The sequence below is a fragment of the Holdemania sp. Marseille-P2844 genome, from assembly GCF_900120005.1.
Classification (GTDB): domain Bacteria; phylum Bacillota_I; class Bacilli_A; order Erysipelotrichales; family Erysipelotrichaceae; genus Holdemania.
Genome location: NZ_LT635448.1, coordinates 228,270 through 343,612, shown reverse-complemented (window position 1 = coordinate 343,612; position 115,343 = coordinate 228,270). Strand labels below are relative to the sequence as shown.

At 50.3% G+C, this 115,343-nt stretch carries 112 protein-coding genes and 1 pseudogene (2 of these 113 cut by a window edge); 29 read left to right on the top strand and 84 right to left on the bottom strand.

Annotated features, from left to right (window positions below):
* A protein-coding gene (locus tag BQ7364_RS02510) for a M24 family metallopeptidase (RefSeq protein WP_072683241.1) crosses the window boundary here: on the bottom strand, nt 1-577 show its start. 815 nt of this gene lie to the left of the window's left edge; only the first 577 of its 1,392 coding nucleotides appear in the window; it begins with the start codon at nt 575-577; its stop codon lies beyond the left edge, outside the window.
* A gap of 100 nt (nt 578-677) precedes the next feature.
* Between BQ7364_RS02510 and BQ7364_RS02505 the strand changes: the two genes are divergently transcribed.
* A complete protein-coding gene (locus tag BQ7364_RS02505) occupies nt 678-1,547 on the top strand; it encodes a MurR/RpiR family transcriptional regulator (protein WP_072683240.1) in 870 nt (289 codons plus the stop codon).
* A 71-nt stretch (nt 1,548-1,618) separates the two neighbouring features.
* Here the strand turns inward: BQ7364_RS02505 and BQ7364_RS02500 are convergent, their stop codons facing one another.
* The 4 genes from BQ7364_RS02500 to BQ7364_RS02485 all read right to left on the bottom strand — a co-directional run bounded on the left by BQ7364_RS02500 (nt 1,619) and on the right by BQ7364_RS02485 (nt 6,246).
* The gene (locus BQ7364_RS02500; RefSeq protein ID WP_072683295.1) at nt 1,619-3,067 is read right to left on the bottom strand and encodes a M81 family metallopeptidase; all 1,449 of its coding nucleotides are present in this window, start codon (nt 3,065-3,067) and stop codon (nt 1,619-1,621) included.
* 129 nt (nt 3,068-3,196) lie between these two features.
* Nucleotides 3,197-4,585, bottom strand: a complete 1,389-nt coding sequence (locus tag BQ7364_RS02495) for a PTS transporter subunit EIIC (protein WP_072683239.1) — start codon at nt 4,583-4,585, stop codon at nt 3,197-3,199.
* Nucleotides 4,586-4,948: 363 nt separating this feature from the next.
* The gene (locus BQ7364_RS02490; protein ID WP_072683238.1) at nt 4,949-5,776 is read right to left on the bottom strand and encodes a PRD domain-containing protein; all 828 of its coding nucleotides are present in this window, start codon (nt 5,774-5,776) and stop codon (nt 4,949-4,951) included.
* Between the two features lie 26 nt (nt 5,777-5,802).
* Nucleotides 5,803-6,246 (bottom strand): PTS sugar transporter subunit IIA, encoded by a 444-nt coding sequence (locus BQ7364_RS02485; RefSeq protein WP_072683237.1) that lies wholly within the window; start codon nt 6,244-6,246, stop codon nt 5,803-5,805.
* Nucleotides 6,247-7,106: 860 nt separating this feature from the next.
* Between BQ7364_RS02485 and BQ7364_RS02480 the strand changes: the two genes are divergently transcribed.
* Both BQ7364_RS02480 and BQ7364_RS02475 read left to right on the top strand, forming a co-directional pair.
* Nucleotides 7,107-7,823: a LytR/AlgR family response regulator transcription factor gene (locus BQ7364_RS02480; RefSeq protein WP_072683236.1), complete on the top strand. Its 717-nt coding sequence runs from the start codon at nt 7,107-7,109 to the stop codon at nt 7,821-7,823.
* A 4-nt stretch (nt 7,824-7,827) separates the two neighbouring features.
* Nucleotides 7,828-9,168, top strand: coding sequence for an ATP-binding protein (locus tag BQ7364_RS02475; RefSeq protein WP_072683235.1), 1,341 nt, complete (start codon nt 7,828-7,830; stop codon nt 9,166-9,168).
* A 126-nt stretch (nt 9,169-9,294) separates the two neighbouring features.
* On the opposite strand, the gene glyA is transcribed toward BQ7364_RS02475, so the two are convergent.
* The 10 genes from glyA to BQ7364_RS02425 all read right to left on the bottom strand — a co-directional run bounded on the left by glyA (nt 9,295) and on the right by BQ7364_RS02425 (nt 19,451).
* Nucleotides 9,295-10,524 carry a serine hydroxymethyltransferase gene (gene glyA / locus BQ7364_RS02470; protein WP_072683234.1) on the bottom strand — a complete coding sequence of 410 codons (1,230 nt, stop codon included), beginning with the start codon at nt 10,522-10,524 and terminating at the stop codon, nt 9,295-9,297.
* Nucleotides 10,525-10,664: 140 nt separating this feature from the next.
* The gene (locus tag BQ7364_RS02465) at nt 10,665-10,862 is read right to left on the bottom strand and encodes a hypothetical protein (RefSeq protein ID WP_072683233.1); all 198 of its coding nucleotides are present in this window, start codon (nt 10,860-10,862) and stop codon (nt 10,665-10,667) included.
* Nucleotides 10,863-10,959: 97 nt separating this feature from the next.
* On the bottom strand, nt 10,960-11,277 hold the full coding sequence (locus tag BQ7364_RS02460; protein ID WP_072683294.1) for an Imm41 family immunity protein: 318 nt from the start codon (nt 11,275-11,277) through the stop codon (nt 10,960-10,962).
* A gap of 145 nt (nt 11,278-11,422) precedes the next feature.
* Nucleotides 11,423-12,784 (bottom strand): MATE family efflux transporter, encoded by a 1,362-nt coding sequence (locus BQ7364_RS02455; RefSeq protein ID WP_072683232.1) that lies wholly within the window; start codon nt 12,782-12,784, stop codon nt 11,423-11,425.
* A 98-nt stretch (nt 12,785-12,882) separates the two neighbouring features.
* The gene (locus BQ7364_RS02450) at nt 12,883-13,953 is read right to left on the bottom strand and encodes an SIS domain-containing protein (protein WP_072683231.1); all 1,071 of its coding nucleotides are present in this window, start codon (nt 13,951-13,953) and stop codon (nt 12,883-12,885) included.
* Nucleotides 13,954-13,998: 45 nt separating this feature from the next.
* On the bottom strand, nt 13,999-14,820 hold the full coding sequence (locus BQ7364_RS02445) for a PTS system mannose/fructose/sorbose family transporter subunit IID (RefSeq protein WP_006058014.1): 822 nt from the start codon (nt 14,818-14,820) through the stop codon (nt 13,999-14,001).
* Nucleotides 14,813-15,595 carry a PTS mannose/fructose/sorbose/N-acetylgalactosamine transporter subunit IIC gene (locus BQ7364_RS02440; RefSeq protein WP_072683230.1) on the bottom strand — a complete coding sequence of 261 codons (783 nt, stop codon included), beginning with the start codon at nt 15,593-15,595 and terminating at the stop codon, nt 14,813-14,815. Before BQ7364_RS02440 ends, BQ7364_RS02445 begins: the two co-directional genes overlap by 8 nt.
* Before the next feature lie 16 nt (nt 15,596-15,611).
* The gene (locus BQ7364_RS02435) at nt 15,612-16,085 is read right to left on the bottom strand and encodes a PTS sugar transporter subunit IIB (RefSeq protein ID WP_072683229.1); all 474 of its coding nucleotides are present in this window, start codon (nt 16,083-16,085) and stop codon (nt 15,612-15,614) included.
* The gene (locus BQ7364_RS02430) at nt 16,079-16,498 is read right to left on the bottom strand and encodes a PTS sugar transporter subunit IIA (RefSeq protein WP_006058017.1); all 420 of its coding nucleotides are present in this window, start codon (nt 16,496-16,498) and stop codon (nt 16,079-16,081) included. The genes BQ7364_RS02435 and BQ7364_RS02430 overlap by 7 nt, the downstream gene beginning before the upstream one ends.
* A gap of 127 nt (nt 16,499-16,625) precedes the next feature.
* A complete protein-coding gene (locus BQ7364_RS02425; RefSeq protein ID WP_072683228.1) occupies nt 16,626-19,451 on the bottom strand; it encodes a sigma 54-interacting transcriptional regulator in 2,826 nt (941 codons plus the stop codon).
* 151 nt (nt 19,452-19,602) lie between these two features.
* Here BQ7364_RS02425 and BQ7364_RS02420 point away from each other — a divergent pair, with 151 nt between their 5' ends.
* Nucleotides 19,603-20,796, top strand: a complete 1,194-nt coding sequence (locus tag BQ7364_RS02420; protein ID WP_072683227.1) for an RNA polymerase factor sigma-54 — start codon at nt 19,603-19,605, stop codon at nt 20,794-20,796.
* A gap of 28 nt (nt 20,797-20,824) precedes the next feature.
* Here BQ7364_RS02420 and BQ7364_RS02415 read toward each other — a convergent pair whose 3' ends face one another.
* From BQ7364_RS02415 to BQ7364_RS02400, 4 genes are all read right to left on the bottom strand, one after another.
* A complete protein-coding gene (locus BQ7364_RS02415; RefSeq protein WP_072683226.1) occupies nt 20,825-21,529 on the bottom strand; it encodes a sugar isomerase domain-containing protein in 705 nt (234 codons plus the stop codon).
* 82 nt (nt 21,530-21,611) lie between these two features.
* Nucleotides 21,612-22,334, bottom strand: coding sequence for an N-acetylmannosamine-6-phosphate 2-epimerase (locus BQ7364_RS02410; RefSeq protein WP_083538388.1), 723 nt, complete (start codon nt 22,332-22,334; stop codon nt 21,612-21,614).
* A 6-nt stretch (nt 22,335-22,340) separates the two neighbouring features.
* Complete coding sequence (locus BQ7364_RS02405; protein ID WP_072683225.1) at nt 22,341-23,165, bottom strand: PTS system mannose/fructose/sorbose family transporter subunit IID; 825 nt, start codon at nt 23,163-23,165, stop codon at nt 22,341-22,343.
* The gene (locus tag BQ7364_RS02400; protein WP_072683224.1) at nt 23,158-23,937 is read right to left on the bottom strand and encodes a PTS mannose/fructose/sorbose/N-acetylgalactosamine transporter subunit IIC; all 780 of its coding nucleotides are present in this window, start codon (nt 23,935-23,937) and stop codon (nt 23,158-23,160) included. Before BQ7364_RS02400 ends, BQ7364_RS02405 begins: the two co-directional genes overlap by 8 nt.
* Before the next feature lie 234 nt (nt 23,938-24,171).
* On the opposite strand from BQ7364_RS02400, the gene BQ7364_RS02395 reads away from it, so the two are divergent.
* Entirely contained in the window at nt 24,172-25,005 is an 834-nt protein-coding gene (locus tag BQ7364_RS02395) for a MurR/RpiR family transcriptional regulator (protein WP_072683223.1), read from the top strand.
* A gap of 199 nt (nt 25,006-25,204) precedes the next feature.
* Here the strand turns inward: BQ7364_RS02395 and BQ7364_RS02390 are convergent, their stop codons facing one another.
* The 3 genes from BQ7364_RS02390 to BQ7364_RS02380 all read right to left on the bottom strand — a co-directional run bounded on the left by BQ7364_RS02390 (nt 25,205) and on the right by BQ7364_RS02380 (nt 28,239).
* Nucleotides 25,205-26,560, bottom strand: coding sequence for an MATE family efflux transporter (locus BQ7364_RS02390; RefSeq protein ID WP_072683222.1), 1,356 nt, complete (start codon nt 26,558-26,560; stop codon nt 25,205-25,207).
* 437 nt (nt 26,561-26,997) lie between these two features.
* Entirely contained in the window at nt 26,998-27,282 is a 285-nt protein-coding gene (locus BQ7364_RS02385) for a hypothetical protein (RefSeq protein WP_072683221.1), read from the bottom strand.
* 18 nt (nt 27,283-27,300) lie between these two features.
* Complete coding sequence (locus BQ7364_RS02380) at nt 27,301-28,239, bottom strand: AEC family transporter (RefSeq protein ID WP_072683220.1); 939 nt, start codon at nt 28,237-28,239, stop codon at nt 27,301-27,303.
* Nucleotides 28,240-28,456: 217 nt separating this feature from the next.
* Between BQ7364_RS02380 and BQ7364_RS02375 the strand changes: the two genes are divergently transcribed.
* Nucleotides 28,457-29,266, top strand: coding sequence for a helix-turn-helix domain-containing protein (locus BQ7364_RS02375; RefSeq protein WP_072683219.1), 810 nt, complete (start codon nt 28,457-28,459; stop codon nt 29,264-29,266).
* Between the two features lie 164 nt (nt 29,267-29,430).
* Here the strand turns inward: BQ7364_RS02375 and BQ7364_RS02370 are convergent, their stop codons facing one another.
* From BQ7364_RS02370 to BQ7364_RS02355, 4 genes are all read right to left on the bottom strand, one after another.
* Nucleotides 29,431-31,485, bottom strand: a complete 2,055-nt coding sequence (locus tag BQ7364_RS02370) for a bifunctional diguanylate cyclase/phosphohydrolase (RefSeq protein ID WP_234973137.1) — start codon at nt 31,483-31,485, stop codon at nt 29,431-29,433.
* A complete protein-coding gene (locus BQ7364_RS02365) occupies nt 31,485-31,850 on the bottom strand; it encodes an Hpt domain-containing protein (protein WP_200798746.1) in 366 nt (121 codons plus the stop codon). Before BQ7364_RS02365 ends, BQ7364_RS02370 begins: the two co-directional genes overlap by 1 nt.
* A 330-nt stretch (nt 31,851-32,180) precedes the next feature.
* Nucleotides 32,181-32,864 (bottom strand): rhodanese-like domain-containing protein, encoded by a 684-nt coding sequence (locus tag BQ7364_RS02360; protein ID WP_072683218.1) that lies wholly within the window; start codon nt 32,862-32,864, stop codon nt 32,181-32,183.
* Between the two features lie 23 nt (nt 32,865-32,887).
* A complete protein-coding gene (locus BQ7364_RS02355) occupies nt 32,888-33,637 on the bottom strand; it encodes an LptM family lipoprotein (protein ID WP_072683217.1) in 750 nt (249 codons plus the stop codon).
* 235 nt (nt 33,638-33,872) lie between these two features.
* Here BQ7364_RS02355 and BQ7364_RS02350 point away from each other — a divergent pair, with 235 nt between their 5' ends.
* Together BQ7364_RS02350 and BQ7364_RS02345 are read left to right on the top strand one after the other, a co-directional pair.
* On the top strand, nt 33,873-35,078 hold the full coding sequence (locus BQ7364_RS02350; protein ID WP_072683216.1) for an FAD:protein FMN transferase: 1,206 nt from the start codon (nt 33,873-33,875) through the stop codon (nt 35,076-35,078).
* Nucleotide 35,079: 1 nt separating this feature from the next.
* Entirely contained in the window at nt 35,080-35,763 is a 684-nt protein-coding gene (locus BQ7364_RS02345) for a flagellar basal body L-ring protein FlgH (RefSeq protein ID WP_072683215.1), read from the top strand.
* 122 nt (nt 35,764-35,885) lie between these two features.
* Here BQ7364_RS02345 and BQ7364_RS02340 read toward each other — a convergent pair whose 3' ends face one another.
* The 11 genes from BQ7364_RS02340 to BQ7364_RS02290 form a co-directional block, all read right to left on the bottom strand.
* Complete coding sequence (locus tag BQ7364_RS02340; protein WP_072683214.1) at nt 35,886-36,809, bottom strand: transketolase family protein; 924 nt, start codon at nt 36,807-36,809, stop codon at nt 35,886-35,888.
* Nucleotides 36,806-37,621, bottom strand: coding sequence for a transketolase (locus BQ7364_RS02335; protein WP_072683213.1), 816 nt, complete (start codon nt 37,619-37,621; stop codon nt 36,806-36,808). The genes BQ7364_RS02340 and BQ7364_RS02335 overlap by 4 nt, the downstream gene beginning before the upstream one ends.
* A complete protein-coding gene (locus BQ7364_RS02330; RefSeq protein ID WP_072683212.1) occupies nt 37,609-38,427 on the bottom strand; it encodes an HAD family hydrolase in 819 nt (272 codons plus the stop codon). The genes BQ7364_RS02335 and BQ7364_RS02330 overlap by 13 nt, the downstream gene beginning before the upstream one ends.
* Nucleotides 38,420-39,280, bottom strand: coding sequence for an L-ribulose-5-phosphate 3-epimerase (locus tag BQ7364_RS02325; protein WP_229100689.1), 861 nt, complete (start codon nt 39,278-39,280; stop codon nt 38,420-38,422). Before BQ7364_RS02325 ends, BQ7364_RS02330 begins: the two co-directional genes overlap by 8 nt.
* Nucleotides 39,267-39,962, bottom strand: coding sequence for an L-ribulose-5-phosphate 4-epimerase (araD, locus tag BQ7364_RS02320; RefSeq protein ID WP_072683210.1), 696 nt, complete (start codon nt 39,960-39,962; stop codon nt 39,267-39,269). The genes BQ7364_RS02325 and araD overlap by 14 nt, the downstream gene beginning before the upstream one ends.
* A gap of 10 nt (nt 39,963-39,972) precedes the next feature.
* Nucleotides 39,973-41,004, bottom strand: a complete 1,032-nt coding sequence (locus BQ7364_RS02315) for a hypothetical protein (protein WP_072683209.1) — start codon at nt 41,002-41,004, stop codon at nt 39,973-39,975.
* Nucleotides 41,005-41,075: 71 nt separating this feature from the next.
* Nucleotides 41,076-41,366: a PTS sugar transporter subunit IIB gene (locus BQ7364_RS02310; protein WP_006058193.1), complete on the bottom strand. Its 291-nt coding sequence runs from the start codon at nt 41,364-41,366 to the stop codon at nt 41,076-41,078.
* Nucleotides 41,363-42,856, bottom strand: a complete 1,494-nt coding sequence (locus BQ7364_RS02305) for a PTS ascorbate transporter subunit IIC (protein WP_006058194.1) — start codon at nt 42,854-42,856, stop codon at nt 41,363-41,365. Before BQ7364_RS02305 ends, BQ7364_RS02310 begins: the two co-directional genes overlap by 4 nt.
* Before the next feature lie 20 nt (nt 42,857-42,876).
* Nucleotides 42,877-43,338: a PTS sugar transporter subunit IIA gene (locus tag BQ7364_RS02300; RefSeq protein ID WP_200798745.1), complete on the bottom strand. Its 462-nt coding sequence runs from the start codon at nt 43,336-43,338 to the stop codon at nt 42,877-42,879.
* Nucleotides 43,339-43,533: 195 nt separating this feature from the next.
* The gene (locus tag BQ7364_RS02295) at nt 43,534-44,166 is read right to left on the bottom strand and encodes a class II aldolase/adducin family protein (RefSeq protein ID WP_072683208.1); all 633 of its coding nucleotides are present in this window, start codon (nt 44,164-44,166) and stop codon (nt 43,534-43,536) included.
* 11 nt (nt 44,167-44,177) lie between these two features.
* Nucleotides 44,178-44,807: a ribulose-phosphate 3-epimerase gene (locus BQ7364_RS02290; protein ID WP_072683207.1), complete on the bottom strand. Its 630-nt coding sequence runs from the start codon at nt 44,805-44,807 to the stop codon at nt 44,178-44,180.
* A gap of 165 nt (nt 44,808-44,972) precedes the next feature.
* Here BQ7364_RS02290 and ulaG point away from each other — a divergent pair, with 165 nt between their 5' ends.
* Genes ulaG through BQ7364_RS02275 form a run of 3 tightly spaced genes read left to right on the top strand, consistent with a single transcriptional unit; the run spans nt 44,973 to nt 47,613 of the window.
* Complete coding sequence (gene ulaG / locus BQ7364_RS02285) at nt 44,973-46,079, top strand: L-ascorbate 6-phosphate lactonase (protein WP_072683206.1); 1,107 nt, start codon at nt 44,973-44,975, stop codon at nt 46,077-46,079.
* Between the two features lie 41 nt (nt 46,080-46,120).
* The gene (locus BQ7364_RS02280; RefSeq protein ID WP_072683205.1) at nt 46,121-46,966 is read left to right on the top strand and encodes an L-ribulose-5-phosphate 3-epimerase; all 846 of its coding nucleotides are present in this window, start codon (nt 46,121-46,123) and stop codon (nt 46,964-46,966) included.
* Complete coding sequence (locus tag BQ7364_RS02275) at nt 46,963-47,613, top strand: orotidine 5'-phosphate decarboxylase / HUMPS family protein (protein WP_006058200.1); 651 nt, start codon at nt 46,963-46,965, stop codon at nt 47,611-47,613. The genes BQ7364_RS02280 and BQ7364_RS02275 overlap by 4 nt, the downstream gene beginning before the upstream one ends.
* Before the next feature lie 167 nt (nt 47,614-47,780).
* On the opposite strand, the gene BQ7364_RS02265 is transcribed toward BQ7364_RS02275, so the two are convergent.
* Together BQ7364_RS02265 and BQ7364_RS02260 are read right to left on the bottom strand one after the other, a co-directional pair.
* A complete protein-coding gene (locus tag BQ7364_RS02265) occupies nt 47,781-48,566 on the bottom strand; it encodes a DeoR/GlpR family DNA-binding transcription regulator (protein ID WP_006058201.1) in 786 nt (261 codons plus the stop codon).
* The gene (locus BQ7364_RS02260) at nt 48,563-49,291 is read right to left on the bottom strand and encodes a hypothetical protein (protein ID WP_139248535.1); all 729 of its coding nucleotides are present in this window, start codon (nt 49,289-49,291) and stop codon (nt 48,563-48,565) included. Before BQ7364_RS02260 ends, BQ7364_RS02265 begins: the two co-directional genes overlap by 4 nt.
* Nucleotides 49,292-49,494: 203 nt before the next feature.
* On the opposite strand from BQ7364_RS02260, the gene BQ7364_RS02255 reads away from it, so the two are divergent.
* Nucleotides 49,495-50,310, top strand: coding sequence for a BtpA/SgcQ family protein (locus BQ7364_RS02255; RefSeq protein ID WP_006058203.1), 816 nt, complete (start codon nt 49,495-49,497; stop codon nt 50,308-50,310).
* Between the two features lie 108 nt (nt 50,311-50,418).
* Here the strand turns inward: BQ7364_RS02255 and BQ7364_RS02250 are convergent, their stop codons facing one another.
* The 4 genes from BQ7364_RS02250 to BQ7364_RS02235 form a co-directional block, all read right to left on the bottom strand.
* Nucleotides 50,419-51,261, bottom strand: a complete 843-nt coding sequence (locus BQ7364_RS02250; RefSeq protein WP_072683202.1) for a class II fructose-bisphosphate aldolase — start codon at nt 51,259-51,261, stop codon at nt 50,419-50,421.
* Nucleotides 51,262-51,453: 192 nt separating this feature from the next.
* The gene (locus BQ7364_RS02245; protein ID WP_072683201.1) at nt 51,454-52,548 is read right to left on the bottom strand and encodes an alpha/beta hydrolase; all 1,095 of its coding nucleotides are present in this window, start codon (nt 52,546-52,548) and stop codon (nt 51,454-51,456) included.
* A gap of 18 nt (nt 52,549-52,566) precedes the next feature.
* The gene (locus tag BQ7364_RS02240; protein WP_072683200.1) at nt 52,567-54,432 is read right to left on the bottom strand and encodes a PTS glucose transporter subunit IIA; all 1,866 of its coding nucleotides are present in this window, start codon (nt 54,430-54,432) and stop codon (nt 52,567-52,569) included.
* A gap of 57 nt (nt 54,433-54,489) precedes the next feature.
* Nucleotides 54,490-55,410: a 1-phosphofructokinase family hexose kinase gene (locus tag BQ7364_RS02235; protein ID WP_072683199.1), complete on the bottom strand. Its 921-nt coding sequence runs from the start codon at nt 55,408-55,410 to the stop codon at nt 54,490-54,492.
* 192 nt (nt 55,411-55,602) lie between these two features.
* On the opposite strand from BQ7364_RS02235, the gene BQ7364_RS02230 reads away from it, so the two are divergent.
* A complete protein-coding gene (locus BQ7364_RS02230; protein WP_072683289.1) occupies nt 55,603-56,358 on the top strand; it encodes a DeoR/GlpR family DNA-binding transcription regulator in 756 nt (251 codons plus the stop codon).
* 82 nt (nt 56,359-56,440) lie between these two features.
* Here the strand turns inward: BQ7364_RS02230 and BQ7364_RS02225 are convergent, their stop codons facing one another.
* From BQ7364_RS02225 to BQ7364_RS02145, 17 genes are all read right to left on the bottom strand, one after another.
* Nucleotides 56,441-57,136 (bottom strand): MBL fold metallo-hydrolase, encoded by a 696-nt coding sequence (locus tag BQ7364_RS02225; RefSeq protein WP_072683198.1) that lies wholly within the window; start codon nt 57,134-57,136, stop codon nt 56,441-56,443.
* A gap of 554 nt (nt 57,137-57,690) precedes the next feature.
* Nucleotides 57,691-58,515, bottom strand: a complete 825-nt coding sequence (locus tag BQ7364_RS02220; protein ID WP_229100688.1) for an SDR family NAD(P)-dependent oxidoreductase — start codon at nt 58,513-58,515, stop codon at nt 57,691-57,693.
* A gap of 142 nt (nt 58,516-58,657) precedes the next feature.
* Entirely contained in the window at nt 58,658-59,350 is a 693-nt protein-coding gene (locus BQ7364_RS02215; protein ID WP_072683197.1) for an ABC transporter ATP-binding protein, read from the bottom strand.
* Between the two features lie 13 nt (nt 59,351-59,363).
* Nucleotides 59,364-60,905 (bottom strand): ABC transporter permease, encoded by a 1,542-nt coding sequence (locus BQ7364_RS02210; protein WP_072683196.1) that lies wholly within the window; start codon nt 60,903-60,905, stop codon nt 59,364-59,366.
* A 166-nt stretch (nt 60,906-61,071) separates the two neighbouring features.
* Nucleotides 61,072-62,295, bottom strand: coding sequence for a sensor histidine kinase (locus tag BQ7364_RS02205; protein WP_072683195.1), 1,224 nt, complete (start codon nt 62,293-62,295; stop codon nt 61,072-61,074).
* Entirely contained in the window at nt 62,282-62,968 is a 687-nt protein-coding gene (locus BQ7364_RS02200; protein ID WP_072683194.1) for a response regulator transcription factor, read from the bottom strand. The genes BQ7364_RS02205 and BQ7364_RS02200 overlap by 14 nt, the downstream gene beginning before the upstream one ends.
* Nucleotides 62,969-63,057: 89 nt before the next feature.
* On the bottom strand, nt 63,058-63,978 hold the full coding sequence (locus BQ7364_RS02195; RefSeq protein ID WP_072683193.1) for a magnesium transporter CorA family protein: 921 nt from the start codon (nt 63,976-63,978) through the stop codon (nt 63,058-63,060).
* A 239-nt stretch (nt 63,979-64,217) separates the two neighbouring features.
* On the bottom strand, nt 64,218-65,213 hold the full coding sequence (locus BQ7364_RS02190) for an NADH:flavin oxidoreductase (protein WP_072683192.1): 996 nt from the start codon (nt 65,211-65,213) through the stop codon (nt 64,218-64,220).
* A 237-nt stretch (nt 65,214-65,450) separates the two neighbouring features.
* A complete protein-coding gene (locus tag BQ7364_RS02185) occupies nt 65,451-66,032 on the bottom strand; it encodes a hypothetical protein (protein WP_072683191.1) in 582 nt (193 codons plus the stop codon).
* 494 nt (nt 66,033-66,526) lie between these two features.
* Nucleotides 66,527-66,907 carry a hypothetical protein gene (locus BQ7364_RS02180; protein WP_072683190.1) on the bottom strand — a complete coding sequence of 127 codons (381 nt, stop codon included), beginning with the start codon at nt 66,905-66,907 and terminating at the stop codon, nt 66,527-66,529.
* 77 nt (nt 66,908-66,984) lie between these two features.
* The gene (gene prmC, locus BQ7364_RS02175) at nt 66,985-67,839 is read right to left on the bottom strand and encodes a peptide chain release factor N(5)-glutamine methyltransferase (RefSeq protein ID WP_072683189.1); all 855 of its coding nucleotides are present in this window, start codon (nt 67,837-67,839) and stop codon (nt 66,985-66,987) included.
* A complete protein-coding gene (prfA, locus tag BQ7364_RS02170) occupies nt 67,832-68,911 on the bottom strand; it encodes a peptide chain release factor 1 (RefSeq protein WP_072683188.1) in 1,080 nt (359 codons plus the stop codon). Before prfA ends, prmC begins: the two co-directional genes overlap by 8 nt.
* Nucleotides 68,912-68,923: 12 nt before the next feature.
* On the bottom strand, nt 68,924-70,300 hold the full coding sequence (locus BQ7364_RS02165) for an MATE family efflux transporter (RefSeq protein WP_072683187.1): 1,377 nt from the start codon (nt 70,298-70,300) through the stop codon (nt 68,924-68,926).
* On the bottom strand, nt 70,293-70,898 hold the full coding sequence (locus BQ7364_RS02160; protein WP_039864017.1) for a thymidine kinase: 606 nt from the start codon (nt 70,896-70,898) through the stop codon (nt 70,293-70,295). Before BQ7364_RS02160 ends, BQ7364_RS02165 begins: the two co-directional genes overlap by 8 nt.
* A gap of 97 nt (nt 70,899-70,995) precedes the next feature.
* Nucleotides 70,996-71,508 (bottom strand): DMP19 family protein, encoded by a 513-nt coding sequence (locus BQ7364_RS02155; protein WP_072683186.1) that lies wholly within the window; start codon nt 71,506-71,508, stop codon nt 70,996-70,998.
* 106 nt (nt 71,509-71,614) lie between these two features.
* A complete protein-coding gene (gene rpmE, locus BQ7364_RS02150; protein WP_072683185.1) occupies nt 71,615-71,821 on the bottom strand; it encodes a 50S ribosomal protein L31 in 207 nt (68 codons plus the stop codon).
* A 400-nt stretch (nt 71,822-72,221) separates the two neighbouring features.
* Nucleotides 72,222-73,673 (bottom strand): glycoside hydrolase family 1 protein, encoded by a 1,452-nt coding sequence (locus BQ7364_RS02145; RefSeq protein ID WP_072683184.1) that lies wholly within the window; start codon nt 73,671-73,673, stop codon nt 72,222-72,224.
* A gap of 172 nt (nt 73,674-73,845) precedes the next feature.
* On the opposite strand from BQ7364_RS02145, the gene BQ7364_RS02140 reads away from it, so the two are divergent.
* The 5 genes from BQ7364_RS02140 (at nt 73,846) to BQ7364_RS02120 (ending at nt 78,161) form a co-directional block, all read left to right on the top strand.
* Nucleotides 73,846-74,220 carry a RidA family protein gene (locus BQ7364_RS02140; protein ID WP_072683183.1) on the top strand — a complete coding sequence of 125 codons (375 nt, stop codon included), beginning with the start codon at nt 73,846-73,848 and terminating at the stop codon, nt 74,218-74,220.
* 13 nt (nt 74,221-74,233) lie between these two features.
* On the top strand, nt 74,234-75,610 hold the full coding sequence (locus BQ7364_RS02135) for a PTS transporter subunit EIIC (RefSeq protein WP_072683182.1): 1,377 nt from the start codon (nt 74,234-74,236) through the stop codon (nt 75,608-75,610).
* Between the two features lie 148 nt (nt 75,611-75,758).
* The gene (locus BQ7364_RS02130) at nt 75,759-76,970 is read left to right on the top strand and encodes a pyridoxal phosphate-dependent aminotransferase (protein ID WP_072683181.1); all 1,212 of its coding nucleotides are present in this window, start codon (nt 75,759-75,761) and stop codon (nt 76,968-76,970) included.
* Nucleotides 76,963-77,457, top strand: a complete 495-nt coding sequence (locus tag BQ7364_RS02125) for a PTS sugar transporter subunit IIA (protein WP_072683180.1) — start codon at nt 76,963-76,965, stop codon at nt 77,455-77,457. Before BQ7364_RS02130 ends, BQ7364_RS02125 begins: the two co-directional genes overlap by 8 nt.
* Before the next feature lie 35 nt (nt 77,458-77,492).
* On the top strand, nt 77,493-78,161 hold the full coding sequence (locus BQ7364_RS02120) for a helix-turn-helix transcriptional regulator (RefSeq protein ID WP_072683179.1): 669 nt from the start codon (nt 77,493-77,495) through the stop codon (nt 78,159-78,161).
* Between the two features lie 67 nt (nt 78,162-78,228).
* On the opposite strand, the gene BQ7364_RS02115 is transcribed toward BQ7364_RS02120, so the two are convergent.
* The 14 genes from BQ7364_RS02115 to BQ7364_RS02050 form a co-directional block, all read right to left on the bottom strand.
* Entirely contained in the window at nt 78,229-78,561 is a 333-nt protein-coding gene (locus BQ7364_RS02115; protein ID WP_072683178.1) for a thioredoxin family protein, read from the bottom strand.
* 13 nt (nt 78,562-78,574) lie between these two features.
* Nucleotides 78,575-79,588 (bottom strand): permease, encoded by a 1,014-nt coding sequence (locus BQ7364_RS02110; RefSeq protein WP_072683177.1) that lies wholly within the window; start codon nt 79,586-79,588, stop codon nt 78,575-78,577.
* 76 nt (nt 79,589-79,664) lie between these two features.
* Nucleotides 79,665-79,955 carry an ArsR/SmtB family transcription factor gene (locus tag BQ7364_RS02105; RefSeq protein WP_072683176.1) on the bottom strand — a complete coding sequence of 97 codons (291 nt, stop codon included), beginning with the start codon at nt 79,953-79,955 and terminating at the stop codon, nt 79,665-79,667.
* 48 nt (nt 79,956-80,003) lie between these two features.
* Nucleotides 80,004-80,183 carry a hypothetical protein gene (locus BQ7364_RS02100; RefSeq protein ID WP_072683175.1) on the bottom strand — a complete coding sequence of 60 codons (180 nt, stop codon included), beginning with the start codon at nt 80,181-80,183 and terminating at the stop codon, nt 80,004-80,006.
* 121 nt (nt 80,184-80,304) lie between these two features.
* Entirely contained in the window at nt 80,305-80,838 is a 534-nt protein-coding gene (locus BQ7364_RS02095) for an HdeD family acid-resistance protein (protein WP_072683174.1), read from the bottom strand.
* 207 nt (nt 80,839-81,045) lie between these two features.
* Nucleotides 81,046-82,107, bottom strand: coding sequence for a helix-turn-helix domain-containing protein (locus BQ7364_RS02090; RefSeq protein ID WP_072683173.1), 1,062 nt, complete (start codon nt 82,105-82,107; stop codon nt 81,046-81,048).
* A 229-nt stretch (nt 82,108-82,336) separates the two neighbouring features.
* Nucleotides 82,337-83,026, bottom strand: coding sequence for a YczE/YyaS/YitT family protein (locus tag BQ7364_RS02085; RefSeq protein WP_083538372.1), 690 nt, complete (start codon nt 83,024-83,026; stop codon nt 82,337-82,339).
* Nucleotides 83,023-83,874 (bottom strand): HAD family hydrolase, encoded by an 852-nt coding sequence (locus BQ7364_RS02080; protein WP_083538370.1) that lies wholly within the window; start codon nt 83,872-83,874, stop codon nt 83,023-83,025. Before BQ7364_RS02080 ends, BQ7364_RS02085 begins: the two co-directional genes overlap by 4 nt.
* A 54-nt stretch (nt 83,875-83,928) precedes the next feature.
* On the bottom strand, nt 83,929-85,200 hold the full coding sequence (locus BQ7364_RS02075) for a hypothetical protein (RefSeq protein ID WP_072683171.1): 1,272 nt from the start codon (nt 85,198-85,200) through the stop codon (nt 83,929-83,931).
* A 121-nt stretch (nt 85,201-85,321) separates the two neighbouring features.
* Nucleotides 85,322-87,184, bottom strand: a complete 1,863-nt coding sequence (locus BQ7364_RS02070) for a glucose PTS transporter subunit IIA (RefSeq protein WP_072683170.1) — start codon at nt 87,182-87,184, stop codon at nt 85,322-85,324.
* Entirely contained in the window at nt 87,181-88,656 is a 1,476-nt protein-coding gene (locus BQ7364_RS02065; RefSeq protein ID WP_072683169.1) for a glycoside hydrolase family 1 protein, read from the bottom strand. The genes BQ7364_RS02070 and BQ7364_RS02065 overlap by 4 nt, the downstream gene beginning before the upstream one ends.
* A 44-nt stretch (nt 88,657-88,700) precedes the next feature.
* Complete coding sequence (locus BQ7364_RS02060; RefSeq protein ID WP_072683168.1) at nt 88,701-89,492, bottom strand: MurR/RpiR family transcriptional regulator; 792 nt, start codon at nt 89,490-89,492, stop codon at nt 88,701-88,703.
* A 461-nt stretch (nt 89,493-89,953) separates the two neighbouring features.
* Nucleotides 89,954-91,399, bottom strand: coding sequence for a M81 family metallopeptidase (locus BQ7364_RS02055; RefSeq protein ID WP_072683167.1), 1,446 nt, complete (start codon nt 91,397-91,399; stop codon nt 89,954-89,956).
* Between the two features lie 111 nt (nt 91,400-91,510).
* Nucleotides 91,511-92,893 carry a M24 family metallopeptidase gene (locus BQ7364_RS02050; RefSeq protein WP_083538368.1) on the bottom strand — a complete coding sequence of 461 codons (1,383 nt, stop codon included), beginning with the start codon at nt 92,891-92,893 and terminating at the stop codon, nt 91,511-91,513.
* Between the two features lie 440 nt (nt 92,894-93,333).
* Here BQ7364_RS02050 and BQ7364_RS02045 point away from each other — a divergent pair.
* The 4 genes and pseudogenes from BQ7364_RS02045 to BQ7364_RS02030 all read left to right on the top strand — a co-directional run.
* Nucleotides 93,334-95,241, top strand: a pseudogene (locus tag BQ7364_RS02045) (diguanylate cyclase domain-containing protein); the annotation flags it as partial.
* A 241-nt stretch (nt 95,242-95,482) separates the two neighbouring features.
* Nucleotides 95,483-96,394, top strand: a complete 912-nt coding sequence (locus tag BQ7364_RS02040; RefSeq protein ID WP_072683166.1) for an AEC family transporter — start codon at nt 95,483-95,485, stop codon at nt 96,392-96,394.
* Nucleotides 96,388-96,768, top strand: coding sequence for a cupin domain-containing protein (locus BQ7364_RS02035; protein ID WP_229100687.1), 381 nt, complete (start codon nt 96,388-96,390; stop codon nt 96,766-96,768). The genes BQ7364_RS02040 and BQ7364_RS02035 overlap by 7 nt, the downstream gene beginning before the upstream one ends.
* Before the next feature lie 43 nt (nt 96,769-96,811).
* Nucleotides 96,812-97,336, top strand: a complete 525-nt coding sequence (locus BQ7364_RS02030; RefSeq protein WP_072683165.1) for a signal peptidase II — start codon at nt 96,812-96,814, stop codon at nt 97,334-97,336.
* 256 nt (nt 97,337-97,592) lie between these two features.
* On the opposite strand, the gene BQ7364_RS02025 is transcribed toward BQ7364_RS02030, so the two are convergent.
* From BQ7364_RS02025 to BQ7364_RS02005, 5 genes are read right to left on the bottom strand one after another with little or no spacing between them, the layout of a single operon-like run.
* Nucleotides 97,593-99,071, bottom strand: coding sequence for a sulfatase-like hydrolase/transferase (locus tag BQ7364_RS02025; protein WP_072683164.1), 1,479 nt, complete (start codon nt 99,069-99,071; stop codon nt 97,593-97,595).
* A 3-nt stretch (nt 99,072-99,074) separates the two neighbouring features.
* Entirely contained in the window at nt 99,075-99,974 is a 900-nt protein-coding gene (locus BQ7364_RS02020; RefSeq protein ID WP_072683163.1) for an alpha/beta hydrolase, read from the bottom strand.
* Between the two features lie 16 nt (nt 99,975-99,990).
* A complete protein-coding gene (locus BQ7364_RS02015; protein WP_072683162.1) occupies nt 99,991-100,818 on the bottom strand; it encodes a PTS system mannose/fructose/sorbose family transporter subunit IID in 828 nt (275 codons plus the stop codon).
* Nucleotides 100,815-101,573, bottom strand: a complete 759-nt coding sequence (locus BQ7364_RS02010; protein WP_072683161.1) for a PTS sugar transporter subunit IIC — start codon at nt 101,571-101,573, stop codon at nt 100,815-100,817. The genes BQ7364_RS02015 and BQ7364_RS02010 overlap by 4 nt, the downstream gene beginning before the upstream one ends.
* A 15-nt stretch (nt 101,574-101,588) precedes the next feature.
* Nucleotides 101,589-102,101, bottom strand: coding sequence for a PTS sugar transporter subunit IIB (locus BQ7364_RS02005; protein WP_072683160.1), 513 nt, complete (start codon nt 102,099-102,101; stop codon nt 101,589-101,591).
* 209 nt (nt 102,102-102,310) lie between these two features.
* On the opposite strand from BQ7364_RS02005, the gene BQ7364_RS02000 reads away from it, so the two are divergent.
* Entirely contained in the window at nt 102,311-103,819 is a 1,509-nt protein-coding gene (locus tag BQ7364_RS02000; RefSeq protein WP_072683159.1) for a helix-turn-helix domain-containing protein, read from the top strand.
* Nucleotides 103,820-103,909: 90 nt separating this feature from the next.
* On the opposite strand, the gene BQ7364_RS01995 is transcribed toward BQ7364_RS02000, so the two are convergent.
* From BQ7364_RS01995 to BQ7364_RS01985, 3 genes are all read right to left on the bottom strand, one after another.
* Nucleotides 103,910-105,124 (bottom strand): hypothetical protein, encoded by a 1,215-nt coding sequence (locus BQ7364_RS01995; RefSeq protein ID WP_072683158.1) that lies wholly within the window; start codon nt 105,122-105,124, stop codon nt 103,910-103,912.
* A 178-nt stretch (nt 105,125-105,302) separates the two neighbouring features.
* Nucleotides 105,303-106,565, bottom strand: coding sequence for a UDP-N-acetylglucosamine 1-carboxyvinyltransferase (locus BQ7364_RS01990; protein ID WP_072683157.1), 1,263 nt, complete (start codon nt 106,563-106,565; stop codon nt 105,303-105,305).
* Nucleotides 106,566-106,650: 85 nt separating this feature from the next.
* Entirely contained in the window at nt 106,651-107,097 is a 447-nt protein-coding gene (locus BQ7364_RS01985; RefSeq protein ID WP_072683156.1) for a DUF3284 domain-containing protein, read from the bottom strand.
* Nucleotides 107,098-107,480: 383 nt separating this feature from the next.
* Here BQ7364_RS01985 and BQ7364_RS01975 point away from each other — a divergent pair, with 383 nt between their 5' ends.
* Nucleotides 107,481-108,878, top strand: coding sequence for a sensor histidine kinase (locus BQ7364_RS01975; protein ID WP_072683154.1), 1,398 nt, complete (start codon nt 107,481-107,483; stop codon nt 108,876-108,878).
* A 98-nt stretch (nt 108,879-108,976) separates the two neighbouring features.
* On the opposite strand, the gene BQ7364_RS01970 is transcribed toward BQ7364_RS01975, so the two are convergent.
* Together BQ7364_RS01970 and fba are read right to left on the bottom strand one after the other, a co-directional pair.
* Nucleotides 108,977-109,831 carry a YitT family protein gene (locus BQ7364_RS01970; protein WP_072683153.1) on the bottom strand — a complete coding sequence of 285 codons (855 nt, stop codon included), beginning with the start codon at nt 109,829-109,831 and terminating at the stop codon, nt 108,977-108,979.
* A 115-nt stretch (nt 109,832-109,946) separates the two neighbouring features.
* On the bottom strand, nt 109,947-110,813 hold the full coding sequence (gene fba, locus BQ7364_RS01965; RefSeq protein WP_072683152.1) for a class II fructose-1,6-bisphosphate aldolase: 867 nt from the start codon (nt 110,811-110,813) through the stop codon (nt 109,947-109,949).
* 437 nt (nt 110,814-111,250) lie between these two features.
* Here fba and BQ7364_RS01960 point away from each other — a divergent pair, with 437 nt between their 5' ends.
* The 5 genes from BQ7364_RS01960 to BQ7364_RS01940 form a co-directional block, all read left to right on the top strand.
* Nucleotides 111,251-111,535, top strand: a complete 285-nt coding sequence (locus BQ7364_RS01960; RefSeq protein ID WP_072683151.1) for a hypothetical protein — start codon at nt 111,251-111,253, stop codon at nt 111,533-111,535.
* 336 nt (nt 111,536-111,871) lie between these two features.
* On the top strand, nt 111,872-113,491 hold the full coding sequence (locus tag BQ7364_RS01955) for a DUF885 family protein (RefSeq protein ID WP_072683150.1): 1,620 nt from the start codon (nt 111,872-111,874) through the stop codon (nt 113,489-113,491).
* Between the two features lie 29 nt (nt 113,492-113,520).
* Nucleotides 113,521-114,339 carry an HAD hydrolase family protein gene (locus BQ7364_RS01950; RefSeq protein WP_072683149.1) on the top strand — a complete coding sequence of 273 codons (819 nt, stop codon included), beginning with the start codon at nt 113,521-113,523 and terminating at the stop codon, nt 114,337-114,339.
* A gap of 600 nt (nt 114,340-114,939) precedes the next feature.
* Nucleotides 114,940-115,149, top strand: coding sequence for a cold-shock protein (locus tag BQ7364_RS01945; protein ID WP_072683148.1), 210 nt, complete (start codon nt 114,940-114,942; stop codon nt 115,147-115,149).
* Nucleotides 115,150-115,342: 193 nt separating this feature from the next.
* Nucleotide 115,343: a 1-nt sliver of a DUF1846 domain-containing protein gene (locus BQ7364_RS01940; RefSeq protein ID WP_072683147.1), read on the top strand. Its footprint extends 1,484 nt past the window's final position; only 1 of the gene's 1,485 nt is visible here; only part of the start codon is in view: it crosses the right edge, with 1 base visible at nt 115,343; its stop codon lies off the right edge, out of view.

The following is a 115,343-nucleotide window of genomic DNA, read 5'->3' as shown; positions in this document are numbered from 1 at the left end:
TCGTACGCACGCCGTTTTCCCCGATAAACAGACCGGTTTCATTACTTAACTGTGCTTCGCCGACGATCGCCTTGACCGCCTCGACGACATAAGAAGGGATATCATAGCTCTGCCGGTTATCCTCCAGCGGACTGGTAAACAGTTTCCAGCCGACTAAGCCGGTGCGCTGCCCTTCGGCGATTCCCGCTTCCTGAAGCAGCGTTTTCAGCGACTTGTCCTGACGATGCGGCTGATTTGGCAGCGAGAACAGCGAGACATGCACGGCCGCGGCTTCGATCCGGGCCTTGGCGACTTTGTTCAGGTTTTCGTTGCCCAAGACCAGCGTTGCCTTTCCGTTGGCATTCAGCACCAGCAGCGCTTCCTCAAAGCGGGTGAAATACCCGACTAAATACTCGAAATTTCCGCCGTGCTCGACATCGCCGTACACGATCAGCTGATCCAACCCACGCGCTTTCATCGCGTCCAGCACTTTCTGTTTGCGCTCGGCGATCGTCTCGTCGCTCAATCCGACCGGCGTGCCCGCGCAGTCCTTTTGCGGTGCGCTCACCTGTTTTAAAACGGCTTTGATTTGTTCCATCGTTTCATTCTCCTTTATCAATGGTTCGCTTCTTTTTCTGCTTCTCTTTCGGCTTTGCCTGCAATCGTGGTATAGTTAAAGCAGAAAAGGAAGATGCGTTGTGAATCTGTTAAAAAAACTTGAAAATCTTGAAAATGTCACGCCCAACGAGCGGATCCTGATCGACGCGATCCTGAAAGACCCGGAAAGCTTTATCGCGGCCAAGCCGAAGGAAATTGCTTCCCTGACCTATGTCTCCGTACCGACGATCTACCGCCTGATCAACAAGCTGGGCTTAAGCGGCGTCAACGACCTGAAGCTGCAGCTGCAGGATGCCCTGCGCTCGGAAACCGAGATTCCGGTGGAAAGCATTGACTTCCCGATTTCCCCAACCGATACGGTCAACGAAATCTTGCTTCATTTAAAGGACGTTTACACCCAGACGATTGAAGACACGCTGAGTCTGTCCGATCAGCAGGTGCTGGTGGACGTGTCGGCGCTGATGAAACAAGCGGCGTTCATCGACGTGTACGCCTCCGCCGGCAATCTCTTTTTCGCCCGGAACTTCCAGTTCCAGATGCAGGAGATCAATGTGAACGTGAACGTTCCCGAAGCGGAATACATGCAGAAATTGTCGGCCGGCAACGCCGACGCCAGCCATCTGTCGATCGTCATTTCGTTCGGCGGCCGGGGCGGCTCGATGAACACCGTCTGTCAGATCTTAAGCGACAATCATTCGCCGATCGTACTGATCACCTCGACCCAGAAAAATCCGCTGACGCGCTTTGCGCTGCATAAGATTTACATGTCGTCGTATGAAAATCATTATCAGAAGATCTCGTCGTTTTCGACGCGGATGACGCTGCTTTATATTCTGGATACGTTGTATTCGATTTACTTCCGGCTCCAATATGACGAGCTGTTAAATCGAAAGCTGACGACGTATGAGAAGATTCACCGGCGGTTAAACCGCCGGGAACCTGAAGATTAGAGAGGACCGGCGTGGAATGCACGCCGGTTTTCTTATGGAAGCTGTGATCTGGTTTGATCGTCAGTTCAAAATTAAATCTGATCGACCGGGAACATCGGACGCATGATCCGCTTGAATGGAATCGAAGCGGTGTCCTGCGGCGTCGCTCCGTCGGTCAGCGACATCACATAGCCGGCGGCGTTCTCTTTCAGATATGGGAAGATATAGCCCTGCTTGACGACTGTCACATCGTAATCCATCCAGTTCACGCCGGCGCTTTCAAACTGAATCGCATGGGCGTAGGATTGACGGTGATTGGCGACGATGACGTCAATCGCCGTGCCTTCCACATGGACGACGACGCACTTGCCAAATGTCTTGGCGATGCCTTCGGTTCCGATCCCGATCGGCCGGACGACCTGTCCCTTGGACAAAACGGTCACTTCCAGCTTGACCTTCTCCGACATCGCGTCGTGCCCCACGCCCAGCTCGATCTCAGTTTTCGTTCCGAGATCCAGCCCATCGAGCAGATCGCATGTCTTCGGATCGCAGATCGAAGCGAACAGAATCCGCTTATCGGACTTGGCCGCCAGTGCCTGCCGCAGGATGAATGTATTCCAGCCCGTCGCGCCGGAGGTCGTGTTATCGCCCGAATCGGTGATGACAAACGGTTTGCCTTCAAAGCCCAGCGCCATCGCCAGCGCGTCTTCCGGTTTTGCGGTCGTGCCGGTGTAATGGAACTCATGCCGCTTGTTCCAGACATAGTCCGCCAGCTTGTCGGCGACTTCTTCGGCATACGCCTGATCTGCCTCTGTGGCCGGGACCACGACGATGCCGCAGCCGGCGACATCGGTGTCATGACGGATGTAGCCGACATGCCAGGAACAGCTCAAAATCCGCGGATCCTGTTCCAGTTCATCAAGATACTGATTGATCGAACGCACCGGCTCATCCGCCGATACGCTCTGTTCCCCACCCAGAATCATCGGCAGCTTGCGGTACACAGAATGAATGTTCTGCCGGTCCTTGACCAGATCGCAGACCATCTGCGCCATCTTCCGCCATGTATCGCGGGAATCGGTGTGCGGAGACTGGCGGTAGCTGCGGATCGCGGTCGTCGCTTCAACATAGTCCTGACACAGGTTGCCATGCGGATCGCAGGCCACCGTGATCGGGATGTACGGCCCGACGAGGTCACGAATCGCCTTGAGGATGTGATGGTCGCCCGAGCCTAAGCCGTCGACCTCGCTCGCGCCGTGAAGCATCAGATAAATCCCGTCGATTTCATGCAGATGCTCGCGCACCGCATTGAGGAAGCACGCTTCGATGTAGTCGAACGTGTGACGCTTGATCACGCCCGAGGCGCCCGATACCGCGTACACCGACGGAATGATTTCAATCCCGGCCTGCTCAAAAATATCGCCGACCTGCATTTTTTCGATCAGCTCGTCGCCGAAAGCGATGTCGAAGGTTGTGATCTCGTCCTTGACGGGAATGTTGGCGTTGGCCTCATTGATAAATTGTCCGATTAATACTTTCATCATTTTACCCTGCGAAGCCTGCCGCTTCGCCCTTTCTTCTAAAATCTGGCGAACTCCTGTATTGGGGGTCCGTTTAAACAAACGCTGCCGGAATGAAGCATCCCGACAGCGTGAAGTGAAGCCTGATTTTTATTTCGCTGCCTTTTTCATATCCCGGCTGAGAATGACTTTCGTCGCCGTGAAGGAAACGATCGTCGCAATCGCCGCGACCAGGATCGCGATCCAGACATAATGCAGACCGCCGTTCTGATCAACGAAGAACAACAACGTCAGATATCCCGGACAGCCGCCCTGAACGAACGTTCTCAAGCCGAACAGACCTGCGACTAAGCCCGCGGAAACCGCGCCGATGGCTGTGCCGATCAACGCTTTCGGCCGCGACAGCAGCGCGCCGTAGAAGGCCGGCTCAGTAACACCGCACAGCGCCGTGACGCCGAAGGAAGCGATCATGCCCTTCTGCGCCTTGTTGTCTTTGATCGTCGTCGCGACTGCCAGGGCCGTGCCGCCGATGCAGATGTTGGAAACGAAGCCCATAATGCCGGTGACGGAGTTGTAGCCGAGGTTGGCGATCAGTTCGATGCCGATCGGAGACAGACCCTTATCCAAACCAAACATAACCATGTACGGATAGATCGCCGACAGGATCGGCTGAGCGATAAAGCCGAGCGTATTGGTCAGCCAGATGCAGAAGGCCGCAATGTAGCCGGACAGCTGGTTGCCGATCGGGCCTAAAACGATTAACGTAACCGGAACGACGACAATCATCGTGATCAGCGGCGTTAAGAAGAACGTCAGCGCTTCCGGAATGATCTTCTTCAGAACCTTCTGGACATAGTACATGAAGAAGACGCCCAGCACGATCGGAATGACGGTCGAGCTGTAAGAAACCTGCGGAATGCCGATGCCGAAGAAGTCGGTGACGGTTCCGGTCGCAAAGCGCGGAGCGATCAGCGTCGCGCCTAAGAAGGCGCCCATGATCGGCTGCATCTTTAATTGGGAAGCTAACGTATAGCCGACGTAAACCGGCAGGAAGGCAAAGCCGGCGTCAAAGATCATCAGCATCAGCTGTGCTGTGCCGCTGTCAACGCCCATGCCGAAGTAGTTGACCAACAGGTTCTTGATCGCCAGGATCATACCGCCGGTGATCATCGCCGGAACGACCGGCATGAAGATCGGAGCGACGAAGTTGCCGAACTTGTTCAGGTAGTACATCGCGTTCTTCGGTCCGGTTTCTTCCTCTTCCTCCGCGGCGACGGCGCCGCCTTCTCTCCATCCGGAGATTTCCAGGAATTCTTCGTAAGCGTCATGAACGCCCGGGCCGATGATGATCTGGATCTGCTTGTCTTTGTTGACGATGCCGGCGGATCCCGGAAGATCTTTCAAGCCTTCCTCATTGACGACGCTCTTGCGGGCGTAGCTGATCCGCAGACGTGTTGCGCAGTGCGTGACGTGCGTGATGTTCTCCACGCCGCCTAAAGCTTCCAGTGCTTTTCTGGATAACTCTTCATATTTCCCCATACTTGGTGATTTCTCCTTTCAAATCTTTTTTGGATTTGCTGGCTGAAACGGAGCTTGGAAGTTCTGACGGTCAGCCTGCCTCAGCACCTTCGCGAAAGACGCCTGGCAAAGCGTGAAACATTGTGGAAACAGGCCGTCTGATGCGCGGCTTCCTGGCCGCCCGGAATCGACTTTCGTCCTTTTTCCCTTCTGTTTCTTTCTGACCGGCACGTCCTCATTTCCAATGGAAAGTCCCGTCTTAAGCCGGTAATCTTCCCAGGCCAGCTGAGCCTGTTTGAAATGAACGTGCGCTGATAAAACTTCCAGTCCTTTTTCAAAACCTTTATTACACAGCCCGCTCGGATGAGGGCTGGCAATAACCTGTTATTCGGTCAGGCGGATCAGATGGATCATGATATACAGCTTTTCATCCGTACTGACCTCATAGCTGTACTGTTCCTTGATCCGCTGCGCGATCCGCTCGATACATGCGGTTTCGCGCGGATGCGTTTGTTCGAACACCTGATAGGTGCTCAGATTGTAGTCGGACTTGGTGCTGAGATATTCGTTATTGACAACGCGCTGGGCAAAGAAGCGGCAATGCGTGATAAAGCGGTCGCACTGGCCGTTTTCCGTATCGACGTGAAAATCCTCGCGCACGATGTTGAGGATATCCTCAATCACCGCTGTGATTTCATACATCTGCTGCATATTGGAATCCAGCTCGGCGTTGATGATATGCAGGGCGATGAAGCTTGCCTCTCCATCGTCGATGTCGATTTTCAATTTCTGCCGCAGCAGCTCCGTGACTTTCAAGCCCAGCCGGTATTCCTCTTTATACAGCGATTTGACGTTGAGCAGCAGCGTTGGATCAAAGACAATTCCCATCTTGACCCGTTCGATCATGTTGGCGATGTGGTCGGTCAGCGTGACGTAGATGGAATCGTTGATGCGTTTAGTTGACTGCGTCTTGATATAATCAATAATTTCTTCTGAAACCAGAATCGTTTTATACGGGACTTCCTGAACGAGCGTCTTGAATTTCTGGCCGACGTCGTCCTGAAGCTCAAATTTCTTTTCAATCCGGCCTTCCACGACTTTACTTCCGCGGGTCATGCCGAAGGCAATTCCCCGGCCGACCAGGATGATTTCGTCCCCCGCTTCATTCTCCGAGAGGATGACATTGTTATTGTAAATCTGTTTGATGATCACAGAGCCACCTCGCTTTCCGCGTTACGTTATGCTTCGATTTCAAATAAAGCTTCGCCCGGTTTTACATTTTCCTCACCTTTCAGCAGCTTTACTTTGCGGTTGATTGCCAGAATCGGAACGATCGTGTCGCAGCCTTTCTTCCGGATGTAATCCCAATCGACAAGCGTCAGAAGATCGCCCGGACGCACATGATCGCCGACCTGCACCTTTGTTTTAAATGGCGTTCCCCCCAACATGACGGTGTCGATGCCGATATGCAGCAGAATTTCAACATCCTTCTCCGTTTTAATGCCGATTGCGTGCTGGGTTTCATAAACCATCGTGATCTCGCCGGCGACCGGACTGTAAATTTCACTGGCTTCCGGTTCGACCGCAATTCCATCCCCCAGCATCCGCTGAGAAAACATTTCATCCGCAACATGGTCCAGATTGACCGTTTTGCCCGCTAACGGGCTATAACAGATTTCCATCGCTAAACCTCCTTGGAAAAAAGAAAAAACCAATTTGCAGAGAAGACATAAAAGTCCTCTTGCAAATTGGTTTTGCTTGTTTTATTGAACAATAACAATCCAATTACACCGTCATTGTAAGCGATACCACGAGAAGTTGTCAATAAGAATTTTCCATTTTTTTACTTCGAAGAGACCGTGGTCTTTGCACCGCTGCCGGTTTGAATGTAAGCTTAAACTGCACTTAATTATCACTTTATAAATCGTTAAACAGCCGCAGCCGGCGAGCTGGATTGATACCGGACTTTTCCGATCTGTCCCCAGCCTGTATTAAGGATATTCCTGACGTCAAGAGGGAAAACAGGCAAAGTCCATCCCTCCTCCTTTTTGATCCGGCTCAAAACTTTATGATATTAGCTTGAGATTTTTTATCATAAAGCAACATTTTTCCAGACTTTTTTTGAAGAAAAAAGCAGAAGAAAGAACGGATGGACAGGATGATTTTCAGCCCTGGCCGTTCGCTTTGGATTCATTGGTGTTTTAGACGCGGGAACGAAAACGGATCGACTCCTCTGAAAAGAAAAAGCAACACATTTCAGAGTTTTGAGGCTGTACAATTTTCAATCCTTCGCTAATGATATAATAAAACAGGATTTCAGCCTCAGCCGTTCAAAGTTCAGATTTGCCTTATAATTCAGGCTTTTTGTTGCTTCACAGATTAGGCATTCCTGTTTTTTTAACAATTTATTATCAAATTAATCATAAAATAAAAATTGTTAAAAAAAATCTGTTATAATAAAGAAAACAAAGGAAATCGAACAATCCATTCCCTTATCCCGATCATGCATCGGCTTGCATGCGGATCGAAAGGAGCAATCGTTATGAAAATTGCGGTTATCGACGACTCAGCAGAAGATCGGAAGCTGCTGGCTGAAAAAATTCAAAATTTCTGCCTACGCGAATCGCTGATCTATGAGATCCGTTCATTTTCTTCAGGAAATGAATTTCTGTTGGCTTCACGTACGGACTGGGATATCATTTTCCTGGATATTTTCATGAACGAAATCGACGGCATGACCGTGGCCCGGACGCTGCGGGGAAACAACGTCAGTTCTTTAATCGTGTTCACCACCTCCAGCCGCGACTATGCGATTGAGAGCTATGATGTGCGGGCTTTTCATTATCTGGTCAAGCCCATCGAGCAGGACAAACTTGACGAAGTTCTGCGCTTGAGCGAAAAGTCGATTCGTTCCCGCAATCATTACATCGAAGTCAAGGAAGGCCGGATCATGTCGCGCATTTTAATCCGCGATATCATGTATACCGACTATTACAATCATTACATTCAAATCCATACGCCCGGCCGGATGATCAAAACCTATATGTCCTTCGCGGAATTTTCACCGCTGCTTTTGAAATACAAACAGTTTCTCAGTCCCTACCGCAACTGCATGATCAACATGGATTATGTGCAGCAGATGGACGATCATGACTTTTTGATGAAGGATCAGGTGCAGATCCCGATCAACCGTGCGCGCAAGAGTGAAATCCGGCAGGCGTATGCCGATTATTCGTTTAAACGCCTGAGCGAGGGGTAAGCCTATGTCGCTTCCGGATTACTTTTTAAGCTTGGGCACCCGGCTGGCGCCCTATTTGTTTTTGATCTTAATTCCGTTTCGGAATCATCTGCGCTGTTCCTTCCGTCAAAGTGTGCTGTATGCATTCCTGCTTTATCTGGGAACGACGCTGAGCGTTTATCTTTTAGGCGAAACGTATGGAATCGATTCGATCTGGATGTTTCCGTTTACCTGTTTCTTCCTTGGGGTCTGTCTCTTTCTGGCCTATCACATCCTGCGCACGTCGATGCGCAAGCTCCTGTTTCTGATCTTGTTGATTGAGAATTATTCCGATATTGTCTTAATGTTCTCGGAAATTCTGGAGATCCATTGCGGGCCGCTTTTTACCGGTTTATCGGCAGTGGGGCTGGTTTCGCTCTGCCGGATTCTCGTCTTTGCCCTCAGTGCTCCGTTAATGGCGCATTTTCTCTGCCATCAGGTCCTGCCGGTCTGGGAACATGAGGACACGCCGGAAATCTGGAGTATGTTATGGCTGATTCCCGCTTCGTTCTATCTTATTTACCGGCTGGGGTTTACCTCGTCGATCACCGTGCTGCACAGCGAGATCACATCCCCGCTGTTGTTGGCGATCGTCTGGACTGCGGGGACGTTTCTCTCCTATTACGCCACCCTCAGCATGATCAATTTCAACGAAGAAAAACGGCAGCTCCAGCAGCAGCTGCAGGTCCAGGAGTATCAGGTGCTGATCCGCAACAAGCAGGCGGAACGGCTGGCCGCCAGCATCGCCACTACACGGCAGACGCGGCATGATCTGCATCATTACCTGCTGACGCTGAAGACGTATATGGATCATGGGGAAACGGAAAAACTGCGGGATTCACTGAATCAGTTCATCAACAATTTTGAATCTTCGGTGAAAACGCCGGTCTGCGAGAATTTGTTATTCAGCGCCATCGTGCGGTATTACATGGAGATGGCAGAGGAGAGTGGAATTGAATTTACTTCGTCGATCGTATTGCCGCCGGCATTGGCGATCAAGGATACGGATTTAACCGTGATTCTGGGCAACATGCTGGAAAATGCGATTGAGGCTTGTTTACGGCAAAAAGCGGGGGAAACACAGTTCATCGAGATCAAAAGCCGGATGCAGGGAAATAACGGACTGGTTCTGCAATGCCGCAACAGCTATAATGGTCAGATCCAGAAGCAGGATGAGACGTTCCTGTCGTCCAAGCGGGAAGGGGAAGGCATCGGTCTTTCTTCCATCCGCACATTATGCACAAAATATCACGGTGTTTTAAAAATCACGCCGAACGATGATACGTTTACCGTCAACCTGTTGTTGAATTTACCTGCCGCCGCCTGATTTTCTCTCCGGCAGAGGCGAATTCGGCAATTTCAAAAATTCTGTAAAAAAGTCCCGCGCTGTCTGGAAATCGGATGATTCCATTACAGCTCAGGACTTTTTGTTTCCCTTCGGCTACCGCGTCATTCAGGATTCCCGGATCAGCGGATAGCGCGAGGTCATTTCAATGACTTCCTGACGCAGCTTCGCTTTCAAAGCTTCGTCTTCCGGGTGCTTGAGCACCATCGTAATCCAGCGGGCAACCTGACGGAATTCCTCTTCCTGAAAGCCGCGCGTCGTCATCGCCGCACTGCCCAATCGGATACCGCTGGTCACAAACGGTTTTTCCTGATCGAAGGGAATCGTGTTTTTATTGCAGGTGATGTTGATTTCATCCAGCAGGGCTTCGGCTTGCTTGCCCGTGATGCCATAGGAAGATCTCACATCAGCCAGGATCAGATGGTTATCCGTACCACCGGTCACAATCCGCAAGCCTTCCTGCTGGAGCGTCTTGCAGAAAGCCTGACAGTTGGCCATGATCTGGCGGGCATAATCGGTGAATTCTGACTTCAGCGCCTCGCCGAAGCACACCGCTTTTCCAGCGATCACATGCATCAGCGGGCCGCCCTGAATGCCCGGGAAGACGTTGCGGTCGAGATCTCTGGCAAATTCCTGTTTGCACAGAATGATGCCGCCGCGCGGGCCGCGCAGGGTTTTATGGGTTGTGGACGTGACGAAATGGGCATAAGGCACCGGGCTCATGTGCAGCCCTGCCGCGACTAAACCGGCAATATGCGCCATATCGACCATCAGGTACGCGCCAGCTTCATCGGCAATTTCCCGGAATTTCTTAAAGTCAATCTCCCGCGGATAGGCGCTGGCGCCGGCCACAATCAGCTTCGGCTTCACCTCCAGAGCGATCCGGCGCAGTTCCTCATAATTAATTTGTTCGGTTTCTTTATCCACGCCGTAGCTGTGGAACTCGTACAGCCGACCGGAGAAATTCAGCTGATGCCCATGCGTCAGATGGCCGCCGGAGCTTAAATCCATGCCCAGCACTTTATCGCCCGGCTGTAAGATTGTCATATACACCGCCATGTTGGCCTGGGAGCCGGAATGCGGCTGGACGTTGGCATGTTCGGCATGAAATAATTCGCACAGCCGGTCGCGGGCCAGATTTTCAATGATATCGACGTCCACACAGCCGCCGTAATAGCGCCGTCCCGGATAACCTTCGGCGTATTTGTTGGTCAGGATGGAACCGACGGCTTCCAAAACATCCCGGGAGACATAGTTTTCAGAAGCGATTAATTCAATGTTATGGGTCTGGCGCTGAGTTTCCAGCTCAATCGCCTTGCGGACTGCGGCATCATGCATATCAAGATCCTCTCTTTCTCGTTCTTAATGTCTTGATTATACCATGCTTTGCGCTTTAGCGAAGCTAAACGCTTCGACAATGTATTCCGGTTTTAATTCCTGAATTTTTAATTGATCAATAACGGCGGAAAGGCTTGAATTCAACAGAGATTCTGAGTCGATGACACCTTTAAACAACGCTGATTTTCTTCATCGTCGGGCAGGCCGCTGATCAACAGACCAAATTCAGGCGCGCCGCGAAGACCGCCCATCGAAAGAAATAAATCGTTAACTCGCTTGATTTGCATTAAAAGTATGCCGCCGATGGTTAGAAATCCGCCTGTCAGAATATTCTTCATATTCTCCTCATCCCCTCAATGACTTGCCTGTTCATGCAAACACATCTATAATCTGAAAATCGAATCAATCAGCTCGGATCGACGCTCTTTGTTTTTCTCAATCACATTGAAAGTAATGAAACACAGTTTTTTCAAGTAGTTCCAGCTTTTCACTGTTATCGGAAGGCAGATTGGAAATTGAACTCAGATCCTGAGGATCAAAATGATAGAGAAGATGTTTTAACACTTGCCCATAAACAAAGACGATTTTAGAGGAAACTGCCTGATCACGTGGACGAAGCCGGGATAAAGAGGAAATACAGCCGCATAGTTCCAGAAATGCCGCTTCATGAAAATTATTTTCTTCATGGAAATAATAAAGGAAGCTTCCGTCTTCCGCTTTCCAGTTCGCATTCAATATCTCCAGCGCATCCATGATATTCTCTTCTTTCATAAGTTTTATTTTTCTTCATCTTATCACGCAAAACGGCTATGGACAACGATATTTTTCTCAGTCTGGATCATGTGTTTCCAATTTTCTTCCAGCAGAAAAGGAGTCCATGATCTTTAAAATTTGTAGATCATTCCGTCAGATTGACAAGCCACTTCTCTTTCCGGACCAAATGATAAGCCAACGTTAACTTTGCCAACTCGGTCATTTGTCCGATCAAATACATCTGCATGATATTCAATCCGGTAAAATACGTCAGCATCCCGATCAATGGAAGATTCACCAGCCACATAAACCCAGAATCCACAAACAGAGTGGAGCGCGTATCCCCGCCGGCCCGTAAGATGAAATAACATTGCGTATTTGCGGTATAGGTCCAGAACATCACTGCCATGACCCGCAGCATTTGAGCTGCAATCTGTTTGGCCTGCGCACTGACCTGATACCAGGACGGTACGACAAACGAAGTTCCAAACATCACAAAGGAAAAAAGAACCGCGAGAAAGACTGAAAAAGCCAGAAGCTGATAGGCCCGATCCCGCGCTTCTTCCATCCGATCCGCGCCTAAAGGCTTGGAAACCAGAATCGTGGTTGCCGTAGCCAATCCGCCAAACAAGACAAAGAACAGGTCACTGATCGTATTCGCAATCGAATATTCCGCCATGACCTCAGGTCCGCGTTGGGAATAGAATTTAAACAACGTTGCCATGCCCAGCGACCACATCAGTTCGTTCAAGGCCAGCGGCAGCGCTTTTTTAAAGATCGTCCACGCTAAAGAACGTGGTATCGCAAACAAATCGCGCAAGCTGGTTTTAAACGCAAACGGCTTGTGCTTCAGGAAATAAAGATAAAGCGCGGCTTCCATCAATCGGGCAATCACTGTTGCCAGCGCCGCTCCCCGCACGCCCAGAGCAGGAAATCCAAAGTGGCCAAAGATCAGCCCATAGTTCAGCAGCGTGTTGATTAAAACCGCGCCGGCGCTGATCACTAACGGCAGGCGAGGTTCTCCGGCAGCCCGCATCGCGCTCGCTGCGGTTAACGAAAGCGCCGTTGGGGGCAAGGTCCACGCCGCCATCGCCATATACCGGCTTCCAGCCGCAACAACCTCCGGGACATTCGTAAAAAATCCCAGGATTAACGCGGGAGCCACGGCTTCCGCCAGCCAGAACGGAATCAGAATAAAACCAGCCGCAAGCAATGAAAACCGGAAGGTCTGCTTCATCCGTTCAGAGTCCTCCGCACCCCAGAACTGCGCGATAAAAATTGCCGCGGCAGCTAATAATCCATTCACCGCGAAAATCGCAATCATCGTAAAACGGTTCACCGCCGCGACCCCGCTGTGGGCCTCGTTGCCCAACTGCCCTACCATCAGATTATCCACCAGATTGACCGAGCTGGTGATCAGCTGCTGAAACATCAGCGGAATTCCCACCGCCAGCGCCGTCCTGTAAAACTGCCGGTCCCCAATCCACCGGCTCTTGCTTCTCTGCATTGACTTTTCCTCCTGTCCTCCGCCGCTTTGACGTCAAAACAAAGACAGCCAGGACGCGACGCCCCGGCTGCCGATGCCTTCAACCTTGCAAGAAAGCCTTACGCTTCGTTATGCGTGTTGAAATATTTTGTTTCTGAATGATACGACATATCCGCCAGATCAATGCCGTAATCTACCGCCAGCCGGTAAGCCAGAACCTGAACGACCGGGGAAAGCTCCAGAAAGATGAATTCCCCACCCGCCAGCTGAATCGGAAGATCGCTTCCGTCGATTGGATTTTCACCGATCAGATAGCCATAACCCAGCTCATTCTTCGCAAACGTCGCCAGCTGATGCGCGCGCACGTCTTCCCGGCCACCGTCATGCAGGACAATGACGCAGTTGGATGGCGTATAGCCCATCGTCGGACCATGCATGCCATCGTCAAATTCATAGCCGACGCCAATCCGACGCTTCGAGATTTCCAGAATCTTTAACGCTCCTTCTAATGCTACACCCCACAGCGAATCCACGCCGTAAAGGGTGAAGGTTTCCGCCGCCATCAGCTTTTCCTGATTCCGATCAAACCAGGCCATTGCTTCCCTGACAATCGCCGTATGGTGTCCGATACCGGCCTGCGCCTGATCAAGATAGACCGCTGCCTGATCGTCTGTCAGCACGCCGCGGGCTTTCCCGATGGCCATGCCCATCAACATCTGAGTTAAAACGCTGGAACAGTAGCCGATCGTGCGCATCAGATATTCCTCAACCCCATTGCGCTGATTGATAAAGACGTCGACCATCTTGGTGATCGGACTGTCCTCGCCATCGGTCACCGCCGCTGTCAAATAGCCCAGCTTTGTGATCTTCTCCGCTGCCATGCAGGTCAGCGTCGAGGTGCCGGAGTGGGAAGTAAAGACATAGAAGGCGTTCGGATTATAAGCAAAGCAGTTGTAAAGCAGCTCATTCGGCAGCACGCAGATCGTCTGCAGGCCCGAAGTTTTCTCGATAAACCGGCGGGCTGTGACGGCGCTGGTGTTGGACGTGCCGGAGCCGATCAGTAAGATCTGATTGATTTCCGGATGTGCTTTGACGGCTTGCGTCAGCGCTGCGAATGTTTCCTCACGATGGTTTAAAATATCGGTGCAGACCGCCGGGATCCGATTGATGACTTCAAGCATGGTAACCATAGAATAATTCCTCCTTGTTTATTTGTATTTTCGTACTTCCTTCACTTAGACCAGGCCGATAAACCGCCCCAGAATACTGAACGCGATGATGCCGAGAATGATCGTGATCGGCTTGACGTCTTTCTTGAGGAAATAGAAGCAGACGAAGACCAACGCCAGCGGTAAAGCTGAAGGCATGATCGAATCGATTAACGACTGAACGGACATTTCTACCTCATTCATCGTAAAGACATACGCAATGTTCAGACTAACCATCGAGCTGGTCATCGCTCCCACGGTCATCAGGCCGACAATCGTCGCGCACTTCGTCAAAAACTGCATTAAACCGGATTCTGAAACCTGACTTAAGAACTTGGAGCCCAGACCGAAGCCGAGGAACGGGCCATAGTAACGGCAGATATGCGCCGGAATATTGAAGATCACTAACATCAAGATTGGGCCGAGAACATTGCCCTGCAGGGCCAGTGACAAGCCGATGCCGGTTGCGACAATCCGCCAGGATCCCCAGAAGATGGAATCGCCGATGCCGGCGAACGGTCCCATTAACGAAGCCTTGACCGCGTTGATCGACTTCTTGTCCATCGTCGGATCTTCCGACGCCTGCTTTTCCATCGCCGCGGATAACCCGGTGATAAAGCCCGCGACCGTCGGCGTCGTATTGAACAGTTCCCAATGCCGCTTATACCCTTCGATCCGTTCTTCCTGTGTATGATAGTAACGATTGATGACCGGAATCATGACACGGACATACGCTAACGCCTGCATTTTTTCCATTTCCATAATGGAGCACAGCGACAACGTCCGGAATCCGATCTGTTTGCACATCTTGACGTCTTCGTCTGATAAATTCAGTCTTTCTTTAATCATTGAATAATTCCTCCTCCTCTGAAGCTTCCGGGGCTGCTTTATTCATTTTGAAATTGCCCTCAAAGTACAGGATAACGCACAGGATGACGCCGAAGAAGGCGACGGCCAGAATCGGCAGGTTGAGATAAGCGACTAATAAGAAGCCCAGGAAATAGTAAACGCACATTTTCTTGGACCACATCATCTTTAACAACATCGCGAAGCCAACCGCGACCATCATGCCTGCCGCAACGCCCAGGCCGCCGGTGACGAATTCCGGAATGATCGAAATCATTTTCTCGACCACCGTGGATCCCGCCATAATCGCAAATGTAACCAGAAGTGCTTTCGGAATATACAATGTCAGGGCAACGACGTAGAACATCCGTTCCAGACCTTTGTAATCTCCTTTGTTCATCATTTTTTCAATCGTCGGATGCCAGAATGTACGCAATGTCAGCCAGATAGAGCTGGTCATGGACACTAACAGAGCGACTGGAACCGCCAGCGCCAGCGCGACTTCGACATCGGCGTGCATCATGATCGCGAACGCCGTACCGACAGCGGTACCGACTAATGAATCGGGCGGCGTGGACGCGCCGATCTGAACGGCGCCCATGAAGACCAGTTCCAGGGAAGCACCGATCATAACGCCGGTCTTCAAATCCCCCAGAAAGAAGCCAATGACCGAACCGACAACCATCGGCCGGGAGCACATCGGAAATGACAGATATTCTTCAAGGAAACCTAAAACCAGATAGATCACCCCGACGATGACGCTTTGAACAATCAACATAAGTTTTTCCCTCCTCTTATTTCAGTAACTTCTCATAATCGACTTTAGGCTCATTGGGAATCATCCGGAATTCCAGATAATCCACTTTTTCATGCAGTTCCCTGAGATTCACCAGATCCTCCTCCGTTAAGAAGATACCGGAGCTGAATGAACGGCTGTTTTCACGCTTGCGGATTCCGCCGATATTCACACGGTGGATTTCCTCTGTCTGCCGGATTAACCGCACAGCGTCGGCCAGCGTCCTGACGATAACAAAGATCCGGATTTTCTGAGCGTGCGGATGATTCAGCAGCTTCGCTCCGTCGTCAATCGATTTGATCGCCAGCTTCACCCCATCAGGCTTCGCCATTTTGAAGGCCAGTTTGGCCATGTCGTTTTCCGCCGCTTCGTCATTGGCGATCAGAATCGCTTCCGGATGGACCTCGTTGACCCAGGTCAGCGCCACCTGTCCATGAAGCATTCGTTCGTCGATCCGCATCAGAATTACCATAATTCATCCTCCTTCATCTCTCTGATGGATCTGAAATTGAATCCGAGCATGTTTTCCTTCGTCGATTCCACGGCGTGCTTTACCGTTTCCTCAATCCCCGCCTGCGGACTGGCCAGCAGAATTTCCAGGACCATCGACAGGCACATCCCCGTTTGGACGTACACATTGGGACAGAGGCAGAGCTGCATCATCTGATGATGAACGCTGCCGTTGTTGATATCGGTCAGAATGATAAATTCATCGTTAGGCTGTTCTTCCACCCTTTTCCGCACCCGTTCCAGAATCATATCCGGTTCGTCATAATGATCCAGGTCATACACTTCAAGATCAGCCTGACACCCCAGAATCATATTGACCGCGCTTTGCATGCCTTCTGCCAAATGACCATGGGAAGTCAGTATCACCTTCCGCATCCGCTTCACCTCGTTTCTTCACCCTCTTATCAGCAAAAAACGCGCCAAGTTCTGCTTTTGCGCGTTTTTTTATGCAACTTTCTTAAAATTCATTATTTTTTCTTCGTTTTTCCTTGTTTTTCTCCGGTTATTCGGTAAATCCGACGCTTTCCATCAGTTCCGATTTGGATTCTTCGACACATTCAACCTGTTTTTCGACAGATTTCCCCTGCACGATATAATTGTAAAGATAACCGATCTCCGCCGTGGGAATGACGACGTTATACGCCCGGCACACGCGGCCGAACACCTCCCGGATCATCGCGATGAAATCGGCGTGCTCGGCTTCAAATTTCTCCAGGTTGAGATAGTAGACGAAGCGCTTGTCGATGATCAGCCGCTCGATCAGACAGCTGATATGCAGATAAAGACCGATCAGGATGTTGTTGGACAACGTGAATTCCAGCCGTTTTTGTATCTGTTCGAGGATTTCCTCGACATACACGATAATTTTCTCCGGATTGAGAATCGTCAGATAGTCGATCAGATTATCGAGGGAGAAGTTGCGCACCATGTTCTGCGTAAATACCGTCAGCTCCTCGTCGTTCATCAACATTCCCAGCTTTTCTTTAAGCGCCCAGCTGTCGCTTTGATTGATGATATCTTCGATCGAGATAAACGGAATACCCTGCGGTTTCAGATTCAGCGTGCCAAGAATCAGAATAACATTGTACTTATCAAAAATCCCTGACGCCTGACGGTGCTGAAGCGTATCGGCAGCGATCGGAATGACCGTCAGATCCATTTTTTTCGGGAAGCTGTTTTCCACCAGCGCGGCAATCTTGCCCGCGATCCCAATGCCGGAGGAACAAACTGTCAGAATCGCTTTGGGACGGACGCGGTTCTTAATGATCACGTAATTCGGCAGTGAGCGCTGCTTGGCCTGTTCAAGAATATTTTCCAGCGAATCCCCTTCCATGATCATCGCGCCGACGTCCAGGGCCAGCTTGGTCGTGACATTGTTGATGATGCCGATATCCAGATCGGCAGTCTGATCGATATATTTCTGAATGCCTTCCAGGGAGCCCATATCAACCATGACGATGATCTCGTGACAATTCCGGATTTCGCTCAAATACTGTTTAAGCTTGTTGGTGATCGTTTCAAAATGACTTTCAACCGGCATGTCGATCGCCGTGAAGATATTCTGGTGCAGCAGCTGATTCGCCAGCTCCGCGATCCCGCTGGCAATCGAATACCCATGCGCCATGATGACGACCGGAATCGGCGCCGGCTGGTATCCCCGGTTAAAGTAGAGAAAAAACAACGTTGTCGTGATTTCCTCAAATGCGCCCAACGGCAGATTCAGACCGGTTTGCAGCAACGGCAGGATTTCGTTGGCAATCGAAACCAGCTTGGGATTGACCGTTTTTAACGTTTCCTGGAAATCGCTGATGCTGCGGCCGCGGCGGCGCAGCTCCACGGCGCTGATCGGCTCATTCTGAAGCAGATCGGTGAAGTAGCGGGCCAGGATCTTAATTTCATTGTTGGACAGCTCGGACATTCCGTATTTCTTGTTCAGCAGCCGGTTGATATTCGCCAACAGGCTCTGGACGATCTCCTCCTGCGGCGAGCTGAAATTCTCATTGTTGAAAAACAGGAAATCGACGTATTGTTCCAGCTGCAGCGTCGTCGTGGCCAGAAACGTGTCGAGCGACAGCTCATGCTTCTGGAAACGCTCATAATTCTGCATCGCGGCCTGATAAAACAACAGGTACCGGCTTTCCCCGCTGCCCCGCGGCAGCAGCTCGCCGAGTGGAAGCAGCCGGCTCACACTGCCTTGATCCATTAACGGATTCCGTAATGGATTGCGAACCAGTCCGGAAGGCAGATCACTGATGTGCAGGTCGAGCGTCGGACTGGCGTTTTTGATCGCCTTCATGTACGCACCGGCCATGCCGACCTGAATATCGTTTTTCAGCTCGCCGATGTTGTGGCGGAATTCATGCTGCTCCAACAGGCGATAGGCTGATTCGCTGATCCGCACCGGCATTTTAAACTTGGTCTGTTCGGTTTCAAGAATATGGCGGATCAGTTCGCGCTTTTCCGTCAGCGGCCGTTCTTTCAGTGAAGGAATCTGGATCACGATCGGAATTCGGCGGAACAGCGTTTTCAACAACGCCTGATCCGGGTTTTCCGTCGTCGCAAACACGAAGCGCACCGTGCTGGCAAGCCATTTCTGATTATCGCCGACCCGGTGATAGACGCCCTTATCCATAAACAAAAACAACTTTTCCTGGCATTCCGGCGTCAGGCTGTGGATTTCATCCAAAAATAACATGCCTTTGTCCGCCAGTGCCAGAAGTCCCTCGCTGTCCTTTTCCGCCCCGGTGTACGCACCTTTAACATAGCCGAACAAGCTGGTCAGAAAGAAATCCGGATTGTCCGAATATTCCGCGCAGTTGACCGTGATCAGCCTTCCTTCGCTGCCGATCAGCCCGCGCTGTACGCAATAGTCATACAGCTTCGCGGCCAGTAGGCTCTTACCGCTGCCGGTCGGCCCATGAAGCAAAACTGCCAGTCCGCTGCCAGGATAATTCATCGCCGCCTTGCATTGCTCGATTGCGTAGTGCAGGCTGCCGTTGCCGCCGATCAGATCGGAGAATACCGAGCGTTTCTCCTGCAGCTGATCCGCCTGATTCCATAAATCTTCGGCGTTGTCATAGACGCTGGCAAAACCGTCGTTCTCCAATGCACTGCGCGCTAAAAAACAGGTGGGGTGCGCCCCGATTTTAATCAGCTTCCCCTCATAAAACAATTCGTTAAGGTATTGGGACGCAAGATTGCGGGAGATGTCCAGCTTCTCCGCTAAGCTTCGGGCACAGAACAGTTCAAGATCGAGTCCGCGGACAGACCGGCCCGTCATCTGCGCTTCGATCCTTTCATAGAGCTGACGCTTTGTTTTATTTTCCATGACTCTGCTCCTCTTCCAGTCCATTGTAAATTCAATCAATAATTTTTACAATTCCTTTATTTTCAAGGGTTTGTCAATTTTTCGCATTGTTAATGAAAGCGGTTGCCAGAATTTGCAGATTAGACTACACTGAAAGCAGGAGAAGCATCGTATGAAAAACAAGCAAAGTCTGCGCCTGCATCAGGCCCAGCGGCAACGTCAGGCCTTCTCGCCTGCCCGCGGTCGTTTTATCGAAATCCTAACAAAAAACCGACAGGAGCTGGCCGCCGAGCTGCGCTCGCTGATCGCCGTCAATCCGTTTCTGCACACCGTCGCGGATGAAGTGCTGTTTGCTCAGGCCCAGCCGGAGTCTGATCTGCGCGCGGACCTGCTGACTCAGCTGCATACCGGCCGCTGGCGCTGCCGCATCGACGCCGCGGAGTACATCATCGAAGCGCTGGATGATCATGGTTTCTACGATCCCGCCCAGCCGGCGCCCGGTTTTCCGATGGAGGACATCGCGGCGGCACTGGAAGTAATTCAACAGCTGGAACCGTTCGGTGTCGGCTGCCGCGACAGTCTTGATTTTATCCGCTGCCAGTTAAAATCCCGGAATGAAACGACAGCTTTACGCGTGTTGAACGAAGGAGCAGCAGAGCTGAGCACACACCGCACAAACGCGCTCTGCCGAAAATTGAATATCACGGAAACGGAACTGAACCGCCAGCTTGAAATCATCCGCACCTGCCAACTTTATCCCTGCCAGCTGGGTCAGACTGAAAATTCCTGCGTGCAGGCCGACGTCCTGCTTACTCTTGCCGACGATGAATTCACGATCACCCCGCTGACGCCGCAGGTCAGCCTCGACATTCCCGCCGGACCGCTCAGTCCCCCGCTTAAGCAATACTTAAAAGAAGCCCGGCTGACATTGGATCAGATCGACCAGCGCAATCTCACGATGCAGCTGGTCTTTCAAAGTCTTGTCCGCCGCCAGCGAAATCATTTAATGAGCGAGGCGCCGCTGGCGGTCTGCCGGCTGAAAGAGGTAGCGGAAGAAACCGGACTCCATGTGTCTACCGTGTCCCGCGCCTGCGCTCATAAATACTACGAATATCACGGATTGATCCGGCCTTTTTCCGATCTGTTGTGCAAGCCGCTGCACAACGTCAGCCGCAGTGAAATCGCAGCGCAGCTGAAACGATGGATTGAAGAAGAAAACCCGGATTCACCGCTGGATGACGAACAGCTGGCGCAGCGTTTTCAAAATGAAGGTCTGATCCTTTCCCGCAGGCGGATCGCCGATGTCCGCAAACGGCTCAACATTCCCAATTCCTATCGCCGCAAAGCTTTAAAAAAAGCACCCTGAAATTCAGAATGCTTTCTCTTATTCTTGCTTAAATCCGGTACAACCGGTCGATGTACTCCGCTTCCAGCGCTTCGTTGAATTCGCGGCCGCCGTCGATATTCTGCGATTTGTAGATCGGCGGGGTGATCCCCTTTTCGATCAGGATTTCCGCAGCGCGATAGGTTACCGCCTGCACCAGAACCGAGGTAGTGATCATCGACATGCCGCAGATCTTGCCGTCAAAGCCTTCCAGATCAATGCAGGAATCCCCTTCCGGCGTGCAGTTGTCCAGCACGACGTCGGAAATTTCATACAGGTTTTTCCCGCAGGAATGCTTTGGAGTCAGATGAGAAGAAGCCTCCAGCGCGGTGATCGCGATCAGCTTCGCCCCCTTTTTCTTGCAGCCCAGCGCGATATCCATGCACAGCGGGTTGCGGCCTGAATTCGAGATGATAAACACGACGTCGCCCGGCCGCACGTCGACTTTTTTCATAAAGATTTCACCGGCTCTTTCCACCGTCTCATACGCATTGTTGGATGGCTCCACAATTTTCTTGGTCGGAATGAATCCACCGGCGCGATGCGCGACTTCCATTGCACCGGCCATTGAATGGCCGCCGCCCCAGGCCTGAATAATACCGCCGTCCATGATGCACTTTGCAACCATCTGCGCGGCAGCTTCGATGTTTTCCTGCTGCGTTTCTTCGACTTGGTCAACCAGATGACGAACCGTTGGGAATACTTTGTTGGTCATTTTCAATTCCTCCACTTTCTGCTCTCATTGTAAACTTTTTATTCATATTTTGCAATATTTTATGAATAATTTATTCCAGTTTTTATCCTGCCCCTTTTTCCTGCGTTTTGAAACGGTCGATCGCCTGAGTAAACGTTCGCGTGATGCAATGGGGACGGGTAATCGCGCTGCCGACGGTGACCGTCCACGCGCCGAGTTTTAAAGCCCGGACAACCTGTTCCGGCTGATAAAAACGGCCTTCGGCATTGATGGGCAGCGGCGTCGTTTCGATCAGTTCTTCTATCAGTCGGTAATCCGGCTCCTCCAGATGGCGTGAATAAGGCGTATATCCGGCGATGGTCGTTGATAAAATATCCGCGCCGCCCGCCGCGGCAATTCGGCCTTCCTCCGCAGTGCTGATTTCCGCCATGATCAGCACATTCAGCCCGGCTTTATATTCCTCCAATAACGCCTGGATCGCTTCCGGCGTGCGCCCCTGGCGCAGCGTGCAGTCGACGGCCACAATATCCGCGCCGGCTTCCATGACAGCCCGGGCTGATGCCAGCGTCGGCGTAATGATCACATCGTGCAGCTTATCATAGACCTTGGGCATGATTTTGTTGATCCCGAAAATCGGCAGATCCACTTCCTTTTTGATCGCACGAATGTTTTCCGGCCAGCTTGCCCGGATGGCAGCCGCGCCGCCCAGCTTGGCGGAAACCGCCATTTTCACCATCATTTCTGCGCCGTAAAAGGGTTCGTAATCAAACGCCTGGCAGGAAACGACCAATCCGCCGCGCAGTTGTTCAATCAGTTCCTTTCGCATAATCACTCACGCCAGGATACCGAAGAACCGGCCAATCAGGGCCATCGCAAAGATCAGAACGAAGACCCTTCCCATTTTCCAATGCTTTTTCTCCATCAATGCCCAGGCCCCCAATGTCAAGAGCAGCGGAAGCAGCCCCGGCAGAATTCCATCCAGCACGCTCTGAATACTCATCGTCATCTCGCCGGAGACATACGTCCAGCCGATTTTCACGCTGACATATTGCGCGCTGATGCAGCCGACGATGATCAGTCCGACAATGTTGGCAAAGCGGACCGCGACGTCCTTCATTCCGCTTTCAAACAGCGTGTGGATGGCGGTGATGCCCGATCGGTAGCCAAACCGGAAGGTCAGCCAGGTAAACGGAAGCATGATCCCCAGCCAGGCGACGATATAAAACAACGGTCCCGCCAGGCTGCCCTGCTCTCCCACCAAGCCCAAACCGATACTCAGCAAAATGGGAATCAAAGTCCCGATAAACAAGGAATCGCCGACGCCCGCAAAGGGTCCCATCAAGGCTGTCTTCGTGGATGAAATCAATTCATCCGGCACATTTTCCCCACCGGCCCGCTGTTCCTCCATCCCCAGCGCGATACCGTTGATCATCACGCCGACCATCGGCTGACTGTTGTAGAACTGCGTATGCCGCAGCATCAGGGCCTTCTGTTCTTCAGGATCGTCATACAGCTTGTCCGCGACCTTGCCCATCATCCCGGCAAACGCCGGTGCTTCCATGCGTTCCATATTCTGTGCGGCCAGCGCGAACATCATCCAGTATGCGTAGGCATGAAATAAATCACGCTTTGTTAGTTTTTTCAAAGGGTTACTCATCGACTTCCACCTCCAGTTCGTTCGTTTTCTTCGCCGTGTAACGGATATCCAGATAAGCCAGGAAACAAGCGATCATCGTCGCGGCCACAATCGGCATTTTCAGCACGGCAATCATGATAAAGCCGACGAAGAAATAAGCCAGTTCCACATTCTTGTTCAGCACAAACCGCAGCAGCATCGCAAAGCCGACCGCCGGCAGCATCTTGCCGAAGATCACAAACGTATCGCCCAGCCACGCCGGAATTGCTTCAACCACGGAAATAATGAAATCCTGCCCGAAATAACAGGCCAGAAAAATCGGAACAAAACGGGCGATAAACTGAGATATCGAGGCATAAACCGGGGCATTCGCCGCTTTTTTAATCTTTCCCTGTTCAATCCATTGTTCCTGTTTGCGCACCCAGCAGACGTTGACCGAAGCCACGACATAGACTAAGGAAACACCAAGAAAGCTTAGCGGCACCGACAGGCTCAATGCATATTCCGTCGATGCGCCCGCCGCCATCGCCAGCGGGATTCCCATATATGCCGCAAAATTCAGATCCGCCGGCATCGACAATCCGGGTGTGACCAAACCGATATACAACGTCTGAACAGCCGCACCCATCAGGATTCCTGTCCGTACGTCCCCTAAAATAATGCCGATGATCAAGCCGGAAACCAGCGGACGCCCCATTGTATACCAGCCGCCCAGCTGGCCGAAACACCAGGGTGAATAATTGGAAGAAAGATAGCCGAATAAGGCGATCAGCAGAGCTTGAAATAAGGTCATAAAACGCTCCTCCTTGCGATCTTTCGCATCAATTCTTATTCCATCACCTTGCGCAAGAAACAGGAATGAATCTAACCAGATCATAGAAGAAAACGTTGTTTTTTGTCAACAAAATTAAGTCATTAATTTTAAAATAAATTATTTTGTTATGACTTGCCAAGTCATTTGCGAAATTTTGAATTGTTATTTTTTTCCAGGTTATGTATAATAGATTTATACAACCGAGGTGATTTCATGTATCAGGAAAAATTAAAACAAGTTCGGAATGAATTAACGCAGACCGAAAAAATCATTGCGGATTTCTTTCAGAATCATTCGCTGGAAGCCCGCAGTTTTACGTCGTATCAGCTTGCGGACAGGCTGAATATCGGCCAGTCCACGATCATCCGGTTTTCTAAAAAATTAGGCTACCGCAGTTTTCGGGAATTGTTGGAAGACCTGTCGACTTCACTCACGGAAGAAAAAGTGAAAGAGGAAATTGTCGTCAACGAGGGAACTTCGTCGACCAATCAGAAGATCATCCAGCAGTATCAGAAAATGGCGCAGCTGACTCTTGAATTCAACCCGCCGCAAGTCATTGATCAGACGGTTTCCGCATTAAGAAAAGCGCGAAAAATCATTGTTTTCGGGTTTGGCAACTCGAATTTATTCGCCGAGTACATTTCCAATCAGTGGCTGAAAATGGGTCTGGATTCTTTTTGCAGCGCCAATTCGCATATCATTTTTTCGATGCTGAGTCAATTTGGGCCGCAGGATGTTTTGTTTTTGATCTCGGAATCAGGAGAAACGCCGGAGATTTTAAAAGCTGCGCGGATTGCCGGCCATCAGAACGTGACAGTGATTTCAATGACGCGAATCCAGAAGAACCGGCTTCATGGTTACTCGGATATCGTGTTGAAAACGGTGAATTATGAAACGAATACCCGCCTTAACGCAATGACGCTGCGGTGTTCCCAACTTTGTCTTTTAGATATGATCTACTTAAATTTGTATAAGACGGATTTCGAGCATTATGAAAAAATCATCACTCAATCCGAAAAATTATTGGATTATAAATATAACGGCTGAACGTGCTAACCCGGCTCTTCTCGATCAGAGAGAAAGTCCCGGACTTCCCGTCTGCCATCCATAAAGAAATGAATAACAAAAAAATGAAGCTTGCGGCTTGCGGAAAGCTTCATTTTTTTAACAGTTGAACGTAAGATCTATCCGCAGTCTGACTTATGTTTGCAGCGCAGTCAGACTTTATACTTTAATTCTTTCAGTTTTATCTGACTTCCGCTTGTTTCAAACTCATTTTTTCTTTCCGCCCCAGCCAGAGAAAATAAAGGACGCACAGGATGATCTGAACAAAGGTGGAACACGGCGTGGCCAGACCGATCTTGAACAAGGTGACCGGAACCAGTTTACTTGCCAGATAGGAAACGGGAATTCGCACGCAGAACGCGCCGATCAATCCCTGAAACATGACGAAGGTCGTCTTGCCGCAGCCGTTGAAATAACCGACGAAGCAGAACATAAACGACACCAGCAGCGTGTCGATCGCATAGGCTTTTAAATAATCCGCAGCCGCCAGAATAACCTGCGGATCACGGGCAAATAATCCGGAAAGCAGATTGCCGTGGAAAAACGCAAAATAACTCATGAAGACACCGAATAACAATGAAGTAGCGATTCCGTAAACCATTCCCCGTTTTGCCCGCTGCGGCTGGTTCGCGCCGATGTTCTGCGCGACATAAGCGGAAATGGATTGCGCATAAGCCGAAGGCACCAACAGGATAAATGTGCAGACCTTCTCCGCGACGCCGACCCCGGCCGAAGCAATGACGCCCAGCTGATTCACAATCGCCGTGATCGCCAAAAAAGAAATGCTGACTAACAGATCCTGCAGCGCGACCGGTGCGCCCAGCTTGACGATTTCTTTAACAGTTTCTCCATGAAACCGGATCCGCCGCCATGAAAACGGAAACGGCAGACCCTGACGTGCAACCACAGCGAGCGACAAAACCACACTGGCCGCCTGTGCCATCACCGTTGCCAGCGCCGCACCGGCCGCTCCCATTTTAAAGCCCGCGACGAACAACAGATCGAGCACGATATTCGCAGCACAGGCAATCGCCACCGCTAACAACGGCGTGCGTGCATCGCCCAAACCGCGGAAGATACTGCCCAGCGTATTGTAGGCGGCAATAAACAGAATTCCTCCGGAACAGATCAGAACATATTGATTCGTAAACGCGACCGCTTCAGCCGGCGCCTGCATTAACGTAACCAATACCGGCGTCGCGGCCAACATGACAGCGGTCAGGATGATCGCCAGACAGCCGAACAGAAAGACGCCGCTTTCCACTGTCTGCCCTACTTTTTCCGGTTCACCCCGGCCGAACTGCTGACCGATCAGCACGGTGATGCCCATTGCCAGTCCGGTGATGATCACCATCATCGAGTGCATGACCTGACTGCCTGTCGCGACGGCCGAGACCGCCTCCGGCGAAGCGAACTGGCCGACGACTAACAAGTCGACCGCGCCATAGAGCGCCTGCAGGATCAGCGCGATCATGATCGGTACGGTAAATTTCATCAACGGCGCTAAAATTTTGCCGCTCGTAAATTCTGCTCTCATCCTAAAACCTCCCATCAATCAAAAAAGGATAAGACACTGACGTTTCAGTCAGCCATCTTATCCAGCAAACCACATTTGTGATTTCCCCTCCGATGAACAGTGTCATTATAGTCGAACTCCGCGCTTTATGTCAACGTTTCCTGAATAAGAATGTGAAAAAGGATTCCGAAACACGGATGATTTTTTCTTTTCCACCTTTTTTGTCAATAAACTGATCGGTAAGGGGATAAAACGACAAAAACAAGCTTAACGGCAGTGGAGGACGCGGAGAATCGGGTTTTCCCCCGCTGTCACAGGGGCATATCTGACATCCGATGCGAAGACAGCCTGCTCCATAAAATTTGGAGCATAGACTGAACCACTCTGAACCCGCTTCTTTTCCAAACTCAGTCAAGATAAAAAGGCAGGGAGTACAAAGCTTTCTGATATGAACCCTCTTAAGCAGACAAGGTAAATAACCAAATCACTCTGGGAGGTATCATTTCTTTCCATAACACTTTATACCGCCTGCTTCTTTGTATAAAAATGCCAAGCCAGCCCCAGACACTGAATAAGAGTCTTAAAGCTGCGGACAATATTTTTAATTTGCTTTCCTGAGAGTTAAAGGGGAGTCCCCACAATCTTAGCTTCCAAGCGGCAGCCGGGACTGTGGCAAGCACCCGCTGATGCTCAAGCTGAAGATCCGGACAAAACCGGGGATCGGTCTGAAAACAAATACGCATAATGGTTCCCTCCCCGCGTTAAATCCAGCCGCACTGACTGAAACAGAAAATCCACAGAAAGATCGTCGGGATGCAGAACACGGTACTTAACAATAAGCCCTGACTCGCCAGTTCGCTGTCGCTGCCCATTCCTTCGGCCATCGAATAGGAAGACACCGCATTGGGCGAGGCAAAAATCGCCAGCAGACTGACTAACGCCACTCCGCGAATCCCCAGCAGCACCGCGCAGCCCAGCGCCGCCAGCGGCGTCCAGATCAGCCGGGCGGAAACCGAGGCGATCAGTTCTTTCTGATTGTCAGCGACGTGTTCCGGCTGGAAGCCCGCTCCCAGAATAATCAACGCCAGCGGCGTGGATACCTTGCCCATATCACCGATCACCGACGCGATCGGCTTCCACAGATGAACCCCGGAAAACAAGCAAAGTAACCCCAGCGCTGACGCGATGATCAGCGGATTGGTCACAATCCCTCCAACCAGTCTGGATAAGCGCGCTTTCCCCCCACGGAAGGATTCCAATACAATCACTGACAGAATATTAAATAAAGGGACAATCACTGCGATCAACATCGACATGACGCCTAACTGCGAATCCCCATAGATCAGCTGCACGATCGGCATGCCGAACAACACGGCATTACTCCGGTACGTATTCATGATCATGACGCCCTGTTTGCGCGGATCGGCTGTAATCCGCGGCATGACCAGCCAGCCCGCACCGCAGGCGATCAAGACGCAGACCGCCGCATACATCAATAACTGCGGCTGCAGCACCGTTTTCAAATCTGTCGATAAGATATTATTAAACAAGGTACAGGGCAGAAATAATTTAAAAACCAGCTGATTCATTTGTTTTAACGTCCGTTCATCGCACAATTTCAACCGCCGCACACCCTGCCCCACCAAGATCAGAAATAACAACGGCAGCACGACGTTGAGGGACAAAATTAAACTCTCCATGGAAAAACCCCCGCTCTCTACCCCCTCATTGTAAAACAACCGAACCTTTTGTCCAGACAGAAATTTTCAAAGGGAGAAAATATGGCAAATTTGCCGCTGTTTTCCTTGCTTTTAAGCCCGCAACTTAAAGTTGCCCGCAAACGCAAACACAACTTGGTAGATTTCCTGTTCATTTTCGAATACAATGAAGGCAACAATGTAAGGTTGGTGAGCACGCATGAATTTTGCGCAAAAACTTCAAAAAAGAAGAAAAGAAGTTGGTTTTTCTCAGGAACAGCTGGCTTTTGAACTCAACGTTTCCCGTCAGGCGGTGTCCAAATGGGAAAGCGGACAAGGCTATCCGGAAGTCGAGAAGCTGATCCAGCTCAGCGACCTGCTGGGGATTTCTCTGGATGAACTGATGAAGGAAACCCGGCAACAGCCGGCGTCTTTTAAACCGCTGGAAGAAGAAGAACAGGCTTGGATGGAAGAAACCCGTTCCACGGTCACGCTGCCGGACGATATCCATGAAGAGGATTCCCTGATCGGACGCTTCGCCTACACCACAGACCGCGACACGGTAGAACGCTATCTGGATCTCAACCAGCGCTTTTCCCGCTGGATCAGCGTCGGCGTCGGTTTTATCCTGTGCGGAGTCATGCCGGTAATCGCGATTGACAATGATCTGGGCGTGGCGATCATGATGTTCTTTATCGCGATCGGCGTCGGGTTGCTGGTCAAAAACGGAATGGATTATCAGGAGATTGAAAAGATCGAAAAGCAGAACTTCCATTTAAGCGGGGAGCTGATCTGCGATCTTCAGGCGGATTACGAGCGGTATCAGAAAACGTTCACGCGAAAAATTGTGGTAGGCGTTTCGTTGATCATCTTCGGCGTCAGTCTGATGCTCATGCTGAACGGCCTGTATGGCGAATATGACGTCAACTGCGTCGTTTTGTTTCCCTTCATCGCAATCAGCGTCGGCAATTTCATCGACGCCGGCATGACCTCCGGAGCTTATCGCAAACTGTTAAATATCAAAGATTAATTCTCATTCTTCAACAGGAAGCGCGGCTTCCTTTTTTATTTTCAAGCCCTGCCTGACTAAAAGAACGCTGATAAAAAAAGCGGTCGTTTGAGAAAACCGCTCTTTTTCATTCTTTGACTATTCGGATATCCGGCCGGGATCCTGATATTCCTCTGGCCCCTCGCTTAAGCCTCAGCCGATACCCCGGTCAATAAATCCTGCATCGAACTCTCATACAGACAATACTGCCGGCGGCCGCGGCGTTTTGCGGCGTACAGCGCCTGATCGGCATGATGGAACAACGTCAGATAATCCAGTCCGTCCTGCGGAAAACAGGCGACGCCCATACTGACCGTAATATCATAGCCCTGATAGCTCCCATTGAGCGCCTGAAAGATCCGTTCAATCATCTGTTCCAGATGATCCTTGTATTCCATAAAGATCAGAAACTCATCTCCGCCGATCCGGGCAGAAATATCCGATTTGCGCACGTTCGCCTGTATCCGGCGGGCGATGTTGGCCAGCACCTGATCACCGAACAGGTGGCCGTATTCATCATTCGCGCTCTTGAAAAAGTCGATATCGAAGACCAGCAGCGCAAAATTCTGACTCGCATGGCCCCCGGTGTTCAAGATCGTATCCAGTGCCCGCTTCGCGTAAGCCCGGTTGTACAACCCCGTCAGGGAATCAATTTTTGCCATCTGCTTCAGCTGATCCAGTTCTATCTGTTCATCATGCACGTCAATGAATTTACCGATCACCCCGGTGAGCTCTGAAGATTCCTCCATCACCCATAATGGCCGCGCAACAACCTTAAACCACCGTGAAACACCCTTAATGTTTAACGGATAAGTGCCGCTGAGAATGGGATTCTCCGGCTCTGCCGTGCGAATCTTTGTCAGGAAATCATTAAAATCTGCGCTGTCGAACAAATTGAGAATCTGCGAATCCTTCAGCGGATGCATGATCACTTCGTTGATGCCCAACTGGGCTGAACCCCATTCGGAGATGCTTAACAAATCGGAGTGGAAATTATATTCAAATTGAATTTCCTTGGACATCGAAGCAAAGAACTGATATTTCGTCCGTTCCTGTTCCAGCAATGCCAGAGTTCGGTTGGAGGCGTTGCCGCTTTGAATCAGATTCCGCGCCATATCCTGCAGCTCAATCCGGGAGGCGCCGGAAAGCGAGCGAATTTTCAGCTCCTTCTTTAATGTCGGGCCGGCTTCCTTCAGACATTCCAGCAACAAAGGATTAAAGGTGCCGCATTCCCCGTTGAAAATCATCTGCATCGCTTCTTCATGCGTATAAGCCGCTTTGTATACACGGACGCTGACCAGAGCGTCGTAGACATCCGCCAGGGAAACAACCTGAGCAGAAATCGGAATTTCTTCCCCCTTCAGTCCGTCCGGATAACCGCGGCCGTCATACCGTTCATGATGCCACCGGCAAATATCCCGGGCCACCTGCACAAGCTTTTCCGTTTCAAAATAGTGGATTTTTTCCAGCATTTCCGCACCGATCGCACTGTGGGTTTTGATTACAGCGTATTCCTGAGGCGTCAGTTTCCCCGGTTTGTTCAGGATTGACTCGGGAATTGAAATTTTCCCGATGTCGTGCAATGCGGAAGCATTGGAGATCATCGCAATCTGTTCCGTGGTAAGGTTGTAGCGTTCCGTCATCCGACACAGCTGTTTCAGCAGTGCTTCCGTAATGACGCGGATATGCATGACGTGCAGTCCGCTTTCGCCATTTCGAAACTCGACGATATGACTTAATATTTCAACCATCACCAGATTGTTTTTTTCTTTTTCCAGCAGCTGCTCAGTAACCATGTTTTCCAGATACTTCTGTTTGGCATACAGCATTATAGTATTCTTCACACGCCGCTTGACCGTTTTCTCGTCAAACGGCCGGCTGATATATTCCGCCGCTCCCAGATCGTAGGCATGATCAATATAAGCGGAGGAGGTTTCCGCAGAAATCATAATCACCGGGATATGATCAATATACCCGGCCTTATTCATGGAAGCCAGCACCTCGAAGCCATCCATCATCGGCATCACGATGTCTAACAAGACCAATGAAATTTCATTGTATTGCTGACTCATGATCGTGACGGCTTCCAATCCGTTCGCCGCTTCCAACAACTCGTAATCCTGCGCCAGCATATCGGCCAGCAGCAACCGGTTGATATCAGAATCATCAACGATCAATACTTTATCGCGAGCTTTCATCATTATTCATTCTTTCCCAACAGCGCTTCAATCCCCATCGTCAGTTCCGCGTAGGCAGCCTTCGCTTTTTCAAACAGCGGTCCGATCTGGTCATTCGCCTGCTGCGGACGCAGAACCTCCGTTAATTCGCTGATCACCTTGGCCTGGGACGTCAGGCTTAAATTCAGCAGCACTCCCTTCAGAGTATGCGCCGCACGGAAGGCCGTCCCATAGTCTTCCTTTTCCAGCGCCGTTTTCAGCTGTTCAAACGAGTTGTCCCGCAAAAGCATACCCAGAAATTTTATCACCCGTTCGTCCGTTCCCATCCGCCGAGTAATATCCGCGTAATCGCCGCCGAGCTGAGTATAGCATTGTTCGACAGTCATCATGAGATGATTTCCTCCTTCTTTTTTGAAGCTTCCACGTTTCACCGCTCATCACAACGGTCAAAACGCCCGGCCCCAGCGTGCCGGATCTTGGAAAACATGCTGGAATCTGCCTTGGAATCAGATCCTCTTCTGATCAAGACTATCGTTGTTTTCCTCTGTATTTGTTAATAAACCGGCCTGTTTCCATGCGGCCGGCGGGTTATAAAAACATTGTTATTATACCATTGTTGGAGCGGCGTACACAACGGGCACAGTCGACCAGAATTGGTAAAAACGGCGCAAAAAAAGCAGCGCTGAATTCGGCGCTGCTTCCTTGCGTTTAAAAAGTGCTTATTTCGTAGCCGGTGTCAAACCTTCAAACGAATAGGTCGCTTCCAGAACGATTTCCGCGTTGTCCGTCGTATATGGAGCAAACTTGGAATCTGTGAACTGGCCCATGCCGCCGACATTGTAGATCTTGCTCATGTCGTAGCCTAAGGAATTCATCAGCTTCATCATCTGTGCGACACGTCCGCCGGACTGGCACATTAAGAAGATTGTCTTATCCTTCGGGAACATGGCTTCTAACAGCGCTGCGGATTCTTCATACGTAGCGACTGGTTCTTCCAGCGTTCCGCCATACAGCTGCGGCTTGCCTTCCGTGCCTGCGGCTTCGTCAAAAATCAGCGCAAAGTACGGAATAACTTCAAAGTTTCTCAGATGCTTTTTCGCATAGTCGTTGTAATCGCGCAGGTCGATGTACAGAACATCGTCGCGGTTCAGGTATTCCGTCAGATTGTCAACGTTGATGCTGGAGCAGCCGGTAGCCCAGACTTCCGCAGTGCAGGCTTCATCCGCCGCATCCTTGGAAGGCTTGTAGGTCTTCGTCGTATCGCGTGGTTCAGGCAGCGGTGCCGGAGCAGCCGTCGTTGGTTCAGCCGCGTCCGGAGTTGCGCATGGCGGGCATTCCTGCGGTGCGGAAGCGCAGCCGGCCAGAAGCAGAACAGACAGAGCGATCGCAAATAACTTTTTCATTGGATTTTTCCTCTTTCCCTTTTTTATTCAGCGCTGAAATAATCGTCAGTGCCGTGATATTCCATCAGCGCGTTCAGCATTCTGATGATGTTGTTGGATGAAACCGAAGACCCGGTAAACGTATCCAGCGTCAGCCCTTCGCGGCCTTCGCCGGCAGTGTAATCTTCCGCTGCGATATCGTCGACCGTGCTCAGCGTCTTAATGTAAGCATAGTCCTTGTCGATGAAATACGGGATGTATTCCGCCTTGAACATGTCGTAAGTCGCTCCCGCCGGGGTCGGATTGCTGTCGCCCCAGAAACCCGCCGTGTACTTATCGGCGCTGTCGCGGTCAAACGACAGGAAACGAACCTGCGCGTCGTCCAGCTTCTTGCTTTCCGGCAATGTCAGTTCAACATACGCTGTCATCCAGTAATTGACATCCGCCGAGCGGCAGGTGCAGGACAAATACGTGATCTGATACTTGATGTAATTTCTCGCCTTATACTTGAAATTGACGAAGGCATAGAAATCGGTTTCTTCACGCGGACCATTGATATGGCTGATCGGTACGACCGCAACGACGTTTGCCATCGAACCTTCGCCCATGTCGGCGCTTGTGTTCAGATACTCGTTAATGCTGTCAAGCGTGATTTCACCCTCCGCTGTACATGGGGTGGATGAACCGCCCTCAGTTCCCTGAGTTGGCTTCTGCGTTCCGCTGCCGCTGTTGCCGCAAGCTGTTAACGTCAGCACCATCAGAGAGGACAGAAGAATTGCCCAAACTTTTTTCATGAATTCCCTCCTTGTTTTATAAACTCCCTGAAACAGTATTAAAGCGTCCTGACGATGTTCCCGGCACCGTGCACAGACGAAAAGCAGTCCTGGATGAACGCTGCTTTTTCACTTTGGATAATCACTGTGCGTAAGACACTTTAATATGCTATTATTATAACAACTCGGCCTGTGGAAAACAACTGGGGAAGTTGTTACATCCTTTCACAGAGCTCCGGTCAAGGAGGTTCAAATCTTGAATTTTTTTCAGAAATTACTTTCTTTTTCAATAATTTTCCTTTGTTTAAGCCTGTTTTCAGGGTGTCAGAAAGACGTTTCCGTTGAAAACGCCGAAGAAAAAACTTTCACAAATTATTTTGACGTTTTAACGGACAGCGAGGGAAATCTCGTTCTTCCGCTCAATACGACAATCCAGCTGACCATGACAGATCCGAAAACGCTAAAGGAAGCGACGGCGATCGTCGAAGCTCAATTACCCCAATGGCACAAACTGGCAGACTCCCATCACAGCTATCTCGACGATCAGGGAAATCTGCTGCACAACGTCGCTTATATCAATGACCATCCCGGCGAAACGATTCCGATCGAACCTGAACTTGCCGCAATGCTCACAAGCGCAATCGAATTATCGCAGCTGAGCGACGGTTTGTTCCATCCCCTGCTGGGAGCGCTGAGCGAATTGTGGGAACCCAAATTCGCGCCGTTTCCCACCGAGAATACCGATCCGAATCCCGAAGCACTCAGCGCAATCGTCGGCTGTCTGCCTGAAGCTGGCAAACTGAGTGAAGTGATTCAGCTGGATTTTCAGGCGATGACCGTCCGCTTTGAACCGGGGGCGTGCTCAGAAGCGCTTGAAATCAGTCTGGGGGCGATGGCCAAGGGCTACATTCTTGATCAGCTGGCCGCCGCTCTGAAGCCGTTGAACACCCCCTTTCTGCTGGACGCCGGAAGCAGTTCCATCATCGCCTGGTCACCGGAAGATGCGCCATACGCCTGGAAGATCGGCGTGCGCGATCCCTCCGGTCAGGCTTCGCTGCTCTATGCCTTCACCTTGCGTCAGGGCGTCGTTTCAACGTCAGCCGACGACCAGAATTATTTTCTGATCCAAAACGGCGATCAACAGATTCGCCGCCATCACATTCTCAATCCCCGCACCGGATACAGCGAAAACTGGCTGCGCAGCGTAACGTTGAGCGCTGCTGATCAGGCGGGAACGCTGGATGTTTTGAGCACTGTCCTTTATAATATAGAAGACCCCCTCCAGCGCCGCGCGATGATCCGCCGGTTTGAAGACAAAGCGCAGCTTGGCATTGATTATGCCTGGTGTGAGCCGGCCGAAGAGCATTTAAAGCTCACCGTCAGCGAAGGCATGGAACAACGCCGCCTGACGTCCCTTCCGCTTCCGGAAACTGTCGAATTTGAAATTCAACGAGGTGAATAAAATGAAATATAAAATTTTACTTGCAGGACTCTGTCTTTTATGGATAAGCGGATGCGCCGCAAAACCGCAAACGCCGCCCGTGCCGTCAGAGACGCCCACGCCCTCCGCACTGCCCGAAAAATCCAATCCTCAAAGTGCGCTGATGAGCGATTCGCCGATCAGCCCCACCAATTTGGACGACTACCTGTTTCTTGATGACGTGCTCTACTTTGACTTGCGTTCCCCAGCGCAGCTGGCTGAGGAAGGCTCTGTCGCCGGGTTTGTCAACATTCCGTTTTACGGCGTACTGGTTGATTATCAGCGCGAGGACAACGTCTTATATCGGATGACGAAAGTTCGGGATGACAGCGGCAAGGTGATTGCGCAGATGGGTGACGTCGGCAGCTTCTTCCCTAATTATGAAGAATCGGAAAGTCTTGTCCGCGACCTGTTTCCTCAGGATCAGCCGATCGTCTTCATCTCCACCGCCGGGGTGGAAGCGGCGTACACGATCTGCCTGTTAGAGCAGTTGGGCTATGATGGATCGCAGCTGTATAATGCCGGCACGTTCTCCAACGGCATGGGCAATATCATTGCTTACAAGGATTATCCGGATGCGAAATATCATGTGCCGGGAACAAACGTCTATACTGTTGCCAGTCAGTTTGTCTGGAATGAATCGCTGACGCCGATCTTAGACGAGTAAGCTGGATAAATACCTTTTTGATAAAAAAGCATCAGGAACGCCGATGCTTTTTTATTCTTGTAAAAATCCCATGATGCCTGGAAATCATGGGATTGAAATTGATTGATTTCAAAGAAAAAACACTAACGAGATACGTTTTCTACAAAAGCCTGAATGTGCCGGGCGTCCAATCCGTAATAGTCAAGCAGAGCCGCAGGTGTTCCGCTGCGTCCAAAAACATCCTGCATTCCCAAACGATAATGCCGGCAAGGAAGTCCCAGCGGCGAAAGCACCTCGGCTACGGCGCTGCCCAACCCGCCGATGACGCTGTGCTCCTCAACCGTTACGATCACTTCATGTGACCTTGCGGTTTCGATAATCAACGCTTCATCTATCGGTTTAATCGTAGGCAGATTGATTACCGTCGGCGTGATCTCAGTCATCTTCGAGACAGCTTTCAGACTTTCCTGAACCATCAGTCCGCTGCAAAGAATTGCCGTCTTCACACCTTTTCTCAATACGATGCCCTTCCCATATTCAAATTGATAGCTGTCGTCGTAAACATCTTCGACCGCCAGCCTGCCCAGCCGCACATAACAAGGACCATCAAGATGATAAACAGCTTTGATCACAGCTTCGGTTTCACGGGCGTCGCAAGGCTGGAAAACCTTCATGTTCGGCAAAGCACGCATCAAGGCCAGATCTTCAATCGCCTGATGCGAAGCGCCGTCTTCGCCGACACTGATGCCTGCATGCGTGGCGCAGATTTTTACATTCAGATTCGGATAACAAATACTGTTGCGAATTTGTTCAAAAGCCCTGCCTGCCGCAAACATGGCAAAACTGGAAGCATAGACAACCTTGCGGCTGGCCGCCAGACCGGCCGCGACCGACATCATGTTTCCTTCCGCAATGCCCATATTAAAATGCCGCTGAGGACACGCTTTCTTCGCCTCAATCGTCTTTGTCGATTTCGTTAAATCCGCATCCAGCACCACGATATCCTTTTTTTCAACAATCAGTTCTGCGAGCGCACGGCCATAAGCTTCCCGGGTTGCGGTATTCATTCTGTTTTACCTCCTAATTCCTGCATTGCCTGACTGTATTGCGCGGCATCAGGCGCGGTCCCATGCCAGGCCGCTTTCTTTTCCATAAACGAAACACCTTTGCCTTTTACAGTATGAGCGATAATGACCGTTGGTTTGCCTTTCAAGGTTTTCGCTTTGTCCAACGCTGTCAGAATTTCCGTCATGCAATGCCCGTTGATCTCCAGTGTATGAAATCCAAAAGCCGCAAACTTGGGTTGAAATGGTTCCGGACTGATGACTTCTTGAAGATCACCGTCAATCTGAAGATGGTTATAGTCTAAAATCACGCATAAATTATCCAGCTGATAATGCGCGGCAGCCATGCAGGCTTCCCAGACCTGACCTTCTTCCGATTCACCGTCACCGATCAGAACATAAATACGATGTTCGTTCTGATCCAGTTTATTCGCCAGCGCCATGCCCACAGCACAGGATATCCCCTGACCCAGCGAACCGGTCGACATATCCACCCCGGGTACATAGTTCATATTCGGATGTCCCTGCAATTTGGAATTCAAGGTGCGGAAACCGTTTAATTCCGCATCATCAATCAATCCTTTTTCCGCCAGAACCGCATAAAGCAGCGGCGAGGCATGGCCCTTGCTCAGGACAAACCGGTCGCGGTCTATCGAATTCACATTCTGTTCGTTGATATCCATCACTTTGAAATACAGCGCGGTCAGAAGATCAGCGCTGCTCAGGCTGCCGCCCGGATGTCCGCTTTTTGCGAAATACACCTGCCTTACGATATTCTGACGAATATGTTTGGCATGATTGATTAACTCGTCCATAATTCCTCCTTTGAATTTAATAGTTTTTTGATCAGATACTGACTGACGCCATTTTCATTATGGGATAGCGTAACTTCATCAGCGCTTTGCTTTACCAGAGAATCACTGTTGCCCATCGCCACACTGTGTCCGCTGATTTCAAACATGGCGATATCGTTGAAATTATCGCCGATGCTCAAAACATCGCAAAGTTCGATCTTCAGCGCTCCGGCAATGCTTTTCAGCGCTTGCCCCTTGCTTGTTCCTGCCGCCGTTATCGTATACAACGAATCTTCCGACCGCTTAAAAGCAATCTTCGGACATTTTTCTGTTACTTCCCGGACCAGATTTTCAATAAGTGGATATCCCGCCGAATCCAGTGTCAATTTATAAATATCCCCATCCGCAAACACCGCGTTTTCTCTGACCTGTTTCAGTTTTAACCGTCCTGAAAATAAACCGCGGATTTCATTCAGCTTTTTTGAACTGGAAAAGCTGTAACCGCATTGCTGATCAAAAAAAGTAAACGGAATCCCTTCTTCCATCAGCCGCGTGAGGATCCACTCTGAATCCTTTTTTTGTAGGCTTTCACTTTGCAATAACCGATGGCGGCAATATAGATTGGCGCCGTTATCCGCAGCATAAGGAATTTCAATGCCCAGCTGATCGACATAATCCCTGACAATCGCTTCATTCCTGCCGGTGGCCAAAGTAAAAAGAATATGCTTCTTTCGCAAAGCGTCCAGCACTTCAAGAATCTGACTGTCCAGCTGTTTCCTGTCGTTAAGAAGTGTACCGTCCAGATCACAGACAATCAATTTAATCATGGAACACTTCATCCAGCTGACGGCGCAGAAAACACGCGGCTTGCCGGCAAATTTCCGGATAATCAGGATTTTGCGCGGTATGCCAGAATTCGCCTGTGAACATCCGGACCCCAAGCTCTTTCAGTTTCCGCAGATCTTCCGGGTAGTTCGTATGTCCGGTCCCAAAAGGTACTTCCCGATAAACTCCCGGACGGGTCTCTTTCAGGTGCGCCGCAAACAAATGTCCTTTTCCTTTTTCAATATCCTTCCAGACGGGAACATGATACAGCAGGGAAGCATTGGTCAAATTTCCTATATCAGGATAGATTCCCAGATAAGGGCTGTCGATAAGCTGAACATAGTCCATGGCTTTTTCCACTGTATCCATAAACGGTGTTTCCATAGTTTCAAAGCCTAGGATTACGCCTTTTTTCGCCGCCATGCCGACCGCCGTGCGCAGATTCCTGATAAATTCGCGGCGAGTTTGATCAGAGCCTTCCTCATAATAAACGTCATAGCCTGCCAGCTGGATCAGCCGGATACCCAAGTCGGAAGCAAGGTCGATTGCTTTTTCCATAATTTCCAGCGAACGCCGATGATCTTTTGGATTCAGCGAGCCTAACGGGTATTTGCGATGGCCTGACAAGCACATTGTAGAAATCGGAACACCGCACGCCTGCATCGTTTTGATCAACGCCTGACGCTCGCCTGGCGTCCAATCCAAACGGCTTAATTTCGCCTCTGTTTCATCAATGCTGATCTCAAGCCAGTCAAAACCAAAAGCCCGGCAGTTTTCCAGTTTTTCTTTCCAGGACAGATCTGCCGGCATACTCTTTTCGTACATTCCCAACAGATACGGTTTATTTCTGTCCATAATAAGCTCCTGGTCCATGCTTGCGCAGATAATGTTTGTCAAGAAGCGTCTGCTGCATCGAAGAAACCTCGGAATTAATCAGCCGGGTTTTCCAAGCCATCTCTGCCAGTTCTTCCAGAACCACTGCGTTATGAACAGCGTCGCCCGGACTTTCTCCCCAGGTAAACGGGCCATGGCTTTGAACAAGAACGCCCGGCATCTGTGCAGCGTCAAGCTGCTGCGTTTCAAAAGTTTCCACAATCACTTTTCCAGTATTCAGCTCATAATCCGAACGGATTTCCGCCTCGCTCATCAGGCGGGTGCATGGAATCGGCCCATAGAAATAATCACCATGCGTTGTCCCCAGCGCGGGGATTGCTTTCCCCGCCTGACACCACGCCGTCGCATTCTGCGAATGAGTATGCACAACGCCGCCGATCGTCGTGAAGTGCCGATATAATTCAAGATGCGTCATCAGATCGCTGCTCGGTTTGTATCGGCCTTCGACCACCTTACCCTGCCAATCGCAGACGACCATATCCTCCGCCTGCATCGACTGATAGTCGACGCCGCTGGGTTTGATCACAATCAACCCGCGTTCTCTGTCAATGCCGCTGACGTTTCCCCAGGTAAAGGTAATCAGCTGATATTTCGGCAAAAGCAAATTTGCTTCATAAACTTCCTTTTTTAATTGTTCCAGCATTTCTTTTCTCCTATTCCACTACCTTATAGATTGCAGCTTCATTTTTTGTATGATTTGCGGAGAGGATATAGTCAATCCCCTCTTTATGAATCACTGCCACGTTTGCCGGACCAACGCCGTCTTCAACAAAAGTCACCTCATAATTTCCATTCTGAAAGCGGATGACAAAGAGTTCTGCGTTCACCCGCCGGACGCCGCCTACAAAACAAGGTTTTCCATTTAATTGAGCGCCCACCAGCGTATGCGCAAAATCCACTTCTGTCGGATAGACAAAATCACATTCATAGCGTCCTTCTTTTAATTTATAAATTTTCATGGAATTTCCATGGAAAGGTTCAATGGTCATCATTTCTTCCAAGCCGTCGCCGTCGATATCGGCAAAGGCGATCTCGCCAACCTGACCCTCAAGAATCTTTTCAACCCGCCATTCTCCGTCAGGACTATCCGGCGGCATCACCCGCAGCACGCCTTGATCGCTGGAAAAATAACCGCAGACACGTCCTTCATAAGTTCCCCGGCAGTAGCCATGATTGCGGTAACATCCGTCGACCAGCAGAGTTAACGCAACGCCCTGGGAACAATCCGATCCTAAAACACCGACGTAGATCTGCCCCGGTTCGCTCCAGTCTTCTTTATTCTGTTTATTTCTGGCAATCGTCGCGCAGATCAGATAATCAATTCCATCGACATGATACAGATCAAACCGATGCAGATAAGGCAGTGAGAAGACATCCTCGATCTCCCAGCCATTTTCTGTTTTTCGGCCATGAACAATTTTTGCCAGGCTTGGAGTCACTTTCAGATAGAATTCGTTGACCGCCAGAAACTCGCCTTCTCTTGTCTGAAATGGAACGATCGACATACAGCCACCGCGATCATTCCAGACAACCTCACGGTTTTCAAAATTTTTGCCGGAATAGGAATAACATACGCTTTCCGGATTTTCACTGGCAAACAAAGCGTACACTTCTTTGCCGATCGTGATGGAACTCGCACAATAACAGCGTGTGATGTCATCTAAATGAATCTTCTCAAATTTCATTATTTACCTCCCGTCAGTCGTGAAGAAAGAAGAGCTATCGGTCAGGATAGCTCTCTTCTACTTCTTTGAATTTAAGAAATGTATCCCGCCGCTTTCAGAGCAGCAATAATTTCATCTTGAGAAAGCGGATTTTTCAGCGGATAAACATTGACGCCCGCAGCTTTGGCAGAATCAAACATTTTGATGAAAGCCGGAGAGGTCAGCACGAGATCATAGTTTCGTGCAGATGATTTTCCCTCGGCAATCGGGCAATGCTTGACATTGGCCTCCACGCCTGCGCTTTTACAGGCTTTCTGAGCGGTGATCGCCATCAGCTGGCTGGTCCCCGATCCGCTCGCGCAGCAAATTAAGATTTTAATCATAAAGCAGCCGCCTCTTTCTTTTTCATGTGTTCTTTATAAGCTTCATAATCGCTGACACACAGGAAGTATCCTTCCGGATCTTTTTTGTACTGCAGCTGAGGAATCATGACCAGTACCAGAATAACGATCGCAACGCCGATATACGACAGGTACTTCATGATGAAGGTGAAGATCGGCCAGATTACCGCCCAGTCAAACATTGCCATGTATCCGCCGAATTCAACCACGCCGATACCGTTATAAGTGAAGGCCATCGCCGCAATGACAGAGCAGACAACCTGCAGAATACCGGAGAAGAAGGTTGTGACCATCGCCGCTTTTGCGCCTGCTTTCGCATTGACATAAATCGCGATCGTCGCATTATCGAAGAAGACAGGGACGAATCCCGCAATCGCCAGAACCGGCGATTTAAAGAGAATCAGACCGATGATAGCCAGGAACTGACCTAACGCACCGAACATAAAGCCAAAGGTCACTGCATTTTCAGAACCGAAGCCATAGCCCGCGGCGCAGTCGACGCCGACGATAGCGCCCGGCAGCAATTTGCTTTGAATGCCCTGGAAGGACGCCGTCAGTTCACCGACGAAGGTTCTGACGCCGAGTTTCAGGATTGACAGGTAAACCGCAAAGGCCAGTGAGGTATCCAGAATATAGAACAGGAAGCTCTTGCCTTCGCCCAGCATACCGGCGCTGACCAGATAATCTTTACCCAGTACCAGCAGAATTACCGCAAAGAAGAGCGTCATCAGTAAAGCTGTGGAAACCATATCTTCATTAAAAATAGACAGCCAGCCCGGCAGTTCGTAATCTTCAAGACGCTTAACTTTTCCATCTTTTCCCTTGAAGAACTTATAGCCAATCGCCGACCAGATCGCAATGCCGAACATCTGTTGATGGGCAACGCAGAACCCCGCGCCATCCGTCAGATTCTGAGCTACTTCAACCGTTAAGTTTGATCCGACCGCCCAATACAGTCCCAGCAGAACCGACATGATCAACATCAGCGGCCAGTCGCCCAGCTGCGGGAAGCAGGTGAAGATAAACCAGAAAGCGATGGTCGCCTGCTGCGTCTGAATATGACCGGTCGTAAAGACGGCACGCATCTTCGTATATTTCTGGAACTTAACCAGCAGCAAGTTAAAGACAAAGGCAAACAATAACAGAAGCATCGCCTGGGAGAAGGACTTCCCGGCAGCTTCCAACGCGGACTGCGCTGCCGCCTGGCCCATATATGTATCCAGAACGATAGCGCTCAGATTAAACTTATCCTGCAGCGCCGCAATAATCGGCTTGAAGGTGCTGCTTAATCCGCCTGAACCCACCGTCAGAATTTTGTAACCTACAACCGCTTTAATAAATCCGGCGCAGGATTCGTGGAAAGGTTTTTTCATCAACATGTAGCCGATGATGACCAGTAAACCGATGAAATATGCTGGCTGAGTCAAGAAATTGTTAACAAAATACGCCCAAATCAATTCGAGAAATCCCATAATACCCTCCTTATTAGTAATTATTCAGAATATTTGCAGTGTGCTTTCATCAAGTCATCGGCATTTTTTGCTTTTAATAAGTCTTCAATGGCCCCCTCTTTAAGTAAAAATTCAGCTAATGCAACCATATTGCTCATATGTTTTTCATTATCGGTAGCTGCTAAAGTAAAGAACAAACGAGCATTTTTAGTTGGATCGTTTGGATCAAAAACCACTGGTTTTTCTGTTTTCATGAAGCTGATGCACGTATCATGCACTCCAGCTCCGCCTAACGTTGAATGCGGCATGGCTACTTCGGGGGCAATTATAATGTACGGTCCATATTCTTTAACATTTTCAATGATGGCGTCAACATACGTGTTTTCAATAATCCCCTCGGCAAGCAGCGGAGCTGCCGCTGCCTTGATCGCCTCTGTCCAGTCGGAAAAACCTTCGCAAAAAATGTAATGCTTTGAATCAACGATATCCTTAAGAATTTCCAAGCCCTCCTTTCCCGCTTAAGCTGATTAAAGTGTAACACGCCAAGAAACCGCTTTCAATTAATTATATGAATCATTGTTCATATTTAAGATTTTTATCTCTTTATTCCCAATAATCAGCCAAGTTTTGATAACATTTAATGATTATTTAATCATTTTTATGTTCTATTTTAAGTCTGACAAGATTATTGTTATCTCCTACTGTCCGTAGTTCAGCCAACCCGCAGACTCTTTTGCAATCTCGTCTTCAGAAAGTTCAGGAACCGCCCCCATGATCCGCGCCATGCAATAGGTCTTCGCCGCTTCCTCAAGATAAACCGCAGAATACAGCGCTTCTTCAAGATCTTTGCCATAGGCGATTACGCCATGATGCTTCATAATCAATGCGGTCGCATCATTGGCATATTTCACAGCCAGCTGCCCCATGCCGACATTCGAGGAAGGCGTAAACGGCGCAACGGGAATCCGTGCATGCGCCGCGTCAATTAACGTTACCATACAAGCGGGCAAAGAGTCGTTATTAAACCCTATCGCCGTGGCATAAGGCTGGTGAGTATGAATGATCGCTTTTACCGGCAGATGATCAAAGATATAAATTAAAGCTGAAGCATCGGAAGAAGGTTTGCGCTTTCCTTCTATAACCTGACAATTATGATCGATCAGAACAATATCCTCAATCGTCATCTTTTCATACAACATGCCTGACGGTGTTACTAAATATCGGTTTTCGTCCACCGCCATGGAAACGTTGCCTCCAGTCAGCGATATCAGATGATATTCCTTCATTTTTAAGCAGGCATCCAAAATGGCCCGTTTCTCATTTTCGTACATCGTTTTTCCTCCTATATTTTTTCAAAACGACGAATACTTTCAAGTGGGTTATCACAATTCCAAACAGCTCTTCCCATAATCATAGCATCCGCGCCAGCCTCGTTTAATTGGTAAATATTTCCTTCGTTTATTCCTCCATCCGCCCAAATTTCAACATTATGCGGCAAATACTCGCGGGCTTCTTTCACTTTTTCCAGCATGCTTGATTGGAATTTTTCTTCTTCGCCATCCGGCTCCGCAGTCATGATCAGAAGATACTCTATCTGGGACAAAAAGGGAGTTAATTCTCTGATTCCCGTTTTAAAATTCAACGCAATGCCCGGCTTAGCTCCCATTTTTCTGATCAGATTGATTTCCCGAAGTGGATAAGCCGAAGCTTCGAAATGAAAACAGATATGGGAAAAATGACAGTCGCTGATCTGCTGCAGAAATTCGTATGGACGTGTCGTCAACAGATGCAGATCATAAACAAAATCCGGATCCTGCATCAGTTTTCTGACCGTTTTCTGACCGAATGTGATATTCGGCAGAAAATTACCGTCTTCGATATCCACATGGACTCGTGGATGTCCTCTGATCTTGTCAAGCTCCTCTGCGATTCGTAACGGATCGGCAGAGGCTATTGATGGATAAATCTTCATGGTATCCCCTCCTTTGATTCTGTTTTCATTCTATATTCTTTTAAGCACATTCTGCTATATCATTCTTATTTTTATTCTTAAAACGTTCACATCGTTCATATAAAAGGCTATTCATCCTAAAAACTGGCATGTATAATGAAAACATAAATTAAAGGAGGTCATAAAATGCCTAACGTAAACGACGTAACACGCGAAAAATGGGTCCTCGGCACCTTCCCGGAATGGGGAACCTGGCTCAATGAAGAAATTGCCGAAACCACAGTAAAAAAAGGAACTTTTGCCATGTGGTGGCTGGGCTGCACCGGTTTATGGATTAAAACTGAAAACAACACAAATATAGCGATGGATTATTGGTGCGGTTCAGGAAAACGTTCCCACTATGATGATCAGGGAAAGCGAAAGATGATGGATCCGGATCATCAGATGGCCAGAATGTCCGGAGCCCGTCAGCTCCAGCCAAACCTGCGGGCCGTTCCAGCCGTTCTTGATCCGTTTGCGGTTACTGAAATCGACGCTGTTTTCGCTTCCCATACCCATACCGATCATATCGACATCAATCTTGCCGCCGCGGTTTTAAACAACGTCAAGAAGAAAACAATCATCAACGGTGAAGAACGGGATGTCCCATTCATCGGTTCCAAATTTGCCACGGATTTATGGCGCAGCTGGGGCGTGCCGGAAGAAAGGCTGATTACCGTCCGTCCAGGCGACGTCATCAAAATTAAAGACATTGAAGTTACTGCCGTTGAATCCGTTGACCGGACGATTTTAATTACCGCTCCGCCGCATGGCGACATCAAGGGACTGCCCTGTGACGACATGGATGATCGCGCAGTCAGCTATGTCGTAAAAACGCCGGGCGGAACAATTTACCACAGCGGCGATTCCCACTTCGGCAATATGTATGCCAAGCACGGAAATCAATTTGACATCGACGTTGCTTTCGGTTCTTTCGGCGAAAATCCTCGCGGAATTACTGATAAGATGACGGCCAGCGATATTTTAAGAATGGGCGAAGACTTGAATACGAAAGTCATGATTCCTTACCATCATGATTTGTGGACAAATTTCAAAGCGGATACCAACGAAATTCTCGTTCTGTGGTATATGCGGAAGAATCGCCTGCAATATAAATTCAAGCCGTTTATTTGGGAAGTTGGCGGAAAATTCGTTTATCCGGATGATAAAGATAAGATTTCATATAACTATCCAAGAGGGTTTGACGATATCTTTACACACGATATAAATCTGCCATTCCCAAGTTTCCTCTAAACTTTGTCAGGAACAACTTTCGGGTTGTTCCTTCTTTTGTCATGACAGATTTAGAACGCATTCCTCTTGGAATTTATGAAAAAGGAATCCCCCTGGCTCTATCCTGGCGCGATAAATTCGTCATTGCCAAAAAGGCCGGTTTTGATTATATCGAACTGAGCATCGACGGCAAAGATCCAAGAATCAAACGACTGGATTGGACGGATGAGATGATCGCGGAATTGAGAAAACTTGCCGATCATTTTGAGATGCCGTTTAGGACAATGGCACTCAGCGCCAACCGCTTCTATCCCTTAGGCGATCCAAAGCGCTTTGACGCGGGCATTGAAATTGTAAAAAAAGCGATCATCCTCGCTGCAAAATTAAAGATTCCGATCATTCAGTTAGCGCCTTATGACGTCTATCAAAAAGAAAGCACCGCGGACACCAGAATCCGTTTTGCTTCCTCATTATTTGAAATTCTGGAATTGATTCAGGCTTATCCGGTCACGCTGGCCATGGAGGTCCTGGAAGATGTGCCTCATTTTTCCACAATTACTCAATGCGCGGCGTTTGTCAGGAAGGTGAATCATCCTCAGTTTAAGCTTTATGCCGATACTGGAAATGTCGCTTATAACGGATTCGACGTCGTGAGCGACCTCGCCGGCGGTCAGGGTGAAATTGTGGCCTGTCATCTCAAGGACGCTATTTCAAAAGACGAACACAATATTCCCTATGGAACGGGATTAGTCGATTTCAACAGCGTCCTGAGACACTTTAAAAATACTGATTTCCAAGGGACTTTTACAGCAGAAGTCTGGTGTGAAGAAGAACTTGGTTTTATTCGCCAGCTTCCAAGTATTCAACGTTTTTTAAGAAATAAAATAAAGGAGGAGAACAAAGAATGAAAATCCCTACAGTGCAGCTTGCTTTAGACTGTTCCAGCACCGAAGAAGCGATCCGCGATTGCCAGACCGGTGTTGTCGACGAAGTTGATATTCTGGAATGTGGTTATTCCCTGATCGCTGCGGAAGGTGCCCGCGTCGTAAAAATTTTCCGGGAGATGTACCCGAACAAGCCTTTGCTTGCCGATCTGAAAATTGTGGATGCTGGAAGCAAAATTGGCGGAATGCTTTTGGATGGCCGGCCGGATTTCACGACGATTTTATGCGCCTGCGAGCCAGGCACGATTACTTCTGTTCAGGCAGAAGCGAAAAAGCGCGGATTAAACACAAAGCTGCAAATCGAATTGTATGGCCATTGGAGCTTTGAGGACGTTAAACTGTGGAAAGAATTAGGCATCTCCCAGCTGACGCTGCAGCATTCCGGCGATAAACCCGGCGGTTGGGATGAAGAAGAAATCGCCACTTTAAAAAAATTATGCGACATGGGTATCGACGTTGCGGCTACCGGCAGTATCGGCTATGACGATCTGGAGAAATTCCGAGGGATCCCGGTATCCTGTTTCATCTTTGGACGGGCAATCCGCAAAGCTGCGGATCCAGCTAAAGAAGCTCGCCGAATGAAAGAAAAAATCAAAGAAATCTGGTCATAATCGAAAAAAGCAATGAAATCCACTCAAAGATTTCATTGCTTTTTCATTATGGAGATCCGGTTTTGTTTCTTTTTCTATTCTGAGACTTTCTGTATTGAAAATGAGCTTTTCATGGAGATCAGGCTGCCGCTTACCGACACCGCGCTCATTTTTCATACAGCTCAATTTTATATTTTCCATCCGCCTTTTAGCGGTTCCACTTTGATGACGTTAATTCCGGTATTCTCTTTTACTTTTTCGATCACTTCGTCATCTGCTTTCACATCCGTTATCAGATAATCAAAGCCTTTCAAACTGGAATAGAAGAATGAATAACTGACGCCGATCTTCGTACTGTCGCATAAAACGAAGCGTTGGCCGCTTGTCCGCTTGATCATGGTCTGATTGATTAACATCTCTTTCATTAAACCTGTTGAGATTCCATTCTCAGTCAAACCGCTGCAGCCTACAAAACACTTGGTCGCCGTAATATTATTCAGGGCCGCCACCGCAAAATCTCCAGTCATTGAATTTTTAGGGAAGCGCACCTCCCCGCCGGTGAATATGATGAGAACCTTGGGATCCGGCGTATAATTAATCGCTCTGGCATTATTGGTAATAATCGTTACGTGTTTGTCCTTAATATAATCGACGATCATTAAAGCTGTTGTACTGGAATTAATAAAGATAACGTCGTCTTCCTCAATATATAAAGCTGCCCTCTTGGCGATTGCTTTTTGAAAGGTCGTTCTTTCATATTCTTCATCTTCAACAAATTCCTGGATTAACGATGCTCCTCCATAATTCCGGATAATCGCTCCCTTGTCTTCCCAATACTGGAGATCGCGGCGAATCGTGATTGGAGAAACATGATATTTTTCGACAAGCTCATCCACGCTGACTGAACGTTTTTCCTCAATCAGACGCATAATTTTAACCCGCCGGTCATTGACTATCGCTTTGCTTACTTTCATGGATTTGCAACTCCTTTTAATTGCGCTATTCTGCGCTGATACTCCGCACGTTCCTCACCTGCGGTGAGTTCTGCCAACTGACTGTAAATAAAGAGGATTTCCTTGGGATTCATTTTTGAACCGTCCACCTGTTTGAAATAGTCGCAGGCTTTCTTTTTATTTCCCAATGCCAGTTCATGCAATCCGTCCAACTCATGATAATTGATGATATTCGGTCTTTTTTTCATTTTCCGAATTACCTGAGCGTCGCTGTAAACTTCATTTACTTTTTTAGCATTTCCCAACAACAGATAAGCTCTGATTTGATAATAATACATAATGATTAACAATTCAACATTGCTTCTAAATCTCTTTTCATTTTTTTTAATCAATTCCAGTGCTTTAACAGGGTCGTTTTTCTCGATTGAAATCATTACCTCAAAAATCCCTGTATTTTTTTCATAATTATGGGTGATATCGAGTTTGCATAAATTTTTATATTTCTCCTCTGCGGATTGCGGATTTAGTAAAAAGTTTAAAGTATACAGAGCATCGTTATATAAATACTTTAAATACTCATAATAGAGCGCGCACGCAAAGATACCGAGACAGATCAGCAGCATTGCCCAATCCAGTCCTGTTTTCTTTGATTCAAAAAACATTGAAAGCGTTAATCCCAGAAAGCCTAAAAAAATCGCCGCGTTTACCATAGTAACAATCCGTTGTTTCATTGAATATTTTTTCATCTTCTGTTCCTCCGCTTCCATTATAACACTTATGATTGATTTTTTATGAATGTTTTCTATTATTTTTCCTATTTTTTTTCGTTTATAGACAAATTTTATGATTTATGAACAATTAATTCGTTATATGATTGATCATTATTGATCACTAGAAACATAAAATTGGTTGCACTATAATGGGGTTGTTCAAGGAGGATTGATTAATTATGAACAACTGGCTAGAAGAATTATTTGGTGTAAAAAAACCGATCATCGCGATGTGCCACCTGCAGCCGCTTCCTGGAGACCCTTATTACGATAAGCAGGGGGGAATGGCTAAGGTTCTGGACTGCGCCAGAAGAGACCTTCACGCTTTGCAGAACGGCGGCGTCGATGCCATCATGTTTTCCAATGAATTTTCGCTGCCCTATCTGACGAAAGTTGAGCCGGTAACGATCGCGGCCATGGCTCATGTTATCGGTGAATTAAAGAAAGAAATTACCGTTCCTTATGGCGTGAACTGCCTTTGGGATCCTATTGCTTCCTTAGACCTGGCGGTTGCGGTTGACGCCAAATTTATCCGTGAAATCATTTCCGGCGTTTATGCCTCTGATTTTGGCTTATGGAATACAAACGTTGGGAAAACGGTACGTCACAAAATGGCAATCGGCGCACAGGACGTTAAAATGTTATTCAACATTGTCCCGGAAGCCGCAAAATATCTGGCAGATAGAAATATCGCGGAAATCGCGAAATCCACGGAATTTAACAATCGTCCTGACGCCTTATGTGTTTCCGGCTTGACTGCCGGCAGCGAAACCGATACGCAGGTTCTCTCTGTTGTCAAAAACTCAGTGAAGCGTACGCCAATTCTTTGCAATACAGGCTGCAATAAAGATAATATCACACGGCAGTTATCCGTCGCTGACGGTGCGGTCTGCGCGACAACCTTCAAAATTGACGGTATTTTCGAAAACGCGGTTGATGAACAGCGGGTTAAAGAATTCATGGATATCGTTAAAGAATTCAGAAAAACATTATAAAAAGACGAATACCGGGTTACTCCTGACCATAAAAATAAAATCCACATGAGCCGTACTCCCAAGCTCTGTGGATTTTATTTTATATTCTTCTAAAGCGAATGAAATATTTTAACCCGCTTTCCCAGCGGAACCATAGACTCCGATCATCTCCATCATCTTCGTCTTGGCTGCTTCATAGATCACCGCGCTGAGATCATAGGCATGATTGCCTTCAAGATCGGCGGTTTTCGCCGCCTTGGCCGCGGCCTGACATAGATCGTTGGCGATATTCACTTTATTAATCCCCATCCGGCAGGCCTTCCGCAGCGTTTCATTATCGGTGCCGGAGGAACCGTGCATCACCAATGGGAAATGACCGGTCTTTTCCTTGATCGCCGCGAGCCGTTCAAAATCCAGCTTCGGCTTCATGCCCTTGGGATAATCGCCGTGCGCTGTGCCGACAGCCACCGCCAGACAATCCACGCCGGTCAACCGGATGAATTCCGCCGCAGTTTCCGGATCCGTCAGCGCTGCGCCGCCGTCGGTTTCATATTGATCCGCCATGCCGACATGGCCCAGTTCGGCTTCCACGGAAATATTCAGCGCATGCGCCAGCTCGACAATTTCCCTGACCTCCCGCACATTCTGGTCAAACGGGCACGCCGACCGGTCGATCATGACGGACGTAAATCCGGCTCTGAACGCTTCCAGCACTTCTTTCTTCGCGCCGCCGTGATCGAGGTTAATCGCGACCGGAATGGCTGAGCGCTGAGCGAAATACCGCGCGATCTGACAAAGCAGAAACAGATCCGGATTGGCCGGATAGGCGATATCCAGGATTAACGGCGCCCGCAGCTCTTCCGCCGCGTCGATCACCGCCCGGGCGTCCAGCTCCGTCCACAGATTCGGGGCCGCCACCGCGTAATTGCCGGCGCTGGCCTTGTCGAGAATTTCTTTCATCGTTACCAACATGAATTTCACTCCTCCCCCATCCACTCCCGGATGGCTGGTTTGAACGATACACTTTTCTGACTCGCTTCTCTGCCCTCATTATCGCACACGTCCCAGACCGGCGCACGCCTAAACTGCACCAATCACAAAGAAAACCTGAACTGGGCCGAAATGGAGGAAAAAGGAGACGGGTTCGGCCGTCTCCCTGATCGTTTATCCGTTCATCGCGCGGATTTCTTCAGCGATCAAACCGCAGAGATCCTCCGCCTGCACAACGGTTCCCAGCAGATCGAGGAAGCCATGATCACAACCGCAGTAACGCACCGACTTCACGTTAACGCCCACCTCCTGCAGCAGGCTGGCAAAATAATCGCTGCCAACACGCAGGTAATCATATTCCGCGCTGACGATCACCATCGGCGGGAATTGCGCCATTCTTTCCGCCGGGGCGTAAATTACGGAAACCAGCGGATTCTCATAGCTGGTCTTTCCCTGCAGATACAGACTTTCCGCCTCGCTTACGTCGGCGCTGTTTTTAATCCGGTCGATCCGGCTGAAGGCTTCTTCCCGCTGTTCTTCAAGAATCGGATACGCGTCATAGGACCAGAGATACCGCGTTTGACTGCGGTAATCCGTGCTGTCCACGGCCGGATAGATTTCAAATGCTTTTTTGATCAGACCATTCTCATCCTTTAATAAACAAGCGTTTGTCAGCGCGCCGCCCGCACTGTCGCCGGCCACCATCAGGCGGTTCAGATCGACGTTCAGCTCGTCGGCATGTTCTGCAACCCACTGCACCGTTCCCCAGGCGTCGTCAATCGACGCGGGATACGGACATTCCGGGGCCAGCCGGTATTCCGGAAACACCACCACGGCATGAGCCAGTTCAGCGATCAACCGCATCTGATTGGCAAACAGCCGCATATCCCCGGCCGTCATGCCGCCGCCATGGAGATAGACTAGCACTGGCAGGCAGCCTTGATCGGATTGACGCCGATAGAGGTAAATGTCAATTTTATGATCGTGACCGATATCAATCAGCCGCTCATCCACGTCGATTTCCACAGTACACAGATCCTCAGTCACTTTATCCGGACGATAACGCTCCTGTGAAAGCCGGTAACCCTTCTGTGCCCGCCGGGCAAACATTTTCCGTTTCATCCGGATCACTTCCAGCAGCCGCGGATCCAGCACATGCGCCCGGTCGTCGTCCGGCACCGGTTTCATCAAGACAGGAACGCCGTCTACGGTTTCAACATGTTCCTTCGCGTGGATTTGATCCAACAGCTGTTTCGCATATTTCCGCATTCCGATTCCTCCGTTTCTCTATGCCGCGGCGATCAGCTGCTGCTGCTGATCATCGGCATGAACCTGAGCGTAAGCCGCGCTGTTTAACAGAATGACGATAATCGAATCGTCCATTTGTTTCGCTGCGAAGGCTTCACGGTCGATCCTGGCGATCGGCTGATGCCGTTTGACGGTCTGGCCGATCTGCACAAGTGTTTCAATTTCATGCTCTTCCAACTTCATCGAGTCGATGCCGATATGCACCATCACCTCGGCCCCGCCGGCCGCCTTGATCGTGATGGCGTGCCGGGTCGGAGCGATGGAATTGATCACGCCGTCCACCGGTGCGAAAACATCGTCAGTTTCCGGGCGGATGCCGAAGCAGGCGCCGAGCGTACCGGCCGCGAAGACCGGATCGGCAATGTTTTCCTGCGCGATATACGCGCCCTGTGCCGGTGCGGACAGCTCGACGGACGTCAGAGCCACTGCTGCGTTTTCAGTTTCGTCCGCTTCCTCGTTATAGACGCTGTCGTCCCACTTTGTCATCAACACGAAGACAAACGAGCAGACCGCCATGATGCCGACGCCGATTAACGCTTTAATGAAGTTTGTCGTATCGCCGTTTTCGCCCAGATAAAGCAGGATATTCGTCAGTGAATAGCCGCCGAAGCCAAAGCATTTCAGATGCACGATGCCCGCGTACAGCCCGGTGATCAGCGAAGTCGCAATGCTGCAGAAGTAAACCTTCGGCATTTTATAGGAGATACCATAGGTCGTTGGCTCGGAAATGCCGCCGAACAGTGCTGAGATCGAAGCCGGGAACGCAATTTCCTTTAACCGGCGGTTCTTGGTTTTTAACGCCACGGCCAGCGCGATGAAGCCCGGCGTGATCGTGCAGCAGAAGAACCAGATATTGATGAAATCGTCGTAGCCGACTGTGGCCAGACTGGTCGTCGCGATCGGAATCAGCGCCAGATGGAAGCCCGGGCATAACAGACCGATCGTGCTGGCAAAGATGATGATCGCCGGCACCGCCGCCCAGCTGGCATAATTGCGGATCCAGGCGATGAACATCGCGATATAATTCGTGACTAACCCGCCTAACGGACCGGTCAGCGTCAGCGTGATGATTGACGTGATCAGAATCAGCAGGAACGGCTTTAAGAAATGTCGGACTGACAGCGGCAGCGCTTTTTTCAGCAGCTGGTCGATTTTGGACATCACCCAAACCGACAGAATGATCTGCAGGACCGCGCCGTTATACGTTGTCAACAGCGCCGGGATGCCGAAATAGCTCGTATAGCCGCCGGCTGCCGCCATGGCGACCCAATCCGGGTACAGCAGCCAGCACGCCAGCAGCATCGCCAGCACCGGTTCCGTGTCAAATTTCTTTGCGGAGGTGTAAGCGACGAAGACCGGCAGGAAGTAGAAGACGGATTGTGCCAGGTTATTCAGAATGACATAGGTGGAATTGGTCGATTCCAGCCCGAAGACCAGATTCAGAAGCAATAACAGACAGGTCAGAAAGCCGGCGGCGATCAGGGACGGAATGACCGGACTCATGATCCCCGCCATCAGCTGCAGGAAATTGGAGAAGATTGCGACAAGCTTCTTTTCCTGCGGCTTCTCCGCTCCCCCAGCGCTGGACTTCCCGACGCGTTTTTCCACTTCGAGAAACAGATCCTCGATGATCTGCCCGACGATGACCTGAACCTGATTCTCGCGGACCTCGACGCCCATCACGCCATCGATCTTCTTCAGCGCCGCGGCGTCAACCTTGGATGGATCGCGGACAACCACGCGCAGCCGGGTCGCGCAGTGATTGACGTTGGTGAGGTTTTCCTGAGTGCCCAGCTGCGTAATGATCGCGGCGGCCATGTCGGCGTAATTCAATTTTTTTGCCATGGTTTTTCTCTCCTCTTTTTTCTTCGGATTCCATCGGTTCGATGGCCGGCAGCTGGATTAGAGCTTGTGAACGTGCATGCGGTGAAGTCCTTGAGCGATCTGGCCGGCGCTCACTTCATCATGGGTCATCGCGACGCTGCTTCCTGCCGCCCCGGCCCAGGCCAGTGCTTCCGCTTTGGACCGACCTTCGGATAACCGGCCGACAAACGCCGCCAGCATCGCGTCGCCGGAACCGACCTGATTGATCGCCGCGACAGGCTCCTGGCTCAGTCGGTAAATCCCGTCAGAGGCTGCCAACAGAGCGCCCTCTGCCCCCAACGAAACAAGAATGTTGCCGACGCCGCTTTCGCGCAGCTTCGCGGCCGCTTGCGGCAGTTCGTCAAGCGTCAGGTCAGGCTGTCCGGTCAGCAGTTTGAACTCGTAGAAGTTGGGTTTGATCAAATCCGGCCGGCACCGTTGGATTAACTGGGGGGACAACGCTTCCATGTCGATGACCAGTCTGGCCTGCCGCTGATGCACTTTCGCGCACAGCCCAGTCAGAAAATCCGCATCCAACCCGCGCATCATATTGCCGCACACCAGCACCCAGTCGTCCGGTCCTGCCGCTTCCAGCAAGTCTAAGAGCGTCTGCCGGACAGAAGCTCCGGCTTCCGGCCCGCGGGCGTTGACGCACAGCGTGCCTGGCCCATGATACAGCTTGACGTTGATCCGGTTCATGCCCTCGACCGGCACCCGCGTCAGATTGATCCGCGGATACGACCGCAGTGCCTGTTCAATATAATCGCCGGTGAAGCCGCCGAGCAGCGCGATTGCCCGCGACGGGATTTGCAGCTTATCCAGCATCATCGAAACATTCAAACCCTTGCCGCCAACCTTCAGCTGTTCACCAGTCGTGCGGTTCACCTCGATGTCCAGCAGCGGTTCGTTCACCGTCAGCGTGTAGTCGATCGAAGGATTCAGCGTGAGTGTAATAATCATCGTAGTATACCTCCCTGCGTTTTCAATGTAAGCGATATCAGCGCTGATTTCAAGCATATTTTGATCGTTTTTGAAAACAATCACTGCCATTTGCAGAATCAATCATTATTTTTGATTGAATCATGAATTATTTCGATCAAATTTGATCATGGAACACGAATGAATGTTATAATGATTCCGGAGGCGAAAACGATGATAAAACAACAACGCTGGGCGGCCATCATCGACCTGTGCCGCGAAAACACCGCGATCAGCGTCGGTGAGCTGGTTTCGCTGCTGCGTGTTTCCGAGGCGACGGTGCGCCGTGATCTGCAGCAGATGGAGGATCTCAACATGGTCAGCCGGTATCATGGCGGCGTCCGGCTCAACGACGGCCAGTCCGAAGAACCGCCGATGCTGATCAAATCCGAAACCAATATTTCAAGCAAGAATCAGGTCGCGCGTCTGGCCGCAAGCATGATTAAAGACAATCAGATGATCTACGTCGACGCCGGCAGTTCCACCTATGAAATGTTGAATTATGTGCGCGCGAAAAACATCACGGTCGTCACGATCGGTTTGCCGCATATCGCGAAGCTCAAGCGCAGCTTGACGCACACGATCTTATTGGGCGGCACGATCCGCTGGACGACCGAAGCGGTGACCGGCAATCTCACGCTGCGCCAGCTGGACGATCTGTTTTTTGACATCGCGTTCCTCGGTGTTAACGGCATCCATGAGAAGGTCGGCTTCACGACGACCAATGAACAGGAGGCGGACGTCAAGGCGAAAGTCATCGCCCATTCCAGCTCGACGTTCGTTCTGGCAGACGGCTCCAAGTTCAATAAGCTCTATCCGGTGAAATTCTCCCGGCTGGATCAGGCCGTGATCCTCAGCGATGAGATTCCGGACTTCGACCGCTCACAAATCCGCTACCAGCTGACAAATGGCGAAAGTAAGCTGGATTAGTCCGACAAGACAAAAAAAGACGGTCTCTCTCTGGCCTTTCCGGCAATCGCCGCCGAAATCTCAGAAAGACAGCCGTCTTTTTCTATTCTTGAATTGAAGCTGGATAATAAATTGCCGCGCCCTGATGACGATATTCCTGAATATCGCCCGCAAAACGCTCGGCCGGCACCCCGTGAATCTCACCGCGTTCCACCCATTCGCACAGCGCGATCAACTCATTGATCCTCGTTGGCGGGACCTCCACTGGTCCATGTGAGCCGTAGATCACATCGAGCTGGCCCGCGATGGCCGCCAATTTCCGCAGGCTGCATAAATACGCCGGCAGACTCCGGCCCTCGCCAAACAGAAACGTCGTCGCATTCGTCACGCTGTCGCCGCTGATCAAAAACCGTTTTTCTTTTTCCCACAAGGCGATGCTGCCGGGCGTATGGCCAGGAATCAGCACGACCTCAAAATGATACGGCTCAAAATCAAGCGAATCCCCCTCCTGTACGGCGGCAAACCGGTTCTGAATTTTCTGTTTCCGCGCCAGCCGGGCCATTTCGGCAGGATGAAGCAGGATTTCTTCAAACTCGCCGCAGGCCGCCGTGTGATCAGGATCACTGTGCGTCAACAGAAACGTCAGCTTCTGAGATGTCTGCTTTTCCACAAATTTTCGCAGACCTGTTTCCACCCCGCCGTCGATCACCAGCGCTCCTGTTTCTCCTTCAATCAGAAAACAACGGACATATCCTTCTTCTACACTCATCAGATGATCTTGTATGTGCTTGATTTCCATAGACATTTCCTCCGAATTCTTCGATATCCACACTTCGTTCTGGATTAACTTTAGTTTCTGCCAGATTGGGGAAATTTTCAAGCTTTTCCTGACTGGACTTTCCATCAAATTTACTTTTAAAAGAAAAACAGAAAAAACCTGCCGAGGGGAGCGGCAGGTGCTTTCGAAAGGCCGGAGGGGAAGCCGGCCTTCCAATTTGTTTTTATAGTTTAAGAGGGGGGAAAATTATTTTATGAAAAGGGAACTTATTTTTTATGCTTTCTCAGCTGATTATTCGTCTGGATACCTCCTTCCTTGTATGCTTGTATTATAAACAAACATTATGGGATTCGTATCAAAAACGGGTGAAGGTTCCGTGAACTTCCTGAAGACTTTCTTAAGCTGACGAATTTGTTTCACATTTCGTAATGATTCTGCCTCGGATCCCAATTCAATTTCAATCCTGAGCTTCAAGTGATCACGCCGTCTGACGATTCTTTTCCTTCATTCCCAAAGGACAAAAAAGAAAACGGAAGATGTCTCCCGTTCTCCTGGTTGGTTATCAGATTTCAGGCTTAATAGACGGTGAAACCGCCGTCGGCGACGACGATCGAACCGGTGATGTGACGCGCTTCATCGGAAGCGAAGTACAGGATCGTCGACGCCTGTTCTTCCGAAGTCGCGTTGCGGCCCTGCAGGGTCTGGGTCTTGCCGGCGATCATGGAATTCTTCATGAATTCGGAAGGATCAATGCCCTGCGCCTTCAATTCGGCGATCTTGGCATAGATCTTTTCCTTGGCCGCTTCAGTCAGCGGCGTATCGGTGCCGGCCGGGCAGACCGCGTTGCAGATGATGTTGTTTTTGGCATAGTCCATCGCTGTGGATTTCGTCAGACCGACGACGCCGTGCTTGCTTGCGACATAAGCCGGTCCCGCCGGGGTTGCGCGGATTCCTGCGACAGAAGCCGTGTTGACGATCGCGCCGCCATTTTCATTTTTCAGCATATATTTGATTTCTTCCCGGATGCAATAGAACATCGCGTTCAGATTGGCATTGACCACGCTGAACCAGTCGTCATCCGTCAGATCTTCGATCTTCTTGGAATCGCCGACGATGCCCGCGTTGTTGATCGCGATATCCAGCCGTCCGTAAATTTCAACGGTCCTGGCATACAGATTGATAATATCCTCTTTTCTGGTAACGTCGCATTGAATGAATACCGCCTCGCCGCCCGCTTCGCGGATTTCCTTTTCAATCGCTTCGCCGCGCGCCTGATTTCGTCCGGCGATGACGACCTTCGCGCCTTCCGCGCCCGCTCTTAAACATACGGCTTTGCCGATTCCCGAGGTACCGCCGGTTACGACCATGACCTTGCCGGCAAATCGATCTTGAATCATCATGAATTGTTCCTCCTTTTAACTACATCTATTATACCTCGGCAGGATTTGAAAGGCCATAATTTTGTTACTTTTTTCACATTTCAAGCTGGCGGTGCTTTATTCGTTGTAATATTGAACAATCTTTGCTCCGCATTCCCGGTTCTCAGACCCCTGCCGCCTCCGCCTCCGGCGGCAGCCGATGCAGCTGCCCATCTTCCAGCAGCACCCGCTCATCGCTGAAACGGGAAACGGTTTCCGAGTGCGTAACGACGATGACGGTCTTGCCGAAGTCTTCCGCCAGAAGGCGGAAGATCCGGATGATTTCCTGTTCGGTCGCTGTGTCGAGATTGCCGGTCGGTTCATCCGCAAAGATCAGATCGACATTGGCTGCCAGCGCCCGCGCGATCGCAATCCGCTGCTGCTCGCCGCCGGACAGTTTGGAAATCGGACGCTCCGCCTTGGAGCGTACAATTCCCACCTTTTCAAGCAGCGCGTAAGCAATTTCCCGGCGGTTTTCGGGCACGGCGTTATCCGTTTCCGTCATGGCCAGCTCGACGTTTTCAATACCGGTCAGGTAGTTGATCAGATTGTACTGCTGGAACACGATGCCAATCTGATTGCGGCGGTAATGATAGAGCCGATTGGGAGTGATCTGTTCATCCTTGTACCAGATCTCGCCGCTTTCAGCGCTGTCTAAGCCGGCCAGGATCGAAAGCAGCGTCGTCTTGCCGCTGCCGGAAGGTCCCAGAATAGTGTAAAACCGTCCTTCCTCAAACGTATACGAGCAATCCCGCAGGATGCTGCGGCGATTCGCGCCGTCGGTGTAGCCATAATTTAAGTTTACTAATTTTAACATGCGGTTGTCCTTTCTAATTCTGACTCATCAGGATCTTCTTCGGATTGAAACGGAGCACCATCATCGACGGTATCAGGGTACTGATGAAGACCACGCCAACGCCTAAAACAAAGATCTGAATCAAAATGCCTGCATCCACACCGGCGTGATAGCTGGCCGTCACCTCTTCCTGGCTGACTTCGTTAAACAAGGAATCCGAAGATGAATACGTGAAGACGCCCGGCTCGCTTGTCTGGTTTTCCTGCACCTGCATCGCCAGCGCTTTCTCGCCGACGCTTCCGGCAAGCATCGACCCCGTCGCGGAGGCCAGCGCAAAGCCGATCATCGCCGTGATCAACAGCTCCGTAAACAGCTGCCCGACAATCTTGACTTTGGACACGCCGAGGGAAAGCAAGACCCCGATCTCCGTTTCCCGCGTCTTCAACGTCAATGCGCTGACTAGGGAAATAATCACCACCGCGTTGATCAGAACGACCGCCACGATCAGATCGGAGAACACCGTCAAGGTGTCAAGCGGCTTCGACAAACGCTGGTACATCTCATCGTTGGCATCCATGATCAGATATTCGTCAAGATTCTGATTATACTGGTCGCGGAAGGCATCGACCTCCAGCGGATCGTTCAGCACAAACACGGCGCTGGACGGGTTATAGTCTTCCAGCCTGGCTTCGGCCACTTTCGGGTTGGCTTGATGGAACAGCGCCATCAGCGCGATGTCGTGCTGTGCGTACAATGGCAGCGGCATCAGCACCTGATTGGCCGGATGGGAATATTCGCTGGCCCATTGCAGCTCCTCGCTGCTCAGCTCCTCCGCGCTGTCCAAAATCCCGACGATCTCCAGTTCGAGGACGTTGTCGTTGGCAGTATCGGCCACAGCGTTGATCTCGTCGTCAGAATACAGCTTGATCCGGATGAAATCGCCGACCGACAGATTATTCGCTTCCGCCAGCCGCTTGTCGATCACGGCGACCGGACTTCCGTTATCTATTTCTTCCTGCGTAATCATCCGGCCCTGGGCCAGTTTCCACGTTTCGTCCGCCAGCTTGTTCAGCTGCGGCGAAAGCAGTCCCAGCAGCGTCATGTTGGGCTGTTGGTTCGTCGCCTGCCCGCTGCCGGACATCGTTTCCGAAACGACGACTGAGGTGGAAAACATCCCGTCGTCCTCCTCGTCCTCCGTCTTCTGCGGCCGCTGGATCTCCACCGGCGCAAACCCGTCCGCATAGCCCAACGTGGAGCGCGTCCAGTCCGCGGATTTAACGCGGGAATCGGCTAACATTCTTCTCACCAGCTCCGGATCCGGTTTCGGATAGGCAAAGGTTTTGCGTTCCTCCGAATCCAGACTCATATATTTTTCATACCAGGCGTCAAAGTCCATCGTAAACTCGACGACCGGATTCATTTTGCGGCGCGTTTCAATCTTGGCTTCCGCCGCGGCCGCGCTGATCGAAAAGCCGACGACCACAAAGTTGGCGATCAGAAAAAACGTCAGAGTAAGAAGCAGTGATTTTGTCTTGCTGCGGGATAAGTGCCGCAGCGCACGCTGAATGAAATTCATAGTGTATTTCCTTTCTACGGGCGCAAGGAAAACAACTTTCCTCAAAAGTCCGTTTTGATTTCAATTCAATGATGCAGTACAGCTCAAATGCGAAAGAGACGCTTCGGATCATCAAGCTCAGAAATTCCGATTTCGGAAGCGCTCTGTCTGTCCAGAGTCCGCTTGATTAACCTTTCGGAAGCAGAATCTGAATCTGGAATTCGCCGTCTTTCCAGACTGCCTGAATCGTTCCGCCCAGCCGGGTCACAATTTCCTGCGTGATCGCCAGGCCCAGACCGCTGCCGCCCAGTTTGCGGCTGCGCGAGGCATCCAGCCGGTAAAACGGCTGAAACAGCTGGGCGCACTGACTTTCGCTGATCGGCTGTGACGGATTGGCGATCAGGATTTGAAGCTGATCTTCCCGCTTGCTTAAATCGATCCGGATCGTGCTGTGTTCCGGGGTGTATTTCACAGCGTTTTCCACGCAGTTATACAGACAGCGAAGCAGCAGCGTCGGATCGGTATCCAGACAAGGATAAGCTTCGGCCAGCTGGACACTCAGCTGTTTCTGTCGAATCCGCGGATCCAGCTCCTCGATAATCGTGCAAAAGCAATCGTGAACGGAACAGCGCTGACGCTGCTCGATCACCTGCGCGCTGTTGAGCTGAAGCAGATTTTCGGCCAGTCGATTCAGCCGGCGGATGTTGCGCTGGGTCACTTCCAGCACCTCGGCCGCTTCCTCGGCGGTGTATTCTTCTTCCTGCCGCAGGGAGTCGAGATTGACCTGAATCGAGGCCAGCGGTGTTTTCAGCTCATGCGCTGCATCGGCAGTAAAGCGTTTCTGCCGTTCGAAGGCTTCGTCCAGCCGGCTGATCATCTGGTTGAGCGAATGGCTCAGTTCCGCGACCTCGCGGATGCCGTTTTCTTCCAGCCGGACCGACAGCTGATCTTCGTCCAGCGTACTGATCGAGGTCGACAACTGACGCAGCGGACGTGTCAGGCGGGAAACGGTCAGATAAATGCCCAACGTGCCCAACAGAATGATCGCCGTCATCAAACCGACAACCTGAATCTGAATCTGATCGTTGGCCGCGGTTGTGATCGCCACCATGCTTTGTTCCACCTGCTCAGGAAGATTTACGTTGTAAAAATCCGCAAGATTGGAATTGATGACAATTTGATCAACCTTGATCTCCTCACGGCCGCTGTTTGCGGTTGGGGCGGGCTGCAGGTTGTATGCTTCTTTAACCGAAACGGCATAATCAGTTATCACGGTCGTCGCCTGCCTGGCTACCCCGATCAATTCGTGGGAACTGAACATCATGGAGGAAAGGGTAAGCAGCACACAGGCCGCGGTCAGAATCGCCGTGCACAGCAGCGTAATCTTGACCTGTAAACTAAGCTTTTTCATCCGGATTCTCCTTCAGGCAATACCCTAGCCCGCGCTGACATTCGATCCAGTCTTCCCCACTGGCCGAGGCCAGCTTGCGGCGCAGGGAAGACAGGTGAACTTTAAAGGCGTTGGAAAACAGATCTTCGTCTTCGCCCCAAACCTGGCAGATAATCGTTTCCGCGCTCAGCCGCTTGCCGTCGTGCAGCGCCAGCGTTTCCAGAATCTGCGTTTCCCTGGCGGTCAGCCTCAGCCGCTGATCCCGCACATACACCTGATGACTGCCGGTGTCGATCCGCAATGAACCGCGGCAGACAACGGCGTCCTGGCGCACAAAACGGCGTCCGGTCAGATTGCGGATGCGCGCGAGCAGTTCCTCGAAGTGAAACGGTTTGACCAGGTAATCATCTGCGCCCAGGTCAAGCCCCCTCACCTTGTCCGCCACCGTCCCGCGGGCCGATAAAATGAGAATCTTCTGCTGCGGCTTCTCCGCGCGCAGCCGGCGAAGCAGATCCAGTCCGTCCAATCCCGGCAGATTCAAATCGAGCAGGACGCAGCCGTAATCCTCAGCCAGCGCCAGATCCAGCCCTTCCCGACCCTCGCCGGTCCAGTCGACCTCGTAGCCGTTTTTCCGCAGCCCGCGCTTCAGCCCCAGCGCCAGATCTTCCTCATCTTCCACAATCAACAGTTTCATGCGGTTCTCCTTTCACTCTCCGGACATCTACGATTATAACTATTCGCAGGTTAAGCTAAAGTTAAGAAAGCAGAGTCTGCGAACAGACTCTACCCTTTTTTGTGTTTTAACAGAACGATCACCAGACTGACGACCGCCGCGCTCAATCCGATCACATAGAGATAGCCATAGCGCCATTTCAATTCCGGCATCGCCGTAAAGTTCATACCATACCAGCCGGCGATCAGCGACAAAGGCAGGCAGATCGTCGTGACTAACGACAGCGTCTTCATCGACTTGTTCAGCTGATAGTCCAGCTGGGCCTGATAGGATTGCTGCGTCTGGGTCAGGCGGTCGCGCAGCAGCTGCACATTGTCGCGATAGCGGAGGATTCGATCGTTTAACAGTGTGAAGCTGCGCAGCTCGTCCTCGGCGAACAAGTCGTTGCTGTTTTCTTCCAGATGATCGTTGATGTTGATCAGCTGATCATAATAGCGGTTCAGCGTCAGCAGCTCTTTGCCCAACTGGAGAGTCTGCTGCCGAAAGTGCGGCGCTCTGGCGTCGAACACTTCTTTTTCCAACGTGTCGATCCGTGTTTCCAGATCTTCATGAATATCCGGATCCTGTATCAGAATCTCCCGAAAGAAGCCGGTGACCAACCGCGGCAGCGTCGCTTTCTTTGGCTGCAGCGACTGAAGCATGCGATTGACGGCTTCGCCGGTGCTGTCGTCTTCGTCGAACAGATCGACGACTAAAAAACAGTTTTTTACAATCAACAGGCCGATCTTATCCCGTTGTCCCAGAATCTGACCGGGATTGATCAGATGCAGCACGCACCAGAAGGCATTCTCGCTGACGCTGACGGCGTTGCGCATCAGGGATTCCCTTTCCGTGGGGATCGGCAGATGCAGTCCGGCCTGTCGGGCCAGCGCTTGCAGCTGTTCTTCACTGATAAAGCCGACGGTCAGATGTTCACAGGGGTAGTTCAAATTTTCTGTTTGACGACAGGTTTCTGTAATTTCAACAAGCATAACCACATCTCCCTTTTTCCTGGGCGCCGTTGATTTCCGAGGCCCGTTTGCTATCATTATACAACGAAAGTTGTTCATACCGATCGTGCGTTTTTTCAGCCGGCCTGATCTGAAACGGAAAAGAAATTTCCGCAGTCAAAAATTTCGGCGCGGACAAGAAAAAGATTTTTCCAATTCTGTACTTTGCGGACAAAGGATGGAAAAATCTTACGAATTAAGCGGTTAAGAACTTCATGGTTTTATAAGAAAGCGGAGATTGCCTTTTTTGCCCAGCCGGAATCCTTGAGGATCGCCCGGCCGACGCCGATCAGATCGGCCTTCCTGCTTTGCAAGAGCGCCTCCGCGGCCGAGACTTCCGTGATTCCGCCCGTCAGCAGCACGGGAATCGAAACCGACTGTTTTATCGCGGCGGAATAGTCCTGAAAATAGCCTTGTTCGCTGTGGCCCGGACGAACATAACCGCCTAAGCCGCCGGTGATGTCGATCAGATCAACGCCGGCTTTTTCAAATGCCGCGCATGCGGATATTGCGTCTGCCAGCGTACTTCCGTTTTCAAGCCCCTCGCACGCGCCTAACCGCAGTGCCAGCGGATACTCCGCACCAACCTGACTGCGGATCGCTTCGATGATCTGACAATGCAGGCGAATCCGGTTTTCCAGCGAGCCTCCGTAGTCGTCCGTTCTCCGGTTGGTCAGCGGCGAATAAAACTGGTTGAGCAGATAGCCGTGGGCCGAGTGGATTTCCACGCCGTCAAAGCCGGCGGCCTGGGCCCGGCGGGCAGCTTCCTTAAAATCAGCGATCACTTTTTCAAGATCCTGCGCTGTCATGGCTTTGGGCAGGCATTCGTCTTTCGCCTTGGGATGTTTGACCACGCTGGGCGCTAACGGGACATAGCCGGTAACTTCTTCTTTCGCCGCGCTTCCGGCATGATTGAGCTGAGCGAATACCGGCGAACCGTTAGCGTGAATCGCCGCTGTCAATTCGCGCAATCCCACGATATCCTCATCGCTGGAAATCGACGTCTGGTTTGCGCTGGCCTGCCCTTCCGCCGAAATAAAGCTGTGTTCCATGATGATCAAGCCCAGTGCGCCGCCTGCGGATTTTTCCTGATAGTAGTGAATCAATTCCGGCGTAACCTTGCCGTTTTCCGCCTTGGACGTCGCCATCGGCGGCATGACCAGCCGGTTTTTTAAGCGCAAATGCCCCACTTGAACGGGTGAAGTCAGTAAAATCATTTCGATTCCTCCTTTAGAACCTGATGAGAAAGTTATACCATAAAATTCCTTAATGTTAAGTCTTTCGCTCAAAACAGAAAACGGATATTTTTGATTTCCGCCTTTCAAACCGAATAAAACAAATCCGCCGGTCTATTCCCAGCGGATGACTTGTTCATCTTCAACAGCGTGAACCGATAACCAGCGGATTCATTTTGAACGTCGGTCAGTTCCATTTGTTCTATCCTCAATCCAACGTCAGAAAGACCACTCTTGCTTGGTATCACAAGCCGGATAATTTCGATAATTTGAGAAATCTTCGGAATCTCCTAAGTAGTACAATGTATTTTCTTCAATCATAAAATAACCGGAGAACACTTCCCCTTCAGTAACAAAGTCATTGTAGGACTCAGGACCATCAAACCCATAGCGCTTCGGACTGGCATAGCTCACAGAAAATTTATAAATATGATCGCCTGATGACCGATATTCACCATCCAGCCATTTATCATATTCGGTTTCCATTCGGCTTGTTATGTGAAGTCGGGCAAAATCATTTTCTGAAGGATACAAAATGAAAACGAGACTGTCTCTTAAAAAAACGGATTCACCTTCAGGCAGACTGAAACGATCGTCAATCTTATTTTCTTTCCATTGATGACATACGAAGACGGCATTTCCAGCTTTAGGATTTTCTTCAAAATAAGTATCTCCGCTGACAGTATCGGGAGTGCTGGATATCATCGGTTCAGGATCCACTGTGGATCGAGGATTCTCCTGCACTTCAGCGGCGCAGCCATAACAGAGCAGGAGTAAGACGATCAAACCTGTTTTTTTCATTCTGTCCTCTACCTTCGTTTGAGTTTTACTTCTCTTTCTTCATACCGCGTTCCTGGATACCGCTTGTTGTGATTCATAACACACTTTACGTCATGCTTCCATTGTAAACGAAAAGTTCTTCCAGACAATCCTTGCGGATTCTATTTAATCATAGTAACTCTCTTCCTTAAAGCCATAAAAAAACGGAAGAAACGACCTCAGTCCCTGTTCCTTCCTACTCTATGAGCCTATTTATCATATCTTGAAAAATCAAGTTTGTAAATCCCCTTGCGATCAACTTTAACCTGAAGAGAAAATCATCCTATTTTCCAATTCTGAAAAATATTCATTTTTGGAAAATAGATTCGTTAAATGTGTTTACCGTCGATTCATCTTTGGGCAATAGACCTCTCAATAAAATTGTTTTATTTCTTTTTAATCTTTTTAATAACGCGCTCATGTCTGCGCTTTCTTGAACACAAATGCGTTTAAGCTCCTCGATAAACCTGAATTGATTATTCATGTCCGAATAGTTCCGCTATCCAGGATTTCGGTTTCACCGGGCGTCCGCAGCTGAACGCATCGAAGCTGCCATGGATCAGGCTGCCTTTGCCGTCCCCCTGCGTGATCACCACGATATTATTCTGATATTCCGCACGGATGTCCTCGTTCACTTCAAATCGTTTGATATTCTGAGCGACGATCACCGGGCGGGACTCTGTGTCCACGCCGTCAGTTAACTCGGAGTACACTGCATAAATCTGATTTTTCAGGCCGGCTTCCTCATGAACACGGGAATCCGCCTGAATCTGAAATCGAACTTCTTCCGTTTCTCCAACGATCGTACAAAGAGAACAGAACAAACATAGACTCATCATTACCATCAGCTTCTTCATAAAAAACCCGCCCTTCCTGTTGCTTTCAGGATGGACGGATTTTCCATTTTTATACCAGGATCTTGCACAGCACAAGCTTACAGATTGAAGTAGACGAACAACATCCGGTCCTTGCCATTGATGTCCTTGACCACCTCGGCGCGCACATCGCCGAAGGTTTTTCTGACCTCCGCCAACAGCGCCGCTTTCTGATTCCAGCCAATTTCAAACGCCATCATCGCTCTGTCCTTCAGCACCTGCGGCGCGGCCGCAAAGACCTGACGGTAGAACTTCAAGCCATCTTCGCCGCCAAACAACGCGACATGCGGTTCATAATCCTTGACCGAAGCTTCCAGTGTTTCCTCCTGCGGAATGTACGGCGGATTGCAGATCAGAAGATCGACCTTCATTCCCGCGTCGATCACCGGCTGCGCCATATCGCCGATCAGAAACTTCACGTCGACGCCTAAGCTCGCGGCGTTCGCTTTCGCCACTTCCACTGCTTCCGCGCTGATGTCGGTAGCGCTCATGCGGATTTTCGGTTCTTCCTTGGCCAGCGACAGCGCGATCGCGCCGCTGCCGGTACCGATATCCACCGCGTCGATCGTTTCCACATCCGCGAAATATTCATCCAGATCCGCCAGGATATTCGCCACCAGCTCTTCCGTTTCCGGACGGGGGATCAGGACATTTTCATTGACCTTTAACCGATAGCCATAAAACCAGGAATAGCCCAGGACATACTGCATCGGTTCCTGTTTCAGAATCCGCTTCATCCCTGCCTGATATTGTTCGACCAGCTCCGCCGGCGCTTCGTCCTCATAATGCAGATACAGATCGTAGCTTTCCTTCTGGCTTAGCTCCAACAGAAATACCTGCGCCGTTTCCTGCGGAATCTGCGCCTGTTCCAATAACGGCAGCGCTTCGTGAATCAGCTCGCGGAAACTAGGCATTATTTTCGCCCGCCAGCTTCTGCCGCTGTTCTTCCGCCAGCAGCGCCGCAATCACGTCGTCCAGCTTCCCTTCCATAATCCGGTCCAGCTGGTTGATCGTAAAGCCGATCCGATGATCGGTCACGCGGTTCTGCGGATAGTTGTAAGTCCGGATCTTTTCCGAACGGTCGCCCGTTCCGATTTTCGCCCGCCGGACTGCGCCTTCTTCTTCCTCTTTCTGACGATTGAGTTCTTCAAAGACCCGCGCGCGGATTAAGCGCAGCGCGGTTTCACGGTTTTCATGCTGGGAACGGCCTTCCTGACAGTTGACTGTAATTCCAGTCGGCACATGCACGATCCGGACCGCAGAATCAGTCTTGTTGATATGCTGCCCGCCGGCGCCGGAAGCCCGGTGTGTTTCAAAAGTCAGATCCGCAGGATCGATCTCAATATCCGTTTCCTCCGCGTCCGGCAGCACCAGGACGGTCGCTGTCGACGTATGAATCCGCCCCTGAGTCTCCGTCTTCGGCACCCGCTGCACGCGATGCGCGCCGGATTCAAATTTCAGCTGACGGTACACCTCGTCGCCCTTGACCAGAAATGAAATCATGGAGAAGCCGCCAGCTTCCGATTCGCTCATTTCCAGCACCTGGATTTTCCAGCCCTGCGTTTCCGCATACCGTACATACATCCGATACAGATCGCCGGCGAAAATATTTCCTTCGTCGCCTCCGGCTGCGCCGCGGATTTCCACGATACAGTCGTGATCGTCGTTGGGATCCTTCGGGATCAGCAGCACTTCGATCTTCGCGATCAGCGCTTCTTTCTTGGGAAGCAGTTCTTCCAGCTCCATCTGCGCCATTTCCTTCAGCTCCGGATCATGTTCCTTCGCCATTTCCTCCGCCTGCTCGATATGCGAATTCAGGCCCTTTAATTCCTCGTAAGCCTCCACGGATTGTTTCAGCGAAGCCTGTTCCTTGCCCAGCTTCGCCAGCCGTTTCGGATCGGAAACAATTTCCGGAGACATCATTTCCTCGTTGATTTCATTGTAACGTTCTTCAATCGACTGAAGCCGTTTCATCATTGCATCCATTATTTACCCTCCTTATGCAGTTTTTACTTCCTGCGTTAAATCAATCAGCCACGCGCCCTTAAAGTAACGCTTTAAGCCGATGACCATGCGTACCAGCTGTTCCACCTGAATGATCAGGAAGACCAGCGCAATGCTTGTGAAATGCAAGCCTTCAACCAGAATGAAGGCCAGCGGCAGGCCGACGATCCACATGATTCCCGCATCCAGAAACGCCAGGAATTTGGAATCCCCGCCGGCCCGCAGCGCCGAGAACACCAGCACATTGAACATCCGCAGCGAGATCCGGATCGAGAAAATCCGGACGATCAGCACCGCTTCCTGCACGACGTTCTCGTTCTGCAAGCCAAACAGATCGACCATCGGATGAGCGAAGCCCAGAATCAACAGCGACGACACGGCCGACAGCACGACGGCCAGCGCCACAAACCAGTTTCCCTGCCGTTTTGCCAGCTCCAGATCGCCCTGCCCCAACGAAGCGCCCAGAATTGCACCGTTGGCGCTGTTTAAGCCCTGGACGATAAAGAAGAACATGTTGGAGATCTGATTGCCGACATAGTAAGCGTCCATCGCTTCGGTGCCCAAGCGCCCGAACGCGCGGATATATAAAGTATTGCCGAAACCGAAAAATAATTCATTCAGCACTAACGGATACGCCCGGCGTAAGATCGGCTGGACAAAGTCCGAGCTGAGCGCGAACATTTCCCGCGGCGTTCCGATGAACGACTGCTTCGATTTATAAGCGTAGACGATATGAATCACCAGACCCGTCGTCTGCGCGATCAGCGTCGCCAGCGCCGCGCCCTGCACCCCCATCTGCGGAAATCCGAAGTGTCCGAAGATCAGGCAGTAGTTCAGGACGATATTCACCGCCATGCTGACAAGGCCGATCAACATCGGCACATGCGTTTTCTGTATGCAACGGTAAGCGAACGAGAACATTGTGATCAGTGCCCCCGGCAGATAGGAGATCATCGCGATCATCAGATACTGCAGCGCGGATTCGATGACCGTCGGATCCGGAATGTAAAAGTGCATCAGCTGACGGCCGAAGAAAACCGAAGCCGCCATCCAGACCAGCGCGTTGATCAGGCTCAGGATCACGCCCAGACCGAACGCCTTTTTCTCACTTTTCAAATCCTGCTTGCCGAAGAACTGCGACATGAAGATCCCCGCGCCGCTGGCGACGCCGAAGCCCACCGTCATCATCAGATTTTCAATCTGGGCCGCAGTGCCGACGGCGGTCACCTGACCAATCCAGGAAACCATCATACTGTCGGCGATCCCCATCGCGCTGTTGAGCAGCTGCTGCAAGGCCAGCGGAACGGAAATCAGAAATACTTTTTTATAGAAATCTTTCGGTGCGATCCACTTTTTCAGCGCTTCAGTCATGGTCCAGCCCCAGATGGGACGGCTTGTTTTTAATCTGGTGGCAGTGCCGGCAGCGCGCTTCATAGCTTTCCGACGCGCCGACCAGAATGATCGGATCATCGTAATTGGCCGGTTCGCCATTGACTAAACGCTGCGTGCGGGTCGCCGGAGCACCGCAGATCGTACAGACGGCCGTCAGCTTCGTGACAAATTCCGCCTTGGTGATCAAAATCGGCATCACGCCGAACGGTTCGCCCTTGAAATCCATATCCAGGCCGGCCGCCATCACCCGCTTGCCTTTTTTCGCGTAGTAATCGCAGATTTCTATAATATCTTCATCGAAGAACTGAACCTCGTCGATCGCGATCACATCGACCGAATCGTCGACATAGTTCAGAATTTCCTTCGCTTCCCGGATCACGATGCTGTCGACTTCGCTTCCGGCATGGGAAACGACTTTGGTTTCGCTGTACCGGTTATCAATCGCCGGCTTAAACACCAGCACTTTTTTCTTCGCAAATTCCAGCACCTTGATACGCCGGATCAATTCTTCTGTTTTTCCCGCAAACATACACCCGGAAATGACTTCCACATATCCCGGGCGGTATTGATGATACATCATAATTCCGCTCCTCTTCTTCCGTCATGGTCTTTGTTTTATTTATCCTTTCCTATTGTACAGGAATTGATGTCTACTTTCCACCCTTGGACAACGGTTAAAAGCCGAAAGAATCAATATTTTCATGGATGACGCGAAGCAGCGTCTTCTGATACTCCGCCTGATGTTCCGGCGTATAAATCTCGCTTTCCAGATCATCATACAGCCCTTCCGCCACGTTTCCCGGATCCGCAGCGCTGCGCCGGATCGCTTCCTTCAGCGCCTCGGCATAGAAAGTTAGACCCCAGGCTTCAGCCGCTTCTTTGCCATAAATTAACATGTCCATGCCATGATTCGCCAACAGCTGAGGGACGCCGCCGCAGCCGATTTCCTCGTTGACGATCGGCAGGGTCAGAACATGCCGGTGAACATCCGGAATCTGCACGAGCAGTTCCGGTTCTTCCAGACCTTCGCGATAATAATGAAACAGCCAGTTGCTGACAGCTGTCAACAAGCGATTGTCCGTCATCCTTTTCAACTTTTTCTTCGTTACATTCCGATCCTTAATCATTAAAAACAACCCATAGATCAGTGCGAGGACAAACAGTGCCCCGCTGAACATCGCTAACATCAACGCTCCCCCTCATTCTTTTTAAAATCCCATCATTGAAAGAATCCCATGGCCCCCAAATCAGAAAAAAATAAGGGGCTTGCGCTCCTTATCCTTTTTCGCGTTGTTATTTCTTCAATCCGTACTTCTGATTGAACTTTTCGATCCGGCCCTGAGCCGCTGCGAAACGCTGTCTTCCTGTGAAGAACGGATGGCAGTTTGAGCAGGTATCGACGCGGATATCGTCTTTGACTGAACCCGTTTCAAACGTGTTGCCGCAAGTTGTGCAGGTGACTGTGACCTTATGGTAGTTTGGATGAATTCCTTTTTTCATAATTACTCTCCTTCCGCCTTGGACCCCTTGGCGTGTCCAAAGTAAGTGCTTATATATCTTAGCATAGCCCCATCGCAAAAGCAATCCTAAATTTCTTAATTTTCGCCTTGGTTAAGCGCTTTTCCTGACTTGGAAAGATTGGAATTTACGGCCGGAACTCCTTTTTTCAATCCTGTCTGAGAAATGGGGTTGAGAAGAAAGGAAAGATCTTCCAGACGCCTTTTTCTTCATCCTGCTTTTCCCTGAATGGTTTAATCCTGTCCTGACTTGCGATTTTTTTACTTTTCCTTGATTTCTTCACTAAAAACGAGCTTAAAACCCGGTATAATATCGTTAGAAAAGGAGCCTTTCCCCATGAATATTCATGGCGGAAAGACTCCTTTTCCATAGATAATGAAGCTTAATCCAGATCCTCGCCGTTGGTTTCAATGACCTTTTTATACCAGAAGAAGCTGTCCTTGCGGTACCGCTTCAGATCGCCGCGGCCTTCGTTGTCCTTATCGACATAGATGAATCCATAGCGCTTCTCCATCTCGCCGGTAGATACGCTGACCAGATCCATCGTCGACCATGGCGTATAGCCGATCAGCTCTACCCCGTCGTCGATCGCCAGCCGCATCTGCTCGATGTGCTGACGCAGATAGTCAATCCGGTAAGCATCATGAATCTTACCGTCCGCCGTCAGCGTGTCGCGGGCGCCCAGACCGTTTTCCGTTACCATGACCGGAATGCCATACCGATCATAAATATGGTTCAGCGTGTAGCGCAGTCCTTTCGGATCGATCTGCCAGTCCCACTCCGTCGCGGTTAAATACGGGTTCTTCGCCCCACCCATGACGTTGCCGGACACCTGCGCACTGGTCGGATCCGAGCTGATGCAGTTGGACATGTAATAGCTGAACGAATAGAAATCCACCGTGCCCTCGCGCAGCTCCTTTAAATCCTGTTGAGTGATCTCAAATTCAATCCCGTGGCGTTCAAAGTAACGCTTTATATAATAAGGATAAACACCCTTGACCTGCACGTCGCCGCTGAAGCAGTTGCGCATCAGGTCTTCCTGCTGGGTCATCAGCACGTCATCCGGATTGCACGTCAGCGGATACACCGTGATATGGCAGATCATCGTGCCGAACTGGAAATCCGGATTGATCGCTTTGCCCAGCTTCACCGCCCGGGCGCTGGCGACAAACTGATGATGCAGCGCGGCAAACCGCAGGTTCGGGTTATCGACCTGATCGGTGAAGAACTCCGTGCCTTCGTTGAGGATGCCGGCATGATTCCAGTTGCCCAGCTTGGTCGTCAGGCAGTTGATTTCATTAAACGGAATCCAGTATTTGACGACGTCTTTGTAACGCTCAAACAGAACCCGGCAGAAATTCAGATAATAGTCGATGCAGCGCCGGTCGGCCCAGCCGTTGCATTCCTGCGTCAGCGCGAACGGGTTTTCATTGTGATAGATCGTAACCAGCGGCTCGATCCCCGCCGCTTTCAGCTCGGCGAACACGCGGTCATAGAACGCCAGACCGGCTTCGTTGGGTTCACTTTCATTGCCGTTGGGGAAAATCCGCGTCCAGTTGACGGACATGCGGAAGATATTGAAGCCCATTTCCTTGCACAGCGCGATATCCTCTTGATAATGATGATAGAAATCGACAGCCTCATGACTTGGATAGAAGTAGCGGTCTTCGTCGATCACCGGGGTGATCCGGCGCGGTTCTTTATGCGTGCCGTTGGTCATGACGTCGGAAATACTGACGCCCTTGCCCTCGGCCTGCCAGGCCCCTTCGCATTGGTTGGCCGCCGAAGCGGCGCCCCAGAAGAAGTTTTCCGGAAAGCTTTTCAGTTGTTTCATTGGTTTACTCCTTTTCTTCAATTTACTGAACTAAATTTCATTTACATTTTCATTATAGAGCATGTAACCGGTTAAATCAATAAAAATAATTTCATTATTTGTTGTTGACTAAATTATTATTCAGTGATAATCTGAAAGTGTAAAAATTAATTTACCAAAAAGGGGGATTCAGATGAGAGAAAAGATTGCAACACCCAAAGCACCGGCAGCGATCGGGCCTTACGCCCAGGCTGTCCGACTGAACGATTTTTTATTCGCTTCCGGTCAGATTCCGGTTGATCCGGAAACCGGCGAGATCGCGGGCGACACGATTGAAAGCCAGGCCCGGCAGGTGATGAAAAACATTCAGGCAATTCTGGAAGCGGCGGACATGACCATCAGTGATGTTGTGAAAACGACATGCTTCTTGGCGGACATGAACGATTTCGCGGCGTTCAATCAGATCTATGGCGAAACCTTCACCCATTGCCCGGCTCGCTCCTGCGTCGCTGTGCGGGAGATTCCCAAGGGCGTCTTGTGTGAAGTCGAAATACTAGCGCATAAATAAGGAGGAAAACAGAATGAAAAACAAACAACTGGTCGAAAACATCCTCAAGCATGTCGGCGGCACCGCCAACATTGCCACCGCGGCTCACTGCATGACCCGCCTGCGCCTGAACTTAAAGGATACCTCGCTGGTTGACGAAGCGGCGCTCAATCAGGTCGACGGTGTGATGGGCGTCGTCAACAAGGGGAAACAGACGCAGATCGTCATCGGCACCGATGTTGCCAACGTGTATAAGGATTTCATCGAACTCACTGGTCTTTCCGAAGAAGCGGCGGTTGAAGAAAATCTCGACGACGTCAAATCCGATCTGAAAAAGAAGAAGGGAAATCTTTTAACCGGCTTCTTTGAAACGATTGCGGGCATCTTCAATCCAATCGTTCCCGCACTGGCCGGCGCCGGCTTAGTCCGCGCCATTCTGACGATCGCTGTCGTATTCGGTCTGGACAGCTCCGGCAATACCTACTTTGTGATCAACACAATCGCCAACGGAATCTTTACCTTCCTGCCGTTCTTGTTAGCGGCTTCCGCGGCAAAGCAGTTCAAGATGAACCAGTTCGTCGCGCTGACGATCTGCGCAGCGATGATGTCGGGCAGCTGGGCCGGCTTAATCGCGGAAGGTACGACGACGTTCTCCTTCCTGGCAATTCCGTTCACGGTTGTTAATTATTCGTCCTCTGTGCTGCCGATGGTCTTTGCAATCTGGTTTGCTTCCTGGGTTGAACGCATGATCGACAAATTCATTCCGGGCGCGCTGAAGATCATTCTGGTTCCGTGCTTAACGATGTTAATCGCGACGCCGATCGCCTTGATGACAATCGGGCCGGTCGCCAACTGGGTGGGCCTGCAGCTGGCGGCAGTTGTGACCGTTCTGTTTGAAAAAGGCGGCGTCTTCGCCGGTCTGATCTATGGCGGCATCTATTCTGCGATGGTTGTCCTGGGTATTCATCACGGCATGGTTCCGGTTCTGGTACAGGGCATCACGACGCAGGGCTTCAACTATATTTCGCCAGCCAGCGGTTCCGCGAACATGGCGCAGGCCGGCGCGGCGTTCGGCGTCTGGCTGAAATCCAGGAACCCGAAGACCAAAACGATTGCGGCATCCGCTACGATCGCAGCGGTGACCGGCGTTACCGAACCGGCGATCTACGGCATCAACTTCAAGTTTAAGAAACCGTTCATGGCCGCGGCCATCGGCGGCGCCTGCGGCGGTGCGTTCGCTTCCTTCTTCGCTTTGAAAGCCTATGCGATGGGCGGCCCGTCGTTCCTGAACTTTGCGATGTTCATCGGCGACAATCCGAGCAACGTCTGGCTGGTCATGGCTGCGTTTGCGATCTCGTTTATCGTTTCCGCGGTGCTGACGGTCGTCTTCGGCTTCGACGAAAACCGCTGAGTCTATCTCCCTTCCGCTGAACTGCCGGTTCCTCCCACCCCGGCGGTTCAGCTTGCCGCTCCCTTAGATAAAGGGACATAGTCTACAATGGATGATAAGAACAGGGCTGCGCCAGGCAGCCCCTGTTTCATAGAAAGGAAACAACACGATGAAAGAGAAAATGATTCCCGCTTTCCGCAAAGCCGAGGGCGGTCTGTTTACCGCTGTGGAAAAAGCCGACGTCGGCAGCGCCTATCAGGAAATGGAAAAGCAGGGCGTCGCGTTGATGGGCTGGGCCGATCCGTTTATGCCGGACGCCTCCATGCCCAAGCACGTCGAGCAGGCGTTGATCGACGCGATCCGGCATCCGTCCGCGCCGCACTACACCGCGCCGATCGGCTCCTCCCAGCTGAAAGCGAAGATCGCGGAAAAGCTGAAAACAAAGAATCACCTGCTTGTCGATCCCGAGCGCAACATCCTGATCACGCCCGGCTCGGACAGCGGTCTGTATTTCGCAATCCTGCCGTTTATCGAGGACGGCGACGAAGTTCTGATTCCCTCGCCCAGCTATCCCAACAACACGCTGAACATTGAAATTATGGGCGGGCGCGTCGTTCCGGTTCCGCTGCGTCCGGAAACCGGCTATCAGCTGGAAGCGGAGCTGCTGGAACAAACCGTCAGTGAAAAAACAAAAATGATCGTGCTGACCCATCCGAACAATCCGACAACGACCGTTTATAACCGGCAGTCGCTGGAAATTCTGCGGGACTTTGTGCTCCGCCACGATCTGATTCTGGTCTGCGATCAGGCGTTTGAAGATTTCTGTTACGAGAATGAAATGATCACCCCGGCCGCGATGAACGGTATGTTTGAGCGCACCGTGACGGTCTTCTCCTTTTCCAAGGGCATGGGCTTGAGCGGTTTGCGCGTCGGTTATCTGGTCTGCGGCGATGAGATCATGGATTCGCTGTACGCCAATGCGGTTTCCGTTTTGGGCGCAACCAACACCGCCTGTCAGAAAGCATTGATCGCCGCTCTGGAGGATCCGTCGTTTATGCAGGAATTTGAACGGGCGTTCAACGTCCGCCGGCAGGCCGCGGAAAAGATTCTCAACTCCATCCCCAACGTGCACGCCGATCTGCCGCAGTCCGGCTTCTTGTGCTGGGTGGACGTGTCCCGATTGGGCGATTCCTCGCAGATCGTGCAGTATCTGGTGAAGCACGCTCAAGTCGCCGTCAACGATGGAAAAAACTACGGCCCGGGCGGCGAAGGTCATCTGCGCATCGTGCTGGGCGTGTATCGGGACGATGCCAAGGTGATCGCCGCATTAGAACGAATCAAAGCCGCGCTGATTCAGTGGCAGGAGGAAAACCATGTTTAATTTGTTGAGAAAGAAAGAAACCGAGCCGACGATGCTGGCTCCCTGCGACGGCCGGATTCTTCCGCTCGAGCAGGTGCGGGACACGACCTTCAGTCAGAAAATGATGGGCGACGGCTTCGCGGTCGTGCCTTCTGGAGAATATATCGTCGCTCCGTTTAAGGGCACGGTGCTGATGATCTTCCCGACGCTGCACGCGATTGGTCTGCGCGCGGAGGACGGCCTGGAGTTTCTGATCCACATCGGCATGGACACCGTGAACGAAAAGGGCAAGGGCTTTGAATGCATCGTCCGAGAAGGCGATAAAGTGAAGCCCGGCACGACCTTGATTCACTTCGATTTGGAAGCGCTGCAGGCAAAAGGCTATGATATGACGATTCCCTGCGTGATTACCAATGGAACAGAATTCTCAATCACCCGCTTCATCACGGCGGAAAATGTCAAAGCTGGAAAAACAAGCGTACTTACATATAGCCAGAACCGGGGTTGATCGTTTACAATAAATGGAAGAAAAGAGGAAAGACTATGGCTTATCAATCTGTCGACCTGACCCTGGTAGATCAGGAAATTCTGAACTCCTATTCCAACATGATCGAAGGGCTGGCCTGTTATCTGGGGGAAGGGTATGAAATTGTCCTGCACTCCTTGGAAAATTACGAGCATTCCGTAATCAACATCATCAATGGATCGCATACCGGAAGAAAGATCGGCGCGCCGATCACCGATCTGGCGTTAAACATGCTGGAAAAGATCGAAAATACGAATAAGGATTATATCACCTATTTCAGCACGAACAAAAAAGGCGAACCGCTGAAATCAACGACGATTGCGATCCGCGGGGAAAAGCGGAAGATCATCGGCCTGCTTTGCATGAATTTGTATATGAACACCTCGCTGAATGATTTCGTAAAGACGTTAGTCCCGCAGACGCCGGGGTTATTAGGCCAGCCGGCGATGGAAAACTTTGCGGACAATTCCGACGAGCTGATCGAATCGACGCTGCGCAGCGTCCGCGAGCGGGTGATGAACGATTCGTCCATCGCGCCGTCGAATAAAAACAAAATGATCGTGATGGGATTGGATGATTACGGGATTTTCAACATCAAGGATGCGGTGATCAAGGTCGCCAATCTGCTGGATATTTCCAAGAACACCGTCTACATGCACCTGCGCAACAAACAGAATAACAAATAAGAAAATCTCCGGGAAGCCTGCGTTCTCCGGAGATTTTTTCAGATTGGGATGAGCGAATTCGACGTTATCAGCAGGATTGTTTCAGCAGGGTCTTCGCTTCATCGACGCTCAGCACTTTGCCATAAGAAACGACTTTCCCCTTCACAACCAGCGCCGGCGTGCTCATTACGCCATAGGCGGCGATCTCAGTCCAGTCCGTCACATGCGCGATCGGCCAGTTCAGCTTCAGCTCTTCCGCAGCCGTTCTGACTGCCTTTTCCAGCGCGGCGCATTTCGCGCAGCCGGAACCCAGAATTTTAATCCCGGCCTCCTCTTCGTTCGAATTCATCGTTGCCGCTTTGATGGAAGGTGTTTGACAGCCGCAAGCCTTCCCGGTCGTTTGTTTTCCAAAAATCCGCATTGCTTTTTCCTCCTTAGATTAAAAATCCCTGAAAGCCGTTAAACAGATAACCGACCAGAATAATTCCAATCGTGCAGACGGCGATGAACACCGCCAGCAATTTAGGTTTCACAGCTTTTTTCAGCATGATCATCGACGGCAGGCTTAACGTCGTCACCGCCATCATAAACGCCAGAATCGTGCCCAGCTGCGCCCCTTTGGCCAACAGTGCTTCCGCAACCGGAATCGTGCCGAAGATATCGGCGTACATCGGAACGCCGACTAAGGTCGCCAACACGACGCCCAGCGGATTCTTACTGCCCAGCAGCGCTTCGATCCACACTTCCGGAATCCAGTTGTGAATCACCGCGCCAACGCCGACGCCGACCAGAATATAAGGAAACACCTTGCTTAACGTTTCCTGAACCTGTTGGCGGGCATAAGTCAGCCGGTCTTTGCGGGTCATTGCGACATCGTCCACTGTTCCAGCCCGGGCTGAACGGATGAAGTCCTCGACCTGATCCTCAAGCTGCAGCTTTTCAATCAAGGTTCCGCCTGCGACTGCGATCACTAAACCAATGATTACATACAGCACCGCAATCTTCGCACCGAAGATACTCATTAATAAAACCAGACTTCCCAAATCCACCATCGGCGATGAAATCAGAAATGAAAACGTCACGCCTAACGGCAGCCCCGCACTGGTAAAGCCAATAAAAAGTGGAATCGACGAACAGGAACAAAACGGCGTCACCGTGCCCAGCAGCGCGGCAATCAGGTTCGCCCCGACGCCATGAAAGCGCGTCAGGATTTTCCGGCTGCGCTCCGGCGGGAAATAACTTTGAATATAAGAAATCAACAAGATCAGCAGGCACAGCAGCACCGTGATTTTAATCACGTCATACAGAAAGAAGTGAACGCTCCCGCCCCATCTTGAGGTCACATCCAAACCCAATTTTTCCAAAAGTAAGCCAATCCCCTGATTCAGCCACCGCATTCCCAGAATCTGATCCTGAATCAGCGACAAAAGATTTTGTAAGAACTCCATTTTGCACTTCCTTCCTCTTTCAGATCAAAATATTTTGATATGTTGAAATTTTTTAAAAGTCATCCGCCGATGACTTCTACATTTCGTCTGTTTTTCGGCCTGTCAGGAAAGACAGTCTACGCACAGCGTGTTCAATGCCTTCCTCGTTTAGCCGGTAATGCGTCCATTTTCCATCCTGACGGCTGACGACAATGCCCGAATCACACAGAATCTTCATATGATAGGATAACGCTGACTGGCGGATATCCAGAATCTCGATCAGCCGGCAGGCGCATTTTTCGCCATCTTTGAGCAGCTCCAGAATTTTCAGCCGGTTTGCATCGCAAAACGCTTTAAAGATTTTGGTGTCGCTGGAATATTCCTCCATCGTTTCCCTCCTCATATCAAATTTTTTTGATGTATTTTGATCATACAGTCAAACACTGAATTTATCAATCTTCATATCAAATTTTTTTGATATGATATCAACAATCAGGACGCGGCAGACAAACTCGCCAATCTGCGGGATATCTTCAAAAGCACGGTTGGCCTGCCTCTGCACAGCAGGCAGAACAATAAATTCTCCGGGGCCTTTGGGTTCGGGGATTTTCTTCATTTATATGGATTTTTCTTTCTGCGTAAAAGCCAGAACAAAAAAACGGGAGTGCCGGTATCGGGGTGTTCATTTTCCCTGTGCGGCGTTCCCGTTTTGATTTTTCTGTGCTGATCTTCGAAAGTTACAGCCAGAAGCGTTGGTAATAAATCCCGCGCAATAAGGCATGCGCGCCTTCGACGATCAGAGCAATCGCGAAGAGGGCCGACAGAGCCACCGTGCCGATCATCGGCTTGAAGAACGTCAGCAAGCCCAGAATCGTCATCGCCGCGCCGATCAAAACCAGCCAGCCCCAGCCGTCAAAGTTCAGCTTTTTCAGATCAAAGCCGCCGACCAGCTTGGACAGGCCGGAGAACATGATCCACATACCGAAGATATACGGCAGCACCGACGCGACCAGCACGCTGTTGCCCAGAAACATAAAGCCGACCAATACGCCGAGAATTCCGTCCAGCAGCTGCCAGCCGGAACCCAGCATCAGATTATGAAATACAAAATAAATCGTCAGGTCGAAAATACCGCTCAGCAGGATGACAAACCCGATCATGCCAGCCATGGAGATAAGCGACGCATCGGGATTAAACAACAGCGTACAGCCGGAAAGGATCAACAGAATCCCTGCGATAAACCACAAAATCCGAGTCATTGAATTCTTCATCATGTCCACTCCCTTTTTTGCATCAGACCCATGTTCTGATTACACCTACATCTTAATCCTTTTTCTTTCCAAAGGAATAGACAGCCGCGGAAATCTGTCGAAATCTGAAACAATCCGCCAAGATTGTCAAAGCTGCAGGGCGCCATGGCAATCTGAAATGGCCTTTTTCAAGCAGACCGCTGACATTCATGCTTTTTTACAGAGCACTCAGGCCGGATCATCCGGGGTTAAATAGCGGGAAACAAATTTCGCATACGCCGGATCTTCCCGCAAGAAAGCCAGCTTCTCATCCCGCTGCAGTTCTTTGAGCAGCGAGCTTATTAAAATGGTGTTGAACGTGCCTACGTCATTGGTGTTTTTAATATGCGGATAGAGCGGGGAAATCGACGGATCCCACGGCTGTTTGAGCGCTTCCAGCATGCGCTGCAGAGCGTCCAGACACGGCTTCGCCTCTTTTTTCTGCAAGGCCAGCAGGAAATCAGCGATCGCGTGATCGTAAGGCATCAGATCAAACTGTTCCGCGGTTTGGCGCGACAGCTCGCCATAGCGCTCAGCCCGCTCGCTCTGCCCCTGCTTCCAGCTGAGATCCATTAAATTACTCAGCTGTGTAATCAGGTTGTTCGCGGTCTTTAACAGCTGGCGTTCCATGAGATCCATTGCCTTTTCTTCCTCGCCGCTGGCAAGATGCAGGTTGATTTTCAGCTGCTGCTTATCCACGGCCAGCGGTTCGGGCAGCTGATCGAGCAGTGTCCGGGCTTCGTCCAGCGCTTTCCGCTCCAGAGCGTCGGAAAACAACATCACGATTGCGGATTCCCGGACATGCCGGTTTTCCCCCTTTGCGCATAACCACAGCCAATCGTCAGCCTGCGCCTTATACCGCGAGGCGTCTTCCGGCCGGGTCATCGTAACGGAGCCTTTAATCATCGTCGCCATGCCGTAGATCAGCGTCATGCAGTTAGGATATTCCCGGATCCTGTCCCGTGCCATTTCAAAGGCGGCTTCCAGATCGCCGTTTTTCACCTGCTCCGCGACTTCGTTCATCAGGTTGGCAACTTCCAAGTCTGTCAGCTCGTCTTGAAAGGAAAGCAATGTGTTCAAATCTGTTTTTAACAGCCGGGCTAACGGCGGCAAAAGCGTGATATCGGGATAGCTGTTGCCGTTTTCCCATTTGTTGACAGCCGGGGCGGAAACCCCCAGCAGTTCGGCGACGCGGTCCTGCGTCAGCCCCAGCTCCTTGCGGCGCTGGCGGATCACTTCGTTCATCTTCATCATGAATCTCCTTTCATGTCGTTTGCGGATCGTTAAGAAAAAGCTTTTTCCAAGTTTATCTTAACAGCTGCCCAACGCTTGTACAACTGAATGGAAAGAAGGTTTTGGTTAATTTTTTTAACTGTCAGTTAAGCAAAAAAAATCAGATCCGCAGGCACAAGGGCTCGCAGACCTGATCGACAGGTGAAGCTTATTCGTAAGATTGGTCATGTCTTCTGCGGATAACCGGTTAATCCAGAGAAACCGACGCCGTGACGCGTTCTTTCAGCTGGCAATAGCCGGAACATTTCCGGGCTGCCGGAAACGTGAACGCCATCGACCGGCCCAGTAACAACATCGAGACCCAGGTCCCCTCGCGCAAGGTCGTCAATTCCAGATGGAAAATTACGATCAGAAGCAGGCTGAGTCCGATGAAAAACATATCCGCCCGGCTGCGCAGAACACTGAACGGGATGGCCCACCGCTGGGACAGCACCATGACCAGCTGCTCAAACGGATGCCGAATCAAATCCGCCGTCATCATCACCGCCACGCCGTACGACGCCAACAAAATCCCGGCGATCATCGCCAGCCACTGGACGCCGTAGCTGCCCGGAATCCAGGTTGAGAAGCCCGGCAGATCATAACAGAACACGTTGACGATCTGTCCCTGCAGCCAGGCGACCAGCACCTGCAGCAGCTGCAGCTTGGGAAACTGCCGCCGTTGAATTAAAATCTGAATCAGGACGCAGCTGCAGTTAAAGATGATGATCAACGTACCGCTTTTCAGCCGGGTCAGAAACGCCAGATTCTGCGTAAACGCCACGACGGCGGTCTGGCCCAGTCCGGACTTCATCATAAACGACAGGCCCAGCGCCGTGATCGCCACGCCCAGTACCATTTCAATCAGCTGTAAGCCTTTTAAAGTCTTTGTTTTCATGCTTGTTCCTTTCCGATGGGAATCCCGGTGTAATTTTCAATCACCCGCAGCACGCCATAGGCCGTATTCGCCGGTGCAATGTGATTGACCTGCGCCAACAGCGGTTCCTCTGCGTTGCGCATGATGTGTCCGTAGCGGAATTCCTGCAGCATTTCCAAATCATTCTCGCTGTCGCCAAAACACAGCACTTCCTCGTTTGCCAGGCGCCGCGATTCGCAAAGCTGCCGCAGCGCCGCCGCTTTGGAAACCGCGCTGTCCGTCATTTCAATCACATCCCCGTGAACGACGCTGACCTTGAAGTCTGTCGCAGCCCGCGCCCAATCCGCCAACGCCGGCCGGGAATCATAAATTTCAATTTTATAACAAGCGCCCAGCTGTTCCAGCGGCGTGTCCGTCAGACTCAGAAAGCCATGTTCCTGCGCGAACAGCGCCGGATCCGGCAGCCGCCTGACTAACGTTTCCATCCGCTGCCGGTAGGCTTGCGGGTCGCTGCACCAATTTCCCTTTTCCATCGACGCAACAGCCAGAACTCCCCGCTTTTGGATTTCATGAAGCATGGCCTGCGCCGGTTGGGTCTTCATCGGCCAGCGCTGCGTCAGCTTTCCCCCGCGGTCGTAAACCAGCGCGCCATTTAAGGCGATCACCGGACAGCGGAAGGCGTACTTCGCAAACAGCGGTTCGACAATTTCCATCGCCCGGCCGCTCGCCAGCACCCATTCAATCCGGCGCGCCGACAGCTTCTTCATATAATCCGCAATCGTCTGATCCAGACAATGATTCGCGTTGCACAGCGTCCCGTCCAGATCCGTCGCAATCAGCTTGATCATCGCCGTGATGCCCCCTTTCATTCCAGAAGAAAATGACGACTGCGCGCCACTTTCTAAATTCTATTTTTTTCCAATTTACGCTTGAAGCTGAGCCAGAATCAGATCGACCATCTCGTCGGCTGCGCCGTATGGGAAATACGTGTTGAACGATTCAAACACAATCCCATATTCCTGCTTGTTGACGGCATAGTAATGAAAGCCGTTGGCATACGCGCACAAAAGCGTCGGTTTGCCATCGTATTCGCGGATCCGTTTGCCCAGCACCGTGTCGATTTCGCACGGCACCGTCACGATTCGGAAGCTGCCGAAATCCACGATCAGACATTCCGGCTCGTAATGCAAATGCGTCTGCGCCAGCTTGTCCTCGACATCGCGCAAATAGCACGCGGTAATCCGGTGCGCCCGGTCGCTGTCCGGATCGAGCGTTTCCAGCTCCGCCTTGAGTTCCCGCTGTTTTTCCAGCAGGTATTCGTTGGTCTGCGGATTGTAGTCGATCGTCATCTTCACTGACCGGACGTCCAGTTTCTCCACGGTCAGCGGATGAGGATGTTTCGGGTCGATGAGCTGGGCCGCGATGCCTTCGCCATAGCGAAGACATTCATTCCAATCCACGCCCTTTTTCATTAACCGCGGACTGACGTCGCCGGCTTCGCCGTTGAAAATCATGACCGGCATGCCCGTCGCTCCCTGCACGCTGCGGCGGAGCACACCGAAGAAATCAGCGGTGATATACAGGTTCTGCGCGCCCAGAATCGTCGGATGACACGCCAGGTTCAGCAGCTGCACCAGCGGCAGACCGCCCGCAGTCCGCAGTGTCAGGATCTCGCAGCGGTCGTTGTATTCCTCGCCGGGCCGGTTGCGGTTGTTATAAAAGCCGTTGATCGTAACCTGATCGAGCGTCGCCTGCGCCTCGCGCAAATGCCGCAGCGCCCATTTCGCGGAATAGATCATTTTATCCTGAATCCGCTCCCAATACTCCAGATCCGGATCCAGTTCTCCGTTCATGCCATGGGACACCACCGGACTGTTATGAGTATGCGAACAGCTGACGCAGATATGCGACACGTCCAAGCCGCAGGCTTCGCTGACCGCCTTGCGGCAGGCGTCGGTAAACTGCTGCTCGGCAATCGCGATATCCAGCGTGAAAAACACCATCGTTTCCCCGGCTTGTAAAATCAGCGTATCCAAAAGCAGATCGTCGCGCAGACCGCAGGCCGTCCGCAGCCCTTCGCCGCTGACCTGTTTCTGCTGCGCCGTCTGGTTGAAACAAAACCGCGCTTCATTGTAGCCTTCCATTTTGCACGGAAGGATGGGATTAATGATTTCCCGTGTATAAGCCGCTTTCATCGTGAACGCCTCCTTGTTTGACTCAACTTTCACTTGGCGAGAGGCGGCGGAAACCGATCCGGCCCGCCGTCCTTCTCCATTTTAAAGCCGATTTCTGCCTGTTTTCCAGTTGACCGCAAGCTCAGCCAATCGTATAGATACTGCTTCCGGCCTGGACCTGACCCTGCGGCTTGCACGCAAGCGCGCCGTCCTTCTTCGTTGCGATGACGATGACGACCGGATCCAGTCCCCGGGTTTTGACAAGCTCCGGATCAAAGCTGCCGATCGCTTCGCCCGCAGCGACGCGCTGACCTTCTTTTACATGGATCGCAAAGCCTTCGCCCTTCATGCCGACGGTGTCCAACCCGATGTGCATTAAGATCTCCTCGCCGTTATCGGTTGTAAAGCCGATTGCGTGCTGCGTGGGGAAGACCATCGCCACCGTGCCGCTGACCGGAGCCGATAACTTTCCATTGGCAGGAATCACGGCCATGCCTTCGCCGACAACCCCGCTGGCAAAGGTCTTGTCGTCGACCTGGCTCAAGGCGATCAGTTCGCCGTCCACCGGAGCGGCCACCGCCGTCGGTTCCGACTTGATCTTTAAGACAGCCTTCTTCTCGGCCTGAATCGCCCGCTCGCTCTTTTCCACATTCTCGTCAAACGGTTTGATATACGTCAGCACCAGCGCGATCACAAACGCCACTGCGTAGCACAGCGCCACGACCGGCATCGTATCGCCGAAGATCGCTAAGGAAATCACTGACGGAGTGGAAACGACATAACCATAGCCCCCTAAGATGGCGCTCAAGGCTCCGCCGACGCCGCTGGCGATGGAAGCCGCCATAAACGGCCACTTGAAGCGAACCAGCACGCCGTACAGACCTGGCTCCGTAATGCCTAAGACTGCGGAGATTCCCGCTGACAGCGCGATTTCTTTGTTGTTTTTATTCTTCAGCCGGAGGAAAGCTCCAAAAGCTGCGCCCGCAACTGCCAGTGCGGAAATCCCGTAGATCGCGATCAGCGGATCCCGGCCATACACTTCCAGGTTGGACAGGATGATCGCCGTCAGGGACAGATGCATGCCGGTGAAGACGATGAACTGACGCGTAAAACCGACGATGAAGCCCGCGACGATCGGTGAGAAGTCAAACAGCCAGTTGACCGCCATTGCGACATAGCTGGACAGGTAGTAGCCGATCGGCCCGGTGATGCCCAGGGCGACAAAGCCCATGATGATAAACACGCAGATCGGTGCGAACAACATCCGCAAGAAATCCGGAATGACCTTGTTGACGCCCTTGTAGACATATTTCAGCACCCAGACCGACAGGATAATCGGAATGACAGATCCGGAATATTTCGCGTAGGTCACCGGGAATCCAAGCAAATGGATCGCCGTGCCGGCATTGTTGATTACCGTCGGATACATCAACATGCCCGCGACCGCCATCGCCATGAACGCGTCCGTGTTGAACTTCTTCGCGCTGGAATTGGCCAGCAAGAACGGCAGGAAGTAGAATGGAACGTCCGATATAATGCTTAAGAACGTATGCATATCGCTGCCGGAGGTCAGTACCTTCATCATCACAAACAGCGAGATGAAGCCCTTTAACAAGCCGCCGCCCAGAATGCACGGCAGACATGGCGCTAAGCAGCCGGCCAGGAAATCCAGGATCGCGCTGAAGCTGAATTTCTTCTTTTCTTCGTTCTTTTCCCCGAAATCATCCGGTACCTCGCCACCCGAGGTCATCGGATATTGTTCGATCATCATTTCATAGATGCGGCCGACTTTCTGGCCGATGATGACCTGCAGCTGGCCTGCTTTCCACTGTGCCCCCAAAACACCCTCGACGTTTTCCAAGGCGTTCACGTCGGCTTTCTTTTCCTCTTTGAGCGTAAAGCGGATGCGGGTGGAACAATGCATCGCCGTGTTGATATTTTCCGTCCCGCCGACCAGCCGGACGATCTCGTCGATCATTTTCTTTTCCTGAGCGTTGCCCTTCATGCGTTCTTCTCCTCGTTTCTGTTTGTTTCTTTTGTTGCCGGCCTTCCCCAATCGCGGCCGTTGGAGCGGATCAGACGGGAATACCAATAGAAGGAATCCTTCGGAATGCGGCGCAGATCCAGCGTTTCCTCGTCTGTCGTGTTGATATAAACCAGACCATAGCGCTTCGCCATCCCGTTGCCGGTGCTTAACAGATCGGTAAACGACCATGGATTATAGCCGATCACCTCGCACCCGTCTTCGATTGCCAGACCAACCTGATAGATCTGATCGCGCAGGAAGGCGATCCGATTCGCATCGTGCACCTGGCCGTCCGGGCCGACCTGTTCGTGCGCGCCCAGTCCGTTTTCCGTGATCATCATCGGCAGACGGTAATGATCCCAGACATACCTTAGCATATACCGCATCGCGACCGGGTCGATTTCCCAGTCCCAGTCCGTCGTTTCAACGTAAGGGTTCGGCGCCAGGGCATATTCACCCGGGAATTTCGGATAGACGAACTGGCCTTTTTTACCTTCTTTATTCAGCGCCAGCTCCAGATAGCTTTCCTCTTTCGGGCAATGCTTCGCGACGTTGGAACGGTAACAGTTGAGGGCGAAGTAATCAATTTTCGCCTGGCCGATCAGTTCCATATCCCCCGGCCGGATATCCGGATCAATGTCGTGCAGCTTCCAATACTGCTTGACAAATCCGCTGTATTCGCGGAACGCATACAAGTCGTTCCAGATTTTTTCCGTCAGTTCTTCGGCGTTCATCGCCGCGATCTGATCCTGCGGCTTGCAGCTTTCCGGGTAAATCGGAACATAGCCCGGCACCGGACCGATCTTGCCGCCCACGACTAATTCATGGCAGGCGATCACAGCCTTGGCATGGCACAGGTTCATGATGTGGTTAATCCGCCACTTGTCTTTTTCCCAATCGGTGCAGCCCTTGTCCAACCCCAGCCACTTGCCATAGACGATCTGCATGTTCTGCTCGTTGATCGACAGCCAGTATTTAACACGGTCGCCGAACGCCTCGAAGCAGACGCGGACGTAGTGATCGAACAGATCGATCACCCGCCGGTCGCGCCAGCCGCCCAGTTCATCCACCCACACCGGCATGTCATAATGGTACAGGGTGACGATCGGCGTAATGTTGTGCGCGAGCAGCTCGTCGATCAAATCGTTGTAAAACTGAATGCCTTCCGGATTGACCTTGCCGTCGGAAGCGGGAATGATCCGCGGCCAGGCGAGTGAAAAGCGGTAAGAGGTGAAGCCGCACTCCGCCATCAGCTGTACGTCTTCTTTCCAGTGGTGGTAATGATCGGCGGCGATTGAATTGTCAGCATAAGGTTTTTTCGTCTTACTGTTGAGGTCGATGATGGCCGGTGTGCGGCCGCCTTCGGCGACCCCGCCTTCAACCTGCCAGGCCGCAGAGGACGCTCCCCACAGAAAGCCCTCCGGAAAAATTGGATCTCGTCCATAGTCCATTGTTTTCTCTCCTTTGCCCCTTCCGCAATGCGGATTGGCGGCGCTTATTGAGAGTCTCCATATTTTCTGACGTAGACGCTGTACAGCACATCCAGCACATAGATCGTTCCATAGGTATAATAGACGGATTTCGCTTCCTGCGACCGGTCGGCGGCGCTCAGATGATAGATCGTATCATAGACGTCGTCGAAGTCATGGCTGCGGTTGAGCGTAAAGAGGATTTTATACGCCGGATTGTCCCGCAGGTAATCGCGCGAAGCAGCGGCGAACAGTCCGGATCCGGAAATCACCAGAAGCAGATCCTCTTTCTGCAAATGCTTTACGAAATCAATATTCTCATACATATCGGAAACCATCCGGATGACCTTGTTCTGAAAGATCATCGAATGCTGGAACTGAGCGACCGAGGTCGCGCCGACGCTGGAGGTCAGAAAGACGACCTCGCGGGCGTCGTGAATCCGTTCGGCCAGCCGCTCGACTTCCGCCGTGTTCATGCGCTGATCCAGCTCGGCGATCATCGCGTTGATTTCCTGCGTCAAGGTTTCGCGGTAGTTCTCCCGTCCGGCATGCTTCTGAAAGCTTGCCCGCTGATCGTCGTACTGGGCGAATTCATCTTTAAACGCGACGAAGTTCTCATATCCGATCGCCTGACAGAACCGGCGGATACTGGAACGGGACACAAAACAGTCGGCGGCCACGTCATAAATATTGAGCCTCGACAATTCATGATAGTGCTCGAGAAAATATTCAGCGAGAATGAAATAGGGATCTCCCTGATTGTTTTCATTCAGCACGTTAAACAAGGAGTTCAGCAAACTGAGCCGATTGATCTTCATACCTAGGTTCCTCTCTGTTCTATTGAATCCTGTTTACCACTGTTGTCGCCTTCATCTTAGCATGCGCTTCCATCGTTTTGGGGTTCAGAAATCGACCCTGAATCTATGCCCGGAAATCCGCTTTTGTTAAAGGAGATCAAGCGCTTACAATCAAATTGGAAAAAGGCCGGGGAAAACAGGTTTCTGCACCCTTGAATGTACGGCAGTTTTTTTATCGTTGTCAACCCGGAAAAAGAAGAAATAAAAGGAAAAAAGCGAAAAAGCAGAAGGCGGGGATGAGCTTTGCGGCCAGCGAAGCGGGATAACGGCAAAAAAAGAACCGCGGCGATCACACCGCAGTCCGTAAAAGGGAATCAATAGAGCCTGCTTTTCGCCTCAGATACAGACAGAAAGCAGGATCATTGGAATTTTTTGTCAGATGAAAGTCAGCGCACTCAGGCTTTGGATCACATCGGCAAGGTCTAAATGTTGTCGATCGGATACATCGGGCGCAGAATCGTGCGGTACCGAATCTTTTCCGTGCGCTGGTTCGTCGCACCGTCGGTCAGTGACATCACGCTGAACTTCGCCAGTTCCTTTAAGCGCGGGTAAATGTAACCCTGCTTGACGATGATCAGATCATAATCAAACAGATTCAGACCGGCCGCGGTATATTGTTGATCCTCCGCGAAAGAAACGGCTTTTTCCGCGATGATCACGTCGATCGCCGTGCCGTCCAGCGTGATCGTCGTGCAGGTGCCGACGGACAGCGTTTCGCCATAATGGTGATGCAGCTCACCGGTCGCTTTGACCGTGCCTTCCAGATGCACCTTCGCCGACAATTCATCCAGATTCGCGCCCAACTCGACGCTGACATGGGTACCCGGCTGTTTGTCTTTCAAAGCCAGAGCGGTTTCCGCATCCGCGATGCAGGCGAATACAACCCGCTTGCCGTGCAGATCTTTCGCGGCCAGGCACTGCTTTAAAATCGTCGTGTTGCAGCCTGGACCGCCGGCGGTGCAGTTATCTCCGGAATCGGTGATGACGACCGGGGATTGAGGATATTCAACCGCCTGTTGGAACGCGTCTTCCGGCTCCAGCGCGTTGCCGGTAAAATGGAACTCCCGGCGCTTGCTCCAGGCAAAGGCCGCGATCTGATCAGCTTTCTCTTCCGCATACGCCCGATCGTTCTCTGTCTGCGGAACGACGATGACGCTGGCGCCGCATTTCGCGTTGTCATGGCGCACATAGCCGATATGATAGGAACAGCACAGAATCCTCGGATCCGCCTCGATTTCATCGAGCAGCTTGTTGATGGAAACCATCGGTTCATCCAGCGAAACACTGCGCTCCCCGCCGACTAAAATCGGAACCTTGCGGTACACCGGATGAATGTCGCGGCGGTTGTTCAGTAAGTCGATAAACAGCTTCGCTACCAGTCGGTGACAATCCGGCCGGTCGGTGTGGGGGGAATGGCGGAAAGTGCGGATAATCTGACAGTTGTCGGCCTGTTCCTGCGACAGATTGCCGTGCGGATCCATGACCATTGCGATCGGCAGGTAAGGTCCGATAAGCTTGCGGATTTCGCGGATGATCGTATGCTCGCCGCTGCCCCCTTCCAATCCGAGGACATTGCTAGCGCCATGCAGGAAGAAAAACATCCCGTCGATCTCGTCGATGTGTTCGCGCACGCCGTTCAGGAATTGTTCAAGAATGAAGTCGAACGCTTCCCGGGTGACGCGGCCCCCAGCCCGGCCGTCTGCGTAAATCGTCGGAATGACTTCGATTCCGGCTTCCTCAAACAAATCGCGGACATACAGCGCGTCGACGACGTCTTCGCCGGTTTTCATCATAAAATCCTGCAGCGCGCACGTTTTTTTCACGCGGGCGTTGGATTCGGCGACAAAGCCGCCAATTAATACTTTCATGTGGTGAACCCCTTTCTTCGTTTATTTACCCCAAGTATACGCATCCTGAAAAAAGAAAGGGGGTCAGAAATTGACCCTCAACTTTTTTCCATAAAAGAAAGAACGGAAAGCTCAGCGCTTTATTTTCAGAACCTTTTGACGGTTGAGCATCAGCGGCTGGTAGTACGCCACGGTATCGCACATCGGCAGCACGTCTTCATGTAAGATAATGCCCAGCTCCTTTTGAATATAAGCCCGGCGTTGGCGGATTGTATCCCACAAAATCGGATCTTCTTTCTCGATCTGACGGCGCAAAGCCTCATCCGCCAAAGCCACGGTGCTTTCCGCTCCGGTTCCCCCATAGCCTTGCATCGACGGGATGATGTCGATCTGAAAAAGCATCCCGCTGGCTAACGGAATCGTGGACCCCGGGGTGATCGGCGAACAGAGCCATTCCTCATCCGCGCTCAAATGTCCCGGATTCAGCGACCAGTGATACTGCGCCTTGGGCAATACCCTTTCGATACACTCGTACAGCTCGCCGCCCAAAAGGCCGACCTTCAGCGTTTCCAGCCATTCCGCGACGGCGGCATAATAGGGCATGGCCAGCTTTTCCAGATAATCCTGCGCGCCTTCCGGCAGCTGCGACGGATCGCTGACGGCATAGCCGGCCCGGCTGGTCAGTCCGCCCTTGTACCCGGTCGTTAACGACAGCTTATCGCCAAGTTGGATTGCCTTGCCGCAAGGATACAGATTTGCTTTTTCAAAGCGGTCGCCGGTGGAAAAGATCGTTACGACGCTCGGGCGCTGCCCTTCGGCGTTCATCAGCGAACCGATTTCCAGCTCGGTCTTTCCCGGGGCTAACGCTTCCATCGCCCTCAGCACGCAGTCGGAAGCCAGCGAAGCGCCGTATTCATAATGGATCAGTTCGTTGGCGTTGTTCGTGATCCGCGCGCCGTTACGCGGATCAATGAACAGTCCCGTGGCGTTGATCAGCCGGCCCCCGGCCTGACGCAAAGCCTCGACGATGAACGACGGCACGTCAAACAGCGTACTGTTTTCCTCCGTCTGGCTGGTGAACAGCTTCCAGCCGGCCACGCCGACCTTCATGCCGGATTCAATCCCGGCCTGCGTGAAAAAATCACAAAGACGGCCGTCATCCGTCATCGGCTGATTCGGCAGTGAGAAAAACGGAACATGCAGCATCGTCGCCGGAATCCGCGAATAGTTGACCATTTTCGTATTTTCATTTCCCAGCAGCAAGACCGCTTGGCCAGTCTTGAACAGCAGCAGCATCGACTCCTCAAAGCGGGTCAGAAAACCGGTTAAATACTCAAAGTTGGAACCATGTTCCAGATCACAGTAAACCGCCAGACAATCAAGCTGATGCTTTGCCATGCGGGCCAGAATTTTATCCCGCCGCTCCCGCATCGTCTGATCGCTCAAGAAGACCGGCTGGCGTTGTTGATGAAACCGCGGGACAGGCGCGCTGTCCCAGATTACTTTTCGTGTCATATTTTTCCTCCCTGAAGATAAACTTATCCAATGCCGGCAGGGCTGGCCAGAACCGGCCGCGGATTTTGTTATTCCGATTATAGCATCCCGACAGAGGCAACGCGGGACAATTTTCGCTCCTGACAAAATTTCATGTTCTCTGCGCCTTTTCCTCACTGCCACGCCGCGTAAAACCGAATCCGCCGGCAGACCGGCAACATTTCCAGCCGTTTTTTTCTCTTTCACACGCTTCTGATCCAGAATTAAGTTTGGTCGGCAAAGAGCCAATGTTGGAAAAAAGATTTGTATTCCCCAACGATTCCCCATACAATAAAAATAGAATTCAATCCTCTGGCTGCGGCCTGCCTCCCGGTTGCGACCCTCAGACGTTTTTTTGAACATACCAGAACAGAAGAAAGCAAAGGGGGATTTGCTTTTTCTCTGAATAAGGGGTGACTTCGATGAAGAAAAATATTCTGATCCGCACAAACTTGCTGGTGTGCCTGATCATCGTGATCGGCTTTTTAATAACGGCCTTCCTGAGTTATCAGATGAATTACACCGTTTCGCTGGATAACATTGAACAGGTTTCCAGTCTTACCTCCGAAGGAATCTATTACCAGCTCACAACATTGTTTACCAAACCGGTCAACATCTCGCTGACCATGGCCAACGACAGCCTGCTTCGCACAACGCTCTTGCAGGAACAGGAAAATCTGGACAGTTCCGAGTATATTGAGACACTGCGCGAGTATCTCAACAGCTATCGGATAAAATACAACTACGATTCCGTTTTTCTCGTTTCATCTGCGACCCATCGCTATTACAATTTTGAAGGTCTGGATCGGACGCTGGAGCCGGAAAATCCGGAAAATGACTGGTATTATGATTCCTTAAGTTTATCTCAGGATTACTGGATCAATGTGGATAACGATGAAGTCGCCGGAGCGAATAATAAGATTACGGTCTTCATTAATTGCAGCATCCAGGAGGATGACGGCACGCTTTTGGGCACGGTCGGCGTCGGCTTGCAGATTGATTCGCTGCAGGCGCTGATTCAGGAATATGAAAATCAATACAATGTTGAAGCCTATCTGGTTGATCAAAACGGCATGATCGAGATCGCATCGCATTATACCGGCTATGAAAAGGTCAATTTCTTTTCACTTTTCGATTATCCGCAGGATATCCGGCAATCGTTATTGATCTGGAATAAAGGCGAAGCCGCCGACAGCTTCTGGACCGCGCAGGATGGACGGCGTTCCGGTGAAGATTACCTGATCACCCGTTATATTCCCGAGCTGGACTGGCATCTGGTCGTCCGGCAGGATACCGGCAAGTTTCTGGCTGAGCTTAGACAGGAGATGCTGCGCTCGGCTTTGATCATCCTGATGATCATCATCTTCATCCTGATCGTCATCACCCGCGTCATCCGCAGCTTTAACCGCCAGATCGTCACGCTGACGCAATCCATGGAGCAGGAAAAACGATCCATCTTCAAAAAGGCGACCGAGGAGTTATTCGACGACATTTACGAACTGGACATTACACGCAACCGGCCGGCGAATGAAGCGACGGTTCAATATTTCATGAGTCTGGGCGCAGAAGCCAACACGCCGTATGACGAAGCATTAAAAATTGTAGCGGAAAAACAGATCAAAGAGGAATACCGGCAGGGTTATATCGACACCTTTAAGCCGGAAAATGTCATCAAGGCGTATGAAGCAGGGCAGGACACGTTAAAATATGAATTCTTGATGTCCACCGGCGGCGATTATTTCTGGATGCGGATCACTGCCCGGATCATTGCACAGAAGAGCGACGGTTCGCTGCACATGCTGACCTACCGCCAAAACATCGACGCTGAAAAACGGCAGGAGAACCGGCTGCAGGAACTGGCGCAGCTGGATGAAATGACCGGACTGCTGACAAAGACAGCCACCCGGCGGCACATCGAACATTTATTGAAAGAGAAACCGGATCAGCTGTACGCTTTCTTCATTCTGGATATTGATACGTTCAAGCAGGCAAATGATCTGTATGGTCATGCTTCGGCGATTCGGTGATAGAAAAATTTGCGGCCGTGCTGCGTGCTCAGTTCCGCGAACAGGATATCATCGGCCGGATCGGCGGCGATGAATTCGCGGTCTTCATTCCAGCGCCGGATATCGCCTGGGTAAAGAACAGAGCTCAGCGGTTGTTAAAAGCGCTGCACTATACGCACATGGCTTTGGGAAACAGCTGGGATGTCAGCGCCAGCATCGGCGTTGCGCTGACGGCGCGGGAAGCACAGGATTTTGAATCGTTATATCAGAAAGCGGACTCCGCCCTCTATATGTCCAAGAAAAACGGCCGCAACAATTACACGTTAAAGCCGTAACGGTGTGCTCAAACAAAGATCCGGGAATTCCCCAGGCGGAATTCCTTTTTCAGATCAGATTATTAAACCTTCCAAGAACAGACGAAACTTTCTCATCCTGTTTGACCCGGCGAGTCCGCAGACCGATTTCTCTGCATCTTTCACTTGCCGCAATTTTCTGACTTCATTTCCTATTCCCTGTGAAACCCTGTATAATGTCCTTAGTGAAAATTCAGCACAGGGAGGCTACCATGGAATCAGCGATTACAATCCTCAATCAAATCATTAAAATGTTCCTGATGATGGCCGTCGGCTATCAGCTGTATCGAAAGAAAACGATCAACGACGACACGACCGCCCGGTTATCCAATATTCTCTTAATGGTCGCTACTCCCTGCACGATTGTGACTTCTTTCAATCAGGAATATTCAGCAGAGAAATTACAAGGATTAATGTTCGCTTTCCTGTTAAGTCTCGCGGTATACGCCGCCAACATCCTCATCGCTCAGCTTCTTTTCAAGCCAGAGGAACGGGTTGAAAAATTCTCGCTGGTGTTTTCCAATGCCGGTTTTCTGGGGATTCCGTTAGTCACCGGCTTATTGGGGATTGAAGCGGTATTCTATCTCGCCCCGTTTATCGTCTGCTTCTATTTGTACGCCTGGACGTATGGCGTTGTTGTGATGTCGGGAAAGAAAGAAAACATCACGCTCAGAAAAATCGTGACGAATCCCTGCATCTGGGCCATGATCCTGGGCGTCGTCATTTTCCTGACAGTGAAACCGTCGCCGCCTTTTATGGAAGCCATAGAGTCGCTGGGATCCCTGAACACGCCGTTGGCCATGTTGGTGTTAGGAGCATATCTGGCAAAAAGTCCGCTCGTCCACATGTTCAAAAACAAAACGGCCTATCGCGTCAGCTTTGCCCGCCTGGCGTTGATCCCCGCGCTTTTATTGGCAGCGTTTTGCTTCATTCCTGAATCCTATGCCACGATCCGCACGGTCATTCTCATTTCTGCCGCGGCTCCCTCCGCGGTGCTGGCTCCGGTTTTTGCCCAGATGTTTGATCAGGATATTACATTAGGCGCACAGATTGTCAGTCTTTCAACACTTCTCAGCTTGTTCACCCTGCCGCTGGTCTTGTTTATCTCGGAAATGATTTGGTAAACGCCGCTGTTTTCGCTAAGCTGGATTCTGGAAATAAATTGAAATCCGGAGAGAGGAATTTTAATGCGAGGAAAGACATTACCCGTCAGGGCATGAATAACGAAACAGGGATGATGACCGCAAAAATGGATAGGGATGAACAAGGGAACATTTCCTGTGTTATTCATATCGGCGATTCTATTGACCAGAATCAGCGTGAAACAAGCAAGAATATAAACTTCATATTATCAAGACATGGAAAAGCCATTTGCGATGGAAAAGAAGCTGGTTTAAGAAAAGGAACTTGTCCTATTTGTAAAAAAGGTTCTGAGCCTGGCATCCTTAATCCGTACGATGAAGCTGTAAGCCTTATCACAGTAGTTGTAAAACGATAAATTGGGCTTGTCCGATAGAAAAATATGAATTTGAAGGGAGGTCATGTTTGTTAAAAAGTTTAAGCTTTTTATCATTCCCATATTATTTTTCATTCTGATAGATCAAACTGTAAAAATAAGGATATCAAGAGGATTCATGCAGTATGAATTCGATATCCTTTCTGGAATCCTCAGGTTTAATCCTGTATTAAATACACGTTTATCTTATTTTGGAAATTTTATTGAACTATTATCAGACTCCTTCGTAACGATTCTTCTAAATGTTTTTGCTTTAGGGATCTTGATATCGGGCTATTTATTGTATAAGAGAAAAATAGAAAATACTAGTTTCCCAGTAAAAATGATACTGATTTTCGGCTTAGCTGGATGCTTGTGCAGTCTGATTGATAAGCTGTTTTGGGGCGGAAGCTTAGATTTTCTACAAATTCCCAACTTCTTTATTTTTGATTTGAAAGACTGTTATATTACGATAGCAGAAATTCTATTTGTTATTCTTGGAATTTTACATCGCCAGGAAATATCAGTGAAAGAGTATCTACGTTTTTGCTGCAATAAGTTTAAATTGTAAAAATCCAGTTTCAAAAATAGATAAATTAGAAGCTGGAGAACTAATTATGGACTATATCGTTAGAAACATAAGACATTCGGAAATCCCAGTTGAATGAGTGGAACAAGGAATCAAATCAGATTTAAACACAAATGGTCAATCAAGCTGACATACAGACAATCGGCTCCGCAAATTGGATAAGCCCAATATTCAGGGAGAAAATCAACTTATTCACCTGATAAAATTAAAATCTGGAGCAAAGTCCAGATTTTTTATTTCATTCCGTTTGTGACAGCCCCATTCGAATCCATTGCTCCCTCGGTGCTTCAGATTCGATCATTTTTTCTTTCAATAATCGGATCATCCTCGCCCTTTCCTGCGGCCTGTCATCTATTAAATTCTGTTTCTGTTCGGGATCCTCGGTCAGATGAAACAGGAAGTCGCCATCCAGCGCGGAATTCTGATCAGTATGACAGGGAATCCGCAACACCGGCATTTGATGGGAAAATTGATTCAGCCGCACAAGCTCCGCGCCGTTTAATTCCTCCCGAGAGAAGAATTCCCGCATGTGCGTCGGCATCAGGGTATATTCCGCCAGCGGCTGGTTATCCGGCGTTCGATTGGCGCGCATATAAAGCCATTCGCCATCCGTAACATTCACATGACCGCCGAAGATTCCAAACAAAACCGCGTCATGAATTTCCCGATCCTGACTCACCACAGGAAGCAGGGAACATCCCGCCATGCCGGCGATTGGCGGAACCGCGAAATAATCCAGCAACGTCGCAGGAATATCCACCGTCTGCGCCAAGGCCGACCGGCGCTGGTTTTCAGGCTGCCCCGGCACATGGATGAAGCAAGGCATATGCACGATCTCATTATACAGCGGAGGTTTGTTCTTCCCCAGCCAGTCATGCTCGCCCAATAAGAAACCATGATCGGTATTCACGATCAGCAACGTATCCTTCCACATCTCATGGTCATCCATAAAATCCAGAATTTTGCCAAGATAGGCGTCGCACATACTGATCAGCGCGGCATATTCCTTGCGCAGATCCTCCAGTTCATCCAGACTCAGCTTACCTGTAAGCGGGCCATAGACCGGCCAGTTCAGCCGCGGCGGCTGCGTCAAACCATATAAATCACGATACCGCTGCGGAACCACAAACGGCTCATGCGGATCAAAGCATTCCACCTGAACGAACCAGTTTTCCCGGTTTCCATGCGACTGGAGAAATTCCAACCCCGCATTTATCGTCTTTATTGAAGAATAATCCTCTTCCCGACGCTGTTTTTGTCGATTCGCGTAATGCTGAACAAAAGAAATGCCGGGTTTCGTTAACGGATGTTGGCGCGGCAGCTTCAGGTCGATATCCCGCGGCTGCCAGCGATCCCCTTCCTGACCGCGGAAGCCTTCCCAGCTGTTATACCGGTTATGATATGTGGCTCCGCCGTCTTCAAAATAATGCGAATGATCCGTGATCAGATGGGTATAGATTCCATGATTCTTTAATTGATCCACAACAGAAATATCAAAGGGTTCCAGCGGTCCCCAGCTGCGGTGAAGAAAGTTCAGCTTTCCGGTATGCAGCTCGCGCCGGGCCGGCATACACGGCATGCTTCCTCCATAAAAATGATCGAAAGTGACGCAGTGTTCTTCCAACCGCTGAAAATTCGGCGCGATCACCCAGTCATTGCCATAGTTCGGCAGGTAACTGCGTGTCAGCGTGTCAAACATGATCATGATTGCCCGCATAATTTACTCCCACAACAGCTTCTTTCTTAAACCTGGGTTTAAAATTTGTTTCCGCCGCAGAAAATCTTCAACCAGATTCAGCGTGTCATAATAACAGATGTGTTCCTCGCTGGAATTCCAATTAAAGAATCCATGATCGCGATCGGGATAGACGACTAATTCGCAGTCATTGCCGACAGCACGCATTCTTTTATGAAATTCCTTAATACTCTCCACAGATACCGCGCGATCCGCTTCCCCTTGTATCAGCAGCGTCACAGGCAGACCTGGGCGAATATATTCCATTGGAGATAACGTCTCTAATTCCGGATCATCAAATTTTGGCATTTTCTTTTTCAAGTCCTTAATCTTCTCCTGTTTGCCGTTAATATTGATTGTATCATCCTCCGACAATCCGTCAAAGGATGAACCCAGGGATGAAAACTGAATTCCCGGATTATATAAAATCATTGCGCAGGGAACGGAGGATTCATCACTTTCATCTAACGAATTGACCATAGCTGCCACACTGGCCATCGCTCCGCCCGCAGAACCACCCGCTACCACAATCCGTTTCCGGTCAATTCCCAATTCTTCCGCATGAGCGATCACATAGCGGAGCGCTGATTTACCGTCAAGCAGACAGTCTTTTACTGTAATTCCCGGCAGCGTCGTCAACCGGTAATCCGGCGTTAACGTTACCATGCCTAAATGAGCGAAGTATTCCGCCTGCATCCGAAAATGACTGGGATTTCCTTTATAGAATCCCCCGCCAAAGTAGAACAGGACGGCTGGACGGCAATCTCCCGCAGCCCAGCTTTCTGGTTTAAAGATGGACATCATCAAATCCTTTTGCGGTGTTTTTTGATAACAGAGAGTTTCCATCATTACATCTGAATAGACGTTTTCCTTAATGACTGGCATATTTATCGCTCCTTACTCACGCTAAGATCCCTGTAAAATATCCGATCGTAGAAAGAATTAGAAACAAACCCATAATCTTTAACGGTGTTACCTTTTTCTTACGAATCAGCCAAAGAGTTCCGCCTAAAGCCGCCATCGTCAGCAAACCAGGATAGACTTTATCGAAAAGCGCTTGAACGTTAATCTCCAATTCTCCGAAAGTGAAAGATAAGCCCGTAGTAACGTTGGCCGTACTGGCCGTTACCGCACCGACGACCAAGATCCCTAGGATTTCAACCGCCGAGATAAAACGATCTTTAATTCCGGATGAAATAATTTGTTCCGCACCGTTGATTCCCATTTGAACGCCAGTTTTGAAAAGCGACCAGGTCAGAGGATAACAAATCAGGAAATACGCGCCGATCAGGAAAAGAACGCCAATGACCGATCCACCATCACTGAGACTGATGGCGATAGAAAGCAGGATGGGGATCAATAACCCCTGAATCAGGGAATCGCCGATCCCTGCAAAGGGCCCGGCCAGTGCGGTTTTCACGCTTTGGATAAGTTCATTGGGAATCTCATCCGTTTTCGCTCTTTCCATTTCCAATCCCAGCACAATCCCCGGCACAATAATTCCGACTGTCGGCTGTGTATTGAAGAATACACAATGATTCTGACATAACTCGATTTGTTTTTCAGGATCATCCGGATACAGTTCTTTGGCCGAGGCGATCATCATGTTGACCATGCCCGGGCCCATCATTCTTTCCATGGTAAAGCAAACGCCGGAACCGAACAGGAAACTCCACATCGTCTTCCGTAAAAAGTGTTTATCCTTACTTAAATTCTGCAACTGAGTCATGCGTTTTCTCCCGCCTTTCCCTGAATCATAAAAATCACATAAGCGATCGCGCCGCCAATAATCGTAATCGTAATGACGTTAAGCCCGACAACTTTAAGTAAAGCGAAACCCAATACGAAGAAGATCAGCTGACTGTTATTCTTCAACAGACTATTTAATAAGATCGCAAAACCCAGTAACGGGATGATTTTAGTAAAAACCCCCAGAATTCCCATGATACTGGCGGGAACTGCGGATACGATGACGTCAATCGCCGCTGAACCAATCAAACACAAGATCGTAATGATTGACATGTTGATCACCAAATTCAGCGCGGTAGGCACTGCAAAATGTGTCCAGTAAGCCTGTTTCAATTTTCCTTTGGCAATCAGATCATCTGCTTTGTGCAGTATAATTTGATTCACATTCATTAATAAGACCTGGAGCATCTGAGCCAGAAAGCTGAATGGAACCGCTAAGGCAATCGCCACTTCCGCATCGCCGCCCTGAAGCAGCGCCAGAGGAATCGCAAACCATTGACTGATGTCAATCGGCGGCATGGATGCGATCCCGCCGACATTCATCGTCCCAATATACATCGCCTGCAATACCGCTCCCACCATAATTCCTTTGGTTACATCCCCCATTACAAGACCGCAGATCATTCCCGCGATCAATGGTCGGCGGAAAATCTGGAAGCCCCAATGTCCAAGCAAAGCATGAGAATTCATAAGCCACCCAAAGAAGCCGAGCAGCAAGGCTTGAAAGATACTCATTAAGTTCTCCTCCTCTTATAGTTTGTTAAATTTTTGTTGGATTCGTTCACGGATTTCAGACCATTCAGTCCGCGCCGAATTGGGAATCATCTGCAGCCATATCCGGACACCCGCTTCTGTCAGTTGTTCGACAGCTGTGAATTCATCCCTCGTGAAATAAGTTGCCGGTACGATCTCTACGCAAACTCCCGCATTTTTCCGTTGGGATAAAGATGCAATATTTAAATCTTTATTCAATTCAGGAATTCTTTGAATTAATTCGACCATGGGTACCGGAGTCTTCATTAAAATTAATGTCTTCACGGCATTGTTCAGCGCTTCTTTTACTTTATCGACGCCTTCGTTTAAAGTATAGACCGCGGCCTTCATGGTTTTCGGGACAGCCATCGTAAAAATTCTTTTTAACAGTGCATTTTCGGCAGTGGCATCGTCGATAACGATAATCTCCTGTATATCGTAGGTCTTGACGATTTGAGTCATACATTGTCCGTGGATCAGCCGTTCATCGCTGCGAATGAGTTGAATCATAGAGAGTCCTCCTGTTTGTTTTCAGCAAATTTTGTAAGCGCTCGCTTTGCTTAATTCCAGTTTATATTTCAATCAGGACCACCGTCAAGATCATTCCGGAAAGGGATTTTTTAAATTGTAATATTTATCAATTTAATTTATACTTCTAATATAATCGTGCATTCAAAATCAAAATTATCCATATTTTATCATCTGAAGGAAGAATAGCTATGATTAACGTTATATTAGCCGGTAAGTTTGCGATTGATTCTCCGGCATTGCCGGCAGGCTCGTTTAATATCATCGCAAGGGTATCAAATTTCATCGACGCAAAAGAAAAGGTTCAGGAATACATTCCGGATTATTTAATCGCGGAACTGGATCTGGTCAACGGCACTGCCTGGGATTTGTTATATCTGATTCAAAAGCAATCGTTGCCGACACGTTTTGTTCTGATTCATAATGATTTAACCTATCCCACTGTTCGTCGGGCTTTCCGCAGCGGGGTGTGGGATTACCTGCCGGATTGGGATCCTGCTCTTTTGAATCTGCCCGCGATTCCCATGATTGGCCGGGAATCCGATCCGCGTTTAGGTTTGCAGCAGTTATTGGGTTTGATCAAAGATGGGCAGCTACGGCCTTCTGCGGCCGCTGACGCACAAATTTCAGCCGCTCTTGCCAGTTATCCCGCTGCCTATCACATGATTTATTTCCGAATTGACAACATTCATCAAGCCTATGCCAAAATCATCAAAAACCGACGGCAATTCCGCAATTCTTTGCAAAATCTAATTGCGCAGACGCTTACGATGAAACATCAGCTTTTATTTATTAAGAATCACTCCGGCCTTTTCCTGGTTTCTGATCAGGATATAGACGGGCTGCCCGAACAACTGACAGCTTTGCAGAAAAAACTTGCAGAAACAACGTCCCTGACGCTTTCTTTCACTATGTCTGAAGTCTGCACCAGCTTAAATGGCTTCGCTCAGAAGATGATTCAACTCATCGACAATCATGAAACATGTTTTTTTAAGCAGCCCGGAATCTTTTTGAAGCCTTCTGAAATTATTGCTTTTCGGTCGCTCCAGCAATTCAATCCTGTCTATCAGAAGGAACGTTTCCAGCAAATTCAGGAAATAACATTGGAAAATCTTACAGATGTCAAAGAATCAGCGATCCGCTATTTTATAAAGCATCATATTTATCCACATGATATTCAGGAATTTTTTATTACTTTATTTACCAAGATTCGTTATCTAGGCTTGCAGAGAGGATTTCGTGATTTCCGTGATTTCTCACAGTTAATCCTGACGATCCAGTTTTGCGAATATCTTGAAGATCTGAAGGTCATTTTAGATGAAGCTGTACGTACAATTTTCCGATGGATTCAGGAAAATGGAAATTATCAATACTCAAAAATTGTAAGAGAAACTTTAATTTTTCTGCAAACTCATTATACGCAGTCTCTGACCTTGACCCAGCTGGCGGACTTTCAAAGTGTAAGCGAAGCTCATTTAGCCCGAACCTTTCAAAAAGAAGTCGGGATATCTGTTATGGCCATGCTAAGAAAAATTCGTTTGGAACATGCCGTTTATCTATTGGAAAACACACAGGAAAAAATAAAAACAATCGCCGTTCAGTGCGGCTATACAGATAGCTTATATTTCAGCCGGATTTTTCATCAAGCAACCGGACTTTCGCCAATTCAGTACCGGAAACAGAATCGAACAGACAAATAAAAAAGATCTGGATATTTTCCAGATCTGATCATTGAAAGGGGTATTTGCATTTTTATTCCATAACAAGTATGCTGAAGCCATTTTATCTATCTAATTTTCTTTCATTCTTGCCGTCAAATGATCGTAAAGGCGTGACGGATAAATCACATTTTCCAATCCTGTCACCCGGTATTCCTTATCGGGTCTTAATGTGATCGTCGAATCGGCGACAATTTCGACAAATTCATCCAGCGTTAAGCTCGGATCCATCTGCAGGGCCAGCGCGTAAAAACCAGCCAGGGTGGATATCGTACCATAGTTTACATCCAAACGGCTCGGATAGTAAACATAGTTTTCTTCTCCCGGAAAAGCCAGGACCCGGTTGGCATAAGGAAGATACAACACATGATCTGGAGTTTCCCCGGCCTTATCGAAATAGTAGGAATTCACATCATCCAGCGGGGCATACGGAATTTTAGCCAGCGTGGTGAAGTAATGACCATTAAAGTAGGGCATTCTGGTAAACACTTCGATCCCCGCTTGTTTCAATTCCTCGACTTTCGTCTGATATGCATCATAAGCGCTGTCCTGATTGTTCATATCCGAGAAAATAAGAATCATCCGGATCGGATCTTTTTTCAGGGTTTTGTTATATTCCAACAAGGAATCCAGATTTTCAAGGATGGAGGAAAGGTCTTGCTTCCCCTTTTCATCATATCCTGAATTGACGATATAAGCGATTGAAGCCTCCGGGGCATACCCCAGCGACTTTCCCGCCAGATTGGACAACATTGCGCCGCTTCCAAGCGTACTGATCAAATTTTGAGATAAGGGATCTTCGTTCCCATAAAAGAGTTTCAAATTATCTTTGTATTCAGGATGATCAACGTAAAGCTGTGGTCCGATGATCGCGATTCCCACGCCTTTTCCAGTGATTCCATTTTCATGGAAAAGCGCTGCGCCTAACGGTTTGCCCCAGGCTTGTTTCCAAAATTGCTCAATGTCCAGGTTCGTCAACGTATCCGGCCATTTTGTACTTGCGGTAAACATCGTTTCATTCGCAAGCTCGGATAACGTCAGCGAAGATAAATCCAGCTTTGAAAGATCTTTCGCTGTAAAATTATAAAAATAAAAATTTTGGGATGTCTTAATCTGATAATCGGATAGACTTGGGTTTGACAGGTTCTTATCCGGCCTGGATTCCAGAAATTTTTCCATTTCCTTTCCCGCTGAGGTCCCATGAATTCCCGGTTTCAGACGACCTTCGCTAAAACAGCCGCTCAAACACACTATCAATAACAGACCCATGATCAAAACTTTCTTCATTTCCGATCCCTCCTTATCCATTTCTATCTCAATCATACTCCAAATTTCAAACAATCGGAAACAAGGATTATCAATTTAATTCAATGACAGTTTTTCAAGCCTCCAAACTTGCGGCCTAAAATAAAAAAGACCTGCGCAGACACGCTGTCCGCTCAGATCTTCTGATTTCATAATGGCGCTATTCGATCGTTTCCCGCCAGATGTTTGCGCCCAAGGCCCGCAGCTTGCCATCCAGATCATCGTAGCCTCGTTCGATGTGATAAATTTCATGAATCTCCGTCACGCCTTCCGCTAGCAAGCCCGCCACTACCAGACTGGCGCCGCAGCGCAGATCCGTTGCAGTAACCCGATCGCCATAGAGCGGCGTGATTCCTTCGATCGTACAGCTGCCCTGACCGACGCTGATATCCGCGCCCATCCGCTGCAGTTCGATACAATGTTTAAACCGTTCCGGATATATCGTTTCCTTGATCGTCGACTTGCCTTCCGCCTGCGTCAGCAACGCCGATAACGGCTGCTGCAAATCCGTCGCAAAGCCGGGATACGGCAGCGTCTTGATATCCACGCCCTGCAGCTTCCCACCGCCGCGGATCGTCACGCTGTCGACATCGACTTCCATATCCACGCCCATTTCCTGCAGCTTTGACAACAACGATTCCAGATGCTGCGGAATAATGTTGGTAATCTTCATTTCCTTGGCCGCCGCGGCCGCCATGATAATAAACGTACCCGCTTCAATCCGGTCCGGGATAATCTCATGGAAGCAGCCGGATAAATAATCTACGCCGTCAATCGTGATCACATTCGTCCCCGCGCCGCGGATATGCGCGCCCATCTTGTTTAAAAGCGTCGCAACGTCAATGATTTCCGGCTCCTTCGCCGCGTTTTCAATCGTCGTGCGGCCCTTTGCGTACACCGCCGCCATCATGATGTTGATCGTCGCGCCGACCGAAGAAATATCCAGGAAGATCTTTGTTCCGATCAATTCTTCCGCTTCGATCGTGTAACACCCTTTCTGATAGTCGACCTTCGCCCCCAGCGCTTCAAAGCCCTTGAGATGCAGATCAATCGGCCGCGGCCCCAGATAACAGCCGCCCGACATTTTAATTTTCACATGCTTGTATTTGCCTAACAAGGCTCCCATGAAATAATAGGAAGCCCGCAGCTTCGTAACCGCCGGATGTTCCAGCGGGCAGTTGATCATCTCCGTCGGATCGATGATCAGATGCCCCCGATCCTTATGCACCACCGCGACGTTCAATTCCTCTAACAAGGTCGATAACGACTCCACGTCCGCGATATCCGGAACGCCGCAGATCGTCACCGGGCCGTTAGCCAGAATGGAGGCCGGGATTAAAGCCACCGTCGCGTTCTTCGCCCCGCTGATTCTGACCTCTCCGTTCAGCTGATGACCGCCTTCAATCTTAAATACTTCTTCCATCGGTTGGGCTCCTTTCATTGCACTATCATACTATTAAGTTTGGCTGAAAACGTGATTGTTCCCTGATTCAATGAACGCGGAAACCTTACTCGCAATACAGCTGACGAATCTCCGCTTCCCATTGATCCATCAGTTTCTGCAGCTTCTTTTTGTTATTCTTTCTGCCCATCCAGGAAAAGCTGGCGATGGCCAGTTTTTTCTCCATGCTGGACGGCAGGAATTCCTCGCTGTACGTCACCTGACAACGATCCTCGCCCAGCGCGGCGCATCGGGTGTCAATCACCTGCGTACCGTCAAACATATCGATCCGCAGCTGGACATGACCCGGCTTGTCGTATACCGCGACCTGCGCCTTGCCGACCCGCTGCTTCCTTTCTGAAACCAGAACCTTCTTATCATATTTCATGCCCTCATGAATCCGGGCGATTGTCAATTTCTTATCGGTTTCGATCTGAATATCCTGCGCAATCCGCCGTGCCATGAAATTGAAAAACTGCACGGCAGAACAGGGAAACTCGTGCTGTATCTGCATAAACCTCATCCTTACCTTATCCGTACCTATTATACCGTGAACTCCCCGGCATTGCCACAATTTCCAAGTCCTTACCGGCAGTTTTCGCTTTCCTGAACTTTCCTTTCCCGCGCCGTTTATCCCAAAACTTCCGGCAGGCGCTTTGATCAACATAAATAAGGATCGCTTTTTCTCGATCAAACTGACGTTGGAAAACCGAACGGAATGTTCCGCTCTCCCACTGCGCTTCCACTCTGTTTCATTTCTTCCGGTACTTCATGCTATAATAGAGATAACAATCCACCGCAAGGCAAAGAATAATGTAGGACAGACAAAGCCATCGCCGCTTTTCCAGCCGAAACGAAATCACAATTCTGATTAAGACTTCCGGGAGAAAATGAACCATGGATAAACGCAGACACCGAAAAACTCACACTCTGGCGCAATTTTTACGGCGCTATTTTCTGACGACCGCTTTGGGTGTACTCGCGCTTTTGGGGAGTGCTGTGCTCCTGTTTCTGCTGGGACTTCAGGCTGGATGGTACACGCGGCTCAATCACAATGAGAAACAGGCCCAGGAACTGATCGGTAAAATTCAGCGGCAGGATTTCTTTGATCCGGCTGAGGTTGGCGATGGTCTTGATTATGTGCTGTTCAGTCATGAACAGCTGGCAGATACTTCGTTGTCCCCGGACAGCGCGCTGACTGATTTTTCTCTCTATACCGGCAGCTACACCGGCAAGATCGGCACGCAAACCTGGTTCCGCACCGACCTGCGGGCGGAAGTCGTCATCCTCTTATTCCGCTATGAAATCCGCCCCGCCCTCCCGGCACTCGCCGCGCTGATCCCCAACTTGCAGGGGCCGTTGATCGGCGCACTCGGCTTGTCGCTCTTTCTGTACCTGTTGACGACGGCCAATCACTACGGGCGGAAACTTGTACAGGCTTTGAACACGTTGGAAGAATCCGCAACGCAGATCGCTTCCGGCAATCTTGATTTTGAAATTCAGGATACCGCGTTCACCGAGTTCAATCAGGCGTTGAATTCCGTTGATACGATGCGCTCCGCACTGAAGGATTCCCAGATCCAGCAATGGGATATGCAAAATCAGCGGGAGATCCAGATCACCGTGCTGGCGCACGATTTAAAGACGCCGCTGGCTAAAATCCAAACCGACGCCGAACTTTTGCAAAAGGAAGCCCGGTCAGCAAGGCATCGTCTGGAAGCCATCAATCGCCATGTCGGTCAGCTTCGTCAGGTTGTATTTCAGCTGCAGCAGGCAGCGTGCAGCCAGAATCAGGCGGAACAGCCCCGCGTCACCGCTATCGACGCGCTGGTCCGGCGCTGCATGAAGGAAGTATCCGGATTGTGCCGCAATAAAGCGATCACATTGACGGTATTCTGTCCGCCTTTCCAGGCCCGAATCCATGCGGAAACGCTGCGCCGGGCGCTGATCAATCTGCTTGATAACGCAATCCGCTACTGCCCCTCAGGCAAGACGGTTCAGCTGATGGGCCAGATTACGGAAACCTGCTGGATCCTGAAAGTCAGCGACGAAGGTCCCGGTTTTCACGCGGAAAGCCTGAATCATATCGGCGAGCCATTCTACCGTTATGAATCAGCCCGCAGCAGTCATGGCCATGCGGGTCTGGGCTTATATACCGTTTCGCAGGCAATGCAGATTGAAGGTGGCCGCATGATTCCCGGCAACGTTCCGGATGGCAGCGGCGCTCAGGTAATTCTGCAATTTCCATTATCGACGCTGGCTGATGTAAATGAAGCGGCCGCAAATTCAGATTAAACGTCAAGTTGAAACTGGAATTCGCAAAAAAAGACAATATCATTTTCGATGACCTTTACCAAAGACGAATTGGATTCACCCTGGCTTGCCGGCTGCTATTAAACCTTGAACTCAAAGCTGAAGCCGAAGCCTTTGACCTCATGCGTATCGTTGGCAATCACAAACGCTTCCCTGTCGATCGCCGTCACCATTTCCATCAATGCCGGATACTGATTTTTCGTGATGACGACCAGGATGATCTTCCGCTTTTCACAGGTAAAGCCGCCCTGCGCTTCGATCAGCGTCGTGCCGCGTTCCAGTTCGGAATGAATCCGTTCAATGATCTGTTCATATTGATCGGAGATGATCTGAATCGCTTTGGCCTGCTGGCCGCCGAACATCAGCACCTTATCAATCGCCACGGAAGAAGCCCAGACGGAAACAAAGCCGACCAGCACCGCTTCCAGGCCATAGGTAAATGCGCCCAGCAGCACGGTCAGCGCATCGGTGATCAACACCAGCTTGGCAATTTCAATGTGCGTCAGCTTATGGACGATCAGCGGCGGAATATCCATGCCGCCAGTACTCGCTCCGGTTCGTAACGCCATCCCCACGCCGGTACCGCCTAAGAGTCCGCCATACAGGGAAGCCAGAATTGGATCAAGATCCAGCACCGGCACCCGGCCGCTGAAAAACGTCAGAAACACCGGATAGATCAACGAACTCAAAATGGTCTTCATCGCGAAGTCTTTTCCCAGAAAACAGGCTCCGACGATAAACAACCCGACGACCAGCAGATTGACCATCAGCGTAACTGGCAGCGGAATCAACGGCTGCAGCGCAACCGCCACGCCGGCGACGCCGCCTGACAAGATATCATAGGGCAGGATGAACATACTGACGGCCAGCGCCAGCACCGCATTGCCCGCCACAACCCAGACAATATCCTTCCCCTTTTGTTTTAACGATTTCATAAGCGACCTCCTCGTTGACAATTCATCCTTCTTATTATAAGCTTTCCCCCGGCATAAAAAAAAGAAAACCCGCAGATTTCTCCGCCGGTTTTCGAGGATCTCAGTTTTTAAACGATTACGCCTTGTTTGCGGAACCGAACTGGTTCATCATTTCGATGACCTTCTTGGTGATCGCTTCTGCGCCTGGTTTCAGCAATTTACGCGGATCATAGCCCTTGCCGGCCAGATCTTTGCCTTCTTCAATGTACTTCCGGGTTGCGGCTGCGAAAACCAGCTGCAGTTCGGTGTTGACGTTGATCTTGGAAACGCCCAGGGAGATTGCCTTGGCAACCTGATCCGCCGGGATGCCGCTGCCGCCGTGCAGAACTAACGGTTTTCCATTGGTGGAAGCCTGGATTTCAGCCAGACGGTCAAAGTTCAGACCCTGCCAGTCAGCCGGATATTTGCCATGAATGTTGCCGATGCCCGCAGCCAGGAAATCAACGCCCAGCGCCGCGATGTTCGCGCATTCCTGCGGATCTGCCAATTCGCCCATGCTGGCAACGCCGTCTTCTTCGCCGCCGATGCCGCCGACTTCACATTCAACGGAAATGCCCTTCGAATGAGCCAGTTCCAGAATTTCTTTCGACTTCGCAACATTTTCTTCGAAATCGTAATGCGAACCGTCAAACATGACAGAAGTGAATCCCGCTTCAATGCAGGCCTTGGCTCCTTCAAATGAACCATGATCCAGATGCAGAGCAACTGGAACGGTGATGCCCATGGAGTCATGAATTTCTCTGACCATGGCGACAACATTCTTGAATCCAGCCATATACTTGCCAGCGCCTTCCGAAACGCCTAACATGACTGGTGACTTGGCTTCTTCAGCTGCGGCCAGGATGGATTTAATCCATTCCATGTTATTGATGTTGAATGCGCCTACTGCATAATGACCTTCATGCGCTTTTTCGATCATTTCTTTTGCGGAAACTAATGCCATAAATGTATCCTCCTATTTTCTACGCCCTTATTCTACTCCATTTTTTATAATTTGAGAAGTCTGCAACCGCGCTTTTGCATTAAAAAGAACACATCCCGAACAATCCTCAGATTTCAGTCAAAAATGCTGATCTGCCACTTTGTGAGAAAATTTGAAGAAAGCACAGATTTTAAATCTCCGATGCCAAGATTCGCTCTCAAAACAAAATACTTTGAAAAAAAAGAGGATAATTTTACCCATTTTTGGTTAACTTATGAAGAATTATTAACTTTTTTGTGTATAATACTATTGTCAGGGTGTAATATAAAGAGGGTTTACAAGTAAGGATTACCGATTTCATTTTATCACCTGCTTTAGTGATTTTTTTACTTAACTTCACTAAAAAAATGATTGTCATAGTAGAAATTGTTGGATATAATTCCAACCGGAGGAATAGTATGAATAAAAGTTCAGAAATTTACGACATCGCTTGGGATCTCGCTTCGATCGTAGACAACCTGGATGATTCCGTCCTTAACGTAATTCGAAAAGGGACGCAAGGGATAGATCCGAATGCTTCCGCATCGCTGGATCTGGCCTGCACAATGCTGAATAAGAACATCGAACAGCTGAAAAGCTTAGTTGCATCCCTGGAAGAAATTACTTTCAGTCTGGAAGAAGAACTGGAAAAAAGAGGACCGAACGAGAAAGAGAACTCCTCAACACCGGCAAATTTATCGTAAACTAAGAGAACTGTCAGAGCATTCAAGCTTTGCGACGGTTCTTTTTATTTTAGGTAAAAGAGGGAACGTGCAGATCCGCAGATTTTCAATAGGGAAGATAACGATGTTTGAACAGGACTCTTTTTCGATCTTCCGCTCAACCGTTTTTTGTGCAGGGGGGAGCGGCATTGACTTCACTGTCATCTTCATGAAGAGCGCGGTTGTTTTTTCAGTGAAGGAACTGAAAATAGTTTGATCAGCTTCTTTGCCGCTGCGGACTCAGGATTCAGCCTGGGTACTTGCCAATCGGACTGAATTTCATTATAGTTATAGCCAAATTAACAGGAGGATTTCATCATGCAATCACCGCAGGAGATTATGATCATCCGTCAGCTGGACCGCGATTTGGCGCTGGCCGGCGACCGGCTGCACAGCCGCCAGATTTACCAACGCACCCTTTGGATACCGGATGAAGAACATCGTCAGGCTCTGGCCGAGACCTTAGACCAGCTGCGCTATCGTGTCGATCAGCTGACAGACGACAATGAAGCCTCGCATTTTTTTATCCACCATTTCCATGACGTTCTTGATTTTCTGACTTGGGAAGCGGAAGATTTCTGGACGCATCCGCAGGTTCAACTGGGTGAAATCCAACATGCGTTAAAGCAGCTGTGGTCCGTGGATCAGCGGCGACGCAGTCTGCGCATCGCTATTTTAGGCGATCAATGGGCTGCGCTGCCCGCTTGCCTGCAGGCTCTGGAACGCCGGTTCCCCGATTTTGACGAAAAGGATCTGCCGGTCATCTTATCCCGCAGCGCTGCGCTCAAACGCCAGGCCGAACAGATTATCCCTCAGCTGGACGCCCAGGAAGTGGAAGTCAAGCATCGTCTGAGCGAAGGCGTCCAGGCGCTGTCCCGCTGGATTGACCTGCTGCGCGAGGCCGGTGTCAATGAAGGTCAGGAAATCAAAGACGAGGATCAACGCCTGAACACGGATCCGGAAAGTTACCGGCGCACGCTGGCCATGAAGCTGGGTGTCGATCTGGAAGATCTGCTTTCCTGGTATAAAGATGAAATTGAAGCGACGCGGGCCAACGTCTTCGCGATTGCCAACCGGTTAAGCGATACGCCGGTGACGACGATGACTCAGGTTCGAGCACTGCTGGACGAAAAGGCCGGGGCTTGCGAAAGCGCTGAGGAAATGTTCCGCCGCGGTCATGAATATCTGGCCCGCGTCAAAGCGGTCAGCAAGCAGAAACTGTGGCATCCGATTGATGAAATTTGCGATCTGACCGGAGTGCCGGAGGAACTCAGAGAATCCTTCCCGTGGGGTGGTTACATGGACGGCTGTCCGTACGAACGTCCGCTGCACGGCCGGATGTTCTTAAATGAAACCAACTACACCGCCGTCAGCGACGGCTGGATTAAGGTCAATACGATTCATGAAGCCTATTTCGGCCATCACATCCAGTTTTTGCGGGTCAACAGCGATCCGCTGCCGGAAACGATGCGCCGCGGGCCAAAGGCTGACCCGCTGATCGAAGGCACAGCGCACCGCAGCGAGCACGTTTACGAATCAATCTTTGCGGAAGATCCTTACTTTCCGCTGTTCACAGCTTACCGCCGGCACCATACGTCAGTGCGGATTCAGGCTGATCTGATGCTGCGGTGGGAAAACCGCACGATCGGTGAAGTCGTTGAATTATACCGGCGGGAACTGGGCTTTGATGCGAAGACCGCACGCGGTCAGGTTCTGGCTCAGGAAGACATGTTCGGTTATTTCACCTGTTACTGCTATGGTCTGAAAAAGATCGAACAGCTGGAAAAGGAACTGGGGCTGCCGGCGGATGAGATGACCCGGCGGTTATTTGAAGCGGGACAGATCAGTATGGAAAGCTTGCGCCTGTTGTTAACCTGCAGCGAGCAAGCCCGCTGGTCAATTCTGCACGACTATCCAAGCCTTTACCGGTTTGCGTAGGATCATCATTAAGAGGCGAGGAATCCGCAATGATAAAAGCACTGTTTTTTGATCTGGACGGCACGTTGTTAACCTCTGAGAAAACATTGGCGCGTTCCACATGGGAAGCGCTGCAGGCTTGCCGCAAGAAAGGTATTTCCCTGTTCATCGCCACGGCCCGGGCGCCGCTGCTGGAAACAATGCTCGGCTGGACGGAAATCGAACTGAACTTATTTGACGGCGGAATTTATTGCAACGGCGCCTGCGAAAAGCTGCATGGGCAGACACGATACACGTTTCTGCCCGCCGCAATCGTCGCCAGCTGCGTGAAAGCCGTTCAAGCAGTCCCTGAACTGCATCTTGCGCTGCAGCTGAAGGATGAATTCCACGCCTTCAATGAACCGTTAGCCGACTTTGCCTATCCGTTATGGGGCATTGATCCGCGCCTCTGCGTTTTGCTGGGGCCGGAAGTGGTTAGACAAACGGTGAAAATTCTGATTTACTTTGAAAATCTTGTTGATTCCGTCACTGCTCTGTCCTTGTCGCTGACAGATCGCTGCCGCGCGATGAGCGTGAATCAGGCGAACGTCTATCTGACCGATCAGGGCAAGGTGCTGCAAATCACAAATCGCCAGGCAAGCAAATTCAAAAGTATTGATCACCTGCGCTGCCTGCTGAATCTGAAACCGGAAGAAATCGCGGTGTTCGGCGATGATTGGAATGATCTGGAAATGTTGACCCGCTTTCCTAACAGCGTCGGCATGGGGAATGCCGATCCGAAATTGCTCAGTCAGGTCCGTTATCAAACGCAAAGCAACGATAAAGATGGAATTGCCTACGCCATGCATACGCTCCTGGGGTTGATCTGAATCGGTATCCATGAAAGAAAATCAGTTAGTTCTATCCTGTTTTTAAGAGAACGGCACGGAAGCTCCTGCCGAGCAGGTTACAACAACTCAGCGAAGCCGCAAAGACGTCAGGAATCATAAATATTGAAATCAACAATTTGTGGCAATGAATGAAGCTGGGATGTCGCTATTCATTTAGGCGGAAGAAAAAAGAGATCCTGATCCGCTTTGAATGTCCGATAGATTCAGAGTCCGGGATGTTCTCGCAGATTTAGAAAACACCCTGTTCTTATTGATCACTCCCTGAAGCACGCTGAGCATCAACCTGTTCCGCTTTCTCATTTTCAACCCTTCCCTTGGACCCGAGGCCCTTTTGCCTATCTTACGGATTCCTGTCTGTCTTTCTGCTTCCTCCTTAAGAAATGGGAACCCGGGGAAAAAATATTTTTTTATTTGTTTGACATCGGGCTAAAACCTGTTATACTGAAGAAGTAATATTAAGCAATAGCTATGATCGCGTAACGGGATTGTAATTATCACTCAATGTACAAAAATCCCTGAAGTTATGCGATTTTTTATACCTTGAGTAGCTTCTTATTCCCACTAAAGGAGGTACTTAAAATGAGTACAGGAAAAGTAAAATGGTTTAACGGCGACAAGGGCTACGGATTCATCACGGATGATCAGGGCCAGGGCGATATCTTCGTTCATTTCTCAGGCATCAACGGCAGCGGCTACAAGTCACTGGAAGAAGGCCAGAAGGTTTCCTTCGAGATTGAAAACGATGCTCGCAGCAACAAGTCCCGCGCTGTTAACGTCACAGTTCTCTAAAAAACTGAAAAACCCGAAAGGGTTTTTTTCTATGTTCTCACTGACAGTTTCGTCAGTTTTCCAGTCCTGCCTGCCCCTCAGATCGTCCTGTTTTAAACGCTTCGCAGAACCTTCCTATTTTACCATTTCTTCAATGGCATTCTCGATCTCTTTCTGATATAATATGAAATTGAGTTTTTAAGGGGTATAGACTA

Coding starts and splice junctions, on each gene's coding strand:
- BQ7364_RS02500 (WP_072683295.1), bottom strand. CDS start 3,067: ATGAAAGTATTAATCGGACAATTTATCAATGAGGCCAACGCCAACATT.
- BQ7364_RS02495 (WP_072683239.1), bottom strand. CDS start 4,585: ATGGGGAAATATGAAGAGTTATCCAGAAAAGCACTGGAAGCTTTAGGC.
- BQ7364_RS02485 (WP_072683237.1), bottom strand. CDS start 6,246: ATGGAAATCTGTTATAGCCCGTTAGCGGGCAAAACGGTCAATCTGGAC.
- BQ7364_RS02480 (WP_072683236.1), top strand. CDS start 7,107: ATGAAAATTGCGGTTATCGACGACTCAGCAGAAGATCGGAAGCTGCTG.
- BQ7364_RS02475 (WP_072683235.1), top strand. CDS start 7,828: ATGTCGCTTCCGGATTACTTTTTAAGCTTGGGCACCCGGCTGGCGCCC.
- glyA (WP_072683234.1), bottom strand. CDS start 10,524: ATGCATGATGCCGCAGTCCGCAAGGCGATTGAGCTGGAAACTCAGCGC.
- BQ7364_RS02465 (WP_072683233.1), bottom strand. CDS start 10,862: ATGAAGAATATTCTGACAGGCGGATTTCTAACCATCGGCGGCATACTT.
- BQ7364_RS02460 (WP_072683294.1), bottom strand. CDS start 11,277: ATGGATGCGCTGGAGATATTGAATGCGAACTGGAAAGCGGAAGACGGA.
- BQ7364_RS02455 (WP_072683232.1), bottom strand. CDS start 12,784: ATGCAGAGAAGCAAGAGCCGGTGGATTGGGGACCGGCAGTTTTACAGG.
- BQ7364_RS02450 (WP_072683231.1), bottom strand. CDS start 13,953: ATGGTTACCATGCTTGAAGTCATCAATCGGATCCCGGCGGTCTGCACC.
- BQ7364_RS02445 (WP_006058014.1), bottom strand. CDS start 14,820: ATGATTAAAGAAAGACTGAATTTATCAGACGAAGACGTCAAGATGTGC.
- BQ7364_RS02440 (WP_072683230.1), bottom strand. CDS start 15,595: ATGTTGATTGTTCAAAGCGTCATCGTCGGGGTGATCTATCTGGTTTTA.
- BQ7364_RS02435 (WP_072683229.1), bottom strand. CDS start 16,085: ATGGTAATTCTGATGCGGATCGACGAACGAATGCTTCATGGACAGGTG.
- BQ7364_RS02430 (WP_006058017.1), bottom strand. CDS start 16,498: ATGCGGAAGGTGATACTGACTTCCCATGGTCATTTGGCAGAAGGCATG.
- BQ7364_RS02425 (WP_072683228.1), bottom strand. CDS start 19,451: ATGGAAAATAAAACAAAGCGTCAGCTCTATGAAAGGATCGAAGCGCAG.
- BQ7364_RS02420 (WP_072683227.1), top strand. CDS start 19,603: ATGAAAAACAAGCAAAGTCTGCGCCTGCATCAGGCCCAGCGGCAACGT.
- BQ7364_RS02415 (WP_072683226.1), bottom strand. CDS start 21,529: ATGACCAACAAAGTATTCCCAACGGTTCGTCATCTGGTTGACCAAGTC.
- BQ7364_RS02410 (WP_083538388.1), bottom strand. CDS start 22,334: ATGCGAAAGGAACTGATTGAACAACTGCGCGGCGGATTGGTCGTTTCC.
- BQ7364_RS02405 (WP_072683225.1), bottom strand. CDS start 23,165: ATGAGTAACCCTTTGAAAAAACTAACAAAGCGTGATTTATTTCATGCC.
- BQ7364_RS02400 (WP_072683224.1), bottom strand. CDS start 23,937: ATGACCTTATTTCAAGCTCTGCTGATCGCCTTATTCGGCTATCTTTCT.
- BQ7364_RS02395 (WP_072683223.1), top strand. CDS start 24,172: ATGTATCAGGAAAAATTAAAACAAGTTCGGAATGAATTAACGCAGACC.
- BQ7364_RS02390 (WP_072683222.1), bottom strand. CDS start 26,560: ATGAGAGCAGAATTTACGAGCGGCAAAATTTTAGCGCCGTTGATGAAA.
- BQ7364_RS02385 (WP_072683221.1), bottom strand. CDS start 27,282: ATGCGTATTTGTTTTCAGACCGATCCCCGGTTTTGTCCGGATCTTCAG.
- BQ7364_RS02380 (WP_072683220.1), bottom strand. CDS start 28,239: ATGGAGAGTTTAATTTTGTCCCTCAACGTCGTGCTGCCGTTGTTATTT.
- BQ7364_RS02375 (WP_072683219.1), top strand. CDS start 28,457: ATGAATTTTGCGCAAAAACTTCAAAAAAGAAGAAAAGAAGTTGGTTTT.
- BQ7364_RS02370 (WP_234973137.1), bottom strand. CDS start 31,485: ATGATGAAAGCTCGCGATAAAGTATTGATCGTTGATGATTCTGATATC.
- BQ7364_RS02365 (WP_200798746.1), bottom strand. CDS start 31,850: ATGATGACTGTCGAACAATGCTATACTCAGCTCGGCGGCGATTACGCG.
- BQ7364_RS02360 (WP_072683218.1), bottom strand. CDS start 32,864: ATGAAAAAGTTATTTGCGATCGCTCTGTCTGTTCTGCTTCTGGCCGGC.
- BQ7364_RS02355 (WP_072683217.1), bottom strand. CDS start 33,637: ATGAAAAAAGTTTGGGCAATTCTTCTGTCCTCTCTGATGGTGCTGACG.
- BQ7364_RS02345 (WP_072683215.1), top strand. CDS start 35,080: ATGAAATATAAAATTTTACTTGCAGGACTCTGTCTTTTATGGATAAGC.
- BQ7364_RS02340 (WP_072683214.1), bottom strand. CDS start 36,809: ATGAATACCGCAACCCGGGAAGCTTATGGCCGTGCGCTCGCAGAACTG.
- BQ7364_RS02335 (WP_072683213.1), bottom strand. CDS start 37,621: ATGGACGAGTTAATCAATCATGCCAAACATATTCGTCAGAATATCGTA.
- BQ7364_RS02330 (WP_072683212.1), bottom strand. CDS start 38,427: ATGATTAAATTGATTGTCTGTGATCTGGACGGTACACTTCTTAACGAC.
- BQ7364_RS02325 (WP_229100689.1), bottom strand. CDS start 39,280: ATGGACAGAAATAAACCGTATCTGTTGGGAATGTACGAAAAGAGTATG.
- araD (WP_072683210.1), bottom strand. CDS start 39,962: ATGCTGGAACAATTAAAAAAGGAAGTTTATGAAGCAAATTTGCTTTTG.
- BQ7364_RS02315 (WP_072683209.1), bottom strand. CDS start 41,004: ATGAAATTTGAGAAGATTCATTTAGATGACATCACACGCTGTTATTGT.
- BQ7364_RS02310 (WP_006058193.1), bottom strand. CDS start 41,366: ATGATTAAAATCTTAATTTGCTGCGCGAGCGGATCGGGGACCAGCCAG.
- BQ7364_RS02305 (WP_006058194.1), bottom strand. CDS start 42,856: ATGGGATTTCTCGAATTGATTTGGGCGTATTTTGTTAACAATTTCTTG.
- BQ7364_RS02295 (WP_072683208.1), bottom strand. CDS start 44,166: ATGTACGAAAATGAGAAACGGGCCATTTTGGATGCCTGCTTAAAAATG.
- BQ7364_RS02290 (WP_072683207.1), bottom strand. CDS start 44,807: ATGAAGATTTATCCATCAATAGCCTCTGCCGATCCGTTACGAATCGCA.
- ulaG (WP_072683206.1), top strand. CDS start 44,973: ATGCCTAACGTAAACGACGTAACACGCGAAAAATGGGTCCTCGGCACC.
- BQ7364_RS02280 (WP_072683205.1), top strand. CDS start 46,121: ATGACAGATTTAGAACGCATTCCTCTTGGAATTTATGAAAAAGGAATC.
- BQ7364_RS02275 (WP_006058200.1), top strand. CDS start 46,963: ATGAAAATCCCTACAGTGCAGCTTGCTTTAGACTGTTCCAGCACCGAA.
- BQ7364_RS02265 (WP_006058201.1), bottom strand. CDS start 48,566: ATGAAAGTAAGCAAAGCGATAGTCAATGACCGGCGGGTTAAAATTATG.
- BQ7364_RS02260 (WP_139248535.1), bottom strand. CDS start 49,291: ATGAAAAAATATTCAATGAAACAACGGATTGTTACTATGGTAAACGCG.
- BQ7364_RS02255 (WP_006058203.1), top strand. CDS start 49,495: ATGAACAACTGGCTAGAAGAATTATTTGGTGTAAAAAAACCGATCATC.
- BQ7364_RS02250 (WP_072683202.1), bottom strand. CDS start 51,261: ATGTTGGTAACGATGAAAGAAATTCTCGACAAGGCCAGCGCCGGCAAT.
- BQ7364_RS02245 (WP_072683201.1), bottom strand. CDS start 52,548: ATGCGGAAATATGCGAAACAGCTGTTGGATCAAATCCACGCGAAGGAA.
- BQ7364_RS02240 (WP_072683200.1), bottom strand. CDS start 54,432: ATGGCAAAAAAATTGAATTACGCCGACATGGCCGCCGCGATCATTACG.
- BQ7364_RS02235 (WP_072683199.1), bottom strand. CDS start 55,410: ATGATTATTACACTCACGCTGAATCCTTCGATCGACTACACGCTGACG.
- BQ7364_RS02230 (WP_072683289.1), top strand. CDS start 55,603: ATGATAAAACAACAACGCTGGGCGGCCATCATCGACCTGTGCCGCGAA.
- BQ7364_RS02225 (WP_072683198.1), bottom strand. CDS start 57,136: ATGGAAATCAAGCACATACAAGATCATCTGATGAGTGTAGAAGAAGGA.
- BQ7364_RS02220 (WP_229100688.1), bottom strand. CDS start 58,515: ATGATGATTCAAGATCGATTTGCCGGCAAGGTCATGGTCGTAACCGGC.
- BQ7364_RS02215 (WP_072683197.1), bottom strand. CDS start 59,350: ATGTTAAAATTAGTAAACTTAAATTATGGCTACACCGACGGCGCGAAT.
- BQ7364_RS02210 (WP_072683196.1), bottom strand. CDS start 60,905: ATGAATTTCATTCAGCGTGCGCTGCGGCACTTATCCCGCAGCAAGACA.
- BQ7364_RS02205 (WP_072683195.1), bottom strand. CDS start 62,295: ATGAAAAAGCTTAGTTTACAGGTCAAGATTACGCTGCTGTGCACGGCG.
- BQ7364_RS02200 (WP_072683194.1), bottom strand. CDS start 62,968: ATGAAACTGTTGATTGTGGAAGATGAGGAAGATCTGGCGCTGGGGCTG.
- BQ7364_RS02195 (WP_072683193.1), bottom strand. CDS start 63,978: ATGCTTGTTGAAATTACAGAAACCTGTCGTCAAACAGAAAATTTGAAC.
- BQ7364_RS02190 (WP_072683192.1), bottom strand. CDS start 65,213: ATGATTTTACTGACTTCACCCGTTCAAGTGGGGCATTTGCGCTTAAAA.
- BQ7364_RS02185 (WP_072683191.1), bottom strand. CDS start 66,032: ATGAAAAAAACAGGTTTGATCGTCTTACTCCTGCTCTGTTATGGCTGC.
- BQ7364_RS02180 (WP_072683190.1), bottom strand. CDS start 66,907: ATGAAGAAGCTGATGGTAATGATGAGTCTATGTTTGTTCTGTTCTCTT.
- prmC (WP_072683189.1), bottom strand. CDS start 67,839: ATGCCTAGTTTCCGCGAGCTGATTCACGAAGCGCTGCCGTTATTGGAA.
- prfA (WP_072683188.1), bottom strand. CDS start 68,911: ATGGATGCAATGATGAAACGGCTTCAGTCGATTGAAGAACGTTACAAT.
- BQ7364_RS02165 (WP_072683187.1), bottom strand. CDS start 70,300: ATGACTGAAGCGCTGAAAAAGTGGATCGCACCGAAAGATTTCTATAAA.
- BQ7364_RS02160 (WP_039864017.1), bottom strand. CDS start 70,898: ATGTATCATCAATACCGCCCGGGATATGTGGAAGTCATTTCCGGGTGT.
- BQ7364_RS02155 (WP_072683186.1), bottom strand. CDS start 71,508: ATGTTAGCGATGTTCAGCGGGGCACTGTTTGTCCTCGCACTGATCTAT.
- rpmE (WP_072683185.1), bottom strand. CDS start 71,821: ATGAAAAAAGGAATTCATCCAAACTACCATAAGGTCACAGTCACCTGC.
- BQ7364_RS02145 (WP_072683184.1), bottom strand. CDS start 73,673: ATGAAACAACTGAAAAGCTTTCCGGAAAACTTCTTCTGGGGCGCCGCT.
- BQ7364_RS02140 (WP_072683183.1), top strand. CDS start 73,846: ATGAGAGAAAAGATTGCAACACCCAAAGCACCGGCAGCGATCGGGCCT.
- BQ7364_RS02135 (WP_072683182.1), top strand. CDS start 74,234: ATGAAAAACAAACAACTGGTCGAAAACATCCTCAAGCATGTCGGCGGC.
- BQ7364_RS02130 (WP_072683181.1), top strand. CDS start 75,759: ATGAAAGAGAAAATGATTCCCGCTTTCCGCAAAGCCGAGGGCGGTCTG.
- BQ7364_RS02125 (WP_072683180.1), top strand. CDS start 76,963: ATGTTTAATTTGTTGAGAAAGAAAGAAACCGAGCCGACGATGCTGGCT.
- BQ7364_RS02120 (WP_072683179.1), top strand. CDS start 77,493: ATGGCTTATCAATCTGTCGACCTGACCCTGGTAGATCAGGAAATTCTG.
- BQ7364_RS02115 (WP_072683178.1), bottom strand. CDS start 78,561: ATGCGGATTTTTGGAAAACAAACGACCGGGAAGGCTTGCGGCTGTCAA.
- BQ7364_RS02110 (WP_072683177.1), bottom strand. CDS start 79,588: ATGGAGTTCTTACAAAATCTTTTGTCGCTGATTCAGGATCAGATTCTG.
- BQ7364_RS02105 (WP_072683176.1), bottom strand. CDS start 79,955: ATGGAGGAATATTCCAGCGACACCAAAATCTTTAAAGCGTTTTGCGAT.
- BQ7364_RS02100 (WP_072683175.1), bottom strand. CDS start 80,183: ATGAAGAAAATCCCCGAACCCAAAGGCCCCGGAGAATTTATTGTTCTG.
- BQ7364_RS02095 (WP_072683174.1), bottom strand. CDS start 80,838: ATGAAGAATTCAATGACTCGGATTTTGTGGTTTATCGCAGGGATTCTG.
- BQ7364_RS02090 (WP_072683173.1), bottom strand. CDS start 82,107: ATGAAGATGAACGAAGTGATCCGCCAGCGCCGCAAGGAGCTGGGGCTG.
- BQ7364_RS02085 (WP_083538372.1), bottom strand. CDS start 83,026: ATGAAAACAAAGACTTTAAAAGGCTTACAGCTGATTGAAATGGTACTG.
- BQ7364_RS02080 (WP_083538370.1), bottom strand. CDS start 83,874: ATGAAAGGGGGCATCACGGCGATGATCAAGCTGATTGCGACGGATCTG.
- BQ7364_RS02075 (WP_072683171.1), bottom strand. CDS start 85,200: ATGAAAGCGGCTTATACACGGGAAATCATTAATCCCATCCTTCCGTGC.
- BQ7364_RS02070 (WP_072683170.1), bottom strand. CDS start 87,184: ATGAAGGGCAACGCTCAGGAAAAGAAAATGATCGACGAGATCGTCCGG.
- BQ7364_RS02065 (WP_072683169.1), bottom strand. CDS start 88,656: ATGGACTATGGACGAGATCCAATTTTTCCGGAGGGCTTTCTGTGGGGA.
- BQ7364_RS02060 (WP_072683168.1), bottom strand. CDS start 89,492: ATGAAGATCAATCGGCTCAGTTTGCTGAACTCCTTGTTTAACGTGCTG.
- BQ7364_RS02055 (WP_072683167.1), bottom strand. CDS start 91,399: ATGAAAGTATTAATTGGCGGCTTTGTCGCCGAATCCAACGCCCGCGTG.
- BQ7364_RS02050 (WP_083538368.1), bottom strand. CDS start 92,893: ATGACACGAAAAGTAATCTGGGACAGCGCGCCTGTCCCGCGGTTTCAT.
- BQ7364_RS02040 (WP_072683166.1), top strand. CDS start 95,483: ATGGAATCAGCGATTACAATCCTCAATCAAATCATTAAAATGTTCCTG.
- BQ7364_RS02030 (WP_072683165.1), top strand. CDS start 96,812: ATGTTTGTTAAAAAGTTTAAGCTTTTTATCATTCCCATATTATTTTTC.
- BQ7364_RS02025 (WP_072683164.1), bottom strand. CDS start 99,071: ATGCGGGCAATCATGATCATGTTTGACACGCTGACACGCAGTTACCTG.
- BQ7364_RS02020 (WP_072683163.1), bottom strand. CDS start 99,974: ATGCCAGTCATTAAGGAAAACGTCTATTCAGATGTAATGATGGAAACT.
- BQ7364_RS02015 (WP_072683162.1), bottom strand. CDS start 100,818: ATGACTCAGTTGCAGAATTTAAGTAAGGATAAACACTTTTTACGGAAG.
- BQ7364_RS02010 (WP_072683161.1), bottom strand. CDS start 101,573: ATGAGTATCTTTCAAGCCTTGCTGCTCGGCTTCTTTGGGTGGCTTATG.
- BQ7364_RS02005 (WP_072683160.1), bottom strand. CDS start 102,101: ATGATTCAACTCATTCGCAGCGATGAACGGCTGATCCACGGACAATGT.
- BQ7364_RS02000 (WP_072683159.1), top strand. CDS start 102,311: ATGATTAACGTTATATTAGCCGGTAAGTTTGCGATTGATTCTCCGGCA.
- BQ7364_RS01995 (WP_072683158.1), bottom strand. CDS start 105,124: ATGAAGAAAGTTTTGATCATGGGTCTGTTATTGATAGTGTGTTTGAGC.
- BQ7364_RS01990 (WP_072683157.1), bottom strand. CDS start 106,565: ATGGAAGAAGTATTTAAGATTGAAGGCGGTCATCAGCTGAACGGAGAG.
- BQ7364_RS01985 (WP_072683156.1), bottom strand. CDS start 107,097: ATGCAGATACAGCACGAGTTTCCCTGTTCTGCCGTGCAGTTTTTCAAT.
- BQ7364_RS01975 (WP_072683154.1), top strand. CDS start 107,481: ATGGATAAACGCAGACACCGAAAAACTCACACTCTGGCGCAATTTTTA.
- BQ7364_RS01970 (WP_072683153.1), bottom strand. CDS start 109,831: ATGAAATCGTTAAAACAAAAGGGGAAGGATATTGTCTGGGTTGTGGCG.
- fba (WP_072683152.1), bottom strand. CDS start 110,813: ATGGCATTAGTTTCCGCAAAAGAAATGATCGAAAAAGCGCATGAAGGT.
- BQ7364_RS01960 (WP_072683151.1), top strand. CDS start 111,251: ATGAATAAAAGTTCAGAAATTTACGACATCGCTTGGGATCTCGCTTCG.
- BQ7364_RS01955 (WP_072683150.1), top strand. CDS start 111,872: ATGCAATCACCGCAGGAGATTATGATCATCCGTCAGCTGGACCGCGAT.
- BQ7364_RS01950 (WP_072683149.1), top strand. CDS start 113,521: ATGATAAAAGCACTGTTTTTTGATCTGGACGGCACGTTGTTAACCTCT.
- BQ7364_RS01945 (WP_072683148.1), top strand. CDS start 114,940: ATGAGTACAGGAAAAGTAAAATGGTTTAACGGCGACAAGGGCTACGGA.